The following is a 115343-nucleotide window of genomic DNA, read 5'->3' on the forward strand; positions in this document are numbered from 1 at the left end:
TCCGTGAGGCTTAACCTTACAACACCGAAGGTGTTTTGGTGAGAGACGATAATTTAATTTTCAGCTGAATTCCGAGATTAAACATTGATGGTCATGAGAATGACGGTTAATGAAACAGAATATGCCTGGCGGCAACAGCGCGGTGGTCCCACCTGATCCCATGCCGAACTCAGAAGTGAAACGCCGTAGCGCCGATGGTAGTGTGGGGTCTCCCCATGCGAGAGTAGGGAACTGCCAGGCTCCAAATCAGTGACAGGCCCTGCACGCAAGTGCAGGGCCTTTTGCTGTCTGCGATTTACCCAATAGCTTTATTATAAAATTCTTTTAAACCTCCTTTTTTGCCATATATTCCTCTGTCTACAAGCCTCTGCCTTAAGTGAAACATTTTCAACTACCTGATGAATACTCGACATTTAACGAACGTCGCGTTATCTTCAGCTGTCTGGATGTCTAAACGTTTAAACGTATGCTGTGAGGATATAAGGTTATGCCGATTCGGGTGCAGGATGAGTTACCAGCCGTCAATTTCCTGCGTGAAGAAAATGTCTTTGTCATGACATCATCACGCGCAAGCAACCAGGAAATCCGTCCGCTAAAAGTGCTCATACTTAATCTGATGCCGAAAAAGATTGAGACGGAAAACCAGTTTTTGCGCCTGCTTTCTAACTCTCCTCTGCAGGTGGATGTCCAATTGCTGCGTATCGACTGCCGGGAATCCCGCAATACGCCGACCGAACACCTCAATAATTTCTACTGCAATTTTGAAGATATACAGCACGAAAATTTTGATGGTCTGATCGTGACCGGCGCTCCGCTGGGTCTGGTTGAATTTAACGATGTCGCTTACTGGCCGCAGATTGAACAGGTGCTGCACTGGGCGAAAGATCACGTCACCTCAACGCTTTTTGTTTGCTGGGCCGTGCAGGCAGCGCTGAATATTCTCTACGGCATTCCCAAACAGACGCGGCAGGAGAAGCTTTCTGGCGTTTATGAACATCGTCTGACCTACCCACATGCTTTGTTGACCCGTGGCTTTGATGATTCTTTCCTGGCGCCGCACTCCCGCTATGCTGATTTCCCTGCCTCACTGATTCGCGATTACACCGATCTGGAGATTCTGGCCGAGTCAGAAGGAGGCGACGCTTATCTCTTTGGCAGCAAAGACAAACGCATTGCTTTTGTCACCGGTCACCCGGAATACGACGCGCATACGCTTTCCGGCGAGTATTTCCGTGACGTTGAAGCCGGTCTGAATCCTGACGTGCCGTATAACTATTTCCCGGATAACGATCCGCAAAAGAAACCGCGCGCCACATGGCGCAGCCATGGAAATTTACTCTTCACCAACTGGCTGAACTATTACGTTTACCAGATCACGCCATTCGATCTACGACATATGAATCCAACGCTCGATTAAGCGTTTCAGCATGCCATTATCAGTGAAAATCAGGCACCTTCGGGTGCCTTTTTTATTGCCTAAAAATCACTTCCCCTTCTGAATTATTTTTATTCATTTATTTATCAAAGGTATATTTCATTATATTGACAAAAATGGAAATAGTTTTTGATTTTAAAAATTCATGAAGTAGTCTTAATTCTGTTGTATGAAATCTGCACCGCCAAATGGGATCCACTTTTGCGGCATCGACGGGTTAAACGAGGGGGAATGATCCAATGACACAACAGACAGTGAGCGCAGAGCTGGCCTTCAGCCAGCCTTTTGGAGAGCAAGAACAACAGATCCTGACGCCGGATGCGGTAGCGTTTCTCAGCGATCTCGTTACCCGTTTTATACCGCAGCGTAACAGGCTATTGGCGGCCCGCACCGCTCAACAGACAGCGATCGATGCGGGTGAATTGCCTGATTTTATTTCGGAAACCACTTCCATTCGTGAAAGTGAATGGAAGATTCGTGGTATTCCCGACGATTTGCTCGATCGTCGCGTTGAGATAACCGGCCCCGTTGAACGAAAGATGGTGATAAATGCCCTGAATGCTAACGTAAAAGTTTTTATGGCCGATTTCGAAGACTCGCTGGCACCGGGCTGGAACAAAGTCATCAATGGTCAGATCAACCTGCGCGACGCCATCAACGGCACCATCAGCTGGACAAATGAAGCCGGGAAAATCTATCAGTTAAAACCGGACCCCGCGGTCTTAATCTGCCGCGTCCGTGGCCTGCATTTGCCGGAAAAACATGTGACCTGGCGTGATGAACCCATTCCCGGCAGCCTGTTTGATTTCGCCCTCTACTTCTTCCATAACGTGGATGCCCTGCTGGCAAAAGGGAGCGGCCCCTATTTCTACCTGCCAAAAACGCAGTCCTGGCAGGAAGCCACCTGGTGGAGTGAGGTGTTCAGCTTCGCCGAAGATCGTTTCTTCCTGCCTCGCGGCACCATTAAAGCCACGCTGCTGATTGAAACTCTGCCAGCGGTGTTTCAGATGGATGAGATCCTGCACGCGCTGCGCGACCATATTGTTGGCCTGAACTGCGGCCGCTGGGACTACATCTTCAGCTATATCAAAACGCTGAAGAATCATCCGGATCGCGTTCTGCCGGACAGGCAGTCCGTCACCATGGATAAACCATTTCTCAACGCTTATTCGCGCTTGCTGATCAAAACCTGCCATCGCCGCGGCGCGTTCGCGATGGGCGGCATGGCGGCGTTTATCCCGAGCAAAGATAGCGAACGTAACGACTGGGTGCTCAATAAGGTTAAAGCAGACAAGCAGATGGAGGCGAACAACGGCCACGACGGAACCTGGATTGCGCATCCGGGACTGGCCGACGCGGTAATGGACATCTTTGATAAAGCCTTAGATGACAGACGCAACCAGCTTTCCGTTATGCGTGAAGAGGATGCGCCGGTTACCGCTGCGCAGTTGCTTGAGCCATGTCCGGGCGAGCGCACCGAAGAGGGCATGCGCGCCAATATCCGTGTGGCGGTGCAGTACATCGAGGCGTGGATTTCTGGCAACGGTTGCGTGCCGATTTACGGTCTGATGGAGGACGCTGCGACGGCGGAAATCTCCCGTACCTCTATCTGGCAGTGGATACACCATGAAAAATCGCTGAGCAACGGCCAGACGGTCACCAAAGCGCTGTTCCGCCAGATGCTCGCCGAAGAAATGCTCGTCATTCAGGAAGAGCTTGGCGATCGCCGTTTCAGTCAGGGGCGCTTCGACGAAGCCGCACGCCTGACGGAGCAAATCACCACCTCTGAGACGCTTATCGACTTCCTGACGCTGCCGGGCTACCGCCTGCTTGCCTGAATCCAACTGATAAAAGGAGCCTCTGCCATGAAAAATACTTCCCGTAGCCAACAGATCGAACAATTACAACAGGACTGGACTCAACCGCGCTGGAAAGGCATCAAACGTCCTTATACCGCTGAAGAAGTCGTGAAGCTGCGTGGCTCGGTAAATCCGGAATGCACGCTGGCGCAAAACGGTGCGGCAAGAATGTGGCGTTTGCTGCATGGCGAATCTAAAAAAGGCTATATCAATAGCCTCGGTGCGCTGACCGGCGGGCAGGCGTTACAGCAGGCTAAAGCGGGTATTGAGGCTATCTATCTTTCCGGCTGGCAGGTCGCGGCGGATGCGAATCTGGCCGCCAGCATGTATCCGGATCAATCGCTCTACCCGGCGAATTCTGTGCCTGCCGTGGTCGATCGGATCAACAATACTTTCCGGCGTGCGGATCAGATCCAGTGGGCGGCAAATATTGAGCCGGGCGATCCGCGTTACGTTGATTATTTCCTGCCGATTGTCGCCGATGCAGAAGCCGGTTTTGGCGGCGTGCTGAATGCATTTGAGCTGATGAAATCTATGATTCAGGCGGGAGCGGCGGCAGTGCACTTTGAAGACCAGCTCGCGTCCGTGAAGAAGTGCGGCCATATGGGCGGCAAAGTGCTGGTGCCCACTCAGGAAGCGATTCAAAAGCTGGTTGCTGCGCGCCTGGCGGCGGATGTCATGGGCGTACCAACTTTGCTGATTGCACGCACCGACGCAGATGCTGCGGATTTGATTACCTCTGATTGCGACGAGTATGACCGCGAATTTATTACCGGCGAGCGTACGCAGGAGGGATTCTACCGCACTCGCGCAGGTATCGAGCAGGCTATCAGCCGGGGGCTTGCCTACGCGCCTTATGCTGACCTGGTGTGGTGTGAAACCTCGAAGCCAGACCTCGATCAGGCACGCCGTTTCGCTGAGGCGATTCACGCCCGTTTCCCAGGCAAGCTGCTGGCCTATAACTGCTCTCCGTCTTTCAACTGGAAGAAAAATCTCGACGACAAAACCATTGCGTCGTTCCAGGAAGAGTTATCCGCGATGGGCTACAAATATCAGTTCATCACGCTCGCGGGCATCCACAGCATGTGGTTCAACATGTTCGACCTTGCTCATTCCTACGCGCAGGGCGAAGGCATGAAACATTATGTGGAAAAAGTGCAGCAGCCGGAATTTGTCGCGGCGGCGGAAGGCTATACCTTCGTATCCCATCAGCAGGAAGTGGGTACCGGGTATTTTGACCGCGTGACGACAATTATTCAGGGCGGCGCTTCTTCGGTGACCGCGCTGACGGGATCGACGGAAGAAGAACAGTTCTGATTTTTCCCCTCGCCCTAATCCTCTCCCTAAAAGGGAGAGGGAAGTATTCGGTATTCGGGGAAAACCGCGTTGCATTCTCCCTCCTGGGTAGAGGGCCGGAGCGAGGGGAAACAATCATGAAGAAGCCTATGACGCGCGGTCTGGAACTGTTAATCGCACATACCATACTGCAAGGCTTTGACGCGCAGTATGGCCGTTTTCTGGAGATAACCGCAGGCGCCCAGCAGCGCTTTGAGCAGGCCGACTGGCACGCCGTGCAGCAGGCGATGAAAAGCCGTATTCATCTCTACGATCATCACGTTGGCCTGGTGGTAGAGCAGCTTCGTTGCATTACTGGCGGCGAGCATACTGACGCAGACTTCTTACTGCGCGTGAAGGAGCAGTACACCAGTTTATTGCCGGATTACCCTCGCTTTGAAATTGCAGAGAGTTTTTTTAACTCCGTCTACTGCCGGTTATTTGATCACCGCTCGCTGACTCCCGAGCGGCTTTTTATCTTCAGCTCGCAGGCGGAAGGGCGATTGCGCACCATTTCGCGTCCTTTATCTAAATTATTTTCCCCCGCTCAGGGCTGGCAGCCGCTGCTGGTCGCCATGCTGAGTGACCTGCCGCTACGCTTGCCGTGGCAGAATTTAACGCGCGATGCTGGCTACATTGTCGCTCATCTCAACGAAACTTTCGGTGTTGATGCGTTATGTCACGCGAATCTGGAAGTGGCTAACGAACTCTTCTATCGCAACAAAGCGGCCTGGCTGGTGGGTAAACTTACCTTGCCGACCGGGAAAGTCCCGTTTTTACTGCCGATTCATCGTACCGATGACGGACAGCTTGTTGTCGATACCTGCCTGATCAGCACCGCTGAGGCGAGCATTGTCTTTGGCTTCACCCGCTCGTATTTCATGGTTTATGCGCCGCTCCCGGCCGCCCTTGTGGAATGGCTACGCGAACTGCTGCCGGGCAAAACTACCGCCGAGCTTTATATGGCGATTGGCTGTCAGAAGCACGGGAAAACGGAAAGTTACCGCGAATATCTGACTTATATCGCCGCTACCGATGAACAGTTTATCGAAGCGCCGGGCATACGGGGCATGGTAATGCTGGTGTTTACGCTGCCCGGCTTCGACAGAGTCTTCAAAATCATCAAAGATAAATTTGCGCCGCAAAAAGAAGTGAGCGCTGAGCGAGTCCGTGCCTGCTATCAGCTGGTCAAAGAGCACGACCGCGTCGGGCGTATGGCGGACACGCAGGAGTTTGAAAACTTCGTGCTGGATAAAAGCCAGATAAGCGCGCCGCTGCTGGCGTTGTTATATCAAGAAGTGCCGGAGAAACTCACGGATCTCGGCGGCCGCATTGTTATCAGCCATCTCTATATCGAGCGCAGGATGGTGCCGCTGAACCTGTGGCTGGAAAGCGCGGAAGGTCAGCAGCTACGCGATGCCGTGGAAGAATATGGCAACGCCATTCGCCAGCTTGCGGCGGCGAATATTTTTCCGGGCGACATGCTGTTTAAAAACTTTGGCGTGACGCGCCACGGGCGGGTGGTTTTCTATGATTACGATGAAATTTGCTATATGACCGAAGTGAACTTCCGCGACATTCCTCCGCCACGTTTTCCGGAAGATGAAATGTCTGCCGAACCCTGGTACAGCGTGTCGCCGGGCGATGTATTTCCGGAAGAGTTTCGCCACTATCTTTGTGCCGATCCGCGTATTCGTCCGCTGTTCGACGAAATGCACGGCGAGCTGTTTCGGGCTGATTTCTGGCGCGCATTGCAGAAACGTATTCGCAATGGTCACGTAGAGGATGTTTATGCTTACCGCAGACGCCAGCGCTTCAGCCAGCGTTATGCGGATGTAAAGCAGGCGGGTTAGCGCCCGCCGCCGTATGCCTGAGTAATCTCTTTCGCCGCTTTAATCACCAGTGCGCCAAGTTCGGTTACGCGGTCATCGGTGATGCGTGAAATCGGCCCGGAAATAGAGATAGCGGCAAACGCCTCATGATGTTCATCATAGATACAGGCCGCCACGCAGCGCAGCCCCAGAGCGTGCTCTTCATCATCGAAGGAATAGCCACGCTTGCGGGTGTGGGCTAAATCTTCTTTCAGGTGCAGCGGAGAGGTGAGCGTTGCGGGCGTGTAGCTATGCAGCCCTTTGCGGTGCAGCAGCGTTGCTACCCGATCGTCGCTCAGGTTTGCCAGAAAGGCCTTACCCGCCCCGGAAGCGTGCATGGGTAGCTTGCCGCCGATCGGGGCGGACATGCGCATTAGCTGGGTACATTGCACCTGGTCGATAATAATCGCCTGATGATCGCTTTGGTCCAGCACCGCCAGATTCACCGTTTCGCCGGAATCTTCCATTAACGTACGCAGCATCGGGTGGACGATAGCCAGCAGGTTGCGGCTTTGCAGGAAGCTGCTGCCCACGACAAACGCGTGCGCGCCGATAGTCCAGTGGCCGAGATCGCCAATCTGGCGCACAAAACCGAGCTGCTGCATGGTAGTCAGCAGGCGGTGGGTGGTGGAGTTGGGTAAGCCGGCCTGCTGTGCAAGCTCGGTAAGCGCCACGCTACCGTGAGATTCGGCAATCCATTCAAGCAGCTTCAGGCCACGCGTCAGCGACTGGACCTGCCCGGTAGGCTGGGGAGCTACCGCTGCGGCAGCGCGAGGTTTTTTGCCACGTTTGGCTGGAACAACTGCGACCATACCTGACTCCTTTTTCATATCGTGGAAATCATTTTCGTTTTATTTGACGATAATGCAACCGGCTTCAGACTCATCGGATCAGTCAGGTGAACATGTCTCATGTTCCATAGCTTTTCCCCCGTCGCAACTTATGCCAGTATGGCTTTTATGCAGTTTTAACACGTTTTATCCCCGGGAGCCTGAGTTGAGCAACAAAGTAGAGCAATTGCAGCAGCAGTTAAACGAACGCATTCTGGTGCTGGATGGCGGTATGGGCACCATGATCCAGAGTTACCGTCTTGAAGAGAGCGATTTTCGAGGGGTTCGCTTTGCAGACTGGCCGTGTGACCTGAAAGGAAATAACGACCTGCTGGTGCTAAGCAAACCGGAAATTATTGCCGCAATTCATTATGCCTACTTTGAAGCGGGTGCCGACATCGTCGAAACCAACACCTTCAACTCCACGACCATCGCGATGGCGGATTACCAGATGGAATCCCTGTCGGCGGAAATCAACCTTGAAGCGGCGAAGCTGGCGCGAGCCTGCGCCGATGAATGGACCGCACGCACGCCAGAAAAACCGCGTTACGTTGCCGGAGTGCTGGGCCCAACCAACCGCACGGCTTCTATTTCGCCGGACGTTAACGATCCCGCTTTCCGTAACGTGACCTTTGATAGTCTCGTCGAGGCCTACCGCGAATCAACCCACGCGCTGGTGGAAGGCGGCGTAGACCTGATCATGATTGAAACGGTGTTCGACACGTTAAACGCCAAAGCGGCTATTTTTGCTGTAAAAGCCGAGTTTGAAGCGCTGGGCGTAGATTTACCGATCATGATTTCCGGCACTATTACCGATGCATCGGGCCGTACGCTATCCGGGCAAACAACGGAAGCCTTCTACAACTCCTTACGCCATGCCGATGCGCTGACCTTCGGCCTGAACTGCGCCCTGGGGCCGGACGAACTGCGCCAGTACGTTGCCGAGCTATCACGCATTGCCGAATGCTACGTTACCGCGCACCCGAACGCCGGGCTTCCGAACGCCTTTGGCGAGTACGATCTGGATGCGGATACCATGGCGCAGCAGATTGGCGAGTGGGCGCATGCGGGCTTCCTGAATATCGTTGGCGGCTGTTGCGGCACTACGCCGGAACATATCGCCGCGATGAGTAAAGCGGTGGAAGGGGTTGCGCCTCGTAAGCTGCCGGAGCTGCCGGTTGCCTGCCGTCTTGCAGGGCTTGAACCGCTGAATATCGGCGCGGAAAGCCTGTTTGTGAACGTGGGCGAACGTACCAACGTTACCGGTTCTGCCAAATTTAAGCGGTTGATTAAAGAAGAAAAATACAGTGAAGCGCTGGAAGTAGCACTTCAGCAGGTCGAGAGCGGCGCGCAAATCATCGACATTAATATGGATGAAGGGATGCTCGACGCCGAAGCGGCAATGGTGCGTTTTCTCAACCTGATTGCCGGTGAGCCGGATATCGCCCGCGTACCTATTATGATCGACTCCTCAAAGTGGGAAGTTATCGAAAAAGGGCTGAAGTGCATCCAGGGCAAAGGCATCGTTAACTCCATCTCCATGAAAGAGGGCGTTGAGGCGTTTATTCACCACGCCAGGCTGGTACGCCGCTACGGCGCCGCGATGGTGGTTATGGCCTTTGACGAACAGGGCCAGGCGGATACGCGGGAGCGCAAAATTGAAATTTGCCGCCGCGCCTACAAAATTCTCACCGAAGAGGTTGGTTTCCCACCGGAAGATATTATTTTCGACCCGAATATCTTTGCGGTGGCGACGGGTATTGATGAACATAACAACTATGCGCAGGACTTTATCGGCGCATGCGAAGACATCAAACGCGAGCTGCCGCATGCGATGATCTCCGGCGGCGTATCGAACGTGTCGTTCTCGTTCCGCGGTAACGACCCGGTGCGCGAAGCTATACATGCCGTGTTCCTTTATTACGCTATCCGCAACGGTATGGACATGGGGATCGTCAATGCCGGACAACTGGCGATTTACGACGATCTTTCCGATGAATTACGCGATGCGGTAGAAGACGTCATTCTGAACCGCCGCGACGATAGCACCGAACGGCTGCTCGAGCTGGCAGAGAAGTATCGCAGCAGCAAAGGCGATGATGCCGCCGCGGCCCAGCAGGCGGAATGGCGTAGCTGGGATGTGAACAAGCGTCTTGAATACTCGCTGGTAAAAGGTATCACCGAGTTTATTGAATTCGATACCGAAGAAGCCCGTCAGCAGGCGGAACGCCCGATCCAGGTTATCGAAGGTCCGCTGATGGACGGCATGAACGTGGTCGGTGACCTGTTCGGCGAAGGGAAAATGTTCCTGCCGCAGGTTGTAAAGTCTGCCCGCGTAATGAAACAGGCGGTGGCTTACCTGGAGCCGTATATCGAGGCCAGCAAAGAGAAAGGCGCTACCAACGGTAAAATCGTACTCGCCACGGTGAAAGGCGATGTACACGACATCGGTAAAAACATCGTCGGCGTGGTGCTGCAATGTAATAACTACGAAATTGTCGATCTCGGCGTCATGGTGCCGGGCGAGAAAATTTTGAAAACGGCTCGTGAAATCGGCGCCGATATTATTGGCCTGTCCGGGCTTATCACCCCGTCGCTGGACGAAATGGTTAACGTCGCCAAAGAGATGGAGCGGCAGGGCTTTACGCTGCCGCTGCTGATTGGCGGCGCGACGACATCTAAAGCGCATACGGCGGTTAAAATCGAGCAGAACTACAGTGGCCCAACGGTTTATGTGCAGAACGCTTCGCGTACCGTAGGCGTGGTTTCCTCACTGCTTTCCGCAACGCAGCATGATGATTTTGTTGCCCGTACCCGCAAAGAGTATGTAACCGTGCGTGCCCAGCACGCCCGTAAAAAACCGCGCACGCCACCCGTCACGCTTCAGGCAGCACGTGAAAACGATCTGGCTTTCGACTGGGCGAACTATACGCCTCCGGTCGCGCATCGTCCGGGCGTGCAGGAAGTTACCGCCAGCATCGAAACGCTGCGTAACTATATTGACTGGACGCCATTCTTTATGACCTGGTCGCTGGCCGGAAAATATCCGCGCATCCTTGAAGACGAGGTGGTGGGCGAGGAAGCACAGCGCTTGTTTAAAGACGCCAACGATCTGCTCGATAAACTGCAAGCGGAAAAGTCCCTCAACCCACGCGGCGTGGTTGGCCTGTTCCCGGCAAACCGCGTGGACGACGATATCGAAATCTATCGCGATGCATCTCGCACCCAGGTGCTGACCGTGGCTCACCACCTGCGCCAGCAAACGGAAAAGGTCGGTTTTGCGAACTACTGTCTGGCGGATTTTGTTGCGCCAAAACACAGTGGCAAAGAGGACTATATCGGGGCGTTTGCGGTTACCGGCGGCCTGGAAGAAGACGCGTTGGCTGAGGCTTTCGAAGCGCAGCACGATGATTACAATAAAATCATGGTGAAAGCCATCGCCGACCGTCTGGCGGAGGCCTTTGCAGAATATCTGCATGAGCGAGTACGTAAGGTTTACTGGGGCTATGCGCCAACGGAAAACCTGAGCAACGAAGAGCTGATCCGCGAGAACTATCAGGGGATTCGCCCGGCGCCGGGTTATCCGGCCTGCCCGGAACACACCGAAAAAGCGACTATCTGGGAGCTGCTGGATGTCGAGAACGTTATCGGCATGAAGCTGACCGAATCCTACGCCATGTGGCCTGGCGCGTCGGTTTCCGGCTGGTACTTCAGCCATCCGGACAGCAAATACTACGCGGTGGCGCAAATCCAGCGCGATCAGGTTGAGGATTATGCCCGCCGTAAAGGAATGTCCGTCAGCGAGGTGGAGCGCTGGTTATCGTCGAATCTGGGCTACGACGCGGACTAAAGTAAAGCTTTGCCCCTCAACCTAACCCTCTCCCCAAAGGGGCGAGGGGACAAAGAAGCGAGAAGGTTGTTTGTTTGGCACGCCTCCTCGGGCGAAAGCGAATTATCTTTCCTCTCTCCCTCAGGGAGAGGGCCGGATTGATGGGATTGCCATCTCATTTACTCTTTCGCCCATCCCCGCTTACGCCCGCGCCGTTCATTTACCTCCAGACGAGATATACTCAGCAGAGAGGGAATTTCTAACTAACACAAAACACAGGAGAAAGTGTGCTCACTCTACTGCATTTACTTTCTGCGGTGGCGCTACTGGTATGGGGCACGCACATTGTGCGTACCGGCATCATGCGCGTTTACGGCGCTAATCTCCGTAGCGTACTCAGCCGCAGCGTCGAAAAGAAACCGCTCGCCTTCTGTGCGGGCATTGGCGTAACCGCGCTCGTTCAGAGCAGCAATGCGACCACCATGCTGGTCACCTCTTTTGTGGCCCAGGACCTGGTGGCGCTTACGCCTGCGCTGGTGATCGTGCTGGGAGCCGATGTCGGTACAGCGTTGATGGCACGTGTTCTGACGTTCGATCTTTCCTGGCTGTCGCCGCTGCTGATTTTCATTGGGGTGATTTTCTTCCTCAGCCGCAAGCAAACGCGCGCGGGGCAGCTTGGCCGCGTCGGCATCGGTTTAGGGCTGATATTGCAGGCGCTGGAGCTGATTGTTGCCGCGGTCACGCCGATAACCCAGGCCTCAGGTGTGCAGGTTATCTTCGCATCGTTGACCGGCGATATCATGCTTGATGCGCTAATTGGCGCCATGTTCGCCATTATCAGTTATTCAAGCCTTGCCGCCGTACTGCTTACCGCCACGCTCACCGCAACCGGCGTCATTTCGTTCGATGTGGCGCTGTGTCTGGTGATTGGCGCCAACCTTGGCTCCGGTTTGCTGGCGATGATTAATAACAGCGCCGCCAACGCGGCCGCGCGGCGGGTTGCCCTCGGCAGCCTGCTGTTTAAGCTGGTGGGTAGCATAATCGTGCTGCCATTTGTACGTATTCTTGCCAGCCTTATGCATAATTTACCGCTGCCTGAATCCGAGCTGGTTATCTATTTTCACGTCTTCTACAACCTCATCCGCTGTCTGGCGATGGTGCCCTTTGCCGAGGCGATGGCGCGGTTCTGCCGTCGGGTAATCAGTGAAGCACCCGAGCTGGATGCGCGCATGAAGCCGAAACACCTCGACCCGACGGCCATCGATACGCCCGCCTTAGGTTTGTCGAACGCCGCCCGGGAAACGCTGCGCATGGGCGATTTGCTGGAACAGATGCTGGAAACCTGGAGCAAAGTCATGCACGGCGAGCCGCGGCAGGAGAAGGAGCTGCGCAAGCTTGCCGATGACGTGGACGTGCTCTACACCGCCATCAAACTCTATATGGCGCAAATGCAGAAAGAAGATCTGGCGGAAATTGAATCCCGCCGCTGGGCGGAGATTATCGAGATGTCGCTTAATCTCGAACAGGCGGCGGATATCCTTGAGCGAATGGGCAGTGAAGTGGCGGACAAATCTCTTGCCACCCGTCGGGCGTTTTCACCGGATGGTCTGCACGAGCTCGATAGCCTTCTGCAGCAGCTAACAAGCAACCTGAAGCTCAGCCTGTCGGTATTTTTCTCTGCGGACGTCAACAGCGCGCGTCGCCTGCGCCGTAACAAACATCGTTTTCGCATTATGAATCGCCGCTTTTCTCACGCGCACGTTGATCGTCTGCATCAGCAAAACGTGCAGAGTATCGAAACCAGTTCGCTACACCTGGGCCTGTTGGGGGATATGAAGCGTCTGAACTCCCTGTTCTGCGCCGTGGCTTATGGCGTGCTGGAGCAGCCGGATGATGATGACGGAAGGGATGAATATTAATTTTCCAGCATCTGGCCGTCTGGTTATAATCTGGTCTGTTAATCGATTAAAACAAAAGGAATTTAATGATGAAGTTGAAACAGCTGCTGGCTGCGGCTATTTGTATTTTTGCTCTGGCGGGATGTTCTGCGCTCGAAAGGACAGAGCCAGTCAGGACGCCACAGACCATTATCACCGCCCATGTGACGACCGAGCAGGTTAAGCAGGCGATCATCAATGCAGGCCAGGGACGTGACTGGATAATGTCCGTGGCAGGGCCTGGCGTCATTAATGCGACACAAAACGTGCGTAAACATAGCGTAACCATTCGCATTAACTACAGTGAGAAAGAATACACTATCCACTATGTCAGCAGCGTTAATCTGTTGGCATCGGATGGCGAAATTCACCGCGCGTATAATCACTGGGTGAATAATCTTGATAAAGATATTCAGAAAAAATTAGCCGTTCTCGCAGCATCCCCACAGTAACCTCTTGCCTGCCGGGCGATAAATTTTTCGTTTGTCGCCCGTGTTCTTCAGCCCATCCCTACAACGATAATTCCAGTATATGAACCGTCCCGGCAGGCGTACCTCTGCGTCACCTGAATCCAGTTGCCTTCTGGCAAACCGATAATCGTCAGCTCTGGAGCCACTACCAGTTGTTCGCGAATACCCGGTTCCCGGGTTTCGCCCTGGTGCCCTTCTGGTAGCGCGTTGGGAAAGCGCGGGTTGATCTGCAACGGGAACAGGCCCAGCGCATCAAATCCTTGCGGGTCGACAATCGGCCTATCGCCGCGGCCCTGGATCATCACTCTGGCGGCGCTATCCAGCCGGTGGCTGTCGATTAGGCTCTTCACCGCGATATAGTTGGCGTTGAGGCCGGCCAGCCTGCCGTCGTCGTTGAGATGGTATTGACCGAGTCAATCATCCGGGCCGAAGGATCAATGGCGTCAAGAAGCAATGTCCGGGGCATGGGCCAGCAGATAGCGTTCCGCTTCCGCGGACCAAATCCCATGGTAGCGCTCCACGATCGCCGCCAGTTCCGGGTCGGCAATCTTGCCAAGGGGCGTCAGAGACAGAGATTTCCCGGTATATACCAGCTTCTTACCTCCGCCGACCGCCGGTAAATCGAGGGTCGTTTCACCCGCCGCATTGAGCCCAAGGATATGGGTGACGACTTTCGCCGTCTGGACTTTTTTCGCCTGCATCAGCGCCACGGCGGCGCGCATATCATCGGTATTGCCGCCGGAGGTGCCCACATAATGGGTAAAGGCGTAGTGAACATCGTAAAAGTTTATCGGGGCGCTGAACTGCTTATCCTGCGGGCCGGCAAAGAAGTTCAGACAACCGTCGGGGGCCAGCAGCGAAGAGGCCATGGTAATCAGCTCCTCTTTCGGTACGAAGACGAAAATATCGTCAAACCCTTGGTCGCCGCTCAGAGCCATCAGCGTCTCGCGTCCGGCATCGTGCCCGTCCAGGTAGTGAATAATCGTCTGCGGTTCTGACTGATAATGCTGGCGGGCATAGCTCAGCTTCGATTTGTTGGTATCGGTCACCACCAGCAGGGAAGGATTAACCGGCCCATGCAGCGCGTAGTCGATAGCCAGCAGCCCCATGGGGCCGGTTCCGCCGAGGATCAGCGTGCGGCCCTGCGGCCGAATGCCCATGGTGTGGTTGTAGGTGCCTTCCTGTAGGTGGTAGTTGGCATTGAAGGCGCCAATGACGCAGGAAAGCGGCTCAACCAGCGAACCCTCAAACCAGGTTTCGCCCTCCCAGCACAGCAGACAGTCTTGCTCCATGACCTCATTGGGGATCACCACGTGGGTGGCTTCGCCGCCGATCCATGGGAAAGAGTAGCCTGGGCAATCGGGGCGATCCGGCAGCTGCAGGTTAGCCTGGATGACGTAGCGCTGTCCGGCATGAAATTTATGCTGCCATTTTTTACCGACCGCGAGGATTTCGCCGCAGAATTCATGGCCGATGACGATCGGATTGATCGCCACATCGTCCGGCACCTTCTTATGCTTTTCACCCTGGTTGGCCTCTTTCCACGAAGAGAGGCACAGGCTGTCGGTCACCACGCGGGCGAGGATCTCATCATCCTGCATTGCCGGTAGTTCGAAGGTTTCCAGGCGCAGGTCGCGTTTACCGTAAAGTCGTAAAGCCGTTGTTTTCATGTTTACCACCTCATCCCCTTTATCTGTCGGGGTCAGCTTGTTGAAGTCGCCCCGGCTGCGCCGGAGCTAAATAATCAGGACAAGAAGCCCAGCGCGTTACCGATAATCCCTAAACCGAATAGGGCGAAGATCAGCCAGACCGGGTTAACTTTTTTGTTCAGCAGGCGCACCATCAGCAGCGTCAAACCCAAAGCCAGCAGGCCAGGGCAGAGCTGATCGAGGATGTTCTGTACGGTCATGGTGACGGTGGTGTTATCGGCACCCGGCGTTTGCGACACCACCAACGGCACGTTGATGGTGGTCCACTTAGTGACCAGCACGCCCATGACGAACAGGCCCAAAATCGAGGCGCCTTCGGTTAGTTTTTGCAGCAGATTGCCGCCCATATCGCTGACGATATTGACCCCTTTGCGAAAGCCGAGCTGCAGGCCATACCATTTCATTGCCAGACGTACCGCATTGAAAATAAAGAAGAACATCAGTGGTCCCAGAATGTTGCCGGAGAGCGCCAGCGAAGCGCCGAGGGCTGCGGTGATCGGGCGCAAGGTGCCCCAGACCAGCGGATCGCCGACCCCCGCCAGCGGCCCCATCAGCCCAACTTTGACGCCGTTAATTGCCCCATCGTCGATGGCTGCGCCGTTGGCGCGCGCTTCTTCCATTGCCGCCGTCACGCCCAGCACCGGGCCGCAGACGGCGGGCGTGGTATTGAAGAACACCAGGTGGCGTTTCAGCGCCGCCACCCGATCCTCTTTCAACGGATAGAGACGTTTGATCGCCGGGATCATGTCGTAGCAAAACCCGAGGCCGTGGATGCGTTCGAAGTTGAAAGAGGCCTGTTGCAGGTTGGAGCGCAGAAAGATGCTAACCAGGTCGCCTCGTGTGAGTTTTTTCGGTTCCATAACGGACTCCATCAGTCGTCAAGTTGGTCAAGGGCGGTGGAAGAGGTGGCGGCCGGCTGGGGCTCAGCCTTGCGCCATTGCGGGTTCAGCTGGATGTAGATCAGCGCGATGATGACGCCCACGCCGCCGAAGGCCAGCAGGCTGAAATCGAGGTAGCCTCCCGCCAGAAAACCGAGGAAAAAGAAGGGGGTCAGATATTTCACGCCCATCATGCGCAGGACCATGGCGTAACCCACCACCACAATGAACCCTCCGGCAATTTGCAGGCCGCGAGTGACAAATTCCGGGATGGCGTTCAGCATGTTGCTGACCATGTCGGCGCTGACAAACAGCGAGACCACCAGCGCCGGAATGGCGACGCGCAGCGCCTGGATACCCAGCGCCGAGATGTGCAGCATGTCGATCGTGCGGAAATGCGCTTCTTCCGCGGCCTTATCTGCCGCGTGTTGAAAGACCACGGTGATGGTGCGGGCGAAGACGGTTAACACCTGGCCTGCCGCCGCCACCGGCAGCGCGATGGCAATACCGGTGGCAATGCTTTGCTGGCCGACAATCACCAGAATGGCTGAAATAATGCTCGCCAGCGCCGAATCTGGCGATTGCGCGGCGCCGACATTCATCCAGCCGAGCGCGATCAGCTCCAGGGTGCCGCCGAGCATAATCCCGGTTTTTAAATCACCGAGGATTAATCCAATAATGGTACAGGCAATTAATGGACGGTGGGTCTGGAATTCATCCAGCACGCTGCCCATCCCGGCAATACAGGAAAATATAAATATGGCGATGATTTGTAGGGTACTTATTTCCATAATATGTCACCTTGAGGGTATAGGAATCCCTGCCTGTTACGGCATTAATACGGCGTCGTTCAGGCGCTCAGATTAATACAGGCGCTGCTTTTTATTCTGTAATGGATTGTTCTGCTATTTTATCAAAAATATTTATCGGTAGATCCGATGCGACGACGCGTAAATCCAGCTTCACGCCTGATTTATCCAGTTCGCGAAACGCATGAATATCCGCGTCATCTAATGATACCGCCTTGGTTAATTGTTTCTTGCCCGGGCGCCAGGCCATCCCGCCAATATTTAACGTGGCAATGTTCACGCCCTGACGGACCATCGTTAAGGCGTCCTGGGGATTAGTAAATAAATAAAAAACGGTCTCATTCTGGTATTGCGGATTGTGATAAACGGCAACCGCTTTTTCGAGATTAACAACGTTGACTTTCATCCCCGGAGGAGCGGCCTGGCGAAGTAAAGTCCGCCGCACCTCATCGTTATAGACCTCATCGTTGCAGATAATAATGCGCTGGGCGTTAGCCACTTTTGACCAGACGGTAGTGACCTGACCGTGGATCAGACGGTCATCAATACGGGCGAGCGTGATGTTCATCAGAAATCCTCCTCAATGGTTTCCGGTTGCCGCCAGACGACGCAGCACTGGCTGGCGATAGTGGTCAGGTGGTCGCATAAAGCCTCTGCGCTCATGGTCTCCTGGTTGTCCACCAGTTCCAGCGCCAGCGGTAAAGAGAGGCCGCTGATGACCCTAAGCAGCGGGTTTTTCATCGCCAGTCCGGCGGCGGCATTCCACGGGCTGCCGCACTGTAAATCCACGGCAATCAGCCACTCCTCATTACCGTGAGCACTCACTAACTTTTCCAGCTTAGCGGCGATGTCCTCGACATTTTCTTCCGGCGCAAACGCCACGGCACTGACCCTGACATCGCCATATACCATACGTACCGAATCGAGCATGGCGCCAGCCAGTTGACCGTGGGCGCAGAAAATAGCATTCACCATTTTGCTTCCTTAACCGCGGGATTTACCGCCGGCAATGTTAGTAGTTACTCCGGTTATGTAGCTGGCACGCTCTGACAGCAGATAGCAGACGTAGTCGGCTACCTCGCTCAGACGGCCGGATCGACCGATTGGAATAGCATTTTTGCTATATCCCGCGCGGAGCTGCTCGACGGTGATATTGCGGGTCCAGGCCAGCGCCTCTTCATATTCTGGCGTACGCAGCCCGGTTTTTTCGAGGATGCCTGGCGCAACGCCCACTACGCGAATGCCGTTTTTCCCCAGCTCTTTCGACCAGGAACGGGTGAAGCTATTCAGCGCCGCTTTGGTCGCGGCATAGCAGCTCTGGCCTTCCGAACCTTCCAGCCCGCTTTCCGATGAGACGTTAACAATGACGCCTTCGCGCTGCTTCACCATCTGCCGCGCCACCGCCTGCGACATTAAGAAAACCCCTTTCTGATTGATGTTGACCATTTTCTCGAAAGCGGCTTCATTTAACTCGTAGCGACCCGCCGGGGCTTTCTCATCGACCAGCAAACGCGGGAAATTCACCCCGGCATTATTTACCAGCCCATCAATACGCCCGTAGCGCTGAATAATCTGCTCTACGGTCTGGTTAACCTCGCTGGCGCTGGAGATATCCGTAGGCCAGAATCGGTACCGATCGCTATTCTGATATTTGTCGCCGCCGTGAATATCGGTCATCTGGATATTAGCCCCGAGATTTAATAATTCGTCAACGATCGCCAGACCAATTCCCGACGCGCCTCCGGTCACAATAATGATTTTGTTTTGTAGATTTAGCCACGTTTGCATAATAGTCTTCTCATTTTCAGATAAAAGGATCCCGCGCAGCGTGTGCTGCGTAAATAGAAAAAACTGTTACTTCAGTAATCGCTCTGCGGTTTCTCGATTCGTTATCAGACAATTAATATAACCACCGCGTAATGCGCCAATAATACCGGTATATTTTTCTTCCCCAATGGCGATACCTACGGAATAACGCGCCTGTTTTAATCTGGCGATATCAATGGAGAGCGTTTTTTCATTCATATTAGTTTCCACAGCGCTGCCGTTGATATCATAAAAGCGTGAGCAAATATCGCCGGCGACATGGCGAGTATTAAGATCATCGCTCTCTTCACTACCATAAAAAGCATGCCAGTTAGCGCCATTACGAATCGCCGGTGAGCCGATCCCCACCAGGGCGACGTCGAGATTTTCCCAGTAGGAGGAAATGGTCTGATAGTGCTGAGACTGCATGATGCCGTTGCGAATCAGGGTGTTTTCCAGCAGCGCCGGAAAGTCAGCCAGATGCGACTCGGCTCTGAGTCTGGCCGCCGCCCCGTAGGTCAGCGTGTTCACATGATAACGGCTCTCCAGTTTGCCGGAGGGCCCGCCGATAATCGGCACGCAAATAACCTGCCGCGACTGGCTGGCCTGCGGCAAGGTTTCGACCAGCGCCCGGACCGCTCGCCCCCAGGAAAAACCAATGATATCGCCCGGCTCAAGCAGGCGGTCGACCAGCTGAGCGCCATGTTGCCCGATGGTGTTTAGCTGGTCCTCTTCCTGCTGGGAGCTACAGGCAGCGACAACCGCCTCTTTGAGCCCAAATTTTTGCTTCAGCTGCTGCTCCAGCCACAGATTTTCGTTGTAGTCATAGTTGATGGCGATGGTGACAATACCCTGCTCGCGGCCGCGTTTCAGCAGGCGGCTGATGGTGGTGCGGTAAATACCCAGCTCGCGAGCAATCTGCGCCTGGGTCAGCTCCTGCTCATAATAGAGCTGGGCAACTTTTACGATTAAGCGGATATCATCGCTGTTTTCGATCCCCATCTTCGGACTCCTGCACATTTGTGCAAATGACATTTTTGCTCTCTTGATCTGATATAACCCCGTCAGTCACGGACGACAAAGCAATTTTTGCCCATTTCATCCGTGCAGAATGGTGGTTTATTTTGCACGTTTGCTTATGGGGCGGTCGGGAGATGGCACGTTTGTGCTGGCTAAGCTAATCAATTGATTTTACTTATTTTCACCAGCCAAAGTTGCAATACATCGCCCGGGACACTTTTGTGTAGAAAGGCGTGGCAGATCACATTTAGCGTCAGGGCGGAAATACGCGATTATTTTTGATCGCCCGCAGGCTGAGGTATATTTCGCTTTTACAGGAGAATTTATGCTGCCAGACTCATCAACCCGATTAAATAAATACATTAGCGAGAGCGGAATCTGCTCGCGTCGCGACGCCGATCGCTACATTGAACAGGGAAATGTTTTTATCAACGGCAAGCGCGCCGCGATAGGCGACCAGGTATTTGCCGGCGATGTGGTGAAGGTCAACGGTCAGCTAATCGAGCCCCGTGACGAAGACGATTTGGTGCTTATCGCGCTGAACAAGCCGGTGGGAATTGTCAGCACCACTGAAGACGGTGAAAAAGATAACATCGTCGATTTCGTGAATCACAGTAAACGCGTGTTTCCGATTGGACGCCTGGACAAGGATTCGCAGGGGCTTATCTTTCTGACTAACCATGGCGATCTGGTGAACAAAATTCTGCGCGCCGGGAACGACCACGAAAAAGAATACATCGTGACGGTTAACAAACCGGTGACCGACGAGTTTATTCGCGGCATGGGCGCAGGCGTGCCGATGCTTGGCACCGTGACTAAAAAATGCAAAGTGAAAAAAGAAGCGCCGTTCGTGTTTCGCATTACGCTGGTGCAGGGGCTTAACCGGCAAATCCGCCGTATGTGCGAGCATTTCGGTTATGAAGTCACAAAGCTTGAGCGTACCCGCATTATGAACGTCAGCATGAAAGGGCTGCCGCTGGGTGAATGGCGGGATTTAACCGACGATGAGCTGGTCGAGCTGTTTAAGCTTATCGAGAATTCGTCGTCCGAAGCGAAACCTGCGAAAAAACCGAAGGCCAAACCTGCTGCCGTGAAAAAGCCGGTCAGTAACGGCCCGAAGAGCACGGCAAAAACCCCGGCCGAGCTTGCTGCACGCAAACGCTTTGCCCAGCCCGGGCGCAAGAAGAAGGGGCGCTAGTTAGCGCTTCCCGCGGTTATGAGTATTGGCCGACCAGGACCAGGTCGCTGAGGTATCCGGTTTTAATGCTTTTTGTTTTTTAAGCTGGCGGGCTTTTTTGGCTGCCAGTTCACGCTCCGCCATCAGTTTGTCGATGTATTCTTTTTTGACGTGGTTGGTTTCTGAGTTGGTCAGAGGGCGACCTTCTGCGATACGTGCGCGGTCGAGCAGCGTTTTCAGTTCGCGTTGCTCACTTTCCGTCATGTCTTGCTGTGTCAGTCTTGCTGTGGACATCGTTGCGACCTCGTAAGGAAAGGATCTTCAGTGTAAAGCAAAGCGCTCTTTGGCTCAGTAAAAATAACGCTGTTTGCATATGCGATATAAGCGCTGGTTTTATCCTCTTTTCCTGAGACTAAGCGGCAGCTAAATCAGGCTTCGTTTCTTCACGTCAGGCTTTATTTTGTGTGGGTTGAAGAACGACGCGAATATCGGCTGGCGGCGCGTACCAGGGGGTCGAAGTAACAAACAGGTCTACGCCGCAATCAAGGTAATCGGGTAAGGTGGTTAAGTTGATGCCACCGGTTATCGCCAGTGTGCAACGGGGAGCAATAAGCTTCGCCTGTGCGGCTAGCCGCCGGGCCTGTGCCGGGGTGAATTTATCCAGTTGTAAGATATCGGGCTCTGCATGTAGCGCGGCCAGCGCCTCATCAGGGGAATCAGCTTCAACAGCAATCTTTTTTTCCGGTGAACGCTTGCGTAAAAACGAGATAGCCTGAACCCAGTTATCACCGTCTTCAAGGAAGCACCGGTGATTGGTAAACAGCAAAACGGTTTCCGCACTGCCTGCCCGGTGAATAAGCCCCCCGGCCGCAATGATGGCCTGCGTGCCAAGCAGCCTGGTGCCGGGGATGGCCTTACGGGTGCAGGCAATACGGCCCTCGGGCCTACGCGAGCGCAAAACAGAAAGCATATTTGCCGTACAGTCTGCTACGCCGCAGCTCCATTCGAGGAGATTCTGTGCCGCTTTCCAGCCCTGGTGAAGAGCATCCGCTCTGCCGGAGGCTCGCAGTAAGGTTTCGCCTGCCTCGACGTGGCTACCGTCTTCACATCGTGCGTCAATCTTTAACCCAAGGCTATGCAGCATTTGTGCCGCCGGAGTAATGCCGCTGACACATCCCCCGTGACGATGGTGGAATGCTATGGTGCCGGGGCGCGAACCTATCATCAGAGTGCGGGTGGTTAGATCCCCGCCCTGAATATCTTCAAGTAGCCATGCATCGGTCAATGTTTGAGGTATGTAAATCATGAGGTTTCCCGGCAGCGCTTATTTTATGCGTTCATCTAATAAATCGATTAAATAACGATATATATTCACATATATATTGCTGTTGGAATTGTTTAAGATCAAAAATAATAGATAAAAACCCGGCTAACCAGCACGGTGATAAATTTTTTAAAAGAGGAAGCAGGAAATGTCGCTAACCTTACGGGAAATTTTGTAGTGAAGTCACAACTGATGGTGATTATTATTGCTCATCGCTATGTAAAATATTATATAAGGGTGGTGGCAGTTGCCAGGCGGGCAATGCATTTAAACTGAGAGTTTTCCATGCACAGAATAATTATAAGTTTCTTCCTTACGCTTTCCTTTATTTTGAGTGCCAATGCCGCAAACGGAGCCGAGCTACATATGTATGCGGGCGCAGGGCTAAGACAGCCGGTTGACGACATTGTTAAACAGTTCGAACAAGCTACGGGCCACCGAGTGGTAATTGAATTCGGGGGATCCGGCCAGATTCTCACACGGTTTAATCTGACAAAGTCGGGGGATCTCTTTCTTCCTGGCTCAGCAGACTATGTTGAAAAATTACGGCAGCAAGGGCTGATAATATCCGCTCACCCGCTGGTTCTGCATACGCCTGTAATGGTCGTGAGAAAAAAGGCCGGTGCAAAAATTCAAACGTTGGCCGATCTGGCAAAAAGTAATTTGAAAATTGGTATGGGCGACCCAAAAGCCATTGCTTTAGGTAAAAGCGGTGAACAGCTGCTTGCTGCCAGCGGTTATGGACAAGCATTGAAAGAGAAAGTTGTGGTGCAGACCACCACTATTAAACAACTGCTTATTTATCTGTTGAAAGGCGATGTCGACGCCGCGGTAATCGGTCGTTCAGATGCCATACAGCATCAGGACTCGTTACTTATCTTACCTTCGCCAGCAGGAACGCCGGAAGAGGTAGCAACTATCGCCGTGCTTAAAACCAGTACCCAGAGTGATATCGCCGGGCAGCTTGCTGATTATTTTGTCTCAGAAAAGGGGATAAAGGCGTTTACCGATCGGGGCTATCTTTCTATCAAAAAATGAAATAAGCCTGACGACAACGAGTGAATAGGTAAATGGTAAGGCTAGTTCTAATCCCTTTGGCGCTGCTGCTTTTCCTGATTGCAGGATCGTTATTTTCATTGCTTACCCAGCTTAGCTTTAGCGAGTTCTTTCGGCTGCTGGCGGATGCAGAAATCCAGTATGCGCTGGCTTTATCACTTATTACCGCGTTAATTTCGCTGCTGTTGTCCACCGCCATTAGCCTGCCTGCTGCGTGGGCTATATGCCGGCTCTCTTTTCCGGGCAAGAGAGTGGTGAATATTCTTCTGGACTTGCCTATGGTGATGCCGCCGTTAGTGGTCGGTATTGGGCTGCTATTGCTGCTGGGCCAGCAGGGGTATATTGGCCAGCTTGTACCATCCCTTTCCCGATGGCTATTTTCGCCTTTTGGCATCGTTATTGCTCAGACCTATGTTGCGAGCTCAATACAAACACGCAATGCCTGTAGCGCCTTTATGTCCATTGCTCCGCAGTATATTCACACGGCTTATAATCTGGGGCTTACTCCTCTAAAAACGTTTTGTCTTGTTGAAATCCCACTGGTCTGGCGAGTTCTGTTAAGCGGTTGCGTCCTGGCTATGTCCCGTGCATTAGGTGAATTTGGCGCCACGCTGATGCTGGCTGGCGCAACACGAATGAAAACGGAAACCCTTCCCGTTGCCGTATTCCTGAATATTGCCAGCGGAGAATTCTCTTTGGCGGTAGGCTGTGCGCTATTGCTTATATTTCTTTCCGTATTTTTGTTGATTTTTCTCCATTTGTTGCAGCAAAGAGGGAGAGAGAATGTTAAGGGTACATAACCTTTCTTGTGGAATTGTTAAGCGGGTTAGTTTCTCCGTTGAATATGGAACCTGCCTCGCGCTATGCGGACCTTCCGGCAGTGGAAAAACTACTTTGCTGAACGCTATTGTGGGGAATATTGGCTACCAGGGTTCGGTATCTATCGCGGGGCGCTGCATGGATAATCTTCCCATCTGGCGACGCCCGTGTCGTTATTTGAACCAGCAATTACATTTATTTCCTTTTTTATCGGTTGAGAACAATTTGCGGCTTGCACAGTACGCGGCTGGAAAGCCGCAGGAAAAACAAAAAAGGGCCGCGTTGTTGCAATTGCTGGAAATAGACCATCTGGCAAAAAGTTATCCGGCACGGATATCGGGAGGGGAACAACAACGAGTGGCCCTGGCGCGGGCATTAATTAGTGAACCCGGCATTCTGCTGCTGGATGAACCGTTTTCCAGCCTCGACTGGCCGGTCAGGCTTCGGCTATGGACGAAGATAAAGGCCATACAGCGTATTTACTCGGTAACGATTCTGCTGGTTTCCCACGAGCCCAGAGAAATTGAGGCGCTGGCCCAGCAGCAGTTGAACCTGCGCAATGGCCGCCTTCAATGGTCCGATATTAAAGAAGAGGCCTTCGAAAAGGCCTCATCGTGAACGCTGGGCAGGCTAGCGGCTCACTATCAGGCACGGCGTTTTTTCAAACGCTCATCTTTTTTCTTATCAATCGGCTTACCGGACCAGTAGCCCGCCAGCAACGAGCCGGAAAGATTGTGCCAGACCGAGAACAGCGCGCCCGGCAGGGCAGCCAGTGGCGAGAAGTAAATTTTGCCGAGCGTAGCGGCAAGGCCGGAGTTTTGCATTCCTACCTCAATGGCCAGCGTGCGGCAGGTTGACTCATCGAACCCAAACAGGCGCCCGCCCCAGTAACCGCTCAGTAACCCAATGCCGTTATGCAAAATCACGGCGACGATAACCATCAGGCCCACGGAGGCGATATTCCCTGCGCTGCCGGCGACCACGGCGCTGATAATCGCCAGAATGCAGACCATCGAAAACGCCGGCAGATAAGGCTCCACCCGTTTCACAAGGCGCGGGAAAAGGTGATGAATAATTAAACCAAGCCCGATGGGGATCACCACGATTTGCAGAATGCTCACCAGCATACCCATTACATCCACTTTGATATCCGCATCGACATAAAGCCTGGTCAGCAACGGCGTGGCGAATACGCCGACCAGCGTTGAAACGGAAGAGATCGTCACCGAAAGTGCCACATCGCCTTTGGCCAGATAGATCATCACGTTTGAAGCTGTACCGCTTGCCACGCTGCCCACCAGCACCATTCCGGCAGACAGATCGGGCGGCATATGGAACAGCTTCGCCAGTGCCCAGGCGGCCAGCGGCATAATCAGATAGTGAAGAAACGTGCCTGCCGCTACGGGAGCCGGGCGTGAGAGCACGCGTTTGAAATCATCTATATGCAGATGCACACCCATGCCGAACATGATCAGCATCAACAGCGTGCTGACCCACGGGCCGATGGGGGTGAACGTGCCGGGAGTGTAATAAGCGAGTACAGACAGCAGCACCGCCCAGAGCGGGAAGAGCCGGGTTAATGTCGCGAGCATAAGAAGATCCTTGCAAGTGTTTGTTGTGTTGTTTTTGGTTATAAAAATGCCGGGAGCGAGCCCGGCACCGGAATGCTGATAATGCTTTTTGCCATAAAAGTACTTTACACCGTACTAATAAAAGCAAGGGACTGTATTTCCTGGTTTATCCCAGCTACCCAAAAAACCACGTCTTTCGGGTAGTTGTCACCAATTTAATGCCGGGAGCGAGCCCGGTACTGATATTCATCGCATGAGTAGAATTTTTATTCAAACAGATTGTGATGCAGTTTCTGCACGACTTGTTCAGCGTCGCCGCCCGGTACCAGGAAACAGAGGTTATAACTGGACGCGCCGTAGCAAATCATGCGGATGTTGAACGGGTCCAGTACGCCAAACACTTCTTTGCCCACGCCGCAGGCCTGAGAAAGTTTGTTGCCGATAATCGCAACCAGCGCGAGATTTTCTTCCACTTCCACACGGCACAGGGACGAAAGCTCCGTGAGTAATGATGTGGTCAGCAGGCTGGCGTCGGTAGAGGTTGAGCCGGTGGTATCCAGCGTCAGCGCCACGCTCACTTCAGAAGTGGTTATCAGATCGACCGAAATATTATGGCGCGCCAGAATGCTGAACACTTCCGCCAGGAAGCCGCGTGAGTGCAGCATATTGAGGCTATGCAGCGTCAGCAGCGTTTGTTTACGACGCAGGGCGAGGGCGCGGAACAGCGGCGGATTATCCGTTTCATTGCAGACCAGCGTGCCGCCCGCTTTAGGATCTTTGCTTGAGCCAACAAACACCGGAATATCGCAGCGTACCGCGGGTAGCAACGTGGCCGGATGCAGTACCTTCGCACCGAAAGTCGCCATCTCAGCGGCTTCTTCAAAACCAATTTTGTCGATGCGTTTTGCGGCCGGCACCACGCGTGGGTCGGTGGTGTAAATACCCGGCACGTCCGTCCAGATATCCACGCGGCTTGCATGCAGCGCTTCACCCAGCAGGGCAGCGGTGTAGTCGCTGCCGCCGCGCCCCAACGTCGTCGTACGACCTTTTTCTTCGCTACCGATAAAGCCCTGGGTAACCACGATTGACTGCGCCATTCGCGGCTGCAATTGCAGCTCTGTCAGCGCTGCCAGCGCGGCAATATCCGGCTCGGCACGGCCAAAGCGATCGTCGGTGCGCATGACTTTGCGGATATCGAACCACTGCGCATCTACGCTACGCTCACGCATGATCTCGACAAACAGCAGGGTGGACATCAGTTCGCCGTGGCTAACCAGCTCGTCAGTCAGGGCGGCAGAAGTGGCCAGCGAGGCTGCCTCTGCAAGCGTGGTGATGTTTTCGAGCAGACGCTCAATTTCTTCGCGGATCACCTGTGGATTGCTCAGCCGCTCGACGATGTCATATTGAATTTTGCGAATGGCATCGAGCTTTACGAAACGTTCTGTTGCTTCCAGCCCTGCGGCCAGCGCAACCAGCAGGTTGGTGACGCCCGCAGAAGCGGAAAGGACAACCAGGCGAACCTTTTCATCGGAGAGTACAACGTCGGCGCTGCGGTTCATGGCGTCGAAATCGGCGACGCTGGTGCCGCCAAATTTGGCAACGACGATTTGTGGGAATGCGTGAGTCATAACTACCTCGTGTCAGGGGGCCATTCTTATGGCGACAAATTTTCAGCCTTGGCACAAGGGAAGAGCGGGAAACGGGGCAGACGTAGAAGAGAAGTTCTGAACTACGGATACACCCAGAAGCGCCCCACCTTGCGAAACGTCCGACTGCCGAACGCTTCTGGTGACAACCCAGGGGATTCAGCCCCTGTGGCCGATAATGCACATTGCCGATGTGCCTTACCTCGGCGCCGCTCCCCCTCGTATGCCGTCTGCGGATTGGCTCCTCAAACACACTACCTGGGCGACGCGCCTCTTCTGGCTTGCTCCAGCAGGAGCAAGTAGCCCCATACAAATAAAATGTTACGCCTCTGTTGTCAATGATTAGAAGGTGTGGATTGTTCATGCGCACAAAAATCATCACAAAATCCGTTGGGAGATATACAATTGACCGCAGTCACAATTCTCAAATCAAAAGGGTAACGCTATGAAAAATATCAACCCAACGCAGACTGCTGCATGGCAGGCTTTACAGGCGCATTTTGACGAAATGAAAGACGTCACTATCGCCGAGCTTTTCGCGCAGGATGCCGATCGTTTCGGCAAGTTTTCCGCAACGTTCGATGATTTAATGCTGGTCGATTATTCCAAAAACCGCATCACCGCGGATACCCTCGCTAAGCTGCAGGCGCTGGCAAAAGAGACCGATCTGCAGGGCGCTATCAAGTCGATGTTTTCCGGTGAAAAAATCAACCGTACCGAAGACCGCGCCGTGCTGCACGTTGCCCTGCGTAACCGTAGCAATACCCCAATCATGGTGGATGGCAAAGATGTGATGCCGGAAGTGAACGCGGTGCTTGAGAAGATGAAAACCTTCTCTGAAAGCATCATCAGCGGCAGCTGGAAGGGTTACACAGGTAAAGCGATTACTGACGTTGTGAACATCGGTATCGGCGGTTCCGACCTTGGTCCGTTTATGGTGACCGAAGCGCTGCGTCCTTATAAAAACCACCTCAATATGCACTTTGTGTCCAACGTCGATGGCACCCACATCGCCGAAGTGCTGAAGAAGGTTGATCCAGAAACTACGCTGTTCCTGGTCGCTTCCAAAACCTTTACCACGCAAGAAACCATGACCAACGCCCACAGCGCGCGTGACTGGTTCCTGAAAACCGCTGGCGACAACAAGCACGTAGCGAAACACTTCGCCGCGCTGTCCACCAACGCGAAAGCGGTTGGCGAGTTTGGTATCGATACGGCGAATATGTTCGAATTCTGGGACTGGGTTGGCGGTCGTTATTCCCTCTGGTCTGCGATTGGCCTGTCTATCATCCTGTCCGTGGGTTATGACAATTTTGTTGAGCTGCTAAGCGGCGCGCATGCGATGGACAAACACTTCGCAAACACCCCGGCAGAACAGAACCTGCCGGTACTGCTGGCGCTGATTGGCATCTGGTACAACAATTTCTTCGGCGCAGAAACCGAAGCGATTCTGCCTTACGATCAGTATATGCACCGCTTTGCCGCTTATTTCCAGCAGGGCAATATGGAATCCAACGGTAAATACGTTGACCGTAACGGTGCGGCTGTTGATTACCAGACCGGCCCAATTATCTGGGGCGAGCCGGGAACCAACGGCCAACACGCGTTTTATCAGCTGATTCACCAGGGCACCAAAATGGTTCCCTGCGATTTCATCGCGCCCGCAATCTCGCACAACCCACTTTCCGATCACCATCCTAAACTGCTGTCTAACTTCTTTGCACAGACTGAAGCGCTGGCGTTTGGTAAATCCCGCGACGTGGTTGAGCAGGAATACGCCGATCAGGGTAAAGATCCAAAAGCCCTGGAACACGTTGTGCCGTTCAAAGTATTTGAGGGTAATCGCCCAACCAACTCCATCCTGCTGCGTGAAATCACGCCGTTCAGCCTGGGAGCGCTGATTGCGCTGTATGAGCATAAGATCTTTACCCAGGGTGCAATCCTGAATATCTTCACCTTTGACCAGTGGGGCGTTGAGCTGGGCAAACAGCTGGCAAACCGCATCCTGCCGGAACTGGGCGATGATAAGCAGGTTGGCAGCCACGACAGCTCTACCAACGCATTAATTAACCGTTATAAATCCTGGCGCGCGTAATAAGCTAAGCGCATAATGAAATAAGCCGGTAAATATACCGGCTTATTTATGAGATTAATCCCCTTGTCTCCTTATAGGCACAAATCCTTTCGATAAGGTTAATCCTAAAAATATCAGTGTCCGGGTAATTTATAGGGGTTATTTTCAGATTTGTTAGATCATACTTTTTATTTATAATCCTATTAATTGCTTGTTTTTATTGTACTTTAGTTATTAAGGCTAACGGTAAAATTATTATTTTTACCACTTGTCTTAAAACTTCCCCTCTATTTCCCCATCACCCTAATTGTCATCTCTTGTTGTGTATACTCGATCCCGCCTGAAACCTTTTTAGGCAAACCTCCATTCATTCAATGAAGGGAAATTGTTATGAAGAAAGTTATTTATGGCGCTTTAGCCATATTCACGCTGGCAGCGGCTGGCGCGGCGAGTGCTGACCCGGTTGCTGTGGGTGAGGCCGCTGGCGCGCAAGCAACGAATGTGTCCGCAGGGAGTTCTACTGCGACCAGTGCCAGCACTGTCGGGTCTGCGGTGGGGGTAGCGCTTGCTGCAACCGGTGGCGGTGACGGTTCTAATACCGGGACTACCACGACCACGACGACCAGCACCCAGTAATTTCACCGGTGCTTTAATCCTAACCACACTTCGGTGTGGTTATTTAGCCTTCGGGGACACGTCGTGCAGCGACTTTCAATCCTTCTTATTTGCCTGTTACTTCAGGCTTGTTCCGCTACCACCAAAAGCCTCAGCTCTTCGCTGTGGCACAGCATCGTTGGTAGTGACGGCGTGCAGCTTACCGATGACGATATTCAGAACATGCGCTACGCCAGCCAGTACATGAGCATTAATAACGGCCCGCAGCTTTTTGTGGTGCTGGCGTATGACGAAAACGGCCAGCAAAAATGGGTGACGCAGGACCGGGCGACAATTGTCACCCAAAACGGACGCGTGGTGAAAACGGTCGGCCTTGGGGACAATCTCCAGCAGGTCACTAACCTTGCCGACGATCCGCTGGCGAAGGTGAACCAGATTATTGACGGTGCAGGCTGGACGCGGCAGATGGCCTGGAGCGAACACCAGCAGGCGCGCATGGCTACAGCGCGTTCCATCTTCAGCTGGGACGGCACCGACACGCTAAAAGTTGGCAGTAACGTGACGCCGGTTCGCGTACTTGACGAAGAGGTCACCGCAGCGGGCACCGCCTGGCACAACCGTTACTGGGTGGATGATGCTGGTAAGATTCGCCAGTCAAAACAATACATTGGTCCGGATTACTGGCCGATTACCACGGTTCTGTTGAAGGCGGCAAAAGAATGAAAATAAAAGCCCTCGCGTTGTTATTAACGCTTAGCAGCACGCTTTCATACGCAGCAGGGAGCGTGACCGTTTATCCCGGCGATCGTCAGCCGCCGCAGAATTTAACCAACGTTGAGCGCCTCGCCGATTTAGTTACCCAGCCTTCGCTCAGCCGCGCCTGGTGGCCGGGAGCCGTCATTAGCGAGCGGCAGGCAACTGCCGCCGCCGAACAGCAGCATCAGAAGCTGTTAGCGGCTTTAAGCAGCTTCGCAGCACAGGAAGACGGTGATGATGCTGCGGCCATCAACAGCCTGCGCCAGCAGTTGCAGGCCATCAAAGTGACGGGACGACAGTTTGTCACGCTCGATCCGGACTGGGTGCGAGTACGTCCTCGTTCCAACGTTACCCTGCTTGGGGATTATAGCCTGTGGGCCGGGCCGCAGCCCACGACCATCACCCTGATGGGGTTGGTGAGTTCGCCGGGCGTGAAGCCTTTCGTTGCGGGACGCAGCGCGGATGAATATCTGGCAGACGTAAACACATTGAGCGGTGCCGATCGCAGCTACGCCTGGGTGGTTTATCCCGATGGTAAAACTGAAAAAGCGCCGGTTGCTTACTGGAATAAGCGCCACGTGGAATTACTGCCGGGCAGCATTCTCTTCGTCGGTTTTTCCGAGCGCCTTTTCGATTCTGATTTTAATGAACTGAACCAGCAAATCCTTACTTCCCTGACCCATCGGATACCGGATTGATGAAAAAAAAATATCTCTATAGCCTGCTGGCGCTGGCCGTTTCAACGGCCTGCCACGCCGAAACCTTTCCGGCTCCCGTTGGCCCGTCGCAATCTGACTTTGGCGGCGTGGGCCTGTTGCAAACCCCGACTGCACGCATGGCGCGAACCGGCGAGTTCAGCGCTAACTATCGCGATAACGATCAATACCGCTTCTATTCTGCTTCTATCCAGCTTTTCCCGTGGCTGGAAACGACGCTGCGCTATACCGACGTACGGACTAAACAGTACAGCTCGGTAGAGGCGTTTTCCGGCGACCAGACTTATAAAGACAAGGCTTTTGATATGAAAGTCCGTCTGTGGGAGGAAGGATATTACCTGCCGGAAGTCTCTGTCGGCATGCGTGATTTAGGGGGAACGGGCCTGTTCGACGGCGAATTCGTGGTGGCGAGCAAAGCCTGGGGACCGTTCGATTTTTCCCTCGGCATGGGCTGGGGCTACATGGGCACCAGCGGCAATGTGAAAAACCCGTTCTGTGAAGCCAGCAACGGCTTCTGCTATCGCGACAACAGCTACAACCAGGCAGGTTCGTTCGATTTTGGCGGCATGTTCCACGGCCCGGCCTCGTTGTTTGGCGGCGTTGAATACCAGACGCCGTGGCAGCCGCTGCGCCTGAAGCTGGAATATGAAGGCAACAACTACGCGCAAGACTTTGCCGGGAAGCTCGAACAGCGCAGCAACTTTAACGTCGGCGCTATCTATCGCGTCACCGATTGGGCCGACGTTAACGTCAGCTATGAGCGCGGCAATACCCTTATGTTTGGCTTCACCCTGCGAACAAACTTCAACGACCTGCGTCCGGGTTATAACGATAATCGCCGTCCGCAATACCAGCCGAATCCGCAGGACGAAATCCTGCAGCACAACGTTGTCGCCAACCAGCTTACGCTTCTCAAGTACAACGCGGGCCTTGCGAACCCGAATCTTCAGGTAAAAGGCGACACGATGTACGTGACCGGCGAACAGGTGAAATACCGCGATTCCCGTGAAGGTATCGAACGCGCCAACCGCATCGTGATGAACGATTTGCCGGAAAATATCCGCACTATCCGCATCACTGAAACGCGTCTGAACATGCCGCAGGTGACGACCGAAACGGATGTTTCCAGCCTGCGTCGTCATCTGGAAGGCGAGCCGCTGGGACACGAAACGCAGCTGGTGCAAAAACGCGTGGAACCGGTGGTGCCCGAGAAAACCGAACAGGGTTATTACATCGACAAATCCAGCGTGAACTTCTCGCTAAACCCGGTGCTTAATCAATCCGTTGGCGGGCCGGAAAGCTTCTACATGTACCAGGTGGGCGTAATGGGAACCGCCGACTGGTGGGTGACGGATCACCTGCTGACCACCGGCAGCGTGTTTGCCAACCTGGCGAATAACTACGACAAGTTCAACTACACCAACCCACCAAACGATTCGACGCTGCCGCGCGTGCGTACCCACGTTCGTGACTATGTGGAAAACGATGTTTATGTGAATAACCTACAGGCCAACTACTTCCAGTATCTGGGGAATAGCTGGTATGGGCAGGTTTACGGCGGCTACCTTGAAACCATGTACGGCGGGGCGGGTGCTGAGGTACTTTACCGTCCTGTGGACAGCAACTGGGCCATTGGGGCTAACGCGAACTATGTTAAACAGCGTGACTGGCGCAGCGCGCAGGACATGATGAAGTTCACCGATTACAGCGCACCGACCGGCCACCTGACGGGCTACTGGACGCCGCCGTTTGCCGATGATGTGCTGGTGAAACTGAGCGTCGGCCAGTATCTGGCGAAAGATAAGGGCGGCACGCTGGAAATTTCCAAACGCTTCGACAGCGGCATCGTGGTGGGAACTTACGCCACTATCACCAACGTCTCGAAACAAGAGTATGGGGAAGGGGACTTCACCAAAGGCTTTTACGTGAACGTGCCGCTGGATATCTTTACCTCGTCACCAACCCGCAGCCGCGCGCAGATTGGCTGGACGCCGCTCACCCGCGATGGCGGACAGATGCTGGGGCGCAAATTTGACCTGTACAGTATGACCAGCGATCGGAGCCTGAATTTCCGCTGATTTTACCCTCTCCCTGAAAGGGAGAGGGTAACAACTGGCGTCGTTTATTTTCTTCCTACCAGCCGGGGGATTAGCCTTTTGTTCTTCTCCCTCGCCCCTTTGCTGAGAAGGCCGGGGTGAGGGGAAATGTTCTCTTATATAAGTAAATAATCTGGATCAAGATCACATTTTCAACGTATAACAGCTTTTCGGGACCCCAACCTGAAGGTGCTGTTATGACGACTATCGCCCGCGTTGAGCTGATCTCCACCGTCTTACAAACGGTACTGAATCTGGGCCTGCTGACGCTTGGCCTGATCCTTATCATCTTCCTCGGTAAAGAAACCCTCCACCTTGCCAACGTGCTGTTTACCCCCAGCGAACAGGCCAGCAAATATCTGTTTATCGAAGGGCTGGTGGTCTACTTTCTCTACTTCGAATTTATTGCCCTGATCGTTAAATATTTCCAGTCTGGTTACCACTTCCCGCTGCGCTACTTCATCTATATCGGCATTACCGCCATCGTCCGGTTGATTATCATCGACCACAAACAGCCGCTGGACGTGCTGATCTATTCCGGGGCGATTTTGCTGCTGGTCATCACGCTGTGGCTGTGCAACAGCAGCCGACTGAAGCGGGAATAAAAAAGGGCGGCCCGTGGGCCGCCAGAAATGATACGAGGACAAATTGAGGGTTACAGTGGCATTTAAAATATAAAGCAACGACGTACAGAAAATTTAACCTTTTACTCCGCCAGCGGTCAGGCCGCCTACCAGCCAGCGCTGCGCCAGCAGGAACACCAAGGTAATCGGAATAGCGGACAGTACTGCTGCCGCAGCAAAGTCGCCCCACAGGTAGTTTTGCGGGTTGAGGTATTGCTGCATACCTACTGCCAAGGTGTAGCTGTTTACATCACGCAATAACAATGAAGCCACCGGCACTTCGGTAATCGCGGCGATGAACGACAGAATAAAGACCACCGCCAGAATCGGTACCGAGAGCGGCAGCAGCACCAGACGGAAGGCCTGCCACGGCGTTGCGCCATCCAGCGCTGCCGCTTCTTCAAGGGAGCCGTCGATGGTTTCGAAATAGCCCTTAATCGTCCAGACGTGCAGGGCGATGCCGCCAAGATAGGCGAAGATCACCCCGCCATGCGTATTTAAACCAATAAACGGAATGTACTGGCCGAGACGGTCAAACAACGCGTACAACGCAACCAGAGACAGCACCGCCGGGAACATCTGGAAAATCAGCATCCCTTTGAGCAGCGTAGCTTTGCCCGGGAAGCGCATACGGGCAAAGGCGTAGGCGCAGGTGGTGGAAAGCGCGACGATGCCAACCGCCGTAATCACCGCAATTTTGATTGAGTTCCATAGCCACAGCATGACCGGGAACGGCGGCGGCGTAACGCGTCCGTCGGCGTGCTCGACGCTAAATCCTAACGCCAGCTTCCAGTGTTCCCAGGAAACCTGGTCGGGAATAATGCTGCCGGTCGCAAAGTTACCCGGACGCAGTGAAATGGCGATAACCATCAGCAGCGGAAACATGATCGCCGCGATAAACAGCAGTAACAGCAGATGCGTGATGAACAAACGCAGCTTTTGTGATTTGGGTTGAACCATGGCCATGAGTGTCGCTCCTTAATCAAACTTCATGCGGGTGGCTTTCAGGTTAACAATCGCAAGCGCACCGACCAGCAGGAAGATAAGCGTCGCAATAGCCGCAGCTAAGCCGAAGTCCTGTCCGCCGCCGCCTTCAAAGGCGATGCGGTAGGTATAGCTCACCAGCAAGTCCGTATAACCGGCAGGCGTCGTGGTGCCGAGCCTGTCCGGGCCGCCGTTGGTTAACAATTGAATCAATACGAAGTTGTTAAAATTAAAGGCGAAGCTTGCAATCATCAGCGGCGTCAGCGGCTTGATCAGCAGCGGCAGCGTGATTTTAAAGAAATTCTGGAACGGACCTGCGCCATCCATTGCCGAGGCTTCGTAAAGGTCATCCGGAATCGCTTTAAGCAGGCCCATGCACAGGATCATCATGTACGGATAGCCCAGCCAGGTGTTGACGATAATGACCATCGAACGCGCGGTAGTCGGGTCGCTGAACCAGGCGGGTTTGACGCCGAACAGCGCGCTGAGCATCATGTTGATTTCACCGAAGCTCTGGTTGAACAACCCCTTGAAAATCAGAATAGAAATAAACGATGGCACCGCGTAAGGCAGAATCAACAGCACGCGATAAACCGCTTTGCCCTTCAGCGATTCCCACTGCACCAGACAAGCCAGTACCATGCCCACCGCTACGGTTAGCACAACCGTTAACAATGAGAAGATGATTGTCCAGACGAAAATAGCGAGGAACGGCTTCTGAATGCCTTCATCGTGGAACACGCGCAGGAAGTTTTTCCAGCCGATAGTGACGGTATAGCCGGGGCTTAGCTGCTCGTTACCCCAGTTGCCGTCGGCGTTAACGGACTGGTAAAAACCGATATCGTTGTTCGGGCGGTACTTCACGCCGCTTTGGTTATTAGTCAGCTCGCCGTTTTCACCCTGCGTATAGAGCGGGCGGGTACCGGAAAACTGGCGCAGGGAACTCATGACCAGCGTGCTGGCATCCGGCATTTCAGCGGTGATCTGCGTCAGCGCCTGGCGATTTTGCGTAATGATACGCAGGTTGGCTTTTTCGCCGCCGGGCAGCGCATCGGCTTCTTTGAGCTTCAGATGCTGCTCGCCGCCAAATTTGAAGCTATCGGAAATAAAATTCTTGCCGCTTTCGGCGTCGGTGAGGGCCAGCCGCCATTCGTCTTCCGCCGGATAGAGACCGAAGTTAAAAGTCTTACCTGCCTGATACTGACGGTCCATCAGCACCTGTTGCGTACGTTCCTGCGTGAGCTGATTGGTGCTGCTGTAGTTGGTAAAAGCGATAGCGATGGTACAGACCAGCGGAAACAGAACAAACAGCCCCATCCCGGCAAGCCCCGGATAAACATAACGCCAGGCATAAGCCTTGCGATTCGCATAAATGTATAAGCCAATAGAGCTTAAAATCAGCGTCATAATGGCAAAAAGGTACTCCCCCTGGGCGTACATTAAAACAACAAGATAGCCAACCAGTACGCCTGCCAGCCCGACCGTTGACCATTTCAACGCGTCGTTTTGCCACCAGTGGCTCTTTTTAACTACATCCATGGGGTCTTCCTCTACAACTCATCATCTGAAACCACCCTCACCCTAACCCTCTCCCCTGAAGGGAGAGGGGACAGATCGAGTTTAAATTTCACCCGCGCCCCTCTGGGGAGAGGGCCGGGGTAAGGGGGAATTACTTACTTGGTGATACGGCCCTGAGCATCTTTCATCGCGGCATCAACGGTCTGACGACCGCTTACTGCGTTGATAACTGCGGTACGAACGGCATACCAGAAGGCAGCCATCTGCGGAACGTTAGGCATGATTTCGCCTTTCTGGGCGTTGGCCATGGTGGCGGCAATACGTGGATCTTTCGCCAGTTGCTCCTGATAAGATTTCAGCGCAACGGCACCCAACGGCTTGTCTTTATTCACTTCAGCCAGGCCCTGATCGGTCATCAGGTAGTTTTCCAGGAACTCTTTAGCCAGCTCTTTGTTCGGGCTGGCGGCGTTAATACCGGCACTCAGCACGCCAACGAATGGTTTAGAAGGCTTACCTTTAAAGGTTGGCAGCAGCGATACGCCGTAATTGATCTTGCTCTTATCAATATTGGACCACGCCCATGGACCATTAATGGTCATCGCAGTTTCACCTTTATTAAAGGCGGCTTCGGCGATGGAATAATCGGTATCGGCATTCATGTGTTTATTTTTGATGAGATCAACCAGGAAGTTCAGGCCCGCTTTTGCCCCCGCGCTGTCGACGCCCACATCTTTTACATCGTATTTGCCGTTTTCGAGTTTGAACGCATAGCCACCGTCAGCGGCGATAAGCGGCCAGGTGAAGTAAGGTTCTTGCAGGTTGAACATCAACGCGCTCTTACCTTTCGCCTTCAGCTCTTTATCCAGCGCCGGGATTTCTTCCCAGGTTTTCGGTGGGTTTGGCACCAGATCTTTGTTGTAAATCAGGGAGAGCGCTTCAACCGCGACCGGATAAGCAATCAGCTTGCCGTTATAGCGAACCGCGTCCCAGGTAAACGGATACAGTTTGTCCTGGAAAGCTTTATCCGGCGTGATTTCAGCCAGCAGACCTGATTGCGCGTAACCACCAAAACGGTCATGAGCCCAGAAAATAATGTCCGGACCATCGCCCGTTGCCGCGACCTGCGGGAATTTCTCTTCCAGCTTGTCCGGGTGCTCGATGGTCACAGCGATCCCGGTGTCCTTCTCAAATTTCTTACCGACTTCAGCAAGGCCGTTGTAGCCTTTGTCGCCGTTAATCCAGATGACCAGTTTACCTTCTTCGATTTTTGCCAGTGCAGAGGCGGAAAACATCATCGTTGTCAAAGCTGACAAGGCGAGAATGCGGGCGCCGGTTTTAATTTTCATGTGTCCCATCCTTTTGAGTGGTGGTTTGCGCGATACCCGCCATTCTTCAAGCTGAAGGGGCATTGGCTACAGAAGCTCGCCCGAATCAGTTACTTAGGTAAGCTCATCAGGTTCTCTTCCCGGCCGCCTGGCTGCAACTTGAATGCTATAGGGTATAGGTAGAACGAATTGACGGGCTCAGTCTGCGGAGATGGCAAGCGCTTCTCATCCTCCTTCGGTCTACGCCCCACCCCTGTTTACTGTGATCTGCTTTGCATAACTGGCAATTATGTGTTCTGGCGCACATAAAACGTCACGGAAATTTGAAACCAGGATCACGAAAATCTCCCGTGGCGCCTGCAACCGGTTGCAGGAACACTCCTCTCATCCTCCCGCCTCCTCCCCCATAAAAAACCGTGGGGGTGGAGGATTTACACAATGTACTAATCCTTCATAGTCCGACACATCTTGATTTACCGGTAGTAATAGAGGGAGTAGTGCATGGCAAGCGTACAGCTGCGGAACGTCACAAAAGCCTGGGGCGATGTGGTGGTATCGAAAGATATCAACCTGGATATCCAGGAAGGTGAGTTCGTGGTTTTTGTCGGGCCTTCAGGCTGCGGTAAATCCACCTTACTGCGTATGATTGCTGGCCTGGAAACCGTTACCAGCGGTGATTTATTTATTGGCGAAAAGCGAATGAATGATGTGCCGCCCGCTGAACGTGGCATTGGGATGGTGTTCCAGTCGTATGCGCTCTACCCGCATCTGTCGGTCGCAGAAAACATGTCTTTTGGACTGAAGCTGGCCGGCGCTAAAAAAGACGAAATTAACCAGCGGGTCAATCAGGTTTCTGAAACTCTGCAACTCGCGCACCTGCTCGACCGCCGCCCTAAAGCGCTTTCTGGCGGACAACGTCAGCGCGTGGCGATTGGCCGCACGCTGGTGGCTGAGCCACGCGTGTTCTTGCTTGATGAACCTCTTTCTAACCTTGATGCGGCGTTGCGTGTGCAAATGCGTATCGAGATTTCCCGTCTGCACAAGCGTCTTGGACGCACCATGATTTACGTCACCCACGATCAGGTAGAAGCCATGACGCTCGCCGACAAGATTGTGGTGCTGGACGCGGGTCGTGTGGCGCAGGTGGGGAAACCGCTAGAACTTTATCACTATCCGGCAGACCGTTTCGTTGCGGGCTTTATCGGCTCGCCAAAAATGAACTTCCTGCCGGTAAAGGTGACTGCCACAGCAATCGATCAGGTGCAGGTTGAATTACCGAACCGCCAGCAGGTATGGCTGCCGGTGGAAAGTAGCCAGGTTCAGGTGGGTGCCAACATGTCGCTTGGCATCCGTCCGGAACACTTGTTGCCGAGCGATATCGCCGACGTCACGCTCGAAGGTGAAGTGCAGGTGGTAGAACAACTCGGCCATGAGACTCAGATTCACATCCAAATCCCCGCCATTCGTCAGAACCTGGTGTACCGCCAGAACGACGTGGTGTTGGTAAAAGAGGGTGCCACATTCGCTATTGGCCTGCCGCCAGAGCGTTGTCATCTGTTCCGTGAGGATGGCACTGCATGTCGTCGGTTGCATCAAGAGCCAGGCGTTTAAGCACTCCCATAAAAAAGAAAAGCAATGACTCAGGAGATAGAATGATGATTACTCTGCGCAAACTTCCACTGGCGGTTGCCGTAGCAGCAGGCGTTATGTCTGTTCAGGCGCTGGCGGTGGACTTCCACGGTTATGCCCGTTCTGGTATCGGCTGGACCGGTAGCGGCGGTGAACAACAATGTTTCCAGGCTACGGGTGCTCAGTCCAAGTACCGTCTTGGTAACGAGTGTGAAACTTACGCCGAAATTAAATTAGGTCAGGAAGTCTGGAAAGAGGGCGATAAGAGCTTCTATTTCGACTCCAACATTGCCTATAAATCCGATCAGTTAAACGACTGGGAAGATAGTTATACTCCAGCAATCCGTGAGTTTAACGTCGTCGGTAAAAACCTGATTGACGCGTTGCCTGGCGCCAATATCTGGGCAGGTAAGCGTTTCTACGGCCGTCATGACGTGCACATGATCGACTTCTACTACTGGGATATTTCTGGTCCTGGCGCGGGTATTGAAAACATTGACGTTGGCGCCGGTAAACTTGCTTTTGCCGCTACCCGTTCTTCTGAATCCGGCGGTTCTTCAGCGTTTGGCGATCGTGATCCGGCGACTGGCGAACGTACTTACAACAACAAAGTGCCAAATGACGTGTTCGACGTGCGTTGGTCCGGTCTGGAAGTTAACCCGGGCGGTACTCTGGAACTGGGCGTTGACTACGGTCACACCAATATTCCTGACGACTACTACCTGCAGCCTGGCGCTTCCAAAGACGGCTGGATGGGTACTATTGAACACACCCAGAGCATGCTGAAAGGCTACAACAAGTTTGTTGTCCAGTACGCTACTGACTCCATGACTTCGCAGGGCAAAGGTCAGGCGCAGGGTGGGAGTGTGAACAACGACGGCCACATGATCCGCGTTCTCGACCACGGTGCCGTTACTCTGGCTGACCGTTGGGATCTGATGTACGTCGGTATGTACCAGAACCTGGATATGGATGATAACCAGGGTACCGAATGGTACACCGTGGGCGTGCGTCCAATGTTCAAATGGACGCCAATCATGAGCACCCTGCTGGAAGTTGGCTACGACAACGTGAAATCCCAGGAAACTGGCGACCGCAACGGTCAGTACAAAATTACCCTGGCACAACAATGGCAGGCAGGCGACAGCATCTGGTCCCGTCCGGCACTGCGCGTCTTTGCAACCTACGCCAAGTGGGATGAGAAATGGGGCTATGCCAAAGACGGTAACGGTGATACTACCCGCTTCGCGATTGCCGACTCTAGCGGTAACGGCAACTTCTCTACCAGCCGCGGCGACAACGATGAGTTTACCTTCGGTGCCCAGATGGAAATCTGGTGGTAATACAGCAGTAATCTGATGTGAAAAATGAGGGGCTTGCCACTGAGCCCCTCGTTATTACCCTTGTATGCCAATATCTTTTTCAGGTGGAAAGCGCTATTGCCTGGCTAACCTTCCACCGAATTCCCATTCGAGGTTTATAACAATGAAAATGAAAAAAAGTCTCCTCGCGCTCTGCTTATCCGCAGGGTTGCTCGCAAGCTTACCTGCCGTAAGCCTGGCTGATGTAAATATCGTGCCACAGGATCTCAGCGCTGCACCGGCAATCCCTGCATCCGCATTACAGCAGCTACAGTGGACGCCGGTTAGCCAGAATAAAGCGTATACCACAAACCTTGCGACTGGCGGACAGTCCCTGAACGCGGGTGAAATTACCGGGCCGGTAGCGGCTTATAGCGTTCCGGCAAGCATCGGCGAACTGACGATCACCCTCACAAGCCGGGTTGCAAATAATTCGGTCTATGCGCCGAATGTATTAGTGCTGGATCAAAACCTGCATCCCGCAGCCTACTTCCCAAGCAGCTTCTTCGCCTACCAGGAGCCGGGCGTAATGGCCGACAACCGCCTGGAAGGGACGTTCAAACTGACCCCGGCGCTGGGACAACAGAAGCTCTATTTACTGGTCTTCACCACCGATAAAGATACAAAGCAAACCACAACGATGGTAGATCCGGCCAAAGCCTACGCCAAAGGTAACGGTAACGCGATCCCGGATATTCCAGATCCAATCGCGAGTCATGGTACGACCGGGAACCTGCAACTGAAGGTAAAAACCTCTTCAGGCTCCAGCATATTAGTTGGCCCGCTCTTTGGCTCTTCCGGCCCGGATCCGGTTACCGTAGGTAATACGGCCGCGCCTGCTACCGCTTACGCAGCACCGGCAACCGCTTATGCTGCTCCTGCCGCATCCACCGCTGCGCCAGCGGCGAAGAGCGAACCTATCCTGAACGACACGGAAAGCTATTATAACCAGGCCATCAAGCAAGCCGTGAACAAAGGGGACGTTGATAAGGCCCTGAAACTGCTGAATGAAGCCGAGCGTCTGGGTTCCACCTCCGCCCGTAAAACTTTTATCAGCAGTGTAAAAGGCAAGGGGTAAGCATTTCCCCACAGTGCTGATGCTTGTAAGATTGGTGCGCCCTCGTGGCGCACCCTTTTTTTACGTATAGCCTGCATGTTGCGCTATTGTTGCGCTTTGCCTGCCACGTTGTGCCCATTCTGCGTTACAATGACCTCAGGTTATGTATCGGAGAATTCCCCATGTCTGAGGCGCTATCGCAATTGCGCGCCCTGCGCTTCTTCGCTGAAGTCCCTGACGGGTTAAGCGCCGCTTTCCTTGACTGGCTTTTGCTTGAAGATTCAATGACAAAGCGTTTTGAACAACATTGTTCGCGCGTTACGGTCGACATCATACGCGAAGGCTTTGTGAGCGCGGATGAGCAGCTGCCCGAAGCCGAAATGCTTCCTCCCGCCCAACGTTTCTGGTTACGTGAAATACTATTATGTGGGGACGGCGTGCCGTGGCTCGTCGGGCGCACGGTGGTACCTGAAGCCACGCTGGATGGCCCCGAAATGGCTTTACAGAAGCTGGGAACCACGCCGCTTGGGCGCTATCTTTTTAGTTCATCAACTCTGACGCGCGATTTTATTCAGATTGGCCGCAGCGCGGAGCTGTGGGGGCGTCGTTCCCGTCTGAGACTGTCCGATAAGCCTTTGCTGCTCACCGAACTGTTTCTGCCTGCATCTCCGCTTTACGAAGAGGAAAAATAATGGAGTGGAGTCTGACACAAGGAAAGTACCAGGCGTATATGCGCCTGATGCGGCTGGATAAGCCTATTGGATCGCTGTTATTGCTCTGGCCAACGCTATGGGCCCTGTGGCTGGCGTCGCCCGGCGTACCGCCGCTGTCGATTTTAGCGGTGTTTATCGCTGGCGTCTGGATGATGCGCGCCGCCGGCTGTGTGGTGAACGATTATGCCGACCGCAAATTCGACGGTCACGTAAAGCGTACGGCCCATCGCCCTTTGCCGAGCGGGGCGGTAAGCGAGAAAGAAGCCCGCATGCTTTTTGTGTGCCTGGTGCTGCTCTCGTTTTTGCTGGTGCTGACGCTTAACACCATGACGATTTTGCTGTCGGTGGCGGCGCTTGCGCTGGCCTGGGTATACCCGTTTATGAAGCGCTACACGCACTTGCCGCAGGTAGTGCTGGGCGCCGCGTTTGGCTGGTCAATTCCGATGGCCTTCGCCGCCGTGAGCGAAAGCGTGCCGCTCAGCTGCTGGCTAATGTTCCTGGCGAATATCTGCTGGGCGGTAGCCTATGACACACAATACGCGATGGTTGATCGGGATGATGACCTCAAAATCGGCATTAAATCTACCGCCATTCTTTTTGGTCGCTATGACAAGCTGATCATCGGTATTTTGCAGGTTGTGGTGCTGGCGCTGATGGCGTTGATTGGCTGGCTGAACGGCCTGGGCGGGGCGTTTTATTGGTCAATTGGCCTTGCGGGTGCGTTGTTTATCCATCAACAGTGGCTGATTGCGGGTCGCGATCGCGATGCCTGCTTTAAAGCCTTCCTCAATAACAACTACGTTGGATTGGTGCTGTTTATCGGGCTGGCGTTAAGCTTAATGCACTTCTGACGTTCACAAAAAAACAGGCGGGTTTCCCCGCCTGTTTGCCGTTACTCCGCCACCGCTACCTGCGACGTTGCGCTTTCAATGGTTAAACGCACATCCGACGTCACCAGCTCGGCCAGCATCTGGTAAACCCTCATCGTTTCTGTCGGCTCCGCATCGCCGGTATCGCTGATATAACCTTCGTCGCGTAGCGTCAGCACCAGAGAGGTAAAGACAGCCTTATCGAAGAACTCCGGCGCATTGATACCGTGCAGCATCGAAAGACGCTGCGCCACGGTACGGCTCTCACGTTCAAGCGTGCCGCGGTTGATCGATGGGTTGGCGCTCAGCAGCCAGAAGGTAATGGCATAACGCTGTAGCGTTTCGCGCACGCCCGCCGCCAGAAGCTGCAGGGTACGAGAGCGTGCCGGGTTAATCTGCACCTCTTCGCCGTTTATTGTCACCAGACCCTGACGCACCATTTCATTCATCAGCGCGTCGATTTCCGTGACCAGCTCTTCTTTTTCCCAGCGCAGGAACAGCTCGGCTTTCAGCATTGGATAAAGCACTTCTACCTGACGCAGCAGTTCGGTACGGCCGATATGACGGTGCTGCGTAACTATCGCAGCCAGCAACGACGGCAACACCAGCATGTGCATGATGTTGTTACGGTAGTACGTCATCAGCACGGCCTGCTCGCGCGGCAGAATGATGATATCGCCGATGGTGTCTTTTTCGACCTCGAACTTGTTCATCTGCAGCGCGTGTTCGATAAGCGCATCTGCGTTTTGTTCCGGTGCTGTGGCATCTGGCGAATACGGCACGTTACGCAGCAGGCTGAGGTAGCAATCGAGCTGCTCGGTCAACTGCTCACGAGTCAGTGAACGCTGACGCGAAGCCAGCAGCGCGGTACAGCACAGGTTCATGGCATTTGCCGCCCCCGCGTTGTTGATACGCACCATCAGTTCGGCGGCGATTTCGTTCACCGTTGGCGTTAACCACGCCGGGCGCACCGCCTCGATAGGATCGATAGAGTCGCGCCACTCCGGTACACGCTGGTTAAGGAAGGTCATCAGCGGCATAGGCTCGCCAAAGTTAACGTAACCCTGGCCGAGATTACGCAGCTTGCTTAAGCCCCGTAACATCGACATAAAACCTTCTTTTTCTTTGGTGGCGCCGCGTAGCTCTTTGGCGTAAGTGCCCACTTCCATCACGTGCTCGTAACCAATGTAAATAGGCACTAACGTAATCGGGCGTGTGCCGCCGCGTAACATAGCCTGAATGGTCATCGACAGCGTGCCGGTTTTCGGATCCAGCAAACGGCCGGTACGTGAACGGCCGCCTTCCACAAAGTATTCAACGGAATAGCCGCGGCTGAACAGCTCGCCGAGGTATTCACGGAACACGGTGGAGTAGAGCTTGCTGCCCTTAAAGGTACGGCGGATGAAGAACGCGCCCAGGCGACGGAAAATCGGGCCTGCCGGCCAGAAGTTCAGGTTGATACCCGCCGCGATATGCGGAGGCACCAGCCCCTGGTGATAAAGCACGTAAGACAACAACATATAGTCCATATGGCTGCGGTGGCAGGGCACATAAACGATTTCATGTCCGTCGTGAGCCAGCTGACGCACTCGCTCGGCGTTGTGGACATTGATGCCCTGATACAGGCGGTTCCACGTCAGTCCCAGCACGCGGTCTGTCAGCCGGATGGCTTCGTAGGAGAAGTTCGCCGCAATCTCTTCCATCAGCGCCACAGCGTTCTGCTGGGCTTTTTCATGGGAGATTTTCTTGCTGCGCGCTTCGTCTTCTACGGCCCGGGCAATAGCTTTGGATGCCAGAAGCTTGTTAAACAGATCCTGGCGTACCGGCAGACGTGGCCCGATAGTGGCCAGACGCTGCCGGGCAAAGTGCATTCGCGCCACGCGTGCCAGCTTCTGAGCGATGCGCTTGTCGGTGCCGTGTTCGGTGGCCATTCTGCGTAGTGAAACGGGCGCGGAAAAACGTACGAAGCTATCGCGCCCAAGCCAGGATACCGCGAAGAATTTCTGTATGCCGTTCAGCATACGCAGCGGCGGATTGATTTCGCCTTTTTCGCGGCCCGGAGAGCGGCCAAACATTACCGATACCGGCACCATCTGCACATCCAGATTCGGATTGCTGCGGTGCAGATCGAGATAGTCGTGGAAGAGCTTAATAGACTCTTCCTTCGGCGTGTAATAGGTGAAGACTCGCGGGCCGCTGTGGATAAAGACATAGCGCGGCAGAACCGCTCCGTCTATTTCCAGCGGTTCGAGCGGATCGGGTAAATCATGTGCGAGGCATTGCGCGCGTAGCGTCAACAAGTCCGCCTTAGAGTTATAAGGCAGAACGTACATAATAGGGCGTGTGGTATCCAGGCCCAGCTCGGCTTGAGGATCTGCCGGTATGGACTTGCTCTTTACCAGAACGCTTAATGGTAAATTAAGTAATTTGTAGTAAATTCTTGGCCAGCCTGACATAAACGATGTAAAGCCTCAGGTTAATAGTGCAAATTCGCCGCAAGAATATCAGAAACTGCATAAGATTTCTGTGGCGCTGCGATTTTCCCCGTCACGGCTCAAGTTACCGGATTCCGGATTAAAACTTGAAGAGTGAAGGGTATTGATAAGCATTGACGCTTTTATTTTAAAAAGGTTTCCCAACATGGCGAATAACACCGCTGGATTTACACGTATTATCAAGGCCGCCGGTTATTCCTGGAAAGGCCTGCGCGCCGCCTGGATTAACGAAGCCGCCTTCCGTCAGGAAGGGGTTGCCGCGGTTATTGCCATCGCCGTCGCCTGCTGGCTGGACGTCGATCCCATCATCCGTATTTTGCTTATCGGTTCCGTTGTGCTGGTGATGATTGTCGAAATACTTAACAGCGCCATTGAAGCTTTGGTTGACCGTGTCGGCACGGATTATCACGAGCTTTCAGGGCGGGCAAAAGATATGGGTTCAGCCGCTGTCCTGATTGCCATTATCCTCGCCGTGTTCACCTGGGTCACGCTGCTATGGCAGCATTGGCGATAATTTGCGAGAGCCTTTCCAGATTATGATAAGACCCTGGTTTTTTACTCAATATATGGTTTCAAATTCACCTTTGACTGTATATACTCACAGCATAACTGTATAAACACCCAGGGGGCGGAATGAAAGCTTTAACTACCAGGCAGCAAGAGGTGTTTGATCTCATTCGGGATCATATCAGCCAGACCGGCATGCCACCGACGCGTGCCGAGATTGCTCAACGTCTGGGGTTCCGTTCTCCAAACGCGGCAGAAGAGCACCTTAAGGCGTTAGCCCGCAAAGGCGTTATCGAAATTGTTTCCGGCGCTTCGCGCGGTATTCGGCTTCTGGTTGAAGAAGAAACCGGTGTTCCGCTGGTAGGGCGCGTGGCAGCTGGCGAACCGCTGTTGGCGCAGCAACATATCGAAGGTCACTACCAGGTCGACCCATCGCTGTTCAAACCGAACGCCGATTTCCTGCTGCGTGTAAGCGGCATGTCCATGAAAGACATCGGTATTCTCGATGGCGATCTGTTGGCGGTGCATAAAACGCAAGACGTGCGTAACGGCCAGGTAGTTGTGGCACGCATTGACGATGAAGTTACGGTGAAACGGCTGAAAAAGCAGGGAAACACCGTACAGCTGCTGCCGGAAAACAGCGAGTTTGCACCCATCGTTGTCGATCTTCGCGAACAAAATTTCAGCATCGAAGGGCTGGCCGTCGGGGTGATCCGCAACGGCGACTGGCTGTAACCCCATCGCTTCCCGCATTTTGTGATGCGCTTTTGCCGCGCATCACCCTATTATTCTCTTCTTTTATTCGCTCTGGATCCCCGTATGCGTTTCTTCTCGTCGACGGATAAAGCGCTCTGGCGCCTCGCATTACCGATGATTTTCTCCAATATCACTGTTCCGCTGCTTGGGCTGGTGGACACCGCGGTCATCGGGCATCTGGATAGCCCTGTTTATCTTGGCGGGGTAGCCGTTGGCGCAACGGCCACCAGTTTTCTCTTCATGCTGCTTCTGTTTTTACGTATGAGTACCACGGGGTTAACGGCTCAGGCATTTGGGGCGAATAACCCTGCGGCGCTGGCTCGTGCACTCGTCCAGCCGTTGCTGATGGCGCTGGCGGCCGGTATTGTCATCATCGTGCTGCGTTATCCCCTGATTACGCTTGCGCTTAATATCGTTGGCGGAAACGACCAGGTGCTTATGCAGGCTCAGCGCTTCCTTGAAATCCGCTGGCTGAGCGCGCCCGCTTCTTTAGCCAACCTTGTGCTGCTCGGCTGGCTGCTTGGCGTACAGTATGCGCGCGCCCCTGTTATCCTGCTGATTGTCGGCAACGTACTGAATATTGTGCTTGATATCTGGCTGGTCATGGGCCTGCACATGAATGTGCAGGGCGCCGCGCTGGCAACGGTTATTGCAGAATACGCCACTCTTGTTATCGGCTTACTCATGGTGATGAAAGTGCTGGGCATGCGGGGAATCGATTTCTCAATGCTGAAAACCGCATGGCGGGGAAACATACGCCGCCTGCTGGCGTTAAACCGGGATATCATGCTGCGTTCGTTGCTATTGCAGCTTTGCTTTGCCTCGGTGACGGTTTTCGGCGCTCGTCTGGGCAGTGAAGTGGTGGCGGTCAACGCCGTATTGATGACGCTGCTAACCTTTACCGCCTATGCGCTGGACGGGTTTGCCTATGCGGTAGAGGCGCATTCTGGTCAGGCCTATGGCGCGCGCAGCGGCGGCCAGCTATTAAGTGTCTGGCAGGCAGCCTGCCGCCAGGCGGGCCTGGTCGCGCTAAGTTTTACGCTGGTGTATGCCCTGTTTGGCGAAAACATCGTCGCCATGTTGACTTCGCTACCGGAATTGCAGCAGCAGGCGGACCGCTACCTGTACTGGCAAATGGTTCTGCCGGTCGTGGGGGTCTGGTGTTATCTGCTGGATGGCATGTTTATAGGCGCTACTCGCGGTGCCCAGATGCGTAACAGTATGGCGGTTGCCGCCGCGGGCTTTGGCCTGACGCTGCTGAGCGTTCCCTGGCTTGGTAATCACGGCCTGTGGCTTGCTGTAGCGGTGTTTCTTGCCCTGCGTGGGCTATCGCTGGGCTGGATCTGGCGACGCCACTGGCGGCACGATACCTGGTTCCAGGCTGAAAGTCATAGTTAGTTACAACTACTGATGCGCTTTTACCTTCCTCTCAGCGCGCTGATTTGCCGTCAGATTCTGGCGCAAACCGGCGCGTCTCCTGCTGGCCGAATGGTTCAATATTCTTAATTACCGCCTTGATGCCGGATACTTGCCTATAATTATTATCACGTCCAGCAGATAGCGGTTGTGGCCAGACGGCTTCACCGGGACGATATTAATTTTTAGCGATTCTTCACCGAACGATGAGGATATTATGATGAATAAAGACGAAATCGGCGGTAACTGGAAGCAATTCAAAGGCAACGTGAAAGAAAAATGGGGCAAGCTTACGGACGATGATATGACCGTCATTGAAGGTAAACGCGATCAGTTAGTGGGTAAAATCCAGGAACGTTATGGTTCATCCAAAGATGAAGCAGAGAAAGAGGTTGTTGACTGGGAAACCCGTAATAACTACCGCTGGTAGCCTGCATAACCCTCAGTTGTGCTAGTTCTTAAAGACTATCCTGCCCGGGTACAGGGATGTACCGTCCCACCTTAACGCACCTTCTTTTTAATCTGTACCGAGTGGTCATGGCTGCTACAGCCTTCTTTATGACCGCATGCCTCTACTTCAGAACAGGCAGAACATAAGCCATGCGCTTCAATAACGTTGTGACGTAATGCAAAGCCCATTTTTGCAGCGAGCTTATGCATAATATCTTCCACACCCTGGGCAGCCTCTTCTTTTACCACACCGCAACGCTCACAGATAAACATGGCTGAAGAGTGGGTCGGCTGGTCTATTAAATTGCACAGCACATAACTATTGGCAGACTCTACGCGATGAACAAAACCCTGCTCCAGCAGGAAATCAAGCGCGCGGTAGACGGTTGGCGGTTTGGCCTGAGGTTCGCTGACGCGCAGCAAGTCCAGCAAATCGTAAGCGCTGATGGCGCCGGTCTGTAACGTCATCAGACGCAGCACTTCCAGACGTTGCGGCGTCAGGCGCACATTGCGCTGTGCGCAAAGCTTTTCAGCCTGCGCTAACACGTGTTGTGAACTCGTCGTATCCATCAGCATTCCTCGATTATGTAGCCCTTCACTTTACCATAAAAGCAGCAAAAACGCCGAATGCTGGTCCATACTGGCAGTGACTTACCTCAAAATTCTCCCACCGGAGCCGTTATGCAAAAACCAGACTGTATCCGTCACTGGCGCGAACTGGAAAGTGCAGATGAACCTCATTATCCCGACAGCAATGAACGCTTTGCTATTGGTGCGCCCCTTGCCCGTCGCCTTGGTCTATCCCGGCTTGGTATTCATCACGTGCGCCTGCCGCCCGGAAGAAGAACCTCCTGGCCTCATGCCGAAAGCAGCGAAGAAGAGTTTGCTTATGTGATAGAGGGACATCCACAAGTATGGATCAACGGTAATCTCTATCAACTGGAACCGGGAGACAGCGTGGGTTTCCCCGCAGGGACGGGGATTTGCCATACCTTTATAAACAATACCGAGCATGAAGCCCGTTTGCTGGTAGTTGGCGAGGCTAACAAAGAGGAAAACCGCGTTTATTACCCTATGAACTCCGGTTATGCCGCCACACGCAAGGATCGCTGGATAGACCATCCCCCACAATTTTTTGGTCCTCATGATGGACAACCCTCCCGAAAATCGTGAAGTAAACTATAAATAAACTGCATGGAAATATTGAAACGATAACCCGTATGGATAGAAACGGGAGCCCGATGGGTGAAATAGTCTTTTTTAAGCTCGTTATTCGCAGCAATAGTCCGCCTCTGTTAAGTCTCAACTGGCAGGGGTTAGTTATTACCTATGATAAACAGACGGACGAGCGGTAAATGAAAAAAATTAAAACTCTGGTGGCGCTTAGCGCCGCCTCTTTGTTGGTGGCAAATTCGGCCCATGCGGCTGGTACATGGGCGGAAGCACGTAGTGATGCGATGGGTGGAACAGGGGTTGCTTCCGGTAGTTACGGCAGCGGCGCGCTGATTAACCCGGCTTTGCTGGCGAAGGCGCAACAAGAAGACAGGGTGACGGTAATATTACCTTCCGTCAGCGCGCAACTTACCGATAAAGATAATCTTCAGGACCAGATCGATGACATCAGCGATAAGGTTGATAATTACGAAGACGTCATTGATGACCTTACCCTGCAGGATATTCTTCTTAATCCTGAAGGTACGCTGAACCAGTTCCAGGGGGCTGCGGGTGATTTGGCGGGCGAGCTGGAAAGCCTGCGGGGCAAAACGGCTCGCGCTAAAGCGGCCGCTGGCATCGCGGTGAGCATTCCAAACGACGTGCTGTCGCTGGCGTTTGTCGCTAAAGCCTACGCGCATGCGCGCGTCAGTTCATCAATTGACCAGCGGGATATTGATTATCTGCGCGGCATTGAAGGTTCCGACGCCATTGCGGGAACCGTAGCCGTTAATGCGGCCGTAAATGGCTCCGATGTTATTACGCGCAATCTTAATTCCACCGCATCAGGCCGTGCGGCTATCGTGTCCGATTATGGTATAGCGATGGCAAAACAGTTCATGTTGGGCGACGTACCGGTTTCCGTTGGCGTGACGCCGAAACTGCAGAAAACCTGGCTGTATAATTACACCACCTCGATTTATGCCTACGACAGCGATGACTGGAACAGCAGTCGTTATCGCAACGATGACACCGGCTTTAACATCGATGCAGGCGTGGCGGCAGATTTCGGCGAGCACTGGACGGTAGGTGTAAGCGGGCAGAACCTGGTGTCACGTGATATCGATACCAAAGATATCCGTATTACCAACGGGCGTACCGGCGAGACGCGCAGCTATAAAGATACTTACCAGATAAGCCCGCTGGTCACTGCGGGAGCGGCCTGGCATAACGATCTTGTGACGTTGAGCGCTGACGCCGACCTGACGGAAACCAAGGGCTTCAAAAGCGAAGACAACTCACAGTATGTTGGCGTAGGTGCCGAGGTTCGTCCGCTCTCCTGGCTTGCCGTTCGTGCCGGTTACCGTGCCGATGTAAAAGATAACGACAGCAATGTCTTTACGGGCGGCGTAGGCTTTGCGCCGTTTAACCGCGTTCACGTTGATTTGATGGGCCTGTACGGCGAAGACGAGACCTGGGGGGCTGGCGCACAGCTTAGCGTCACCTTCTGATAAAGGCGTGCCGGGACGAGCAGGTGTCCCGGCGCTGCTTTGTGCTATAGTGGCGACCCGTTTTTAACCGTAACCTGCGTAAACGTTCAGTGATTATGTCCCCACAAAGCAATTCGACTCCTTTCCAGCCGCACCGTTTCTCCATCGCGCCAATGCTCGACTGGACCGACAGGCACTGCCGCTATTTCCTGCGCCAGCTTTCGCGTAACACCCTGCTGTACACCGAGATGGTGACCACCGGGGCGATTATTCACGGTAAAGGCGACTATCTGGCTTACAGCGAGGAAGAGCATCCTGTTGCGTTGCAACTGGGCGGTAGCGATCCGCAGGCGCTGGCGCAGTGCGCGAAACTGGCTGAAGCTCGTGGTTATGACGAAATAAACCTGAACGTAGGCTGCCCGTCTGACCGTGTGCAAAACGGCATGTTCGGCGCGTGCCTGATGGCCGACGCGCAGCGTGTGGCAGATTGCATCAAGGCGATGCGCGACGTGGTGTCCATACCGGTAACGGTCAAAACCCGTATCGGTATCGACGAGCAGGACAGCTACGAATTTCTGTGCGACTTCATTGGCACAGTGGCAGGAAAGGGCGAGTGCGAGATGTTTATCATCCATGCGCGCAAAGCCTGGCTTTCCGGCCTTAGCCCAAAAGAGAACCGCGAAATTCCACCGCTGGACTATCCGCGCGTTTACCAGCTTAAGCGTGATTTTCCGCACCTCACCATGGCCATCAACGGCGGCGTGAAGACGCTGGAAGCGGCCAAAACCCACCTTGAACACCTGGACGGCGTAATGGTCGGCCGTGAGGCGTACCAGAATCCGGGCCTGTTAACAGCGGTCGATCGCGAAATTTTTGGCAGCGATCTGCCGGAAGTAGATACGGTAGCAGCGGTGCGCGCCATGTATCCTTACATTGAGCGTGAACTGGCAAACGGCGCTTATCTGGGCCACATCACGCGCCATATGCTCGGCCTGTTCCAGGGCATTCCCGGCGCGCGCCAGTGGCGTCGTTATCTAAGCGAAAATGCGCATAAAGCCGGTGCGGGGATTGCAGTGGTGGAACATGCTTTATCGCTGGTCGCGAACAGGCGCTAACTTTGTAACGTAATAACCGTACGGAACGCTAAGGTATTGCGGCGTTGATCACAACCTCACATTTTTGTGATTAGCTTTTCCGCCGCTGTCGTATCTATTGTTTTGTAAATCTGACACTATGAGCGCGTTGCAACAAAGAATTCATCGTCGCTGTACCCTACAAAACAGCACGAACAAAAAAAGAATGGGCTTCCCTCGGGAGGCCCAAATTCTTTTATGGAATCAACAAGCTGGAACCTTGCGTCGAACGGCTTTCCAGAGTTTCATGCGCACGGGCCGCGTCTTTCAGGGCAAATTTCTGGTTCTGCGCCACGTCCACTTTTATTACGCCGCTGGCAATCAGCGGGAACAGTTCGTTGCAGGCTTCCTCCAGTTCTTCGCGGGTAGTAATGTAACCATTCAGTGACGGACGTGTAACATACAGCGAACCTTTCTGATTAAGTATGCCGAGGTTCACTCCGGTAACCGGCCCGGACGCATTGCCAAAGCTCACCATCAAACCCTGGCGTTGCAGACAATCAAGCGACGCTTCCCAGGTATCCTTTCCTACCGAGTCATAAACCACCGCGACTTTCTTGCCGCCGGTGATCTCTTTCACGCGTTCGACAATATTTTCTTCGCGATAGTTAATGACTTGCCAGGCTCCGGCCTGTTTTGCGCGTTCCGCTTTTTCAGCAGAACCAACGGTGCCGATAAGTTTTGCGCCTAATGCTTTCGCCCACTGGCAGGCAATCAGACCCACGCCGCCCGCCGCAGCATGGAATAAAAAGACATCGTTTGGTTTCACTTCGTAGGTTTTGCGCAGCAGATAGTAAACCGTCAAACCTTTCAGGAAAGAAGCGGCGGCCTGCTCAAAGGAGATGGCATCGGGGAGCTTAGCCGTTTTATCAGCCGGCACGTTATGCACGCTGCTGTATGCGCCAGCCCCTGACTGGGCATACACCACCCGGTCACCCGCTTTTAAATGCGTGACATCGCTACCGACTTTGCTCACAACGCCTGCCGCTTCTGTACCCAGCCCGCTTGGCAGCATTGGCGGTGGGTATAATCCGCTGCGAATATAAGTATCAATGTAGTTGATACCAATGGCTTTATTTTCAACCTGGACTTCATCGGCTGCCGGATCGTGCGGCGTGAATTCAACTGCTTTGAGCACGTCCGGGCCGCCGTGCTGGCTAAACTCTATACGCGTTGCCATAGTTTCTCCTTTGGTCGCGATCGCGACACGCTTTCGGGTATACTGCCTTGTTGTCACTCCCAAACAGGTAACTCCCTCACTATGGCAGGAAATAAACCCTTCAACAAACCGAACGAAACCCGTGACCGTCAGATGGAAGGGCTGAAAATGCCGCCACATTCTCTGGAAGCGGAGCAGTCGGTATTGGGTGGTTTAATGCTGGACAACGAACGCTGGGACAATGTCTCCGAGCGCGTCGTTGCCAATGATTTTTTCAGCCGCCCGCACCGCATGATCTTCACCGAAATGCAGCGCCTGCTGGAAATGAGCAAGCCTATCGATCTCATCACGCTCTCTGAATCCCTTGAACTGCAAGGCAATCTCGAAAGCGTAGGCGGCTTTGCTTATCTGGCTGAATTATCTAAAAATACGCCAAGTGCGGCGAATATCAGCGCTTATGCGGATATCGTCCGTGAACGGGCGGTAGTGCGTGAAATGATCGCCGTGGCGAATGAAATCGCCGATGCAGGTTATGACCCGCAGGGCCGCACCAGCGAAGATTTGCTCGACCTCGCCGAATCACGCGTTTTCCAGATTGCCGAAAACCGCGCTAATAAAGATGAAGGTCCAAAAAGCATCGATCAAATCCTTGAAGCGACGGTGTCGCGTATCGAATCGCTTTACCAGACCCCGCACGACGGCGTGACGGGCGTGGACACCGGCTATCAGGATCTGAACAAGAAAACCGCCGGGTTGCAGAAATCGGATCTGATTATCGTGGCGGCGCGTCCGTCGATGGGGAAAACCACCTTTGCGATGAACCTGTGCGAAAACGCCGCCATGCTGCAGGAAAAACCGGTGCTTATCTTCAGCCTGGAAATGCCCGGCGAGCAGATCATGATGCGTATGCTGGCGTCGCTCTCGCGCGTGGATCAAACCAAAATCCGTACCGGGCAGTTGGATGACGAAGACTGGGCGCGCATTTCGAGCACCATGGGCATCCTGCTTGAGAAGCGCAATATGTATATTGATGACTCCTCTGGCCTGACGCCAACGGAGGTTCGCTCCCGTGCGCGCCGTATCTATCGCGAGGCGGGCGGTCTGAGCATGATCATGATTGATTACCTCCAGCTGATGCGCGTACCGTCGCTTTCCGATAACCGTACGCTGGAAATCGCTGAAATTTCACGCTCGCTCAAAGCGCTGGCCAAGGAGCTACAGGTGCCGGTGGTAGCGCTTTCGCAGCTTAACCGCTCGCTGGAACAACGAGCCGATAAGCGCCCGGTTAACTCGGACCTGCGTGAGTCTGGATCTATCGAGCAGGATGCCGACTTAATCATGTTTATCTACCGTGATGAAGTTTATAACGACAACAGTGACGAGAAAGGCATCGCGCAAATTATTATTGGTAAGCAGCGTAACGGCCCAATCGGCACGGTGCGCTTAACCTTTAACGGGCAGTGGTCGCGGTTCGACAACTACGCAGGCCCGCAGTACGACGAAGATTAAAATCCTCGTTATCCCGGCGGGGGCGCGCTGCCTACCCGCCTGACATTTTTCGTAGGGTGGATAAGCGCAGCGCCATCCACCACTCTGGTAAACATTGAGCAAGGAAGAAACATGCAAGCGGCAACCGTTGTTATTAACCGCCGCGCTCTGCGACACAACCTGCAACGCCTGCGTGAACTGGCCCCCGCCAGCCGCATGGTGGCGATTGTGAAAGCAAACGCCTACGGGCATGGTCTGCTTGAGACCGCCCGCGCCCTCCCTGACGCCGATGCTTTCGGCGTTGCCAGACTCGAAGAAGCGGTACGTCTGCGCGCGGGAGGCATTTCACACCCCATTCTTCTGCTTGAAGGCTTCTTTGACGCCAGCGACCTGCCAAAGATTGCCGGGCAAAACTTACAAACTGTTGTTCACAGCATTGAACAGCTTGAAGCCCTTGAGCAGGCCAGCCTGAGCCAGCCGATTACCGTGTGGATGAAGCTGGATACGGGCATGCACCGTCTGGGCGTGCTGCCCCACGAAGCCGAGGCTTTTTATCAACGCCTGACACGCTGTAAAAATGTCAGCCAGCCGGTAAATATCGTTAGCCATTTTGCCCGGGCCGATGAACCAGAATCTGACGCCACGCCGCGACAGTTAGCTGTCTTTAATACCTTCATCGCCGGCAAACCTGGGCAGAGATCCATCGCCGCCTCTGGTGGCGTCCTGCTGTGGCCGCAGTCGCACTTCGACTGGGTGCGTCCGGGCATTATCCTCTACGGTGTATCTCCCCTTGAGCACAAGCCGTGGGGCGCGGACTTTGGCTTCCTGCCGGTGATGTCGCTCACCTCCAGCCTGATTGCGGTGCGCAACCACAAAGCCGGCGAGCCGGTGGGTTACGGCGGTACGTGGGTTGCCGGGCGCGATACCCGGCTGGGCGTCGTGGCGATGGGTTATGGCGACGGCTACCCACGCAGCGCGCCGTCAGGAACGCCCGTGTTGGTCAATGGTCGCGAAGTGCCGATTGTTGGACGCGTAGCGATGGACATGATTTGTGTCGATCTCGGCCCGGATGCGGAAGAGAAAGTCGGCGATAAAGTGATGATGTGGGGCGCAGGCCTGCCCGTCGAGCGCATTGCTGAAATCACGAAAGTGAGCGCTTACGAACTTATCACGCGCCTGACGTCAAGAGTAGCAATGGAGTATCTGGACTAGACCTTTTCTTTCCTCGCCTCACAGGGCGAGGGAAAATACAAACCTCTCGATTTCTTCCCGGCTTCCGGTTTACATTGGTTATCCGCCACACTGTAAACCAGGAGTACCTCACCGTGTTTCAAAAAGTTGACGCCTATGCTGGCGACCCGATCCTTTCTTTAATGGAACGTTTCAAAGTGGACCCGCGTGTCGACAAGGTTAACCTCAGCATTGGCCTCTATTACAACGAAGACGGGACAATCCCGCAGCTACAGGCCGTGGCAGAAGCCGAAGCCCGGCTGAACGCGCAGCCGCACGGCGCTTCTCTTTATTTGCCGATGGAAGGGCTGAATACCTACCGCAGCGCAATTGCACCTTTGCTGTTCGGGGCCGGGCATCCGGCATTGCTGGCAGGGCGTATTGCTTCTATTCAGACGCTGGGCGGCTCCGGCGCGCTGAAAGTGGGCGCTGATTTCCTGAAAACGTATTTTCCCGATTCGCAGGTTTGGGTCAGCGATCCCACCTGGGAGAACCACGTCGCCATCTTTGCTGGCGCAGGCTTCACCGTGAATACTTATCCGTGGTTTGACGATGAAACCAACGGAGTGCGTTTCGAAGCCCTGCTTGAGAAGCTCAACACCTTACCTGCGCAAAGCGTTGTGCTGCTGCATCCGTGCTGCCACAACCCAACCGGCGCGGACCTGACGGACGCCCAGTGGGACGCCGTTATTGAAATTCTTAAAGCGCGTGACCTGATTCCATTCCTCGACATCGCCTATCAGGGCTTCGGCGCGGGAATGGAAGACGATGCCTATGCGATTCGCGCTATTGCGAACGCGGGCCTGCCGGCGCTGGTCAGCAACTCATTCTCAAAGATTTTTTCACTGTACGGTGAGCGCGTCGGCGGGTTGTCCGTGGTTTGTGAGGATGCAGATGAAGCAAACCGTGTGCTCGGGCAGTTGAAGGCTACCGTGCGCCGCAACTACTCCAGCCCACCAAACTTTGGTGCGCAGGTAGTGGCCACCGTCCTGAATGACGAGCAGCTTAAAGCCAACTGGCTGGCGGAAGTCGAAACGATGCGTCGTCGCATCCTCGATATGCGCCAGGCTTTGGTTTCCGTGCTGAAGACCGAAGTGCCAGGGCGTAACTTTGACTATCTGCTGCAACAGCGCGGCATGTTCAGCTATACCGGCCTGAGCGCAGAGCAGGTTGACCGTCTGCGTGATGAGTTTGGCGTTTACCTGATTGCCAGCGGCCGTATGTGCGTTGCCGGTCTGAACAGCAACAACGTCCAGCGCGTTGCGCAGGCGTTTGCCGCTGTCATGTAAGCGCTTATTTACCACCTTTCAATAGGCGATGGTCACCCATCGCCTTTTTCTATGACAAATTCCACGTAAAGTTATCCAGGCCTTGAGCGCCGTCCGTTTATTTCTGCCGCTAAACCAGCCTGTCGTTGCCAAAGAGTCCGTCCCGGCACGGCTCAATCCCGGCGTCACCGTCACCAAAACGCAGTGGCTGAAAGACAAGTAAAGCAGGATATTCTATGGCGACGCGGTAATGACATCATCGCAGTCCGGAACGTCAACGCTCGCGGTATCCGCATACTGCGGGCTTCAAACTCCAGCTATCAGCCTTTGCCAAAAGCAGGTATATACGGCGAAGAAGTGGTTGTTAACGCAGAATATTAATTTCTGAGGCAGCAGAAACACGGCGATAAGCGCAGGCTCGTCACCGTTTTTTTCAGCAAAATTCACCCGCCGGGTTTTACCTTTTGCCAAGTTGCTCGCACACTTAGTTGAGCGCAAATTCATCTGGAGCAATGTATGTGGTTTCAACAGACCCTCACCTTAAAAGCCAAATCCCGTGGTTTTCATCTCATTACTGATGAAGTTCTTGGGCAATTGTTCCGGCTTTCTGAGGTGCAAACCGGACTGCTGCATCTTCTGCTCCAGCATACTTCCGCCTCCCTGACCCTGAATGAAAATTGTGACCCGACCGTGCGTCAGGATATGGAAAGGCACTTTCTGAAAACCGTGCCGGACAATGCCGCCTGGGAACATGATTATGAAGGCCCGGACGACATGCCTTCGCATATCAAATCATCGTTGATGGGCGTGTCGTTGCTGCTGCCCGTACATCGGGGGCAGGTACAACTCGGCACCTGGCAGGGTATCTGGCTGGGAGAACATCGTATTCACGGCGGTTCCCGCAAAATTATTGCGACGCTACAAGGGGAATAAAAATGACGAATTCGGAGCTGTTGCAGTACTGCATGAGCAAGCCGGGCGCGCAGCAAAGCGTGCACAGCGACTGGAAGGCCACGCAGATTAAGGTAGCGGACGTGCTTTATGCGATGGTGCATGACGTGGAGAATCGTCCGGCGGTGTCGTTAAAAGCAAGCCCGGAACTTGCGGATCTGCTGCGGGAAAGCCACAAAGACGTTTTCCCCAGCGCGCATTTAAACAAGGCGCACTGGAGCACGGTTTATCTGGATGGAACGCTACCGGATTCGCAGATTTATTATCTGGTGGATGCATCGTATCAGCAGGCGCTATCGCTGCTGCCCGAACAGACCAGGCAGCAGCTTCCTGACTAATTACTTCAGCAACGGCTTGAGGAAGCGCGCGGTATGAGAGGCAACGCATGTGGCGACCGTTTCCGGCGTGCCGGAGACAAGAATTTCACCGCCGCCGCTGCCGCCTTCCGGGCCAAGATCGACAATCCAGTCCGCGGTTTTAACCACGTCCAGATTATGTTCGATAACCACAATGGTATTTCCCTGGTCTCTGAGCTGATGCAGCACTTCAAGCAATTGCTGAATATCCGCGAAGTGCAAACCGGTGGTCGGCTCATCAAGAATATAAAGCGTTTGCCCGGTGCCGCGCTTGGAAAGCTCACGCGCCAGCTTCACACGCTGCGCTTCACCGCCGGACAGCGTTGTCGCTGACTGGCCCAGGCGGATATAAGACAGGCCAACGTCGATTAGCGTTTGCAGCTTACGCGCCAGCGCCGGTACGGCATCAAAGAAAGCGCGCGCGTCTTCGATGGTCATATCCAGCACTTCATGGATGCTTTTGCCTTTGTATTTAATCTCCAGCGTCTCGCGGTTATAGCGCTTGCCTCTGCACTGGTCGCACGGCACGTAGATGTCCGGCAGGAAGTGCATCTCTACTTTAATCACGCCATCGCCCTGACAGGCTTCGCAACGCCCGCCACGCACGTTAAAGCTGAAGCGGCCCGGCGTATAACCACGCGCGCGGGACTCCGGCACGCCGGCAAACAGCTCGCGTACCGGCGTAAACACGCCGGTATACGTCGCCGGGTTGGAACGCGGAGTGCGGCCAATCGGGCTCTGGTCAATATCGATAACTTTATCGAAGTGTTCCAGCCCCTGTACATCGCGATAGGCTGCCGGTTCCGCAATGGTGGCGCCGTTGAGCTGGCGCTGTGCAATCGGGAACAGCGTATCGTTAATCAACGTCGATTTACCCGAGCCGGAAACCCCGGTGATACAGGTAAACAGGCCTACCGGCAGCGTCAGCGTAACGTCTTTGAGGTTGTTGCCTCTCGCACCTACCAGCTTCAGCACTTTTTCCGGATTGGCAGGCACGCGGTTTTTGGGGACGGCAATTTCACGCTTGCCGCTCAGGTACTGTCCGGTCAGGGATTCCGGCACGGCCATAATGTCCTGCATGGTGCCTTCGGCAACGACCTGGCCGCCGTGCACGCCAGCGCCCGGCCCGATATCAATGATATGGTCAGCCGCACGAATGGCGTCTTCATCGTGTTCAACCACAATCACGGTATTACCGAGATTACGCAGGTGAATCAGCGTTTCGAGCAGGCGTTCGTTATCGCGCTGGTGCAGGCCGATGGACGGCTCATCCAGCACGTACATTACGCCCACCAGCCCGGCCCCGATCTGGCTTGCCAGGCGGATACGCTGGGCTTCGCCGCCGGACAGCGTTTCTGCTGAGCGGGAAAGCGAAAGGTAATTCAGGCCTACGTTGACGAGGAATTTCAGGCGGTCGCCAATCTCTTTAAGCACTTTTTCCGCGATCTGCGCACGCTGACCGCTGAGCTTCATGTTCTGGAAGAATTCCATCGCATGGCCGATGCTCATATCGGAAATAGTCGGCAGCGGAGTGTTCTCGACAAACACATGGCGCGCTTCGCGACGCAGACGAGTGCCTTCACAACTGGCGCACGGACGGTTGCTAATGAACTTCGCCAGCTCTTCGCGTACCGCGGAAGATTCCGTCTCTTTATAGCGGCGCTCCATATTGTGCAACACGCCTTCGAACGGATGGCGGCGCACGGACGTATCGCCACGGTCGTTCATGTACTTGAATTCGACGGTCTCCCTGCCGGAACCGTTGAGCACAACATTTTTTACCGACGCGCTCAGTTCATCCCATGAGGTTTCCACGTCGAATTTGTAGTGATCGGCGAGTGAACGCAGCATGGTGAAGTAGTAGAAGTTGCGGCGATCCCAGCCGCGGATTGCGCCGCCAGCCAGCGACAGTTCGCCATTTTGCACCACCCGATCCGGGTCGAAGTACTGCTGAACGCCCAGCCCGTCGCAGGTTGGGCATGCGCCAGCCGGGTTATTGAAAGAGAACAGGCGAGGCTCTAATTCACGCATGCTGTAGCCGCAAATTGGGCAGGCGAAGTTGGCGGAGAACAGCAGTTCTTCGGCGGTTTCGTCGTCCATATTAGCCACCACGGCGGAACCACCGGACAGCTCAAGCGCGGTTTCAAATGACTCTGCCAGGCGCTGGCCGATATCTTCGCGCACCTTGAAACGGTCCACGACCACTTCAATGGTATGTTTTTTCTGTAGCTCAAGCTTTGGCGGATCGGAAAGATCGCACACCTCGCCGTCGATACGGGCGCGGATATAACCCTGGCTTGCGAGGTTTTCCAGCGTTTTAGCGTGCTCGCCTTTGCGGTCTTTGATGATAGGCGCAAGCAGCATCAGACGCCGGCCTTCAGGCTGGGCCAGTACGTTATCCACCATCTGGCTGACGGTTTGCGCCGCGAGCGGAACATTGTGATCCGGGCAGCGCGGCTCACCCACGCGTGCATATAACAGACGCAGGTAGTCGTGAATTTCAGTAATGGTGCCGACGGTAGATCGTGGGTTGTGCGACGTGGATTTCTGTTCGATAGAAATCGCAGGTGACAGCCCTTCGATGTGGTCAACATCGGGCTTTTCCATCAATGACAGGAACTGACGCGCATAGGCGGAGAGAGACTCAACGTAACGACGTTGCCCCTCAGCGTATAAGGTGTCGAAAGCCAGTGAGGATTTGCCAGAACCCGAAAGCCCGGTCACGACAATGAGTTTGTCGCGAGGGATTATGAGGTTGATATTCTTGAGATTATGGGTGCGGGCGCCCCGAACTTCGATCTTATCCATTCACCTTTCCCGGATTAAAAGCTTTTGCCCGGCCGCATGATGCCACCGGCGATCGTAAACGGTTAATTATGACACAATAAAACCTGAATGGATATCCAGTGTTTTAATGCAATGATGTATAATGCACCAGGATTCTGGAATACATCCCGCAGCTATAAACATTGGGGGTGGCATGGTAGAATCGAGGGTTTACACTATTCATAAAACGTTTCAGGAGACACGATCATGGCCAGCAGAGGCGTAAACAAGGTGATTCTCGTCGGGAATCTGGGTCAGGACCCGGAAGTACGCTACATGCCAAATGGTGGCGCCGTTGCCAACATTACCCTGGCCACGTCAGAGTCCTGGCGCGATAAGCAAACCGGCGAAACCAAAGAGAAAACTGAATGGCACCGCGTTGTGCTGTTCGGCAAACTGGCGGAAGTGGCAGGCGAATACCTGCGTAAAGGTTCCCAGGTTTATATCGAAGGCGCACTGCAAACGCGCAAATGGACCGATCAGGCTGGCGTTGAAAAATACACCACCGAAGTCGTGGTAAACGTGGGCGGCACCATGCAGATGCTGGGTGGTCGTGGCGGCGGTGCAGGCACACCGGCTGGCGGCGGCAACGGCGGGCAGCAGCAGGGCGGTTGGGGTCAACCTCAGCAGCCACAGGGCGGCAATCAGTTCAGCGGCGGCGCGCAGTCTCGTCCGCAGCAGCAGAGCACCCCGGCTCCGTCTAATAATGAACCACCGATGGATTTTGACGACGATATTCCGTTCTGATTCCGTCCAGAATAAAGAACGTCGCTTAAGGCATCAAAAAACCCCTGCCGTTTATTCGGCGGGGGTTTTTGTTTACGTACCTTTTCGACGCCTCGCCACTCAGGTAATGACCATCGGCCATTCTGGCGGAGCGTGGCTTGAGATTTCGACCATCACCTCTTTAAAGGATGTCCACATCACCGCGAAGTCTGCAGCCGTCAGGCCTAACAGCCCGGTAGCAAACCACAATGCTGCGGCGATCCCAAGCCCGCTGCTTGCCACAGCCAGAAACGCGTAGTCAGATTTGCGAAACTGAATATTTAACGTGCTGGCAAGAAACATCAGAACTGCACTAAACAATGGCCAGCGCATCAGTAACACGCCGGTGGTGATGGTAGTCATGAAACCAATCCTCTTAAGGCAAACTTATCAGGCATAACGGCTCGCTACAAAGACAGGCGCAAAAAGAGGCGATGCGGGGACGTCAGCAGGATAAGTTTTTTGCAAAAATGTAAACTAAATCGTTGTTGCATGAAGTGTGTGAAGTCTATCACATTTGTCTTTTTAATCACCAGATGTACGGTGCGTTTTTTGCGCGTTTTTTGCGCGTTTTTCTGCGTCGGGCGATGGTGCAGAAGAGGGAAGAAACGCGCGTTGCGTCAAAAGATATGTATCTTTCAGAACTGCCGATGGTTAACGTTCATGCGTATGGTGATTTTACTTAACGAATTATTCTCTGCTATTTAAAATAAGATAATAAACATATCTTCACAGCCCTATTAAATATTGCGTCATGAATAGCTGATTTTTTCCGCAGCTTTTTTTATGTTCATCTGTGTTTTGCCGTTAAGAATAAAAAGTCTATTGCTAATGTATGATTATTCATGCAACGTAATCGACGGCTTGCGGGTTTGTTCCAGTTAAACGACAACGGGCGGTAATAGCAGGGACATGTGACTACCATGACAGAACGGATTTATCTACGCATTTTACGTACTTCTGGTTTTATGCTGACGGTATGTTTGCCCATCCTGTTGGCGGTATACTTCGCTCATGTTCGCGCCTCCAGTGAGACGCAGCAGCATCTTCGTTCTTTTGCGCAATTAGTTATCGAAAAGACAGAAATCGTTATTCAGCACGTTGAAGCGGCTCAGCATGAAGCACAGCAGTATACAGGCCCGGTTTGTAGCCCTGAACATATGCTAAAGCTACTGGATGTCGCGCGCAGTAAACTGTATATCGAAGATCTCATCTATGCCCGTGAAAATAAATTTATTTGTTCTACGGTTTATAAACCATCCGTGCCTTTTTCCGCGCCCGTAGCTAATTACACCCGCAAACCTGATATTTCAATATTCTATTATCTGGATACGCCGTTTTATATCGGCCATAAAATGACGTATATGCAGCAGGGTAATATTATTGTGGTGATAAACCCACGCACATATGCCGATGTGATGTCAGTCGACCATAGTCTGGCTTATGGCGCATATGATACTGTCACAAAAGATTTTTTCTCTTTAAGTGAGCAGCTTAATACCAAACGCCTGCACGATTTTATTGCAAAAGATGATAAATATTTCGTTGATGAAGAGCGTGTTTATACGATTGTGAAATCACAGCGCAGGCCAATCGCCGTCATTGTTTCGACCTCGGAAGAGCGCTTTAATAAAGAGTGGTATCATCAGCTGACGCTTACCGTACCATTAGGGATTATCTGCAGTATTATTATATTGTTGATATGGTCACGTTCCCGCCAGCAGTTCAATTCACCACGACGCATGCTGCTGCGCGCCATTGAAAAAAAACAGTTAAAACTTCATTACCAGCCGATTATTGATATCCAGAGCGGAAAGTGTGTGGGTGCCGAAGCGCTTCTTCGTTGGGTGAATTATGGCGGGCAGTGGATTAGCCCCGGCAGCTTTATTCCGCTCGCTGAAGCCGAAGGACTGATTCAGAAGATCTCCAATTATGTGATTAACGCCGTCTTCAATGATTTTGGCGAATTCCTTGCAGATCACCCTGACCTGTATATTTCTATTAATTTATCCCCAACAGATTTTCATTGCCCCCGACTGGTAGCAATGCTTGCAGAAAAAATTGAAAAGCACGCAGTCAATGCCAGACAAATAAAAGTTGAAGTAACAGAAAGAGGTTTTATTGATGTACCAAAAACCCGCCCGGTTATTCAGGCGTTCCGCCAGGCTGGTTTTGAAATAGCGATTGATGACTTCGGCACCGGTTATGCTAATTTGCACAACCTGCGTTTCCTGAATGTAGATACCCTTAAAATAGATAAATCTTTTATCGACAATCTCACCACCGACCGGGCCTGCTATCTCATCGCTGAACATATCATTGAAATGGCGCGCAGCCTGGATCTTAAGACCGTCGCTGAAGGTGTCGAGACGCAGGAGCAGGTCGCCTGGCTTCAGGCTCGCGGCGTGCATTACTGTCAGGGTTGGTACTTCGCAAAGGCCTTACCGCCGCAGGAATTTATCGCCTGGCTGCATCGACCAGGCGGCAGCAACGACGTCGTGTTTGCTGATTAACTCAGGCGTGATGGCGGTAGTCGGTCGGCGTGCGGTCAAACTCGCGGCGGAACACCCGGGAAAACGTTTGTTGCGACACGTAGCCGTAATCCATCGCGATATCAAAAATAGGGCGGCGGGTAGAGCGCAGCTCTTTTGCTGCGAGCAACAGCCGACGCTGACGAATGTATTCACCCAGCGTCTGGCGCATGACGGTGCGGAACATTCTTTGCAGATACCACTTTGAATAACCAGATTTTTTCGCCACCACGTCAATGTTCAGCGGCTGGTCGATGTGCTCATCAATCCATTCAGTCAACGTATAAATGATGTCCTGGTGTGCCATGGGCCTTCCTTAATCAACGTATTCGATTAGCAGGTTTTGTTGCCGGAGAGTATAATTCCTCAAGTTAACTTGAGGTAAAGAGCATTTTGGAAAAGAAATTACCCCGCTTTAAATCCTTACTGTCTCCGGGCGAGGTGGCGAAGCGCAGCGGCGTGGCGGTTTCAGCGCTGCACTTTTACGAAAGTAAGGGCTTAATAAAAAGTATCCGTAATAGCGGCAACCAGCGGCGCTATACGCGTGACGTTTTGCGAACGGTCGCCATCATCAAGATAGCGCAGCGTATCGGTATTCCGCTGGCAACTATTGGCGATGCGTTTGGCGTGCTGCCGAACGGGCACGGCATCAATAAAAATGACTGGAAGAGGCTCTCGTCTCTCTGGCGCGAAGAGCTGGACCGACGCATTCATACGCTGACGGCATTAAGGGATGAACTGGATGGCTGTATTGGCTGCGGTTGTTTATCCGGTGCGGATTGCCCGTTGCGTAATCCGGGCGACAGGCTGGGTGAAGAAGGGACCGGCGCTCGCCTGCTGGAAGATTAAAAAACTAAAGCGCCCGACTTCGGCGCTTTAGTTTGTTCCCGGTCTTTGTCTTTCGCTCTATCCCGCTTTTCGCAAGGAGGGTTTCCCCCGACATCAGCGCCCCTCAATTACAGGTTCTCAGGAGGTTCCGGATTGCGCTGACACTTTAAGTGTAGATCCCCTTTTCCAGCTTTCAAGATATGACCGTATATTTTTTGAGCAATCCTTCGTCCTCGGTTCAGGCTGGGTTATCTATAGTTAACCCAACTGCAAAAACAAAAGGTTAGCCCATGATTATCGTCCATCACCTGAACAACTCCCGTTCCCAGCGCGTGCTGTGGATGCTCGAAGAACTTGAGCTGCCCTATCAAATCGTGCGCTACCAGCGCGAACCCACCATGCTGGCGCCTGAGGCGCTGAAAAAAGTACATCCGTTAGGTAAATCACCCGTGCTGGAAGACAACGGCAATATCATTGCTGAATCCGGCGCAATTCTTGAGTATCTGCAGGAAACTTACGATAACGAAAGCCGTTTAAAGCCGATAGCCGCGCAGGATAAGCTTCAGTACCGCTTCTGGCTGCACTATGCCGAAGGTTCGCTTATGCCACTGTTGATGATGAAGCTGGTATTTGGCCGTCTGGGGAAAGCGCCGGTGCCATGGCTGCTGCGCCCCGTTGGCAAAGCTTTAGGGCAGGGCATACAGAAAGCTTACCTCAATAAACAGCTCGCCACCCACGCGCGATTTATCGACGATTATCTTGGCAAAACGCCCTGGTTTGCCGGACAGGCGTTTAGCGTGGCGGACATTCAAATGAGCTTCCCGCTGATTGCGTTACTCGCGCGCGGTAATATTAACGACCTGCCGAATCTCCAGGCATGGGTGAAAAACGCGCAAATGCGCCCGGCCTGGCAAAGAGCGGTTCAACAGGGCGGGCCATTTGACATCCCGGGCGGCTGACCGGTTAAAATTTGAGCGAGTCAGCAAAACGCTTTGCCGCTATCTTGCTTTATTGTTGCGAAATTGCGCATTAACGATAACGTTTGCGCATGACGCGGTGATTATTTCATCGGCCAGCGTTATTTTCAGCAAAAAGCGGCAAAGTTTGGTTGAAAATCCCCTTAAGAAGGCCGGATAATCGTTTGCCTTCATTTTGACGCGCAATTTTTACACGCGGAGTTAAACGTTTGCTTTTTTTGCGACGCCCCTTTTTGTCGCAATCGCAGCACAGGGATAAGACGTTTAATCGGCAGCGGAATGTCCGCCGGGTGTAATAATGTAATCATAAAAATCTCAGGGGATTTTTCACTATGTCTACTCCTTCACCGCGTGCAACCGGCGGCCTCGACGCCTGGTTCAAAATATCTGCACGTGGCAGCACCGTTCGTCAGGAAATCGTGGCCGGTTTAACCACTTTCCTTGCGATGGTTTATTCCGTTATCGTTGTGCCTGGCATGCTGGGCAAAGCGGGCTTTCCTCCCGCGGCGGTCTTTGTGGCGACCTGCCTGGTGGCGGGCGTGGGTTCGCTCGTTATGGGCCTGTGGGCGAATCTGCCGCTGGCTATCGGCTGTGCCATCTCGCTGACCGCGTTCACCGCGTTTAGCCTGGTGCTTGGCCAGCATATTAGCGTTCCTGTCGCTTTAGGCGCGGTGTTCCTGATGGGCGTACTGTTTACCATTATTTCCGCTACCGGCATCCGTAGCTGGATTTTACGCAACCTGCCGATGGGCGTTGCGCACGGCACCGGCATTGGCATCGGCCTGTTCCTGCTGCTGATTGCCGCAAACGGTGTCGGTCTGGTTATTAAAAACCCGCTCGATGGTCTGCCGGTTGCGCTCGGTCATTTCGCCAGCTTCCCGGTCATCATGTCACTGATCGGCCTTGCGGTAATTATCGGTCTGGAAAAACTGAAAGTACCGGGTGGAATCCTGCTGACTATCATCGGTATTTCCATTGTAGGTTTGCTTTTCGACCCTTCCGTGCGCTTCTCCGGCATTTTCGCGATGCCCTCTCTGAAAGACGAAGCGGGTAATTCGCTGATTGGGAGCCTGGACATCATGGGCGCGCTCAACCCCGTCGTTCTGCCAAGCGTGCTGGCGCTGGTAATGACGGCGGTGTTCGACGCCACCGGCACTATTCGCGCGGTTGCCGGTCAGGCAAATCTGCTGGATAAAGACGGGCAAATTATCGATGGCGGCAAAGCGCTGACCACTGATTCCCTGAGCAGCGTGTTTTCTGGCTTTGTAGGGGCTGCCCCTGCGGCGGTTTATATTGAATCCGCAGCCGGTACTGCCGCAGGCGGTAAAACAGGTCTGACGGCTATTACCGTTGGCGTCCTGTTCCTGCTGATTCTGTTCCTGTCGCCGCTTTCTTATCTGGTTCCTGCGTACGCAACCGCTCCGGCGCTGATGTACGTTGGTCTGCTGATGCTAAGCAACGTGGCGAAAATCGACTTCGCTGATTTTGTTGATGCCATGGCGGGCCTGATCACCGCCGTGTTTATCGTGCTGACCTGTAACATCGTTACCGGCATTATGATCGGCTTTGCCTCGCTGGTGATTGGCCGCATCTTCTCCGGCGAGTGGCGCAAGCTGAACATCGGCACCGTTGTTATCGCTGTCGCTCTGGTCGCGTTTTACGCGGGCGGCTGGGCAATTTAAGATTTTTCTTCTGCGGGTCACGCCTTGCGCGGCCCGCAACTTATTTTCTTTCTGGGCATTTCCTGTTTCATTTCGGTGTAGAAAGTTGTTTTATTATTAAAGCAACCGCCTGCAAAAAGGGTTTCACAACACACCGCGACTAAGGAAAGCATGGAAATCTTCTTCACTATTCTCATCATGACCCTTGTGGTCTCTTTATCTGGGGTAGCAACACGCATGCTGCCTTTCCAGATCCCGCTGCCGTTAATGCAAATCGCAATAGGTGCGCTGCTTGCGTGGCCGCACTTCGGCTTACATGTTGAATTCGACCCCGAGTTATTCCTCGTGCTGTTTATCCCGCCGCTGCTGTTTGCGGATGGCTGGAAGACGCCAACCCATGAGTTTTTGAAACACGGCAGAGAAATCATCGGCCTTGCGCTGGTTCTGGTGCTGGTTACTATCGTGGGCATCGGCTTCCTTATTTATTATATGGTGCCGGGGATCCCACTGGTTCCTGCATTTGCCCTGGCAGCCGTGCTGTCACCAACCGATGCCGTGGCGCTATCCGGTATCGTCGGCGAAGGGCGCATTCCAAAGAAGATTATGGGGATTTTGCAGGGCGAAGCCTTGATGAACGACGCGTCCGGTCTGGTATCGCTGAAAATGGCGGTCGCGGTGGCGGTTGGCGCGATGGTCTTTACCGTCGGCGGGGCGACGGTCGAATTCCTGAAAGTAGCGATTGGCGGCTTGCTTGCCGGTATCGCAGTGAGCTGGCTGTATGGTAAATCCCTGCGCCTGATGAGCCGCTGGAGCGGCGATGAGCCCGCGACGCAAATCCTGCTGCTGCTGCTGTTACCTTTCGCTTCTTACCTTATTGCCGAACATATTGGCGTTTCGGGTATCCTGGCGGCCGTTGCTGCGGGGATGACCATCACCCGTTCTGGAGTGCTGCGTAGCGCGCCGCTGGCCATGCGCCTGCGTGCTAACAGCGTTTGGGCCATGCTGGAGTTTGTCTTCAACGGCATGGTTTTCCTGCTGTTGGGCCTGCAACTGCCGGGCATTCTGGAAACGTCTATTACTGCCGCGAATGCCGATCCGAACGTAGATCTCTGGATGCTGTTCGTCGATATCGTGCTGATTTATGTCGCGCTGATTGGCGTACGTTTCCTGTGGCTGTGGTCCATGAAGCGTATCAGCCTGCGCTTTATGAAAAAGCGTCCGCTGGAGTTTGGCTCCTTCACCACGCGTGAACTGGCGGTTGCCTCTTTTGCCGGAGTACGCGGGGCGATCACCCTTGCTGGCGTGCTGTCGATTCCGCTGTTTCTGGGCGATGGCACGCCGTTCCCGGCGCGCTATGAGCTGATATTTCTCTCCGCCGGCGTGATCCTGTTCTCGCTGTTTGCCGGGGTGATTATGCTGCCTGTTCTGCTGAAAAATGTCGAACTGGCGGATAAATCCGCCGCTCATCAGGAAGAGCGTCTGGCCCGTTCCGCAACGGCAGAAGTTGCCATTGTCGCGATCCAGAAAATGGAAGAGCGCCTGGCAGCAGATACCAAAGAAAATATTGACGATCAGCTGCTTACCGAGGTGAGCTCGCGCGTTATCGGCAACCTTCGTCGCCGGGCCGATGGGCGAAACGACGTGGAAAGCAGCGAGCTGGAAGAAAACCTGGAACGTCGCTTCCGCCTTGCCGCGTTACGCTCCGAACGCGCTGAACTGTACCATCTGCGCGCCACGCAAAAAATCAGCAACGAGACGCTGCAAAAGCTGCTGCACGATCTCGACCTGCTCGAAGCATTGCTTATCGACAGGAATTAAAAGGCGGGTAACGGCTACGCTTATCCATCCTGCGAATCGTACTTGCAGGATGGATGAGTAACAGCGTCATTCACCGTCGTTACACATCCACCCTTGGCCAGAACTCTTTGCAGCAGGCAATCCACGCCCGCGCACTTTGTGAAATATAGACGCCTTCCCGCCAGATCATCCCTAATCGCCAGCTTAAATCGCTCTCCAGCGGCAGCCACATTAAGGTGGCTTTATCCAGCTTCTGACAGACTGGCTCTGGTAAAATTGCAATGCCCGTCCCCGCCTGAACCATGGCTGCCAGGAAGTCCCATTGCCCGCTTCGTACGGCGATACGCGGGGTAACCCCATGTTCATGGAATAGCTGCATCAACTGGCGGCTAAGAGCAAAATCTTCGTTATAGATAAGCAGCGGGTGGGCCGCAAGTTCGCCTGGCGTAACGCTTGCGCGCGACATCCACGGGCCTGAGCGAGGCACCAGAACGCATAGCGGATGGCGAAACAGCGGCAGCATTGTAAAGGTGCTTTCGTCTTCTATGGGAAGCGCCGTCACGGCTAAATCCAGCTCGCCATTTATCACGGCTTGCTGCACCGTCAGGCTGCCAGATTCAGAAATTTTCAGCTCCACGCCAGGATAGCGCTGGCGATACAGGCTGATTGGCCCGGTCAGCAGCATACCCACCATCGGAGGAATACCCAGGCGCAGCACGCCTCTGCTCAGGTGATTAATGTCGCCTAACTCCGTCTCCAGCTGGCGGAATTCAGCCAGAATTGCCAGGCCTCGCTGATAAACTATCTGGCCCGTATCGGTGAGCAGCAGCCTGCGGCCATTGCGGATCAGCAGCGTACAACCCAGTTCATCCTCAAGGTTGCGCAACATTTTGCTAATAGTCGGCTGTGTAACAAACATCTTCTCCGCTGCGCGGGTAAAACTTTGCTGGCGGATAACTTCAACAAAATAACGCAGCGTTCTGATGTCCATAATTATTCCCGTTAACTTTACCTTTGATGTTTTAACGGTTTTGTCGGCCAGGCGGGTGAAACATCACCCGGCGTGATTTTTCAACCGTGTAACCAGCTCAAACTCTTTAAACCATACGGGCCGCTGCTGCTGCATAGAGATGTTCCCGGCGATGCCTGTCAGAATTGACATCGCGCCAGCCCGATGATCGGCCGCCCGTTTCAGCGGATCGTCACCCGGATCGCCAAATAAATCCGCCAGCATTGCGTTATCTCCCCCGCCGTGTCCGCCTTCTCCGACTGTGAAATCAGCTTTGTACGGTTCGGCAAAAATCGGGAATACCGTAATATCGCAGCTTTCCAGGCTGCCTTCGTTATCTCGCTGCCCGCCCGCGTTGACGTAGGAGGTTTCCACCAGCTTCATCTCCAGTCGTCCACGGCTGCCGTTGAATACCACGTTTAATCCTTCCCAGGGCAGATAGGCATTCAGGGAATAGGTTAGCTGCACCTGATTTTGATACTTCACCAGTACGGACAGGGTGTCTTCAATGTTTATGCCGTCGCTGAATACATTCCGATCCCGAAAATAGTTATCTTCATGCTCCGCGTCGAGATACAGCGCCTTAAGCTGGACGTTCTCTTCCATATGCAGGGCAAAGGGATCGTCTTTCGCCGCAGCATAGCCGTGGGCACGTGGATAAAAATGCGAGATCCCACGCTTTTCTGCATTCTCTTTTCCGTAGAAACGCAGGCCGCCTTCCGCATAGACCCTCTGCGGATAGCTTCCCAGCCAGAAATTCATCAGGTCAAAATGATGGGTGGATTTATGCACCAGCAGGCCGCCGCTGTTGCGCTTCTCCCGGTGCCAGCGACGAAAATAATCCGCGCCGTGTTCGGTATTAAGCAGCCATTCGAAATGGACGGAAAATACTTCTCCAATGGCGTTATTCATCAGCAGTTCACGGATCTTGCTGTGGTGCGGCGCATATCGGTAATTAAACGCTACACGCACCTGGCGATTTGTTTGCTCAACGGCATCGAGAATACGCAAGGCGCGCGGCTCGTCGATGGTCATCGGCTTTTCGGTAATTACATCGCAGCCCGCGTGAAGCGCCTGCACGATATAATCATCGTGCGTGCGATCCATGGTAGTCACAATGATAATATCCGGGCGAGTTTCGTGAATCATCGCCCCAAAGTTTTCTGCTTTCCAGGTCGATACCTTCTGCGCGCCAGCCTGGCTCAGTAGCGTATTGGCGTAGTTCATGCGCGTCTGATTGGTATCGCAAAATGCGACCAACCGCGCGTTGTCTTTCCACTTTCCGCTGATTGCTTCGATATATAGTCCGGCACGGCCACCGGTTCCGACCAGGGCATACTTCTTCATATCATCCTCGCTGACTCAGTAAATAAAACATCGTTTCATTATTACGATAATGTAGCGCTCAGAGATAAGATTGATACCGTGGCGGGAGAAAAATGTGATCCCCGGCCGAATAGCCGGGGAGGAATGCCTAGTGCGCGCGTCCTTGTTCAATGCCGATCCCGGTCTGGGAACGGATAAATTGAGCACGGAATTTTTCGCGTTCAAGATTACCTTCCGGGCTGTTATCGGTGATCGAGAACGCCCAGATACCCACAAACGCCACCAGAATAGAGAACAGCGCCGGGTACTCATACGGGAAGACAGCCGTTGCGTGACCCAGCACCTGTACCCAAATCGTCGGGCCGAGGATCATCAGTATCACCGCCGTCAACAGGCCAAGCCAGCCGCCAATCATCGCGCCGCGAGTGGTCAACTTCGACCAGTACATCGACAGCAGAATAATCGGGAAGTTACAGCTTGCCGCGATGGAGAACGCCAGGCCAACCATGAAGGCGATATTCTGTTTTTCAAACAAAATACCCAGTCCGATAGCCACCACGCCCAGAATCAACACGGTAATTTTCGACACGCGGATCTCATCGCGCTCGGATGCCCCTTTGCGGAACACGTTGGCGTACAAATCGTGCGAAACCGCAGAGGCACCGGCCAGCGTTAAGCCAGCTACCACCGCCAGAATGGTGGCGAAGGCTACGGCGGATATAAAGCCCAGGAACAGGTTGCCGCCCACGGCGTTAGCGAGGTGAACCGCGGCCATATTGTTACCGCCGATCAGCGCACCCGCCGCATCTTTAAACGCCGGATTAGCACCGACCAGCATGATGGCGCCAAAGCCGATGATAAAGGTCAGTATGTAGAAGTACCCCATAAAACCGGTGGCGTAGAGCACGCTCTTACGGGCTTCGCGGGCATCGCTGACCGTAAAGAAGCGCATCAGGATATGCGGTAAACCTGCGGTGCCAAACATCAGCCCCAGACCAAGCGACAGCGCTGAAATCGGATCTTTCACCAGTCCGCCAGGGCTCATAATGGCCGCGCCTTTCGGGTGAACCGCCATGGCTTCGCTGAACAGGTTGCTGAAGCTGAAGCCAACATGTTTCATCACCATAAAGGCCATGAAGCTTGCGCCGAACAGCAGCAGCACGGCTTTGATTATCTGCACCCAGGTGGTGGCGAGCATGCCGCCGAACAGCACGTACATCACCATCAGCACGCCGACCAGCACCACCGCAACGTGGTAATTCAGGCCGAACAGCAGCTCAATGAGTTTACCCGCGCCCACCATCTGTGCGATGAGGTACAGCGCCACAACGACTAACGAACCGCAGGCGGACAAAATACGAATCGGCCCCTGTTTCAGGCGGTAAGAGGCGACATCCGCAAAGGTATAGCGTCCGAGGTTACGCAGGCGCTCGGCAATCAGGAACAGGATGATTGGCCAGCCTACCAGGAAGCCGAGCGAGTAAATCAGGCCGTCATACCCGGAGGTGTAAACCAGGGCGGAAATCCCGAGGAATGACGCCGCCGACATAAAGTCGCCGGAAATCGCCAGCCCGTTCTGAAAGCCGGTAATATTGCCGCCAGCGGTGTAGTAATCGCTACGCGAACGGGTGCGTTTCGAAGCCCAGTATGTGATGTACAGCGTCATGGCAACGAAAATGACGAACATGATTATCGCTTGCCAGTTGGTCGGCTGGCGCTGCACATCGCCGGTAATGGCGTCGGCTGCCAGCACCGTGGCGGGCAAGGTAAGCAGAGGGGCCGTAAGTGCGGTCAGAAAACGTTTCATGATGCGTTTACCTCGCGCAGCATGGCGTGAGTCAGACGGTCAAATTCGCCGTTGGCTCGCCAGACGTAAATGGCGGTAAGCACGAAGGAAATAACGATTACGCCAACGCCTATCGGTATGCCACGCGTGACGCTGGTGCCCGCGTGCAAAGGCGTGCCCAGCCAGCCCGGTGCGAAGGCAATCAGCATGATAAAGCCAACGTAAATTATCAGCATGATTATCGATAGGATAATGGCAAACCGCTGCCTTTTTTCGACCAGCTCCCTGAAATGCGCGCTGTCTTCTATCCGTTGATAAATGAGGTCATTCATCACAGAGTCTCCAGAGGTAAGTTGTGGTTTTTATAGTTCCCTCTCCGGAAGGAGAGGGGTAAACAGGGCCGAGAATGTTATGAAGGCATAGTAAGGGCTTGTTTTTCTTCCAGCAGCTTGTCGACTACGCCAGGATCGGCAAGCGTCGAGGTATCGCCAAAGTTGCTGGTATCCCCGGCGGCGATTTTGCGCAGAATGCGGCGCATAATCTTGCCGGAGCGGGTTTTCGGCAGCGAGTCGGTCCAGTGCAGGACGTCCGGCGTGGCAAGCGGGCCAATTTCTTTTCGCACCCAGTTACGCACTTCGGCATACAGCTCTGGCGTCGGCTCTTCACCGTGATTCAGCGTGACGTAAGCATAAATCGCCTGACCTTTAATATTGTGGGGAATACCCACTACCGCGGCTTCGGCAATTTTCGGATGTGATACAAGCGCCGACTCAATCTCCGCGGTGCCTAAACGGTGCCCGGAGACGTTCAGCACATCATCCACACGACCCGTTATCCAGAAGTAGCCGTCTTCATCACGACGTGCGCCATCACCGCTGAAATACATATTTTTAAAGGTCGAGAAGTAAGTTTGCTCGAAGCGTTCGTGATCGCCGAACAGAGTGCGCGCCTGGCCCGGCCATGAATCGGTGATAACCAAATTCCCGTCGGTTGCGCCCTGCTGCGGGTTACCTTCGTTATCTACCAGCGCGGGCTGTACGCCAAAGAACGGACGCGAGGCGGAGCCCGCTTTCAGTTCGGTTGCCCCTGGCAGCGGGGTGATCATGAAGCCGCCCGTTTCAGTCTGCCACCAGGTATCTATCACCGGACACTTCTCGTTACCGATATTCTTCCAGTACCACTCCCAGGCTTCCGGGTTAATCGGTTCGCCAACGGAGCCAAGAATACGCAATGAAGAGCGGTCGGTTTCTGCAATCGCTTTATCGCCTTCGGCCATCAAAGCGCGGATGGCCGTAGGCGCGGTGTAGAGAATATTCACTTTGTGTTTATCCACTACCTGCGCCATACGGTTCGGGGCAGGCCAGTTTGGCACGCCTTCGAACATCAGGGTGATGGCGCCACAGGCCAGCGGGCCATACAGCAAATAGCTGTGGCCGGTCACCCAGCCGACGTCTGCTGTACACCAGTAGACGTCGCCCGGATGGTAATCAAAAACGTACTTAAAGGTAGTTGCGGCATAGACCAGATATCCACCCGTAGTGTGGACCACGCCTTTCGGCTTGCCGGTCGAACCGGAGGTATAAAGGATGAAGAGCGGGTCTTCGGCGTTCATCTCTACAGGCTGATGGTGAGCGCAGGCCTTCTCGACCAGTTCGTTCCACCACAGGTCACGGCCTTCATGCCATTCAATGTTGCCGCCAGTGCGTTTTAAAACAATCACATGCTCAACGGTTTTTACGTTGGGATTTTTCAGCGCGTCATCAACGTTTTTCTTCAGCGGAATAGCGCGACCGGCACGAACACCTTCGTCGGCGGTAATGACCAGGCGAGAGCTGGAGTCAATAATGCGTCCGGCAACGGCTTCCGGGGAGAATCCACCAAAAATAACCGAATGCACCGCGCCAATACGTGCGCAGGCCAGCATCGCTACGGCAGCTTCCGGCACCATCGGCATATAGATAGCAACCACATCGCCTTTCTTTATACCTAGCTCGACCAGGGTATTGGCAAAACGGCAGACATCGCGATGCAGTTCGCGGTAAGTAATGGTTTTGCTCTGGGTCGCATCATCGCCTTCCCAGATAATCGCCGTCTGGTCGCCGCGTTCCTTCAGGTGCCTGTCCAGGCAGTTGGCCGCAAGGTTCAGCGTGCCGTCTTCATACCAGCGAATAGAGATGTTTCCCGGCGCGAAGGAGGTGTTTTTCACCTTCTGGTAGGGTTTGATCCAGTCGAGGATTTTCCCTTGTTCGCCCCAAAATGCGTCTGGATCATGCACCGACTGCTGATACATGGATAAGTATTGCTCCGGATTGATCAGGCAGTGTTCCGCAATATTTGCGGGAATAGCGTGTTTGTGTCGTTGTGTCATGGCTTTTTTTCTCCTTGAGGATGTTAATAATATGTCACGCAAACGTTAATTGTAGGGGTATTGGCAGCTTTGTTTATTTTTTGGGCGGCAGATCACGCATTCGTTAAGCGGTATGAAAAATAATCAAACGATTCATTAAGAAGAAATAATTCGCGCGGCGGGTTATTTAAAAAAGCTATGAGTAAATATATTTTATAACAATGCGTTATAGTAGTTGATATGACTAAATTTCCATTTACCCGCGCTTTTTGATTGAATAACTCCGAAAATACAGGCTTGCGCAGCATAGCGTACAAATGGTACTCATACCCCTGCTGAATTAAGCCCCTCGTAAATCCCGACATTTGTTATACCCCTTTTACGTTTGTGACGTTCTCATCAGCTTCAATATGAGAATGGCGTTTTATTGAGGAATAAAATCGTTATGAAACAACCAAAGGTCAGCCTTGCCTGGCAGATACTGCTGGCGCTGGTGCTGGGCATTGCGCTGGGAAGCGTTCTGCATTATCAAAGTGACGAGCGCGAATGGCTTATCGCCAATTTGCTCTCTCCGGCAGGTGATATCTTTATTCATCTGATCAAAATGATTGTCGTGCCGATTGTAATTTCTACGCTGGTGGTAGGCATTGCGGGCGTGGGCGATGCCAAACAGCTCGGACGCATCGGTGCGAAAACCATTCTCTATTTCGAAGTGATCACGACGGTTGCCATTATCCTGGGGATTACCCTGGCGAACGTGTTCCAGCCGGGACACGGTATTGATATGTCGCAGCTTGCCAGCGTGGATATTTCGAAATACCAACACACCGCCGAAGACGTTCAGAGCCACGCCCACGGATTAATGGGCACTATTCTTTCCCTCGTGCCGACCAACATTGTGGCATCGATGGCGAAGGGCGACATGCTGCCGATTATCTTCTTCTCGGTGCTGTTTGGCCTTGGCCTCTCTTCGCTGCCGGCCACGCATCGTGAGCCTCTGGTCACGGTATTCCGCTCTATCTCCGAAACCATGTTCAAAGTAACCCACATGGTGATGCGTTACGCTCCGGTTGGAGTCTTTGCGCTGATCGCTGTGACGGTAGCAAACTTCGGTTTTGCTTCGCTTTGGCCGTTGCTCAAACTGGTGCTGCTGGTTTACTTCGCCATTCTGTTCTTTGCGCTGGTTGTGCTGGGCGCGGTGGCCCGTCTGTGCGGGCTGCGTGTCTGGATTTTAATTCGCATCCTTAAGGAAGAATTGATTCTTGCTTACTCCACGGCAAGCTCTGAAAGCGTGCTGCCGCGCATCATCGAGAAGATGGAAGCGTACGGTGCACCGGCGTCCATCACCAGTTTCGTCGTACCGACGGGTTATTCCTTTAACCTTGATGGTTCCACGCTGTACCAGAGTATTGCGGCCATCTTTATCGCGCAGCTTTACGGGATTGAATTGTCAATCGGTCAGGAAATCATCCTGGTGCTGACGCTGATGGTGACTTCCAAAGGTATCGCAGGCGTGCCGGGCGTATCCTTCGTTGTGCTGCTGGCAACGCTTGGCAGCGTAGGTATTCCGCTGGAAGGACTGGCGTTTATCGCCGGCGTAGACCGTATCCTTGATATGGCGCGTACCGCACTGAATGTGGTGGGGAATGCGCTGGCGGTGCTGGTTATCGCCAAGTGGGAACATAAGTTCGACAGTAAAAAAGCGGCGGCTTACGAGCGGGAAATGCTGGGCGGCTTTACGGATAAAGCGAACAGCTAATCAAAGTTTGTGAAATAAATACAAACGGCCCAACGGGGCCGTTTTAGCTTGCTGACAAAGAAGAAAAAAGCGTGGTTTTTCCTTCTTTTGATTATCAGCCGAAAATTAATCCGTTGATTTTGCTTATTTTTTATTCCACGGTGTACGTTCAACCTGTGCTGGTTGAGAGTTTGTCATCAGTCTGAACGGCCCAACAGGGCCGTTTTCTTTGCCTGTTAATAAAGATTTTGCGGCATATTTCACCCGTGATGTAAGCCACATCCCAGCCAAAGTTGTTATCAGTGTGACGCTGGTTGAAATTTCAGCATGGGTATTTGTTTTTTATGCGGTACTCCATTAACAATCGTTCACACTTACCTATTGACCTGGACAGCCTCCCGGAGAACAACAATGAAGCCTGCGATATTGGTGGTGGATGACGATTTGGCTATCTGCGATGTGCTGCGCGATGCCCTGAACGAGCATGTCTTTGACGTGCTGGTCTGTCATACCGGCAACGAGGCGTTAGCGGCGATCGCTCAGCAACCGGCAATTGCGCTGGTGTTGCTCGATATGATGCTGCCGGATATCAACGGCCTGCAGGTGCTGCAACAGATCCAGCGACAGCGTTCTGAGCTTCCCGTGGTGATGTTGACCGGCCTTGGCAGCGAATCTGATGTTGTAGTGGGGCTGGAGATGGGCGCTGATGACTACATTGGCAAACCTTTCAATCCACGCGTGGTGGTAGCACGCATTAAGGCCGTGCTACGTCGCACGGGAGCGTTGGCAACAGAACCGGCTATAACGAAAGCCAGCGGGTTGCACTTTAACGGCTGGCGATTAGATACCGATCGTTGTCAGCTATTTAATGCGCAGCACGAGCAGGTTGAGCTTACGCAAGGGGAATATGGCCTGCTGCTGGCGCTGATGCAAAATGCCCGCAAGGTGCTATCACGAGAAAGATTACTGGCGCTCACCCACAGCGAAAGCCTGGAAATATTCGACCGAACGATAGATGTACTGATCATGCGGCTGCGCAGAAAGATAGAGGTTAATCCCCATCAACCTGCATTAATTCGCACTATTCGCGGCGTGGGTTATGTATTTTCTGCTGATATCATTCATGCGGAAAATAACGCTGCCTGAATGATTTAAATAATAAATGGGTGCTTAAGGCTTCTCTCTTCCCCAGGCAAGTCGGGCGGGGGAAACCCCACCCGTTGAGTGTCAATCTACAGGTTCACAGGCTAATTTAGCCGCTACTTCCTGTCTGTCAGTCCTTATTTTAACCTCGCAGAGATTTCGGCGGGTTAATAAGGTTAATGCTATTAATGTTACGCAAACAATTAATAAACATACGACAACAGATCTTGTTGGCCTCATGCCTTTTACTCCTTGCCTTTCGGCGAGCAAGAGGCTAGTCTCAACTTGTTGGGGTTGAGGGATAGCCTCGGGTTAACGTTATAGTTGCCCGGGGCTTTCTTTTTCTCATTATTTAGAGAGTATCCTTCGCGCATGCTCAGGTCAGAAAACCCTAAGCACCCGCCGAGTAGTTTACTGACATTCTGTTTTATTGAAATAAAATTATAAATGTAATTTATTTAACGGCATTACATTACTATCTGGCGTTGCGTCGCAAATAAACGCTTATTATTATGCGTTCATTTAACTATTTTCATTAATAAACATCTGCAATTCCGTCAGCGGTTTTGCGCCATCGATCGCATTTGCACATAAAAGATTTGCGCGTGCGCAGGCGTGCGCTAGTTTCAGGCTATCCGCCAGCGTCCATTTTTCATGGCAGCCATATAAAATCCCGGCGCAAAACGCGTCGCCAGCCCCCACGCTACCGACGATTTCTGCAGGCGTTAAGCGAAATGAGGGAACCCATACGCCTTCGCCGCCCGCTTCTACGCCCCATGCGCCCTCCGGGCAATGAACGATCACGCGCTGCCGCACGCCGGACTCAAGCAGCAGCTTTGCGGTTTGAGCGATGTTCTCTATGTGCGGCGTTCCATCCGGCAGGCGGATCTCCAGCCCGCTAAACTCACCGGCTTCCAGTTCGTTAATCACCAGATGATCCAGCCAGCGCAGGGCAGGGAGCACCATCGGGCGATAGCGTGGATCGCCCTGCCTTGAAACCAAATCGAGCGAAGTTTCGTACCCCTGCTGGGATAGCTGCGCCAGCAGCCGTGCGCTGCGCGTGCCGTATTCCGCGTCTTCCATATCCAGGCTGTCGAGCAGCAGCAAATAACCAAGATGGAAAATTTTAAACGACGTTTCAAGGCGGTCAAAGGCAGGTAAATCGAGCAGGCGGTTAGCGCCCGGCGAGTGGAAGAAAGTGCGCTGGCCGCTGGGGTCGGTCATCACCTGCGACATCGACGTGGGCGCAAACGTAGTGCGGTGAACGTGCTGGCGATTGACATGATACTGATCGAGCATCGCCATGATGTAATCGCCATCATGATCGTCACCGACCAGACCCACCGCCTGTAGCGGCAGGCCGACATGCATTTTCGCCAGCGTCAGCAGCACGTTCAGCGGCGCGCCGCCGGTTGAGCGTTCGCTGTGAACGATTTCCGCCAGCCACCCGCGCTGTGGCCACTGCACGATTTGGTGCACATGGTCGACCAGCATATTCCCGGCGGCAATAATCCCGCTGCGCTGCGTCATAGCAACTCCTTAAGCTTTACCCGAACTACCAAAAATCCGCATCTGCCCGGCCACCACGTCCGTAATAGCTTCTTCAATGCCGAGCAAAAGTTCGGCAAATTCGTCATAAATCGCATGGCGCTGATTCATTCGCTGTTCGACTGCGCCAAGCGCCGCCTGCGACATACCGGTATAGAAGTTTATCTTGTGAATACCGAGCGTTATCGCCTTACGGAAATCATCATCGCTGATGCCGGAGCCGCCATGCAGCACCAGCGGTAAACCTGTTTGCTGGCGGATAGCGGCCAGGCGGTCAAAATCGAGCTTTGGTTCACCTTTGTATTTGCCGTGCGCGTTGCCAATGGCGACGGCCAGCGTATCAATGCCCGTTCTGTCGACGAAATCACGTGCAACGGCAGGATCGGTGAATTTATCGCTATCGGCTTCGCCATACAGCGAGCCGCCTTCATCGCCGCCAACGGCGCCCAGCTCCGCTTCTACGGAAACGCCCACCGCATGGCACATCTTCACCACTTCGCGGGTCTGGCGCACATTCTCTTCATATTCAAGCGTAGAGCCATCGAACATTACCGAGCTAAAACCGAGGCGTAAGGCGCGAACAACCGCTTCAAAATGCAGACCATGATCGAGATTAAGCACCACCGGAATATCGTGCCGGGCCGCTTCGAATTTTACGGCCTCAACTAGTGAATCCAGCGACACATATTTAAAATGCACTTCGGCCATATTTATGATAAACGGAGATTTTTCCTGTTTTGCTGCGGCAAAAAGCGCGCGCAGAAAATGGCTGTCGAGCACGTTAAAAGCGCCCAGAGCGTAGCCGTTCGCGCGTGCGTGGGCCAGTCCGTCTGCAAGTGATATCAAAGCCATAATCGGTCCCCCGGTGTTGGGTGAGAAGTGATGGGTTAATTAAAAACGCTGGCGATATTCGTTACACAACAGTTGCTGCGCCGGTTCGTCTTCAATAATGCTGTTAAAACGCTCCAGCGGTTTCAGAAATCGGTTGTCGCGGTCATCGTCGTTAACCATCGACACTTCGCCGACCAGTACATCGCCATAGCCGGGTTCGCCCCAGAAACTGTGATAGACGCCGGGCACCAGGCAGATGCTCTCGCCGGGTGACAGGCGTAGCTGACTGCCCGCCGCGTGCGTCTGACGGCAGCCGTCAATGGTCACCGTCACATCGCTCTCTTCGGGCTGTTCAAACCGATCTGAGTTCCACAGTTCGACAATCAAATTGCCGCCGCCACGATTGATGATGTCTTCTTGTTTTCGCCAGTGAAAATGCATCGGCGTAAGCTGCCCTTCGCGGACATGCATAATTTTCTCAGCGTAGCATTTGGAATAAGGCGCGCCGTCCGGCGAGCCGTTACGCAAGGTGAAAAGCGTCAGCCCCTGGGCAAGAAAATCGTTGCCGCCGAACGCCGTCACGTCCCAGCCCAGCTTCAAATCGAACACCTCCTGCCAGATGGTTTTATCCACCTGCTGCCATTTCGTCAGATCGTATGAGGCGAAAGGAGGCAGGTGCACGTCATGCTGCATAAAGAAATGGCGAGTCCGGGACAGGATCTGATTCACTTCGGAGCGCTTCATAGTTTCTCCTTAAAACAACCCTCACCTTAATCCTCTCCCTGAGGAAGAAGGGAGATTATTTTCCCGTCGCCTGAGAGAGAAGGGATATTGTTTTCCCGCCTCCTGGAGGAAGCGGGATACTGCATTTCTCCACTCTCCCGGAGAAAGGGTCGGGGTGAGAGCGACCTGAGCTAAAGGGGGAAGATTTATTTCACCGTCCAACCCTTATAAGTGCCAATGTTGTTCTTATCGATCATCGTCACCGGGATCAGCACGGGCTCTTTAGGCGCAGGTTTGCCTTGCAGAATGTCGTAACCAATCTCCACCGCTTTCGCCGCCATCACCTGCGGGTCCTGTGCCGGCGTTGCCACAAAGAGCGAATTTCCACCGCGTTTCAGGGCTTCTTCTCCATCCGGGCTGCCGTCCACGCCAACGATAAAGAATTCGTTACGCTGAGCCTGTTTCGCCGCCAGATCGGCTCCGATCGCCGTTGGATCGTTGATGGCGAATACGCCGTCGATCTTAGGATTGGCTGCCAGCAATGAGGTCATCACTTCCAGGCCACCTTCACGGCTGCCTTTGGCGTTCTGGTTAGAAGAAAGGATCTTGATATCAGGGTGTTTTTTAAACTCGGTCACACAGCCTTCAACGCGGTTCTGCACGGCGGATACCGGCGGCCCGTTGATGATAACCACGTTGCCTTTCTCTTTTAAGCGATCCGAAATGTACTTACAGGCCATTTCGCCCGCCTGGGTGTTGTTCGAGGTGATCGTGGCGTCGGCACCTTCCGCCGCCACGTCTACGGCAACCACCACGATCCCGGCGTCTTTAGCGCGTTTTACCGCCGGGCCGATCCCTTTGGAATCCGCAGCGTTAAGAATGATCATGTCCACTTTCGCGGCGATAAAGTTATCAATCTGTGAAACCTGCTGCCCCAGATCGTAACCGCTGGAAACCAGCGTCACCTTCACGTTGTCGCCTGCAAGCTTGCGGGCTTCAAGTTCGGCGCCTTTGGTTATCTGCACGAAGAACGGGTTGGCGAGATCGCCCACCGTTACCCCGATGGATTTCAGATCTTTAGCCTGAGCAAAGGGCGCTCCGGCAATCATGGCTCCCGCGAGTAACGCGGTCACTATTGGCTTCAAACGCATGGCATATCTCCTGTGTAGGGTGTTTTTTGTTATGCACTTTGGTGGTGACGGGTACGGTATTTATCTATCAGCACCGCAATGATGATCACCGCCCCTTTGATCACCAGCTGCCAGAAATATGAGACGCCCATCAGCGTCATACCATTGTTAAGCGTGGCGATAATCAGCGCGCCGACCAGCGTGCCGGTGATAGTGCCAATGCCGCCCACAAAGCTGGTGCCGCCGAGAATAACCGCCGCGATGGCGTCCAGCTCATAGCCCATACCGAGGTTGCCGTTGGCGCTGTACAGCCGCGAGGCGCTCATCACGCCGCCAAGCCCGGAAAGCAGGCCGCTCATGCCGTAAACGAACAGCAGAACCATCCAGACTTTGATGCCCGTAAGGCGCGCCGCCTGCATATTGCCGCCAACCGCGTAGATATGAACCCCAAGCGTGGTACGTCTGAGAATGAACCAGCACACTACAATTACCGCCAGCGCAATCACCACCAGCCACGGGATCGGACCAAGATAAGCGTTGCCGATCCACTCAAAATTAATATTGGAGTTAATTACCGTGGTGCCGTCGGCCAGCAGATAGGCCGCGCCGCGCAGGGCGGTATAGGTGCCAAGCGTGACGATAAACGGCGGCAATCCCGCCCAGGCCACCAGCATGCCGTTAAACAGCCCAAGCCCGGTGCCCATCATCAGCGCGGCAGGAATCGACAAAGCTTCCCAGCCCGGCATCAGCGAAACAACCATCGCCGTCACCGCCGTGGTGCCAAGGATCGAGCCAACGGAAAGATCGATCCCGCCGGTCAAAATAATAAACGTCATCCCGGCCGCAAGAACGATATTGATCGACGACTGGCGAGCAATATTCAGAAGGTTAGACTCGGTGAAAAAGTTTGGCGCGATAAAGCCGAAAACGGCGACGATAAGCACCAGAATCGGCAAAATACCTACCGTTTGCATCAAATCGCCAAACAGCGCTTTTTTTAGCGAGGCGGATTTTGCCACCTGCTGCGGGGCGTCGACAGCAGGCGCGCTTTTGCGGGGATCAATCGTATTAGCCATGGTTAACCACCTTGTTGTGGGCATCTTCCACGCCGGTTGCCAGCGTCATGATGCTTTCTTGTGTGATGTCTGTGTCGTACAGCTCGCCTGCGATGCTGCCTTCGCGCATCACATAAACCCGGTCGCTCATGCCGACCACTTCCGGCAGCTCGCTGGAGATCATCAGGATCGCCACGCCCTGTTTCGCCATCTGACTCATGATCCGGTAGATCTCGCTTTTTGCGCCTACATCCACGCCGCGGGTTGGTTCATCAAGAATCAAAATACGCGGTCTAATGGCTACCCAGCGTGAGATCAACAGCTTCTGCTGGTTTCCACCTGATAAACCCCCGGCCCGCACCTGCGCATGAGGTACGCGAATATTCAGCAGGTTAATGGCATCGTCGGAAATGGTTTGCGCCTTTTTACGATCCAACCAGCCGTAATACGCGTCGCGTTCCAGCGTCGCCATGGTGATGTTGTCCTGTGCTGCGAGTTCCAGAAATAGACCTTGTTCTTTACGGTTTTCGGTAAGAAAGCCAATACCGAGGCGAATAGCTTCACGCGGTGAATGGATGTTGACCGGGTTGCCATCGATTTCTATCGTCCCGCCTGTCGCTTTGCGTACGCCAAAAATAAGCTGCGCGAGTTCGGAACGCCCGGCGCCGACTAATCCGGCAAGACCGACAATTTCTCCGGAACGCACCTGTAAGCTCACCGGCTGCACTTTGCCGCCGTCGGTCAGTTGATGAACGTTCAGACGGACATTGCCCAGCGGGATATCACGTTCCTTATTGAACAGATCGCTTAACGGGCGGCCCACCATCATGCGCACCAGTTCATTAGCGTTAAGGTTTTCGCGAGTCAGGCTGCCGACATATTGCCCGTCGCGCAGCACGCTGACGCGGTCCGATAATTCATACACTTCGGCCATGCGATGGCTGATGTAGATAATCGCCATGCCTTCATCGCGCAGACGCATAATCAGCTCGAACAGGCGGTGTGTTTCGCGGGAAGAAAGCGCCGCCGTGGGCTCGTCCATGACTAAAATGCGGCTGTTGCGGTGTAGCGCACGGGCAATCTCAACCTGCTGCTGTTCGGCGATGGTCAGCTTCATGACCAGATCGCTGGCCTTGAACTGCGCCCCGAGACGGTTGATCACCGTCTGCGCCTGCATCACCATCTCTTTGCGCTGCACCAGGCCCGCGCGTGAAAGCTCGCTGCCGAGGAAAATATTCTCTGCTACGGTGAGGTTAGGGGCGAGCTGCATCTCCTGGTAAATCAGGGTAATACCGGCGCTTAACGCGTCTTTTGGCCCCTTGATACTGTAAGGCTGGCCGTCAATCAGGATCTCCCCGCTGGTGGCGGTATAGGCACCAGCGAGGATCTTCATCAACGTACTTTTCCCGGCACCGTTCTCCCCCATCAGCGCGTGAATTTCGCCGGGGAATACCGTTAAGTCGACGCCTTTAAGCGCATAAAACTTGCCGAAGGACTTGGCAATGTTGCGCATCTCCAGAATGGGCACTTTACTCATGGCGCGGCTCCTGCGGGTGAAAAAGCGAGTGATGTCAGTCAAACACCCGCAGGTAAATGAAAAATGTCAGAAGCCGTTCATATTTGTCATATTCGTGAATAGTTAACCGTTGTCACATTCTCGTTATGAATATATTTCTCTGCTGCTGCGATGCAATTAGAACTGTAGGTGGATAAGCAACGCTCTATCCACCGCTCATCCATCCGAAGATGGATGACGCTTGCGCTTATCCGCCCTGCACGCTGGACCTGGAGCCATCTATGCCGCAACCCCGCATCCCCTTCTTAGCAAGCGCACGTGGCCGCCTGCTATTTTTCAATCTGCTGGTGGTGGCGGTAACGTTAATGGTTTGTGGCGTGGCGGTGCTGGGTTTTGAACACGCCAGCCGCCTGCAGGAGCAGGTGCAGGGACAAACGCTCAGCGATATGTCCGGCAGCATGGAACTGGCGAGGGATACGGCGAACGTCGCTACCGCCGCCGTGCGGTTGACGCAGGTTGTAGGCGCGCTCGAGTACCAAAGCGAAGCGGCACGCCTGAAGCAAACGCAGCTGGAGCTGCAAAATTCACTGACTCATCTGGCAACAGCTCCGCTTGCCGGCCATGAGCCGGAGCTGGTAAAACGCATTACCGATCGCAGCAACGAGCTGGAAAGCAGCGTGACGCACATGCTGGAGCTGGGCCATCGTCGCCATCTGGAGCGTAACGAACTGCTAAGCGCGCTGTATCAAAACCAGAGCTATCTGCACCATATTCAGGATATCAACGCCCGTGACGGGCTGAATGTGCCGAACGGGGCGCTCCTTGCGGAAATGGACAGACTTATTCTGATCGCCATTCAAACGCCTTCGCCAAAGGCCACCGTGGCGCAGCTAACCCTGGTTATGGCAAACCTGCCGACGCACGCTGATTCGCCGTTGACAGACGAAATATTGCAGGAGTTCAACGCGCATTTACGGCAGCTGCTGCCGCTATCCCAGCGGCTGGCAAACAGCGATTTGGGTATCGCCTGGTTTATGTATCACATCAAAGCGCTGGTGGCGTTTCTTAATCAGGACATCAACCTTTACGTGCGAAAAGTGGCGCAGGAGTCGCTTAACCGCACCGAGCAAAGCCACAAGGATCTGCAATCCATTATCTTCTTTATCGGCCTCTTTGCTTTGCTGGCGATAGTGATAACCGGCTTTGCCGGCTGGTACATCTACAAAAATCTTGGTTCGAATCTGACGGCGATTTCTCATGCTATGGCCCGGCTGGCAAGAGGCGAGCGGGATGTCAGCGTACCCGCATTGCAACGCCAGGATGAACTTGGCGAGCTGGCGCGCGCGTTCAACGTTTTTGCGCGCAATACTACTTCTCTGGAACACACCTCGAAATTGCTGAAAGAAAAAAGCACGCAGCTGGAAACCACCTTCCACGCTATGCGCGACGGCTTCGCGCTATTCGATAATGAAGGTTTCCTGGTGGTATGGAATCCACAGTATCCGCTGCTGCTGGGCTTAGCGCCGGAGCAACTGCAACGCGGGCAGCATTACCTTAGCCTGCTCAAGCAGGTCACGCCGCTACAGGAACATATTCTGGAAAATCTTTCACGTCCGCAGCCATTGCCCCAGGAGCTGCGGCTGGCGGATAACCGCACGATTGAACTGCGTTTCAGTCCGGTGCCGGGGCGGGGTATGGTTAACGTGGTGCTGGAGCGCAGCGAACGCAAAGCGCTTGAGGAGGCGCTGGTGCACAGCCAGAAGATGAAAGCGGTAGGACAGTTAACCGGCGGGCTTGCTCACGATTTTAATAACCTGCTGGCGGTTATTATTGGCAGCCTCGAGCTGATCCCAGCGGATTCGCCGGATGCCACGCGCATCAATCGTTCATTAAAGGCCGCCGAGCGGGGCGCGCAGCTCACTCAACGCCTGCTGGCGTTTTCACGCAAACAGTCGCTCCATCCACACGCCGTGGCGATGAAAAGCCTGCTGGAGAACCTCGACCCGCTAATCCGCCACTCTTTGCCCGCTTCGCTGACGCTTGAGATTGAAGCGCAGCAGCCCGCCTGGCCTGCGTGGATAGACGTCAACCAGCTGGAAAACGCGATTATCAATCTGGTGATGAACGCCCGCGACGCGATGGAAGGCCAGACGGGCAGCATAAAAATTCGGACCTGGAACCAGCGGGTGATGCGCGCCGACGGCAGCAAACAGGACATGGTCGCGCTGGAAGTGATCGACACCGGGCACGGCATGTCTCCGGCGGTAAAAGCACAGGTGTTTGAGCCGTTCTTCACCACAAAACAGACCGGAAGCGGAAGCGGGTTGGGCCTGTCGATGGTCTATGGGTTTGTGCGCCAGTCCGGCGGGCGCGTGCAGATTGAAAGCGCACCGGGACAGGGCACGCTGGTGCGTTTGCAGCTTCCTCGCGCGCCCGCGCAGGCGTTAAGCGAGACTCAGCCGCAGGTGCCTGCCGCCAATGAGTATCAGGATCAACTGGTTCTGGTGCTGGAAGATGAACACGACGTGCGGCAGACGCTATGTGAGCAGCTGCACCAGCTGGGTTATCTGACGCTGGAGACCAGCGACAGTCAACAAGCGCTGCAAATGCTGACCGATGTGCCGGATATCAGCATCGTAATAAGCGATTTAATGCTGCCGGGAAGTATGAGCGGAGCGGAGGTCTTACAGCATGCTCGCGAGCATTCCCCTTATCTCACTTTGCTGCTGATAAGCGGTCAGGATTTGCGGCGCAGCGGACAACGGCTGCCCGACGTGGAGCTGCTGCGTAAACCCTTTAATCAGGTGCAACTGGCTCACGCATTGCGCCGCGCGTGGCAGTCTCATCGGGCGGGATAGCGCAATATGTAATCTGGATTCCAAATCCGCAAAAAGGTCATCCGCAAACAATTGACTCAGCATCAGGAAGCAGACATTAATAGAACGCCCCTTCCAGCTAACCAGGAGGAAGCGGGTGGGATCTGGAATACATCCTAAGCCGCCTCATTTATTAATATGCACCTCATAAACTATCCTGTAGCAAGGACTTAGCCCCTCTGCAAAGAGGGGCTGACTTGTGTCGCGTTTGGGAATACTCCGCTGTCGCAGGTTCCGTAGCTTGCATAGGCTACCGCCAGTCACCCCATGAGACTGGCTTATGAACCGATACTCTACCGCGCTGCTGTTTAGCACTCTGACCATGACAACGCTGGCCCACGCCGACGCGCTTGATGGCCTGTTTGATAACTCCATCGTGAGCTCTATTTCGCAGGCCATTAACGACGCCTACAACCCGAATGACAACCGTAGTAATGACGACGACGATCGCCGCTGGGAAGATGAGGACAGGCAGAATAGTTCAGACGCCAGACGGCGCTATGAAGACCAGCATCGGCAACTGGAAGACCGACGCCGTCAGCTTGACGAGCAGCAGCACCAGCTGGACGAACAGCGCCGCCAGCTCGAAGACGACGAACGCCGCCTGGACGATGAATATCGTTAACGACGAGGCTAATTTGCAGCGTTACAGTTCTGTTGCGAGCCGGATTCTGAATCCTGTCTTCGACCAGAATAGCAGTGAAAATATTCTTTCCGTATATGGTACTTTTCTTTCAGGGCTAGCTTATCGCTTGTTACAAATCCCCGTAATAACGGGAAAAAGCGATTTTTTAAGCTGGCATTACAGGGAGAAATAATCATACCTGAGATAAGGATTTTCACTTCAGATGGCGCTGAGATTGATCGAAGACACCGGTTTTAACCGAAAACTCAATGCCCCGATCGTAACCGGGCACATACGCTTGCTTTTCTGGAGCGCGGCACAAAACCCTTTATCTTGCCGGGCTATGCGCCACCGGTAGGTTACCGTCTGTTGATGGCGCTTAACGGTAAGGAATGCCGCCTGCTAAAAGACGACATTACCGCCTATGCGGTAAAAATTGTCACGGGTAAGTTTGTCGCGCCGGGTAAGCAGCACTGCACCCAGATAATGGTGTGGCGGACATTTTTACCTGAGCATCAACATGCACTAAACGATCTGGCGAAGCTTTTCTTCCGCTGGTTACTGGACACCGACGATATTGTGGTTTCTAACAACGAACAGACGGGCGACGGCCGCCGCTTTTGGGAATACCGAATTGCTGAAGCTATTGCCGATCCTGATTATAAGGTCATGATTTGGAATGGCATAAAAGAAGGTGATGAATGGATGCATATCGATGATGTTGGCAAATTCGTCAGCGAATGGTCCCCCTATGTCTGGGGAACCGATCGGAATATGCATCAGCATCGCCTGTTGGTGATAAGCAAAGTTAAAGCGTCACCCAGCCCCTAATCCACACAAATCTCCAGCCCGTCAAACCCGGCCTCAAATCCAGCGGGTAACGCATTCTCCATCAGCCAGCAGTCGAACCGGTGGCTGATATGCGTGAGGATCACGCGCGGACAGCAGATCTGTTCGTTTAACGCCAGCACGGTGTTTAAATCGCAATGATTGTTCGGCGTTTCAGGCCGCGGCTCGTGGCTGCAATCGATAACAATAATCTGTGGCCTGTTGTTTGCCAGAAATTTCAGCGTTTTTTCCGGTAACCCTGCGGTATCGCTTAGCCATGCTACGCGGCTGTGCGGCGTTTCGAACAGATAGCCGAAGGTTAGTTTCGAGTGGTTAAGCGGCAGCGGGGTAACGCGCAGAGCCTGTAAGGTAAACCAGACAAACGGCTCAAGCGTATGGCTGAAATCCAGCATACCGGGATGCTTAAAAAGGTCATCGCAGCCCTGTTCATCCGGCGGGCCGTAGACGCGAATCTTCTTGCCCACGCCCCAGCGCAGCGGAAACAGGCCCTGAACATGATCCATATGATAATGGGTCAGCAAAAACTGCTGAAAATCTTCTGGCTGCCAGTGGTCCATAAGATCCGCAATGCCCGCGTCCAGCAGCGTCACCGCATCGTTAAACTTCACCACCGCGCTGCAAGGTTTGCGGCGATGCTGTGGCTGCCTGCGCGCGCGCTCGCAGGCAGCACAATGGCAGCCAAAGGCGGGGACTAACTGCGCGCCGCCGGTGCCGCTAAGGATTAGTTTCAGGCTCATTCAGTCTCTCCACTGGTTTGGTAAACCGAAAATGGGTCTGCTGATAGCCTTCGCGCTCGTAGAAACGGTGAGCCTCCAGGCGCCCAATGCTTGTAGAAAGCTCCGTCAGTTCGGCGCCGGCTATACGCGCCTGCTCTTCTGCCCAGGCCAGCAGTTTGCTTCCTACGCCATGCCCGCGCGCCTGCGGCATCACCACCAGCTCCTGAATCTCACCAATCCAGTTCGCATGATGGAGATGGAACTGCATATGCAGGCCAATCATGCCGACAACCTCATCGTTAACAAGCGCAAGCTGGTAGCGTAAGCTGCTTTCTTCAAGATTAGCCGCAAAACCGTTGTTAAAAGCCTGCCGGTTAAACTCCGCCTGTTTTAGCTCGCATATCAGAGCATAGACAATGTCGCTATCGGCAAGCGTGGCGCGGCGAAATTCAACGGTATCAGACATGACGAGGCTCCTTTGGCCGGAAATGGACGAGGCTGGCATTGCGCTGGCCGTTCACTAAACGTATAAACGACTCGACAGACTGTAGCAGACTGCCGTCGTTATCGAGTACCAGACATGGATCCAGATCCGGGGCGTAAAATGTTGCCCGCTGCAGACGCTGCTCAATTTGCTGCGGTGTTTCCCGTCCGCGCTGTTCCAGACGCTGACGCAGCACTTCTGTGGAAACGTGCAGGCAAACAGGAATTAGCGCGTCACCGTAGCGTTCGCGCGCCTGTTTAAGATGCTGACGCGAACCGTTCACCACCACGTCGAATCCGGCTTCCAGCCAGATATCCAGTTCTATACCGATACCGTAACTTTGATGGTGCGCCTGCCAGCTCAGGGCAAACAGCCCCTGCTGCTGGCGCTGAGTGAACTCACTTTCACTCAATGAAACGTGATTTTCGCAGCCTGCGTCCGCGGCGCGGGTGATATAGCGGTGCGCTACCAGCAGTTGATTGTGCTGCTGCTGGCGTAGCGCCGCCAGCAGGCTATCTTTTCCGGAGCCGGACGGGCCCATCAGCCAGACTATTTTGCCCATCAGAACACCCGAATTCCCTGACGCCAGACGTGGCCGACGCGGACATGATCGCCATGCTGGTGCGCCAGCACCATATCCGCGCGCTTGCCTTCCGCCAGCATTCCCCGGTCATCCAGATGCAGCGCTTTGGCAGGATTACGCGTGACCAGCGCCACGGCCTGCGGCAGCGTAAAGCTATTGGCTTCGTCGTGCGCCACGCGGAATGCCGCATCCAACAGGCTCGCCGGGTAATAGTCGGATGAAAGAATGTCCAGCAGGCCAGCCTGCGCCAGCTGATGCGCAGCCACGTTCCCGGAATGCGAGCCGCCTCGCACAATGTTCGGCGCGCCCATCAGCACGCTTAGTCCGTGCTGACGTGAAGCCTGCGCTGCCTCAAGCGTGGTCGGAAACTCAGCGATGGCGCAGCCCTGCTCGTGCGACTCTACAACGTGTGCGGCGGTGGCGTCATCGTGGCTCGCCAGGGCGATATCGCGTGCGCGGCACTCGGCGGCAATTGCCAGACGGTTCGGCTGCGACCAGCGTTCCGCAAGCGCCAGCTGATCGGCCTCATAGCTGTCCATTTCCGCATCGCTGAGCTGGTATTTACCCTGATAATATTCGCGATATTTAACGAGGTTAGAGAACTGACGCTGGCCAGGGGAATGATCCATCAGCGAAACCAGCGACACGCCGCCCCGCTCGATTAGTTGCTGGAACAGCGGCAGCGTGGTGTGATGCGGCAGTTCACAGCGCAGATGAAGCCGGTGCTCGGCGCGGTTCACGCCGCGCTGCTGGCTGTGCATCACCGCGTTAATCATCTTTTCTAAGTTTTCCAGCCTGTCGCCGCCGTCGCGCACGTCGCCCAGCGCTACCGCGTCCAGCACGGTGGTAATGCCGCTCGCTACCATCAGCGCGTCGTGGCTGCTCATCGCCGAGTGGGCAGGCCAGTCAACCTTCGGGCGCGGGGTAAAGAATTTGTCCAGGTTATCGGTATGCAGTTCGATAAGCCCCGGCAGCAGCCAGCCGCCTTCGCCGTCCTGGGCCTGCGGAAGCTGGCTTGGGCTGTCGGCAAAGTTGCGAATTATCCCATCGGCCACTTCCAGCGAGCCGTTGACCACTTCGTTTTCCAGCACCAGTTTGACGTTATTGATAATCATATTTTGCCTCCACCGTCGCCATAGCATGCAGGCGATCTGCTACCTGAGCGCGCACCGATTCGTCATGGAAAATGCCCACAACTGCCGCGCCCCGTGCTTTTGCTTCAAGGATCAGCGACACCACGGCGGCGCTGTTTTTCGCATCCAGCGAGGCGGTTGGCTCATCGAGCAGCAAAATCGGATAATCGACGATAAAGCCGCGGGCGATATTCACCCGCTGTTGCTCGCCGCCGGAAAACGTAGAAGGCGCAAGGCTCCACAGACGTTCAGGCACGTTCAGGCGGGCTAGCAACGAGGAAGCTTTAATGACGCACGCTTCCCGAGACACGCCTAAATCCAGCAGCGGCTGCATCACCACTTCCATGGCAGAAATACGCGGAATGACGCGCAAAAACTGGCTCACCCAGCCGATGGTCCGGCGGCGCACCGCCAGCACGTCGCGGGCGGGAGCCTGGACGATATCCAGCCAGTCCTCGCCGTGCTTCACCCAGATATGGCCTTCATCCGGCAGGTAGTTGGCGTACAGCGAGCGTAGCAGGGTGGATTTTCCGCTACCGGAATGGCCGTGCAGCACCACGCATTCCCCCGATTTCACTTCCAGTGAGGCGTTCGCCAGCACCGGTAAACGAATACCGTGCTGATGATGTAACACAAAGGTTTTGCTCAGGTTTTCAACCCGTAATCTGATCATGTTGCGCACCTAATTCTGAAGCACGGAGGAGACAAGCAGTTGGGTGTAAGGATGGTGCGGATCGTCCAGCACGCGGTCCGTCAGCCCGCTTTCCACCACCTGTCCCTGTTTCATCACCAGCAGACGGTCGGCCAGCAGGCGCGCCACGCCCAAATCGTGGGTGACAATGACCACCGCCAGATTCAGTTCCCGCACCAGACCGCGCAGCAGGTCGAGCAGACGGGCCTGAACGGACACGTCCAGCCCGCCGGTTGGCTCGTCCATAAATACCAGTTTCGGATGCGTCACCAGGTTACGGGCGATTTGCAGGCGCTGCTGCATGCCGCCGGAAAAGGTTGTCGGCAGGTCGTCAATGCGCGAGGCAGGGATTTCCACCTCTTCCAGCCAGCGCTGGGCCGTGGCGCGGATATCACCGTAGTGGCGTGCGCCTGTCGCCATCAGCCTTTCGCCGATATTACCGCCAGCGGAAACGTGGCGGCGCAATCCGTCCATCGCGTGTTGATGCACCACGCCCCATTCGGTGCGCAGCAGGCGGCGGCGCTCGCCTTCGCTCATTCCGTACAGCGATGTGTCGAGATAGATCACTTCACCGTTTTGCGGGGCGAGACGGGCGGAAATGGACTTCAGCAGCGTGGTTTTCCCGGAACCGGATTCGCCGACGATGCCGAGCACTTCGCCCGGATACAGCTCAAAAGAAACCTCGCTGAAGCCTTTGCCGGGCGCGTAGAGATGCGTCAGGTTATTAACCGACAGTAATGGTTGCGTCATTGGGAAGCGGCCTCGCTGTTCTGGCGGCAGAAATCGGTATCGGAGCAGACGAACATGCGGCTACCCGCGTCGTCGAGCACTACCTCGTCCAGATAGCTGTGGCGCGAACCGCAAATGGCGCAGGGCTCGTCCCATTTCTGAACGGTAAACGGATGGTCGTCAAAATCGAGGCTTTCCACGCGGGTGAACGGCGGCACCGCATAAATGCGCTTTTCGCGTCCAGCGCCGAACAGTTGCAGCGCGGGCATCATGTCCATTTTCGGGTTATCGAATTTCGGGATGGGCGACGGGTCCATCACGTAGCGCTGGTTGACCTTCACCGGGTAGGCGTAAGTCGTGGCGATGTGGCCGAAGCGGGCGATATCTTCATAGAGCTTCACCTGCATCACGCCGTACTCTTCGAGAGCGTGCATGGTGCGGGTTTCCGTTTCACGCGGCTCGATAAAGCGCAGCGGCTCGGGAATCGGCACCTGATAAATCAGGATCTGATCTTCGCTCAGCGTCGTTTCCGGGATGCGGTGACGCGTCTGGATAAGCGTGGCGTCTTCCGTGCGTTCGGTGGTGTTCACATCGGTCACGCGCTTAAAGAAATTACGAATCGACACGGCGTTGGTGGTGTCGTCAGCGCCCTGGTCGATGACTTTCAGCACGTCGGCTTCGCCGATTACGCTTGCGGTAATCTGGATGCCGCCCGTTCCCCAGCCATAGGGCATCGGCATTTCGCGTCCGCCAAACGGCACCTGATAGCCGGGGATCGCCACGGCTTTGAGGATGGCACGGCGGAGAGTGCGTTTGGTTTGTTCGTCCAGATAAGCGAAGTTATAGCCGTTCAGGTTAGCCATTTTCGCGCTCCTTTATCAGGCGGTTAAGCAGTTCCAGCTCGGCCTGGAAATCCACGTAGTGCGGCAGCTTAAGGTGTGAAACAAAGCCTGCGGCCTCGACGTTATCCGCATGCGACAGCACAAACTCTTCGTCCTGCGCCGGGCCTGCTACCGTTTCGTCGTAGTCCGGCGCCTGCAGAGCACGGTCGACCAGCGCCATCGCCATCGCTTTGCGTTCGCTCATGCCGAATACCAGCCCGTAGCCACGCGTGAAGTGCGGCGGCTCATCGTCTGGGGCGACAAAACCGTTGACCATTTCGCATTCGGTCATCAGCAGTTCGCCGACGTTTACTGCAAAACCCAGCTCTTCCGGCATGATTTCGATATCAACATAGCCGCTGCGAATTTCCCCGGCGAAAGGATGGTTACGTCCGTAGCCGCGCTGGGTGGAGTAGGCGAGCGCCAGCAAATAACCTTCGTCGCCGCGCACCAGCTGCTGCAGGCGGGAGGAGCGGGAACAAGGGTAAACCGGCGGCTGGCGAGTGATATCGTCCGGTTGTTCACCGCTGTCTTCTTCAGCTTTCGCCAGATCCTGTTTCGCTAACAGGCTGAACACGTGCGGCGCGGGTTCGGCAATATCGTCGCTGGTTTTCAGCGTCGGTGCCTCGCCGTTTGCCAGCAAAGCGAAATCCAGCAGGCGATGCGTGTAATCGTAAGTCGGCCCGAGCAGTTGCCCGCCGGGAACGTCTTTATAGGTTGCCGAAATGCGGCGTTCCAGGCGCATCTTTGCAGTGTCCAGCGGCTGGCTGACGGCGAGACGCGGCAGAGTGGTGCGGTAGGCGCGCAGCAGGAAGATGGCTTCCACCATGTCGCCGCTGGCCTGTTTGATGGCAAGCGCCGCCAGCTCGCGGTCGGCAATGCCGCCTTCGGTCATCACGCGATCTACCGCCAGGCCAAGCTGCTGTTCTATTTGGGCAACGCTCAGTTCGGCAAGCGCTGGGTCGCCACGCCGATGGTGTTCCTGCAAGGCGTGGGCGGCGGCAATAGCCTTTTCACCCCCTTTCACGGCGATGTACATCAGCACACCTCCACGTGAGTAGTGCGGGGAATGGCCAGCAGACGCTCGCCGCAGGTAAAAATGAGATCGATGCCCAGCGGGAACGGGTGCGGGCGCTCGGTCAGTTCGTGGATCACGCAGTCCGGCAGCTGCGGAGCAATCATGCGCTCCTCACGGATGCCCGCGCCTGTCAGACGCAACATACGGCCGCCGCTCAGGCTGCTGACCTGCAAAATCAGCGTGGCGCTGGTATCCGGTGCGACGTCGCTTCCCTGGGCCAGGGCGCTAAGCTCGGCACCTGAAATGGTGTCGCTGGCGACGGCGAACTGTGCCTGTTCTGGCGTCGGTGAAACGGGCGCACCGGTATGGAAGCGGATATTCTGCGTCGTGGCTTCGTTTTTCAGCGCTTCGCTTATCCACACCGGCGTGTCGTTATCGGCGAGCGTCAGCAGTACGCTGGTGGAAGCTACGTTTAGCGGCTGCCAGCCCTGGGTGAGCGAATGCAGCGCGACGATAACGCCCGGTTCGCTCATCGCTTTAAGCAGGCGGCGAAAGCTCTGTTGGGCATCCTGCACGGGCAGGGTAAAAGCGGTCATCAGGGTCATGCGTTATCTCCGCGAACCAGAGTGAAAAAGTCAACGCGGCTGCTGTTCACCTCGGCGCGCCGTTTGGCCAGGCGCTGTTCCCGGTTTGCAGCCAGCGGGGCAATTAAGGTTTCTTGTAAGGTCTGAAAATGCGCGTTGTCCTGCATCATTGCGTCGATGACCGCGCAGCGCTCGGCGTGGGTTTTGTCACGGCCTAATAAGTAGCTGTAGCCGTAAATTCCATTGTCGAGCTGTACCACGGCGCGGGTTAGCGTCGCGTCACCGGCGAAAAAGCGCTGGCCGGTTGCGCCCATGCGCGCCTGAATCTGTACCAGGCCCGTTTCCGGCTGGCGGATGGCCTGATATTGCGGATTGAGTTTCAGATGTTCCCAGCGCGCCATCAATTCCTGCGGCAGGCTGTTGGCGAGTACGGCCATCCACTGCTGGCGCTGGGCGATATCAGTTTTTCTGGCGTCCATTTAGTGCTCCATGGTGAATTCGATCAGGTCGGCGCGGGTCAGGTTGACGGAGTACTCCGCCGGTTTCGCCTCGCCTTCACGATGGTTAAGGGTGCGCACGCACAGCAGCGGTGCCATGTTCGGAATTTCCAGCAGGCGGCTTTCTTTGGCCTGCGCGCGGCGGGCGCTGATGCGGGTTTGCGTGCGTTTGAGGTGGATACCGAGCTGCGCCTGGATCACGTCGTGCAGCGAGCCGCTGTGAAACTGTTGCAGCGCAGGCCACCAGGACAAATCGGCGAAGTAATGGTCGATAAGGCATACCGCGATGCCGTTCACGCGGCGCAGGGTGCGCAGATGAATAACGTCCTCGCCCTCGTTCACGCCCAGCGCGTTGGCAACATGGCTGGAAGCGGGGCGCAATACCGCCAGCAGACGTTCGCTGGTGGGGTGGCTGCCCTGGTCGAGCAGGTTCTGGCTAAAGCGTGCCCGGGCGTTAAGCGGGTAATCGAACGGGCGCATCAGGACTAAGACGCCCACGCCCTGGCGGCGCTGCACCCAGCCTTTTTCGACGAGCTGATCGATGGCGCGTCGCAGCGTATGACGGTTCACTTCGTAACGCGCGGCAAGCTGGCTTTCCGCAGGTAGATAGTCGCCGCAGCGGTAGTTACTGCGCAGCTCCTGCTCAAGCAGGGCGGCGATTTGCTGGTAGCGAGTCGGGTAGCTGGTCGGATGTCTGGATAAGTGCATCGTCAACAAAGCCTCTCTAAATAAAGTGTTTACGCAGACGTTGCGACAGGAAATCCAGCAGGCTGACGGTGATGATAATGACGATCATCAGCGCGCAGGTTTGCTGGAACTGGAATCCACGGATGGCTTCCCAGAGCGTGACGCCGATTCCGCCCGCGCCCACCATGCCCACCACCGTTGCCGAACGGACGTTCGATTCGAAGCGATAGAGCGAGTAGGAGATAAGCAGCGGCATTACCTGCGGGAGCACGCCGTAGAGGATTTCTTCAAGCTTGCTGGCGCCGGTGGCGCGAATGCCTTCTACCGGGCCGGGTTCGATTGCTTCCACCGCTTCAGACAGCAGCTTGGAGAGCACGCCGGTGGTATGAATAAACAGCGCCAGCACGCCGGCAAAAGGCCCAAGACCAACGGCCACCACGAACAGCATCGCAAACACCATTTCGTTGATGGCGCGACAGGCGTCCATTAAACGGCGCATCGGCTGGTAAACCCACCAGGGCACGAGGTTGTCGGCGCACATCAGGCCGCAGGGAATGGAGAGAATGATGGACAGGGCGGTGCCCCAGACGGCAATTTGCAGCGTGACGCCCATTTCTGCCAGGTAAACCTGCCACTGGCTGAAATCAGGCGGGAAGAAGTCGGCGGCGAAGGTTGCCATGTTGCCCGCGTCGCGGAACAAGGTGAGCGGCGCCATTTCCGCGCCCTGCCAGGAGACTATCAAAACGGCCAGTAAAATCGCCCAGCATAGCTGCGAGAACCAGCTACGTTTTGGTACGGCGACCTGTATCGTTTGTTGCATGGATTGCTCCGTTTGTATGGTTAGTGGCGGATGGCGCTTTCGCTTATCCGCCCTACAGGGTGAGCCGTAGGGTGGATAAGCGCAGCGTCATCCACCGCAGAATCACTGCACCGCTTTATTCACGCTGCTCATCGCGCCCAACGCGGCGGTCAGGCGATCCAAATCGTTAAGTTGGTTTTGCAGCGCGCTCACCTTGCTGGTCCGGTCTTTTTCATCCAGCCCTTTGTTGTCCTTCACGCCCTGCATTTGCTTAAACAGCGCGAGCTGGCGAATCGGCACCAGTTGCAGGTCGCTGGACGGGCGGAACGGCGCCCAGGAGAGGCCTTTAAGCACCTGCGCTTCTTCCGGGCTTTTGCCGTAGGTCATAAAGAAGTCATAAATTTTATCTTTGGTGGCTTCGGAGAGGTTTTTACGCCATACGATCGGATCGCCAGGGATCAGCGGGGATTTCCAGATGACCTTCAGATCCTTAAATTTTTCCGGGGCGGTGATCTTTAAACGATCCATGTTTTCGGTGTTGTTGGTCGCCACGTCTACCTGCTTGTTAGCCACCGCCAGCGCATTGGTTTCGTGGTTGGCGTTCACCGAGCGCTTGAAGTCGCTCACGGTCACGTTGTTTTTGGCGAACACGTAATAACCGGGAACGAGATAGCCTGAAGTAGAGTTAGGATCGCCGTTGCCGAAGGTCAGATCTTTACGCTTCGCCAGCATGTCGTTCAGGTTGTTGATCGGACTGTCTTTATTGACGATCAGCACGCTCCAGTAGCCCGGCGAGCCGTCGGCCGCTACGGTTTGCGCAAAGACCTGCCCGTTAGCGCGGTCCACCGCTTCCATGGCGGACAGGTTGCCGTACCAGGCGATATCCACTTTGTTAAAACGCATGCCCTGGATGATTCCCGCGTAGTCCGGGGCAAAAAAAGCATTCACTTTCATGCCCAGCTTCTTCTCCATATCCTTCAGGAACGGGTCCCACTGGGGCTTCAGGTTTTGCTGGGATTCGGTAGAGATGATGCCGAAGTTCAGGGACTTCTCTTGTTCATCCGCGTGGGCCGCGTTGAACAGGGCACTGACGCTTAACAGGCTGGTAAAGGCGAGGGCCTTAACGGCTTTGTAGCTCATGACGGTTCCTTGAGTCGATAAAAGTGTTACGCAGCGACCGCATCGACGCGGGCCATGCTGCGATAGAGATTCCCCAGCCGTTCGCTGTCGAACGCTGAGCTGCTTCCGTCGTAAAACACATGTCCCTGACGCAGCGCGACAATGCGGTCGCAGTAGCGCAGGGCGTAGTCCACCTGGTGCAGCGTCACCACTACGGTGATGCCGTCCAGACGGTTAATGTCGTGCAGGGTTTCCATCACGATGCGCGCGGATTCCGGGTCAAGTGAGGCAATCGGCTCATCGGCAAGAATGACTTTCGCCTGCTGCATCAGCGCGCGGGCAATCGCCACGCGCTGCTGCTGCCCGCCGGAGAGGGTAGAGACGCGCTGATAAGCAAACTGCGCCATGCCGACGCGGGTCAGCGCCTGTAGCGCACGCTGTTTTTGTTCGCGGGTGAACCAGTTAAGACAGGTGCGCCAGAGCGGCGTGGAACCCAGCGCGCCAGCCAGCACGTTTTCCAGCACCGTCAGGCGGTTCACCAGGTTGAACTGCTGGAAGATATAACCGGTATGGGCGCGGCTTTTGCGGATATCGCTCGCCAGACGGCCCGATTTTTGTACCGTGCGGCCGAGCAGTTCGATATGGCTTTCCGGGGCCTTATCAGAGGTAACCAACCCGCTCAGGTGACGCAAGAGGGTGGATTTGCCTGAGCCAGAAGGCCCCAGCAGAGCGACCATCTCACCTTCATTCACCTCAAGATCCACCGCACACAGCGCCTGATGCTGGTTAAAAGTTTTGCTCAGTTTGTTGACGCGAATAATCGTTTGCATCACAAGGCCTCCTCGAAAAGTTGCCTTATGGTGCCGACGAAATGTGTCGTTTTTGTTAAATCAAGGTTTCGAAAAGATGAAGAGTGCGCCGGGATGAGGCGGCTAACGCAAAGTCGCCAGACTAATCAGCTATTTGTCGTATTGTGACGAGACTTGTTTTTGCCTTTGCTATAGGGATACCTCTGGGGAGGCATAAATAATGAGCAAAAATATAATTTTTTGCGCGGACGGGGCGTGGGCGACTCCGGGTTTTGCAGCGCAGGCGGAAGAAACAGCGGCTGTCAGTAACGTTTACCAGCTATTTATCGATATGAAAGGGCTGGTGGATAAGCAAAGCCTGCTGCTGGCGAATGAACAGGAAAAAAACTGGATTGACGGCAGCGGGGATGTGGCACAGGTCGCAAAGTACATTCATGGCGTGGGCAATCCGCATAACAGCTTTGTGAAGCTGCTGGACGGCACGTTCGGCGCCAGCTTTGTTACGCCTGTTGTGCGTGGCTACACTTTTATCAGCCGTCACTGGCAGCCGGGTGACCGCATCTATCTGGTCGGGTTCAGTCAGGGCGCCTGGACGGCGCGCATGCTGGCTAATCTGATAATAGATAAGGGATTGTTGAGCCGGGACAGGTTACAGCTCGATGAGCGGAACAAAGAGGAGTGCTGGCGACTGGCGTCATCCGTCTGGGCACAGCACCGGGCGCATACGGCCGGAGTAAGCGGTCATCAGCTCGGTGCGGTGCTAAGGGATTTTCCGGCGTTTTTTTGCGACAGCGTGACCCCGCCTGCATGACGACCGGCGTACCCGTTGAGGCCGTGGCGGTGTGGGAAACGGTAGGGCATCTGGGCATACCTGAATACTTTAACGACAAGCGGACGAGCGTTTTCCGCTTCAGTAATAACGAGCTTCATCCGCAGGTAAAGTACGGTTTGCAGGCCATCGCCATAGATGAGCAGCGTGCTGATTTGGCGCCCGCGATATGGGATAACCGGGATCGCATCGTTCAGGTCATGTTTCCTGGCATTCATCATGATGTGGGAGGCGGCTACAACTGCTTTGCAGGAGAATGCGGGTTATCGAATGGCGCTTATTTGTGGCTACACGACGCGCTCGACGATCTGGGCATGCACCTCTTGCGCAGCGAGATAATTGCCGATCCTCTTGGACGTTTGCACTGCGAATGGTTTCCGCCCACGACCTGGCAGCGCATCGCGCCCCGACGACTGCCCGCACCGCTTACCTCTTCCATGATGATTCACCACTCGGCGGTCGAGCGTCTGAAGGGTGGATCGCTGCTGCCGTATCAATCTGCGGACAACGGAGCATGGCTGACGGGCAGCTATAACCCGCAATCTCTACAGCGCTATTTCCATACGCCCTGGGAAGTTCCGAGGGAATGGGCTGTGTCGCGCTAGCCCATATATCAGCAAACACTTGTTTGAGCATATCCGGGTGGCGCATTACATTACGAGGCTGGCCAATTAATTTATCACGGGCGAATTCGCTGGCGTCGATAAGATCGTCGTTGGTCTACGTAATACAGCTATTAAAATCGGTAGTAGACATTCATGTAGCATTATTATGCAGAATATATTCTATATCCGTAACCGAAGAGCGCTGGCGCAGACTTTATCCCTTTTAAGGAGAACAATCCTGTCCACGGGGTACGTTATAGTATTTTTGGCACGGGACGATGTAGCTTTAGGCTTAAACCGGCATGGTATTCGACTCTCCTGAAATAATAATCATCGCAATAATGATAATTACTCGCACGAAATAATATAAAAGCGAATAAAAAGAAAGGGCTTTCTCGATTGAATTAAAAGCGCTTTTTAAGCTAAGGCTCGCGGTAGCAAGCCTTAACGATCGGTGAATGCAGCGTATTACATCGGTTTTACGACATTCACCATCCAGGGTATGCCGTATTTGTCGGTTAACATGCCGAATCCTTCAGCCCAAAACGTTTCGCCCCACGGCATGGTTATGTCTCCGTCTTCCGCAAGGTTGTCAAACCAGCGCTGCCCTTCCGCTAAATCACCGGTTGCAAGGCTTAACGCGTAACCGGTGTGTTTAACTCTATCCGCACACATATTTCCGTCGCTCATCATTACTTCATGATCGCCGATGCGAACGTTGGCATGCATGATTTTATCGTCCGCCCAGTTAAAACCGCTGGCGCAGTCTTCCGGGGTTTCTTCATCGTTTGGCATTTCACCAAAGGTCATTTTAAAAAGCAGTTGCGCGCCAATTGCCTGTTGATAAAAAGCGATCGCTTCTTCACAGGTGCCGTCAAAAAAAATATAGGGACTAACAGACATCGGTCATTCCTCTTCTGTATGCAGAGTACAGAAGAAGTGTAGTTGCGTACGCCCGGGCAAGCCAGACGGAGAGCCGGAAGATTTTGCCCTCTCCCGGGAGAGGGACGAAAAAAGTAAATACTTAGTTTTTCTTCACAAACTCGGATTTCAGCTTCATTGGGCCAAAACCATCAATCTTGCAATCGATGTTATGGTCACCTTCGACCAGACGGATATTTTTTACTTTGGTGCCGATTTTCAGCATTGAAGAGCTGCCCTTTACCTTCAGGTCTTTCACTACCGTCACGTTGTCGCCGTCTGCCAGCAGGTTGCCGTTGGCATCTTTAACAATCAGTTGATCCGCGTCAGGCGCGGGCTCGGCGTTATTCCATTCATGTGCACACTCCGGGCAGATAAACATCCCGTTGTCTTCGTAGGTGTACCCGGAATTGCATTGTGGGCAATGAGGGAGTTGCATATAGTTAACCTCACAAAAGAATAAAAATTAGAAATGGCTGTAAAACAGGGATTTCAGCGAAAATGACGGCGAACCGCCAAAAAGTATCGATATTATACACAAAATCCTTGCTTTTGTGGGGTTTTTGGGAAGACCGGCTCGCCGGGCCTGCGTTAGCTGATTGAAAAAACTTTTGCGCTGACACCTCCTGTCACTTGCCGGGGGTATGGTGGCAACGGTGGATGCATTACGACAGAAGTCAGAACGTAAACGATCTGCGGCACCTGGCAAAACGCGCAGGTCCCGCTGTGGTTTATCTCTGGAGCGTTATAAAGATCTGGAGACAACTTATTTATCCGCGATCTATTCCTGATTGATTGTTTTTGGAGTATGAATATGAAAATAGCCCAGCGTTAAATAGACATTTTTAAGAATTAAATAATCTGTTAGATTCCCGAAGCTATTGTCGGTTTATCAACAGAAATGCGCTACGCTGTGTGGCACCATGCCCTCTGGTTACTTGCCAGGGTATTTGGAAATTATTGGGTGCAGAGGGTTATCACACCGAAACACGGATGTTAAGCCAAATCAAATCATTAGAAACAGTGGCCGGGACATTTATGCCCGCAGGCTACCCGTGTAACGCTTATTTTACCGCAGGTCCGGCAGCGTCATTTAAAAGCCAGAATTGCGGTTTGGTGCGATATTGAACAATAAAATATTTTCCTCACGTAATTATAAAAGCCGGTATTGCATTAGCGTAAAAAAATAATGCTCTCATAAAAACCGGATAATTTGAGTTAAGGAAACATTTTTTATGCACACGCAAACAATCTTCGAATTAAGCCAGGAGGCTGAGCGGCTATTACAGCTCGCTTTACAGAACCTGCACGCATTAAAAACAGCGCCGTTCGCGACGCAAAACGAGCAAAGCTTAAATAACCTGCGTTCCGTGGCGCCCGTTGTTCCTCTGCAATTCAGCGCCCGCGGCATTAACGTTCAGCAGGCCATGTTGCAAAATGAGCTGCGTAAAATTACCCAACACGAAATGGTGCTGGCGATTGTCGGTACTATGAAGGCAGGCAAATCAACGACAATAAACGCCATTATTGGCACTGAGGTACTGCCAAACCGTAACCGACCGATGACAGCGCTGCCGACGCTGATTCGCCATACGCCGGGCCAGCGTGAACCGATACTCCACTTCCCACACGTTTTACCCATTGAAGCGCTGATGGGAGAGCTGCAGCAGAAATTAAAAGAGCTGGATCGTGAAGCGCTTATGCAGCAGCTGGAAATCGATCGGGATATGGACGAACTGCTGTCGCGCATTGCCTGCGGCGGCACCTTCGAGAAGCATTACCTGGGTGCACAACCCATTTTCCATTGTTTGAAAAGCCTCAACGACCTGGTGCGTCTGTCCGGCGTGCTTGAGGTCCCTTTCCCGTTTAAGGCCTATGCCGCTATTGAGCATGTGCCGGTCATTGAGGTGGAGTTTATTCACCTGGCGGGCATGCAAAAAGGGTCCGGGCAGCTTACGCTGCTGGATACCCCGGGGCCAAACGAGGCGGGGCAACCTCATCTGCAAAAAATGTTGCAAGAGCAGCTTTCTCAGGCTTCTGCCGTGCTGGCAGTGATGGATTACACCCAGTTGAAATCCATATCCGATGAGGAAGTGCGCCGGGCGATTCTGGGCGCCGGAAAATCAGTCCCGCTTTACGTGCTGGTCAACAAGTTCGATCAAAAAGATCGTAACAGTGACGATGAATCCCAGGTCAAGGCGCTGATCTCCGGCACGTTAATGAAAGGCAATATCGAGGCGGACCACGTGTTCCCGGTTTCTTCCATGTGGGGCTATCTTGCAAACCGGGCGCGTTTCGAGCTTGCGGAGCATGGCCAGTTGCCCGATCCGCAGGAGCAGCGCTGGGTACAGGATTTTGCCGAGGCCGCGCTGGGCCGCCGCTGGCGCAGCTCAGATCTTGCCGATATCGATCATATTCGTCATGCCGCCGATCTGCTGTGGGAAGATTCGATGTTCGACTCCCCGGTGAAAACTATTTTGCATGCGGCACATGCCAACGCTTCCATGTATACGCTTCGCGCGGCGGCGCAGAAACTGCTTAATTATGCTCAGGGAGCGGAAGAGTATCTGAGCTTCCGCTGTCAGGGGCTGCAGGTGGCGAATGAAAAGTTACAGAGCAATATTCGCCTGCTGGAAGACGACCTGTCATTGTTGCAGTCCAGCCAGCAGGATATCAGCCGTATTATTCGCAACGACGTTGAAAAAGCGGTTAGCGATATTGCGGAATTTATCAATCGCTACGAAAAACGCATTAAGGCGGATATTGACGACTATTTCCAGCAGGGAAAGGTACACGAGGATGTAGCACGACATTCGTTCAAACTGTCCACCGCGCGCAGCCGTGATTTCGAAGCGGGTTGTGAATCCATCACCGTTGTCGACGAACAGGCCGCGCGGCTGTTGCTCAATAAGATACGCGCTTCAAGCGAAATCATTTTACTGGTCTCCCAGCAAGCGATGACCGAAGAGCTGGCGCTGCTGCTTAATAATCTCGAAATCTCCTTAATGGACACCTTACGCGAGACGCTGAAGCCGATTGAAAAACGAGTCGCGGACGGGCTGGCGCTCTCGGGATTCAGGGCGCATATCAGCCTGCCTGCTTTCCAGGCCAGCCAGCTTAACTTCAATGCGCAGCATGCTTTTAACGACGTTATCGATCGTCAGGAGATTCCCGTGTCGCAGCTTCGTCGTCAGAACGGGATGCGTGGCGCGGTGGCGCGCTGGCTGAACAGCGATGACTGGGGCTGGGAAGGGCATACGGAGACCCAGAGCCGCTACGTTATCGCTCTGCCGGATTTACAGCATAGATTGCACAGGCACGTAGCCTCTTTCCTGGCACAGCTGAATAAAGCGATCGTTGCGCAGGTTGATATCTCTGTGATGGCGGGCATGGCTTCTTTCTTTGCTGATTTTACTCAGGCGCTGGAAGCGATAAAAAGTAACCTCCAGCAGAGCCTGGTGGCGCGTTTGCAAAACGAAGAGGCGTTGCAAACGCTACAGAACCAACTCCTGCAATGCGTAAGAACGGCGCGGTATATTCATGAAGATACCCGTTTATTAAAGGATGATATCCAGACGCTTTTCGCGGCGGAGCACCAATGAGCAATTTATTACTTGCGGGCCCGGTCAGGACCCTGGAATGCATGACAGAGAAGTTTGTCGTTGATTTCGCAAACGGTATCGATATGGCGCGCGATCCGTGGCGCAGCCAGCAGGCCAAAGCGTTTTACCAGCGTCTGAAAGAGGAATTCGCCGGGCAAAACCGCCTGCACTACTGGGGAATCGATAGCGCAACGCCCGAAAGCATGGAAGCATCTCTCGCCTGGCTTGGACAGCTCATCGGCACGACGGCCAAAAGCTATCTGGCCGCAACGCTGGTACACGAGCGTCTAAGTCAGATGGAAACGGCTGCGGCGCGCGTGGCCTATTATTCCTCTGAAGGGCGCGACCAGCTAAGTCAGCTAAATAAATTACTCGAACAACGGATAAACAAGCTCGAACAGCAACTGCGAAGTATCGATCTGTATCGTCAGGGAACGGTGCACTGTGAGCAGATTTTCGCCCGCTGGCGTGGCGGACATTATTTTGCATTTTCTCCCGCCGGACGCTGTTATGTTGCGCTCACGGAGCTTTGTTGGGGAACGTTTGGTGATGCGCTGCGTCTTTGCAGCGAAGAGCGGGCAGCACAGCTGCTTGAACTGGCGCGCGAGCTGACAATAGGCCGTCTTGCTGAGGATGTTAACGCTTCTCCACGCACGCGCCATTATTATCATGAATGGCTGGCCACGCCGTCCGCGCCGGATTTAATGGAGCATAAAGACGCGCTGGTTTGGCTGGGCAACAGCAGCGACAGCGATCGGCAGCCGGTGAGTTACTCCGTTACGCAGAGCTGGCAAAGCATCGCGCTTGGGATGCCGAGAATTTGCTCGGCAATGCGTCTGGGTAGCGCCATGGTGGATGAGGTATTTAGCGAGTAATTTTTAAAAAATTCATCACCTATGAAACAGGTATATTAAAAACCGGCGGCTTGAATACAATCATTGTGCAGGATTGATTCGCCGCCTTGTCCCCCGTGGCCCGGTGCTGAGAAAAACTTTCCGCTTTTATTATGGAAAGTAAATTACCTGTTGCTGGCGGCATGGGCCATTTATAATTATTTCCCTGAGTTGCGCCACGCCCTTTATTTTTATTGTTGTAACAGATCTATCTGACTGATTAATATAGTTAAAAAGAATTTATATCATTGATCCGCTGAAAAGTATCAGTCTATAAAACCAATTCTGTGTTGCCCCTCACTTGCCGCTTTTTACCACACTCCGCAATATATATTTTGCCGCGTGTTGCGGATAATCACGCTTATAACGTCAGGGGATAAGATGAAAAAGATTTTTTTATGCTGCGCTGCGGGTATTTCGACCAGCATGTTAGTGGAAAAAATGAAACAGGCCGCCGTCAGCCGCAATATCGCAGTGGAAATCACGGCGGTACCGGTATCTGATTTTGAACAAATAGTCACCGAGGCCGATGTTATTTTGCTTGGCCCGCAGGTGAAGTTTCAGCTACAGAGTTTATCCAGTGCCGCCGCGCCATACGGCGTGCCGGTAGCGGCGATTGATATGATGCAGTACGGCTCAATGCAAGGCGATAAGGTGTTGGATCACGCTTTGTCTTTATTACCAAATCAACAATAAGGGCAGGCTATGAATTACCGTTTTCCTGATAATTTCTGGTGGGGTACAGCAACCAGCGCAACTCAGTCTGAAGGGCACACGCCGGGCGATGGCAAGGGCGAGAATATCTGGGATTATGCCTCGCATCAGTTTAATCAACGTTTTTTTGCCGGCGTAACCTCGGACGAAACCTCAACGTTTTACCGGAATTATCGGGAAGACATTCAGCGCGCCAAAGATATCGGCCTGAATTCTTTTCGTACTTCCCTTTCCTGGTCGCGATTAATTCCCGACGGTGACGGAGAAGTAAATCCACAGGCGGTGAATTTTTATAACGCGGTAATCGACGAATTACACGCTCAGGGCATCGAACCTTTTATCAATCTTTACCACTTCGATATGCCGATGGCGCTTCAGGAAAAAGGCGGCTTTGAAAATCGCGAAGTGGTAGATGCTTTTACCCGCTATGCGCGTATTTGTTACCAGCTTTTTGGCGACCGCGTGCGCTACTGGTTCACCTTTAACGAACCATTAATTCCTGCGGAAGCGGGTTATTTGCATCCCCGCCATTATCCTTACGTGACGGATTTCCGTCGTGCGGCCCAGGTGCTGCATCACATCGTTCTGGCGCATTGCAAAGCCGTTGCCGCTTGGCGAGAGATGGATATTGTAGGGCAGATCGGCATCATTATGGATGTGATTCCGGTCTATCCGCGAAGCGACACGCCGGAAGATCTGCTGGCCGCCGAAATGGCCGATCTCTTTTATACCCGCAGTATTAACGAGCCTGTTTTGCTGGGGCGCTATCCTGACGAACTGATTGCCATACTTAGAGAACATGGCCAGTTACCAAAAACTTTGCCCGGCGATTGTGAGCTAATTGCCCGCACGCGAATTGATTTACTGGGGATAAATTATTACCGCCCGCGTCGCGTAAAAGCGCGCGAAACGCTGCTGGATGAACCAAATGGTTTTGTGCCTGAGCGATTCTTTGAGGAATACATTATGCCAGGGCGCAGGATGAATACTTTCCGCGGCATCGAGATTTACCCGCCAGCGCTTTATGACATCGCGATGGTGGTAAAAGAGCGCTACGGCAATTTGCCCTGGTTTGTTTCGGAAAACGGCATCGGTATTCAGAACGAAGAGCAGTTTATGGTTAACGGCCAGGTACAGGACGATTACCGGATTGCATTTCTGCAAGAGCACCTGAGCTATTTGCATCAGGCAATAGCCGACGGCAGCAATTGTCTGGGTTATCACATGTGGACGTTTATCGACTGCTGGTCGTGGCAAAACGCTTATAAAAACCGCTACGGTTTTTACCGCCTGGATTTAGCTACCCAGCAGCGTTCGCTGAAAAAATCGGGGCAATGGTTCCGGTCGGTGATTGAAAATAACGGGTTCGAGGGGGCATAGCATGTCTTACTTTGAAAAGCTGGCCGAAAAAATGCTGCCGGTGGCGAATGCTATTGGCAATCAGCGGCATATGCAGGCGATCCGTAACGGATTAATTTCAATTTTACCCCTGACGATTGTCGGATCGTTTTTCGTTATTTTACTCAACATCCCCATCAAAGGTTATATGGATTTTATCGCGCCCTGGCGCGATATGCTGGATGTGCCTTTCCGTTTTACCGTCGGGCTGATGTCGCTGTATGCCGCTTTCACCATTGGTTCTTTCCTGGGAAAAAGCTACAAGCTCAACGATATTACCAGCGGGCTGCTGGCGATGTTAGCAACCCTGCTGATGATTGTGCCGGTTAATATTAAGGAAGGCATTACCGTTGCCGGAGAGGCGGTTTCCGGATGCTATATTCCCATTACGTCGCTAAGCTCACAGGGATTATTTGGCGCGATTATTTCGTCACTAATTGCTATTGAGATCTACCGGTTTATCAAAGTCCGCAATATCGAAATTAAAATGCCAGAAGGCGTGCCGCCGGTGGTGGCAAGCTCCTTCTCGGCGCTCTTTCCGACGCTTGCGGTAGTTCTGATCTTCTGGATCCCGCGTCACTTTTTGAATATTGATATTAACGCCATCATCAGCTTTATCATTATGCCGCTGAAGGGCTTTATGACCGGCAGCAACCTGTTTGGCGGGATCGTCACGCAGTTCTTTATCGATCTGTTCTGGGTTCTTGGGATCCACGGGCATGCCGTCATGGGGCCGCTGATCCGTCCGCTTTGGGATCAGGCTATTGTGCAGAATATGGAGCTGTTCCAGGCCGGCACCAGCGCTTACGACCTGCCGAATATTTTCACCGAGCAGTTCTTCCAGTGGTATGCGCAGATGGGCGGCACCGGATCGACGCTTGCCCTGGTGGTGCTGTTTATCCGTTCGAAAGCTACCTATCTTAAGTCGCTGGGTAAACTGTCGTTTATTCCGGGCCTGTTTAACATCAACGAGCCGATGATTTTTGGCGCGCCGATAGTAATGAACCCGATTCTGGCCGTTCCGTTTATTCTAGCGCCGATGGTGAATACCGTCGTGGTGTACCTGTTTACCATTACCGGGCTTATCCCACGCATGATGGTGAAACCGCCATTTACCATTCCGGCTCCGCTGGGGGCGCTGATCACCACCAACTGGAACCTGATAGCCTGCGGGCTGGTGTTTATCTGCTTCTTTATTTCGCTGGCGATCTACTATTCGTTCTTCAAAGTTTATGAGAAGAAGATGCTGGAAACCGAGCAGCAACAGCGCGAAGAAGAGAAGGCGAAGCAGTTGGCGGATGCTTAAGGCGATGCCAGGTGGCGCTTTGCTTACCCGACCTACAAACCAATATCTTGTAGGGTGGATAAGCGTAAGCGCCATCCACCTGTTGCCACCCATCTTTCTTAAATCAGAAAGCCGTCTCTAACGTCTCCAGCACGTTATATTCCTCGTCCACCAACAACAGCGCCTTCCACTTGTCGAACGTCAGGCACGGGTGGGAGGTGCTGAACACCAGAATATCGCCAACCTGCACGTCGGCATCGGGCCTGAGCTTCAGCATGGCGTGTTGATCCATAATGCCTGTCGTTTCGATAGCTTCCGCAGTCAGGCCTAAAGCTTTGCCCTGGCGGTAATGCGCAACGGGCTGCGGCAAGCCTGCATCGAAAGCGCTGTCGCGTTTGCCGAAGTTCACAATCGCCCGGTCGCTTTCCGGTACGGACTGCACCATGGCGACCAGCTCCAGCGCGGACACCAAATCTCCGCCCAAATCGCAGGCCACTTTGTCGCGGGCCATCAGTTCATCCTGCGCTTCCTGATAAATTCCGCCATCGTGCGTAATGTAGCAACCTGGACGGATCACCACGCGGCAGTTTGCTGGCTTCTGCGCCTCCAGCCAGACGTTACACACCACGTCATACCAGACCGAACCCGCGCCCGTAAGAATAAATTCGCCTTCTACATAACGCTCAAGCTGGCAGGCCAGGGCTGCGGCATCACGCAGGAGCGCTTCCACTTTTGGCTGCGGATTTTCGCCGTGCAGCACGCCTTCGTACAGCTCCAGACCGCGTAAACGCAGGCCCGGTAAGCCTGAAATCGCTTCTGCAAGCACGAGAGCCTGTTCCGCGGTACGGCAGCCGCAGCGTCCGCCCGGCACGCCCAGCTCAATCAAAATATCAAGCTGTTGGTGTTGCGCACTAAAGAAGGCGGAGAGCGTTTTGGCGTTGGCGATGCTGTCTACGCAGCAAAGGTAATCTACATCCTGATACTCGCTTTTTAGCTTTGCTACCAACTGCATGTTTGCTTTGCCGACGAGCTGGTTAACCATTAAAACCCGCTTTACGCCGCTTACCATAGCGATGCTCGCCTGCCAGGCGCTGCCGACGCCCACGGCCCAGGCGCCAGCCTGCTGTTGCTGCTGAAATATCCACGGCGTCATGGTTGTTTTGCCGTGCGGCGCAAGAGAAACGCCGCGCGTATCGGCATAACGTTGCATCCACTGAATATTATTTTCCAGCGCGGCTTTTTTAATGACGGCGGCAGGCAGACAAACCTCCTCGTTCAGGATGTTGGCGGCGTGGTTCATCAGGGCAGATTTATGCGGAACGAGGTTACTCTCTTGGTATTTCATAACATAATTCCTTTGCGGTTATCTTTTCTTTCAGAATGGGTATCGTTTTTAACTTATTGAAAATAGATAATATATATATGACGAATTGGTTATTTTGAATAAAAGTATCAGAAAATCCTATGCATTTTGCGTAGTCTTCCACTGTTTTTCTCACTTGTAAATGGTTAACTTTAGCCCAGAACACAACGGGGTGAGGAACACATGAAGTTCGACTATCTGTTCAGGAATGTTACGGTCATTGACGGCAGCGGCGGCCCGGAATACCGCGCCGATGTGGCGATTCAGGGCGATCGCATCGCTGAGATTGCGCCCTCGATTAGCGCGGAAGCACGCTATGAAATCGACGGCACGGATCGCGTACTGGCCCCGGGTTTTATCGATGTCCACACCCACGACGATATCAATGTGATTCGTATGCCGGAGTACCTGCCGAAAATCAGCCAGGGCATCACAACGGTAATTGTTGGCAACTGCGGCATCAGCGCGGCGATCGCAAGCATGAAAGAAACGGTGCCGGATCCGATGAATTTACTCGGTGACGTTGAGCACTTTATCTACCCAACGGTTGCGGCCTATGCCGAAGCGGTTGAAGCGGCAAGCCCGGCAGTGAACGTCGGCACGCTTATCGGCCACACCGCGCTGCGTAATAACCATATGGACGATTTGTTCCGCGCCGCGACGGCAGAAGAGATCGACGGCATGCGCGGCCAGCTTCGCCTGGCGTTGCAGCAGGGCGCGCTGGGTCTGAGTACCGGTCTGGCCTACGCCACGGCGTTTCACTCCTCCACTGAAGAAGTGATGGCGCTGGCCGAAGAGTTGGCGGCAGAAAAGGGCATCTATACCACCCATCTGCGTTCGGAGTTCGAACCGATTCTGGAAGCGCTCGACGAGGCGTTTCGTATCGGTCGTCACGGCAAGGTACCGGTGGTTGTTTCACACCATAAATGTGCCGGGGCGAAGAACTGGGGCCGCACCGTTGAGACGCTAAAGCTGTTCGATAAGGTGCGCGAGCAGCAGGATGTTTCCTGCGACTGCTATCCATACTCCGCCAGCTCTTCAACGCTGGATATGAAACAAATTACCGACGAGTTCGACATCATTATTACCTGGTCTGAGCCGCACCCGGAAGTTGCCGGGCAGTCGTTAAAGCAGATTGCGCAAAGCTGGTCGATGTCACTTCACGAAGCGGGGAAATTACTGATGCCCGCCGGGGCAATTTACTACAACATGGACGAACGCGACGTGCGGCGCGTGTTGAGTTACCCGGTGACGATGGTCGGCTCAGACGGTCTGCCAAACGACCCGATGCCGCATCCGCGCCTGTGGGGCGCATTCCCGCGCGTGCTGGGGCACTATAGCCGCGACGAAAAGCTGTTCCCGCTCACGGTTGCTGTCCACAAGATGACGGGTATGTCAGCGGCGCGTTTCCAGCTCCCGGAAAGAGGCCTGCTGAAACGCGGCTACTATGCCGATCTGGTGCTGTTCGACCCGGAAACGGTACGCGACGTGGCAAGTTTCAGCGATCCCCAGCAGCCTGCTGCGGGAATTGAAGCGGTGATGGTCAAT

Annotated in this window: 103 protein-coding genes, 1 rRNA gene, 2 pseudogenes and 1 riboswitch (1 of these 107 running past the window's edge); of the genes and pseudogenes, 55 read left to right on the forward strand and 51 right to left on the reverse strand. The window is 54.0% G+C overall.

Features of this window, described 5'->3' with window-relative positions; all coding sequences use genetic code 11:
• Window positions 1-124 precede the first annotated feature (124 nt).
• The 5 genes from rrf to aceK all read left to right on the forward strand — a co-directional run bounded on the left by rrf (window position 125) and on the right by aceK (window position 6482).
• A 5S ribosomal RNA gene (gene rrf / locus E2L00_RS18455) occupies window positions 125-240 on the forward strand.
• A 247-nt stretch (window positions 241-487) separates the two neighbouring features.
• Window positions 488-1417: a homoserine O-acetyltransferase MetA gene (gene metA / locus E2L00_RS18460; RefSeq protein ID WP_167614305.1), complete on the forward strand. Its 930-nt coding sequence runs from the start codon at window positions 488-490 to the stop codon at window positions 1415-1417.
• 257 nt (window positions 1418-1674) lie between these two features.
• Window positions 1675-3273 (forward strand): malate synthase A, encoded by a 1599-nt coding sequence (aceB, locus tag E2L00_RS18465; RefSeq protein ID WP_167614307.1) that lies wholly within the window; start codon window positions 1675-1677, stop codon window positions 3271-3273.
• Window positions 3274-3300: 27 nt separating this feature from the next.
• A complete protein-coding gene (aceA, locus tag E2L00_RS18470; RefSeq protein ID WP_167614309.1) occupies window positions 3301-4611 on the forward strand; it encodes an isocitrate lyase in 1311 nt (436 codons plus the stop codon).
• A 128-nt stretch (window positions 4612-4739) separates the two neighbouring features.
• Window positions 4740-6482: a bifunctional isocitrate dehydrogenase kinase/phosphatase gene (gene aceK / locus E2L00_RS18475; protein ID WP_167614520.1), complete on the forward strand. Its 1743-nt coding sequence runs from the start codon at window positions 4740-4742 to the stop codon at window positions 6480-6482.
• On the opposite strand, the gene iclR is transcribed toward aceK, so the two are convergent.
• On the reverse strand, window positions 6479-7312 hold the full coding sequence (iclR, locus tag E2L00_RS18480; RefSeq protein WP_167614311.1) for a glyoxylate bypass operon transcriptional repressor IclR: 834 nt from the start codon (window positions 7310-7312) through the stop codon (window positions 6479-6481). The two genes, aceK and iclR, sit on opposite strands and share 4 nt — an antisense overlap.
• Before the next feature lie 184 nt (window positions 7313-7496).
• Between iclR and metH the strand changes: the two genes are divergently transcribed.
• From metH to E2L00_RS18495, 3 genes are all read left to right on the forward strand, one after another.
• The gene (metH, locus tag E2L00_RS18485) at window positions 7497-11180 is read left to right on the forward strand and encodes a methionine synthase (RefSeq protein WP_167614312.1); all 3684 of its coding nucleotides are present in this window, start codon (window positions 7497-7499) and stop codon (window positions 11178-11180) included.
• A 266-nt stretch (window positions 11181-11446) separates the two neighbouring features.
• Window positions 11447-13078 (forward strand): sodium-dependent inorganic phosphate transporter, encoded by a 1632-nt coding sequence (locus E2L00_RS18490; protein WP_167614313.1) that lies wholly within the window; start codon window positions 11447-11449, stop codon window positions 13076-13078.
• A 65-nt stretch (window positions 13079-13143) separates the two neighbouring features.
• Window positions 13144-13548: a hypothetical protein gene (locus tag E2L00_RS18495; RefSeq protein ID WP_167614314.1), complete on the forward strand. Its 405-nt coding sequence runs from the start codon at window positions 13144-13146 to the stop codon at window positions 13546-13548.
• 47 nt (window positions 13549-13595) lie between these two features.
• On the opposite strand, the pseudogene E2L00_RS22035 reads toward E2L00_RS18495, so the two are convergent.
• From E2L00_RS22035 to E2L00_RS18540, 8 genes and pseudogenes are all read right to left on the reverse strand, one after another.
• A pseudogene (locus tag E2L00_RS22035) lies at window positions 13596-14014 on the reverse strand (Type 1 glutamine amidotransferase-like domain-containing protein); the annotation flags it as partial.
• Window positions 14010-15236, reverse strand: a complete 1227-nt coding sequence (sorE, locus tag E2L00_RS18510; RefSeq protein ID WP_167614315.1) for an L-sorbose 1-phosphate reductase — start codon at window positions 15234-15236, stop codon at window positions 14010-14012. The pseudogene E2L00_RS22035 and the gene sorE, both read right to left, overlap by 5 nt.
• Before the next feature lie 74 nt (window positions 15237-15310).
• Window positions 15311-16135, reverse strand: coding sequence for a PTS system mannose/fructose/sorbose family transporter subunit IID (locus tag E2L00_RS18515; RefSeq protein ID WP_167614317.1), 825 nt, complete (start codon window positions 16133-16135; stop codon window positions 15311-15313).
• An 11-nt stretch (window positions 16136-16146) separates the two neighbouring features.
• Window positions 16147-16944, reverse strand: coding sequence for a PTS mannose/fructose/sorbose transporter subunit IIC (locus tag E2L00_RS18520; protein WP_167614319.1), 798 nt, complete (start codon window positions 16942-16944; stop codon window positions 16147-16149).
• A 91-nt stretch (window positions 16945-17035) separates the two neighbouring features.
• A complete protein-coding gene (locus E2L00_RS18525) occupies window positions 17036-17530 on the reverse strand; it encodes a PTS sugar transporter subunit IIB (RefSeq protein WP_167614321.1) in 495 nt (164 codons plus the stop codon).
• Window positions 17530-17937: a mannose/fructose/sorbose PTS transporter subunit IIA gene (locus E2L00_RS18530; RefSeq protein WP_167614323.1), complete on the reverse strand. Its 408-nt coding sequence runs from the start codon at window positions 17935-17937 to the stop codon at window positions 17530-17532. Before E2L00_RS18530 ends, E2L00_RS18525 begins: the two co-directional genes overlap by 1 nt.
• Before the next feature lie 9 nt (window positions 17938-17946).
• A complete protein-coding gene (locus E2L00_RS18535; protein WP_167614325.1) occupies window positions 17947-18750 on the reverse strand; it encodes an SDR family oxidoreductase in 804 nt (267 codons plus the stop codon).
• Between the two features lie 66 nt (window positions 18751-18816).
• Entirely contained in the window at window positions 18817-19770 is a 954-nt protein-coding gene (locus tag E2L00_RS18540; protein WP_167614327.1) for a sugar-binding transcriptional regulator, read from the reverse strand.
• A gap of 343 nt (window positions 19771-20113) precedes the next feature.
• On the opposite strand from E2L00_RS18540, the gene rluF reads away from it, so the two are divergent.
• Window positions 20114-20986, forward strand: coding sequence for a 23S rRNA pseudouridine(2604) synthase RluF (rluF, locus tag E2L00_RS18545; RefSeq protein ID WP_167614329.1), 873 nt, complete (start codon window positions 20114-20116; stop codon window positions 20984-20986).
• Here rluF and E2L00_RS18550 read toward each other — a convergent pair whose 3' ends face one another.
• Window positions 20987-21259: a YjbD family protein gene (locus E2L00_RS18550; RefSeq protein WP_167614331.1), complete on the reverse strand. Its 273-nt coding sequence runs from the start codon at window positions 21257-21259 to the stop codon at window positions 20987-20989. It abuts the gene before it with no gap.
• A gap of 154 nt (window positions 21260-21413) precedes the next feature.
• Window positions 21414-22271: a ModD protein gene (gene modD / locus E2L00_RS18555; protein ID WP_167614333.1), complete on the reverse strand. Its 858-nt coding sequence runs from the start codon at window positions 22269-22271 to the stop codon at window positions 21414-21416.
• A gap of 303 nt (window positions 22272-22574) precedes the next feature.
• On the opposite strand from modD, the gene modA reads away from it, so the two are divergent.
• Genes modA through E2L00_RS18570 form a run of 3 tightly spaced genes read left to right on the forward strand, consistent with a single transcriptional unit; the run spans window position 22575 to window position 24782 of the window.
• Window positions 22575-23327: a molybdate ABC transporter substrate-binding protein gene (gene modA, locus E2L00_RS18560; RefSeq protein ID WP_167614335.1), complete on the forward strand. Its 753-nt coding sequence runs from the start codon at window positions 22575-22577 to the stop codon at window positions 23325-23327.
• Window positions 23328-23359: 32 nt separating this feature from the next.
• Window positions 23360-24145: an ABC transporter permease gene (locus tag E2L00_RS18565; protein WP_167614337.1), complete on the forward strand. Its 786-nt coding sequence runs from the start codon at window positions 23360-23362 to the stop codon at window positions 24143-24145.
• Complete coding sequence (locus E2L00_RS18570) at window positions 24129-24782, forward strand: ABC transporter ATP-binding protein (RefSeq protein WP_167614339.1); 654 nt, start codon at window positions 24129-24131, stop codon at window positions 24780-24782. The genes E2L00_RS18565 and E2L00_RS18570 overlap by 17 nt, the downstream gene beginning before the upstream one ends.
• Window positions 24783-24808: 26 nt before the next feature.
• Here the strand turns inward: E2L00_RS18570 and panS are convergent, their stop codons facing one another.
• Together panS and lysC are read right to left on the reverse strand one after the other, a co-directional pair.
• Complete coding sequence (panS, locus tag E2L00_RS18575; protein ID WP_167614341.1) at window positions 24809-25756, reverse strand: ketopantoate/pantoate/pantothenate transporter PanS; 948 nt, start codon at window positions 25754-25756, stop codon at window positions 24809-24811.
• Between the two features lie 245 nt (window positions 25757-26001).
• Window positions 26002-27363, reverse strand: a complete 1362-nt coding sequence (gene lysC, locus E2L00_RS18580) for a lysine-sensitive aspartokinase 3 (RefSeq protein ID WP_167614343.1) — start codon at window positions 27361-27363, stop codon at window positions 26002-26004.
• A gap of 109 nt (window positions 27364-27472) precedes the next feature.
• A riboswitch (Lysine riboswitch) is annotated at window positions 27473-27665 on the reverse strand.
• A gap of 161 nt (window positions 27666-27826) precedes the next feature.
• Between lysC and pgi the strand changes: the two genes are divergently transcribed.
• The 6 genes from pgi to psiE all read left to right on the forward strand — a co-directional run bounded on the left by pgi (window position 27827) and on the right by psiE (window position 34243).
• Window positions 27827-29476, forward strand: coding sequence for a glucose-6-phosphate isomerase (gene pgi / locus E2L00_RS18585; protein WP_167614345.1), 1650 nt, complete (start codon window positions 27827-27829; stop codon window positions 29474-29476).
• Between the two features lie 369 nt (window positions 29477-29845).
• The gene (gene yjbE, locus E2L00_RS18590; protein WP_167614347.1) at window positions 29846-30091 is read left to right on the forward strand and encodes an exopolysaccharide production protein YjbE; all 246 of its coding nucleotides are present in this window, start codon (window positions 29846-29848) and stop codon (window positions 30089-30091) included.
• A 63-nt stretch (window positions 30092-30154) separates the two neighbouring features.
• Window positions 30155-30793 carry a YjbF family lipoprotein gene (locus E2L00_RS18595; RefSeq protein ID WP_167614349.1) on the forward strand — a complete coding sequence of 213 codons (639 nt, stop codon included), beginning with the start codon at window positions 30155-30157 and terminating at the stop codon, window positions 30791-30793.
• Window positions 30790-31524 carry a capsule biosynthesis GfcC D2 domain-containing protein gene (locus E2L00_RS18600; RefSeq protein WP_167614351.1) on the forward strand — a complete coding sequence of 245 codons (735 nt, stop codon included), beginning with the start codon at window positions 30790-30792 and terminating at the stop codon, window positions 31522-31524. Before E2L00_RS18595 ends, E2L00_RS18600 begins: the two co-directional genes overlap by 4 nt.
• Window positions 31524-33620 (forward strand): YjbH domain-containing protein, encoded by a 2097-nt coding sequence (locus E2L00_RS18605; RefSeq protein WP_167614353.1) that lies wholly within the window; start codon window positions 31524-31526, stop codon window positions 33618-33620. Before E2L00_RS18600 ends, E2L00_RS18605 begins: the two co-directional genes overlap by 1 nt.
• Before the next feature lie 215 nt (window positions 33621-33835).
• Complete coding sequence (gene psiE, locus E2L00_RS18610) at window positions 33836-34243, forward strand: phosphate-starvation-inducible protein PsiE (RefSeq protein ID WP_167614355.1); 408 nt, start codon at window positions 33836-33838, stop codon at window positions 34241-34243.
• Between the two features lie 93 nt (window positions 34244-34336).
• On the opposite strand, the gene malG is transcribed toward psiE, so the two are convergent.
• The 3 genes from malG to malE all read right to left on the reverse strand — a co-directional run bounded on the left by malG (window position 34337) and on the right by malE (window position 38109).
• Window positions 34337-35227, reverse strand: coding sequence for a maltose ABC transporter permease MalG (gene malG, locus E2L00_RS18615; protein ID WP_167614357.1), 891 nt, complete (start codon window positions 35225-35227; stop codon window positions 34337-34339).
• 12 nt (window positions 35228-35239) lie between these two features.
• Window positions 35240-36784, reverse strand: a complete 1545-nt coding sequence (gene malF, locus E2L00_RS18620) for a maltose ABC transporter permease MalF (RefSeq protein ID WP_167614359.1) — start codon at window positions 36782-36784, stop codon at window positions 35240-35242.
• A 134-nt stretch (window positions 36785-36918) separates the two neighbouring features.
• The gene (gene malE / locus E2L00_RS18625; protein WP_167614361.1) at window positions 36919-38109 is read right to left on the reverse strand and encodes a maltose/maltodextrin ABC transporter substrate-binding protein MalE; all 1191 of its coding nucleotides are present in this window, start codon (window positions 38107-38109) and stop codon (window positions 36919-36921) included.
• Between the two features lie 480 nt (window positions 38110-38589).
• Between malE and malK the strand changes: the two genes are divergently transcribed.
• From malK to ubiA, 5 genes are all read left to right on the forward strand, one after another.
• Window positions 38590-39699 carry a maltose/maltodextrin ABC transporter ATP-binding protein MalK gene (malK, locus tag E2L00_RS18630; protein WP_167614363.1) on the forward strand — a complete coding sequence of 370 codons (1110 nt, stop codon included), beginning with the start codon at window positions 38590-38592 and terminating at the stop codon, window positions 39697-39699.
• A gap of 41 nt (window positions 39700-39740) precedes the next feature.
• On the forward strand, window positions 39741-41060 hold the full coding sequence (locus E2L00_RS18635) for a maltoporin (RefSeq protein WP_167614365.1): 1320 nt from the start codon (window positions 39741-39743) through the stop codon (window positions 41058-41060).
• 142 nt (window positions 41061-41202) lie between these two features.
• Entirely contained in the window at window positions 41203-42156 is a 954-nt protein-coding gene (malM, locus tag E2L00_RS18640) for a maltose operon protein MalM (RefSeq protein WP_167614367.1), read from the forward strand.
• 161 nt (window positions 42157-42317) lie between these two features.
• Complete coding sequence (ubiC, locus tag E2L00_RS18645; protein ID WP_167614369.1) at window positions 42318-42827, forward strand: chorismate lyase; 510 nt, start codon at window positions 42318-42320, stop codon at window positions 42825-42827.
• Window positions 42827-43699, forward strand: a complete 873-nt coding sequence (gene ubiA / locus E2L00_RS18650; RefSeq protein ID WP_167614371.1) for a 4-hydroxybenzoate octaprenyltransferase — start codon at window positions 42827-42829, stop codon at window positions 43697-43699. Before ubiC ends, ubiA begins: the two co-directional genes overlap by 1 nt.
• Before the next feature lie 41 nt (window positions 43700-43740).
• Here ubiA and plsB read toward each other — a convergent pair whose 3' ends face one another.
• Window positions 43741-46173: a glycerol-3-phosphate 1-O-acyltransferase PlsB gene (gene plsB, locus E2L00_RS18655; RefSeq protein WP_167614373.1), complete on the reverse strand. Its 2433-nt coding sequence runs from the start codon at window positions 46171-46173 to the stop codon at window positions 43741-43743.
• A 184-nt stretch (window positions 46174-46357) separates the two neighbouring features.
• Here plsB and E2L00_RS18660 point away from each other — a divergent pair, with 184 nt between their 5' ends.
• The 4 genes from E2L00_RS18660 (at window position 46358) to E2L00_RS18675 (ending at window position 49321) form a co-directional block, all read left to right on the forward strand.
• Window positions 46358-46726: a diacylglycerol kinase gene (locus E2L00_RS18660; protein WP_167614375.1), complete on the forward strand. Its 369-nt coding sequence runs from the start codon at window positions 46358-46360 to the stop codon at window positions 46724-46726.
• Between the two features lie 119 nt (window positions 46727-46845).
• Window positions 46846-47454, forward strand: a complete 609-nt coding sequence (gene lexA, locus E2L00_RS18665) for a transcriptional repressor LexA (RefSeq protein WP_167614377.1) — start codon at window positions 46846-46848, stop codon at window positions 47452-47454.
• An 84-nt stretch (window positions 47455-47538) separates the two neighbouring features.
• A complete protein-coding gene (gene dinF, locus E2L00_RS18670) occupies window positions 47539-48873 on the forward strand; it encodes an MATE family efflux transporter DinF (protein ID WP_167614379.1) in 1335 nt (444 codons plus the stop codon).
• A 238-nt stretch (window positions 48874-49111) separates the two neighbouring features.
• The gene (locus E2L00_RS18675) at window positions 49112-49321 is read left to right on the forward strand and encodes a CsbD family protein (RefSeq protein ID WP_167614522.1); all 210 of its coding nucleotides are present in this window, start codon (window positions 49112-49114) and stop codon (window positions 49319-49321) included.
• A gap of 71 nt (window positions 49322-49392) precedes the next feature.
• Here the strand turns inward: E2L00_RS18675 and zur are convergent, their stop codons facing one another.
• Window positions 49393-49911: a zinc uptake transcriptional repressor Zur gene (zur, locus tag E2L00_RS18680; RefSeq protein ID WP_167614381.1), complete on the reverse strand. Its 519-nt coding sequence runs from the start codon at window positions 49909-49911 to the stop codon at window positions 49393-49395.
• Between the two features lie 111 nt (window positions 49912-50022).
• On the opposite strand from zur, the gene E2L00_RS18685 reads away from it, so the two are divergent.
• The 3 genes from E2L00_RS18685 to dusA all read left to right on the forward strand — a co-directional run bounded on the left by E2L00_RS18685 (window position 50023) and on the right by dusA (window position 53098).
• The gene (locus E2L00_RS18685) at window positions 50023-50514 is read left to right on the forward strand and encodes a cupin domain-containing protein (protein ID WP_167614383.1); all 492 of its coding nucleotides are present in this window, start codon (window positions 50023-50025) and stop codon (window positions 50512-50514) included.
• Window positions 50515-50696: 182 nt separating this feature from the next.
• Entirely contained in the window at window positions 50697-52004 is a 1308-nt protein-coding gene (locus E2L00_RS18690) for a conjugal transfer protein TraF (RefSeq protein WP_167614385.1), read from the forward strand.
• 95 nt (window positions 52005-52099) lie between these two features.
• Window positions 52100-53098 carry a tRNA dihydrouridine(20/20a) synthase DusA gene (gene dusA, locus E2L00_RS18695; protein ID WP_167614387.1) on the forward strand — a complete coding sequence of 333 codons (999 nt, stop codon included), beginning with the start codon at window positions 52100-52102 and terminating at the stop codon, window positions 53096-53098.
• 214 nt (window positions 53099-53312) lie between these two features.
• On the opposite strand, the gene E2L00_RS18700 is transcribed toward dusA, so the two are convergent.
• Window positions 53313-54296: a quinone oxidoreductase gene (locus tag E2L00_RS18700; protein WP_167614389.1), complete on the reverse strand. Its 984-nt coding sequence runs from the start codon at window positions 54294-54296 to the stop codon at window positions 53313-53315.
• A gap of 81 nt (window positions 54297-54377) precedes the next feature.
• Between E2L00_RS18700 and dnaB the strand changes: the two genes are divergently transcribed.
• The 6 genes and pseudogenes from dnaB (at window position 54378) to E2L00_RS18730 (ending at window position 59550) form a co-directional block, all read left to right on the forward strand.
• Window positions 54378-55784 carry a replicative DNA helicase gene (dnaB, locus tag E2L00_RS18705; RefSeq protein WP_167614391.1) on the forward strand — a complete coding sequence of 469 codons (1407 nt, stop codon included), beginning with the start codon at window positions 54378-54380 and terminating at the stop codon, window positions 55782-55784.
• A gap of 111 nt (window positions 55785-55895) precedes the next feature.
• Window positions 55896-56975, forward strand: coding sequence for an alanine racemase (gene alr / locus E2L00_RS18710; protein ID WP_167614393.1), 1080 nt, complete (start codon window positions 55896-55898; stop codon window positions 56973-56975).
• Window positions 56976-57088: 113 nt separating this feature from the next.
• Window positions 57089-58282 carry an aromatic amino acid transaminase gene (tyrB, locus tag E2L00_RS18715; protein WP_167614395.1) on the forward strand — a complete coding sequence of 398 codons (1194 nt, stop codon included), beginning with the start codon at window positions 57089-57091 and terminating at the stop codon, window positions 58280-58282.
• 172 nt (window positions 58283-58454) lie between these two features.
• Window positions 58455-58642, forward strand: a pseudogene (aphA, locus tag E2L00_RS18720) (acid phosphatase AphA); the annotation flags it as partial.
• A 135-nt stretch (window positions 58643-58777) separates the two neighbouring features.
• Window positions 58778-59194, forward strand: a complete 417-nt coding sequence (locus E2L00_RS18725; RefSeq protein ID WP_167614396.1) for a secondary thiamine-phosphate synthase enzyme YjbQ — start codon at window positions 58778-58780, stop codon at window positions 59192-59194.
• A 2-nt stretch (window positions 59195-59196) separates the two neighbouring features.
• Complete coding sequence (locus tag E2L00_RS18730; RefSeq protein ID WP_167614398.1) at window positions 59197-59550, forward strand: MmcQ/YjbR family DNA-binding protein; 354 nt, start codon at window positions 59197-59199, stop codon at window positions 59548-59550.
• Here the strand turns inward: E2L00_RS18730 and uvrA are convergent, their stop codons facing one another.
• A complete protein-coding gene (gene uvrA, locus E2L00_RS18735) occupies window positions 59551-62376 on the reverse strand; it encodes an excinuclease ABC subunit UvrA (RefSeq protein WP_167614400.1) in 2826 nt (941 codons plus the stop codon). It abuts the gene before it with no gap.
• Between the two features lie 225 nt (window positions 62377-62601).
• On the opposite strand from uvrA, the gene ssb1 reads away from it, so the two are divergent.
• On the forward strand, window positions 62602-63141 hold the full coding sequence (gene ssb1 / locus E2L00_RS18740) for a single-stranded DNA-binding protein SSB1 (protein WP_167614402.1): 540 nt from the start codon (window positions 62602-62604) through the stop codon (window positions 63139-63141).
• Window positions 63142-63240: 99 nt separating this feature from the next.
• Here ssb1 and E2L00_RS18745 read toward each other — a convergent pair whose 3' ends face one another.
• Window positions 63241-63522, reverse strand: a complete 282-nt coding sequence (locus E2L00_RS18745) for a YjcB family protein (protein ID WP_167614404.1) — start codon at window positions 63520-63522, stop codon at window positions 63241-63243.
• 560 nt (window positions 63523-64082) lie between these two features.
• On the opposite strand from E2L00_RS18745, the gene E2L00_RS18750 reads away from it, so the two are divergent.
• Window positions 64083-65672 (forward strand): EAL domain-containing protein, encoded by a 1590-nt coding sequence (locus tag E2L00_RS18750; protein WP_167614525.1) that lies wholly within the window; start codon window positions 64083-64085, stop codon window positions 65670-65672.
• A gap of 1 nt (window position 65673) precedes the next feature.
• On the opposite strand, the gene soxS is transcribed toward E2L00_RS18750, so the two are convergent.
• Entirely contained in the window at window positions 65674-65997 is a 324-nt protein-coding gene (gene soxS, locus E2L00_RS18755; protein WP_167614406.1) for a superoxide response transcriptional regulator SoxS, read from the reverse strand.
• A gap of 86 nt (window positions 65998-66083) precedes the next feature.
• Between soxS and soxR the strand changes: the two genes are divergently transcribed.
• The 4 genes from soxR to E2L00_RS18775 all read left to right on the forward strand — a co-directional run bounded on the left by soxR (window position 66084) and on the right by E2L00_RS18775 (window position 70974).
• Window positions 66084-66539 (forward strand): redox-sensitive transcriptional activator SoxR, encoded by a 456-nt coding sequence (gene soxR / locus E2L00_RS18760; RefSeq protein WP_167614408.1) that lies wholly within the window; start codon window positions 66084-66086, stop codon window positions 66537-66539.
• A 269-nt stretch (window positions 66540-66808) separates the two neighbouring features.
• Window positions 66809-67477, forward strand: a complete 669-nt coding sequence (locus E2L00_RS18765) for a glutathione S-transferase family protein (protein WP_167614409.1) — start codon at window positions 66809-66811, stop codon at window positions 67475-67477.
• A 350-nt stretch (window positions 67478-67827) separates the two neighbouring features.
• Window positions 67828-69177, forward strand: a complete 1350-nt coding sequence (locus tag E2L00_RS18770) for an NCS2 family permease (protein WP_167614411.1) — start codon at window positions 67828-67830, stop codon at window positions 69175-69177.
• A gap of 150 nt (window positions 69178-69327) precedes the next feature.
• Window positions 69328-70974, forward strand: coding sequence for a Na+/H+ antiporter (locus E2L00_RS18775; protein ID WP_167614413.1), 1647 nt, complete (start codon window positions 69328-69330; stop codon window positions 70972-70974).
• Window positions 70975-71053: 79 nt separating this feature from the next.
• Here the strand turns inward: E2L00_RS18775 and E2L00_RS18780 are convergent, their stop codons facing one another.
• The 5 genes from E2L00_RS18780 to acs form a co-directional block, all read right to left on the reverse strand.
• Window positions 71054-71944 carry a LysR family transcriptional regulator gene (locus E2L00_RS18780; RefSeq protein ID WP_167614415.1) on the reverse strand — a complete coding sequence of 297 codons (891 nt, stop codon included), beginning with the start codon at window positions 71942-71944 and terminating at the stop codon, window positions 71054-71056.
• Between the two features lie 63 nt (window positions 71945-72007).
• Complete coding sequence (locus tag E2L00_RS18785; RefSeq protein ID WP_167614417.1) at window positions 72008-73309, reverse strand: Gfo/Idh/MocA family protein; 1302 nt, start codon at window positions 73307-73309, stop codon at window positions 72008-72010.
• A gap of 127 nt (window positions 73310-73436) precedes the next feature.
• Window positions 73437-75095, reverse strand: coding sequence for a cation/acetate symporter ActP (gene actP, locus E2L00_RS18790; RefSeq protein WP_167614419.1), 1659 nt, complete (start codon window positions 75093-75095; stop codon window positions 73437-73439).
• Window positions 75092-75406 (reverse strand): DUF485 domain-containing protein, encoded by a 315-nt coding sequence (locus E2L00_RS18795; RefSeq protein ID WP_167614421.1) that lies wholly within the window; start codon window positions 75404-75406, stop codon window positions 75092-75094. Before E2L00_RS18795 ends, actP begins: the two co-directional genes overlap by 4 nt.
• Before the next feature lie 77 nt (window positions 75407-75483).
• Window positions 75484-77442 (reverse strand): acetate--CoA ligase, encoded by a 1959-nt coding sequence (gene acs, locus E2L00_RS18800; protein ID WP_167614423.1) that lies wholly within the window; start codon window positions 77440-77442, stop codon window positions 75484-75486.
• A 424-nt stretch (window positions 77443-77866) separates the two neighbouring features.
• Between acs and gltP the strand changes: the two genes are divergently transcribed.
• Window positions 77867-79180, forward strand: a complete 1314-nt coding sequence (gene gltP, locus E2L00_RS18805; RefSeq protein ID WP_167614425.1) for a glutamate/aspartate:proton symporter GltP — start codon at window positions 77867-77869, stop codon at window positions 79178-79180.
• A gap of 390 nt (window positions 79181-79570) precedes the next feature.
• A complete protein-coding gene (locus E2L00_RS18810) occupies window positions 79571-80305 on the forward strand; it encodes a response regulator (protein ID WP_167614427.1) in 735 nt (244 codons plus the stop codon).
• A gap of 81 nt (window positions 80306-80386) precedes the next feature.
• On the opposite strand, the gene E2L00_RS18815 is transcribed toward E2L00_RS18810, so the two are convergent.
• From E2L00_RS18815 to E2L00_RS18845, 7 genes are all read right to left on the reverse strand, one after another.
• Window positions 80387-80542: a Hok/Gef family protein gene (locus E2L00_RS18815; RefSeq protein ID WP_167614429.1), complete on the reverse strand. Its 156-nt coding sequence runs from the start codon at window positions 80540-80542 to the stop codon at window positions 80387-80389.
• 282 nt (window positions 80543-80824) lie between these two features.
• Window positions 80825-81832: a carbohydrate kinase family protein gene (locus E2L00_RS18820; RefSeq protein ID WP_167614431.1), complete on the reverse strand. Its 1008-nt coding sequence runs from the start codon at window positions 81830-81832 to the stop codon at window positions 80825-80827.
• A gap of 9 nt (window positions 81833-81841) precedes the next feature.
• Window positions 81842-82702, reverse strand: a complete 861-nt coding sequence (locus tag E2L00_RS18825) for a ketose 1,6-bisphosphate aldolase (protein ID WP_167614433.1) — start codon at window positions 82700-82702, stop codon at window positions 81842-81844.
• Between the two features lie 39 nt (window positions 82703-82741).
• Window positions 82742-83425, reverse strand: coding sequence for a D-lyxose/D-mannose isomerase (locus E2L00_RS18830; RefSeq protein ID WP_167614435.1), 684 nt, complete (start codon window positions 83423-83425; stop codon window positions 82742-82744).
• A 185-nt stretch (window positions 83426-83610) separates the two neighbouring features.
• On the reverse strand, window positions 83611-84555 hold the full coding sequence (locus E2L00_RS18835) for an ABC transporter substrate-binding protein (RefSeq protein ID WP_167614437.1): 945 nt from the start codon (window positions 84553-84555) through the stop codon (window positions 83611-83613).
• Window positions 84556-84584: 29 nt separating this feature from the next.
• Entirely contained in the window at window positions 84585-85610 is a 1026-nt protein-coding gene (locus E2L00_RS18840) for an ABC transporter permease subunit (protein WP_167614439.1), read from the reverse strand.
• Window positions 85603-87126 (reverse strand): sugar ABC transporter ATP-binding protein, encoded by a 1524-nt coding sequence (locus E2L00_RS18845; protein ID WP_167614441.1) that lies wholly within the window; start codon window positions 87124-87126, stop codon window positions 85603-85605. Before E2L00_RS18845 ends, E2L00_RS18840 begins: the two co-directional genes overlap by 8 nt.
• A 260-nt stretch (window positions 87127-87386) precedes the next feature.
• Here E2L00_RS18845 and E2L00_RS18850 point away from each other — a divergent pair, with 260 nt between their 5' ends.
• The 3 genes from E2L00_RS18850 (at window position 87387) to E2L00_RS18860 (ending at window position 91437) form a co-directional block, all read left to right on the forward strand.
• Window positions 87387-89963, forward strand: coding sequence for an ATP-binding protein (locus tag E2L00_RS18850; protein WP_167614443.1), 2577 nt, complete (start codon window positions 87387-87389; stop codon window positions 89961-89963).
• 298 nt (window positions 89964-90261) lie between these two features.
• Window positions 90262-90606, forward strand: a complete 345-nt coding sequence (gene yjdP, locus E2L00_RS18855; RefSeq protein ID WP_167614445.1) for a DDRRRQL repeat protein YjdP — start codon at window positions 90262-90264, stop codon at window positions 90604-90606.
• A gap of 333 nt (window positions 90607-90939) precedes the next feature.
• A complete protein-coding gene (locus tag E2L00_RS18860) occupies window positions 90940-91437 on the forward strand; it encodes a hypothetical protein (protein WP_167614447.1) in 498 nt (165 codons plus the stop codon).
• On the opposite strand, the gene phnP is transcribed toward E2L00_RS18860, so the two are convergent.
• The 14 genes from phnP to phnC all read right to left on the reverse strand — a co-directional run bounded on the left by phnP (window position 91434) and on the right by phnC (window position 102206).
• On the reverse strand, window positions 91434-92192 hold the full coding sequence (gene phnP / locus E2L00_RS18865) for a phosphonate metabolism protein PhnP (protein ID WP_167614449.1): 759 nt from the start codon (window positions 92190-92192) through the stop codon (window positions 91434-91436). The genes E2L00_RS18860 and phnP overlap by 4 nt on opposite strands.
• Complete coding sequence (gene phnO, locus E2L00_RS18870) at window positions 92170-92637, reverse strand: aminoalkylphosphonate N-acetyltransferase (protein ID WP_167614451.1); 468 nt, start codon at window positions 92635-92637, stop codon at window positions 92170-92172. The genes phnP and phnO overlap by 23 nt, the downstream gene beginning before the upstream one ends.
• Window positions 92630-93220: a ribose 1,5-bisphosphokinase gene (gene phnN, locus E2L00_RS18875; RefSeq protein WP_201279494.1), complete on the reverse strand. Its 591-nt coding sequence runs from the start codon at window positions 93218-93220 to the stop codon at window positions 92630-92632. The genes phnO and phnN overlap by 8 nt, the downstream gene beginning before the upstream one ends.
• Window positions 93217-94353, reverse strand: a complete 1137-nt coding sequence (gene phnM / locus E2L00_RS18880; RefSeq protein WP_167614455.1) for an alpha-D-ribose 1-methylphosphonate 5-triphosphate diphosphatase — start codon at window positions 94351-94353, stop codon at window positions 93217-93219. The genes phnN and phnM overlap by 4 nt, the downstream gene beginning before the upstream one ends.
• Window positions 94340-95044, reverse strand: coding sequence for a phosphonate C-P lyase system protein PhnL (gene phnL, locus E2L00_RS18885; RefSeq protein ID WP_167614457.1), 705 nt, complete (start codon window positions 95042-95044; stop codon window positions 94340-94342). Before phnL ends, phnM begins: the two co-directional genes overlap by 14 nt.
• 9 nt (window positions 95045-95053) lie before the next feature.
• Entirely contained in the window at window positions 95054-95812 is a 759-nt protein-coding gene (phnK, locus tag E2L00_RS18890; protein WP_167614459.1) for a phosphonate C-P lyase system protein PhnK, read from the reverse strand.
• On the reverse strand, window positions 95809-96654 hold the full coding sequence (locus E2L00_RS18895; protein WP_167614461.1) for an alpha-D-ribose 1-methylphosphonate 5-phosphate C-P-lyase PhnJ: 846 nt from the start codon (window positions 96652-96654) through the stop codon (window positions 95809-95811). Before E2L00_RS18895 ends, phnK begins: the two co-directional genes overlap by 4 nt.
• Entirely contained in the window at window positions 96647-97711 is a 1065-nt protein-coding gene (locus E2L00_RS18900; RefSeq protein WP_167614463.1) for a carbon-phosphorus lyase complex subunit, read from the reverse strand. Before E2L00_RS18900 ends, E2L00_RS18895 begins: the two co-directional genes overlap by 8 nt.
• Entirely contained in the window at window positions 97711-98295 is a 585-nt protein-coding gene (gene phnH, locus E2L00_RS18905; RefSeq protein WP_167614465.1) for a phosphonate C-P lyase system protein PhnH, read from the reverse strand. Before phnH ends, E2L00_RS18900 begins: the two co-directional genes overlap by 1 nt.
• Entirely contained in the window at window positions 98292-98753 is a 462-nt protein-coding gene (phnG, locus tag E2L00_RS18910) for a phosphonate C-P lyase system protein PhnG (protein WP_167614467.1), read from the reverse strand. The genes phnH and phnG overlap by 4 nt, the downstream gene beginning before the upstream one ends.
• Window positions 98754-99479, reverse strand: a complete 726-nt coding sequence (gene phnF, locus E2L00_RS18915; protein WP_167614469.1) for a phosphonate metabolism transcriptional regulator PhnF — start codon at window positions 99477-99479, stop codon at window positions 98754-98756.
• Between the two features lie 16 nt (window positions 99480-99495).
• Window positions 99496-100278, reverse strand: a complete 783-nt coding sequence (phnE, locus tag E2L00_RS18920; protein ID WP_167614471.1) for a phosphonate ABC transporter, permease protein PhnE — start codon at window positions 100276-100278, stop codon at window positions 99496-99498.
• A gap of 102 nt (window positions 100279-100380) precedes the next feature.
• Complete coding sequence (phnD, locus tag E2L00_RS18925; protein WP_167614473.1) at window positions 100381-101397, reverse strand: phosphonate ABC transporter substrate-binding protein; 1017 nt, start codon at window positions 101395-101397, stop codon at window positions 100381-100383.
• Between the two features lie 26 nt (window positions 101398-101423).
• The gene (gene phnC, locus E2L00_RS18930) at window positions 101424-102206 is read right to left on the reverse strand and encodes a phosphonate ABC transporter ATP-binding protein (protein ID WP_167614475.1); all 783 of its coding nucleotides are present in this window, start codon (window positions 102204-102206) and stop codon (window positions 101424-101426) included.
• A gap of 199 nt (window positions 102207-102405) precedes the next feature.
• Here phnC and E2L00_RS21815 point away from each other — a divergent pair, with 199 nt between their 5' ends.
• Both E2L00_RS21815 and E2L00_RS21820 read left to right on the forward strand, forming a co-directional pair.
• Complete coding sequence (locus tag E2L00_RS21815) at window positions 102406-102996, forward strand: phospholipase effector Tle1 domain-containing protein (protein WP_167614477.1); 591 nt, start codon at window positions 102406-102408, stop codon at window positions 102994-102996.
• Window positions 102969-103619 carry a phospholipase effector Tle1 domain-containing protein gene (locus E2L00_RS21820; protein ID WP_167614479.1) on the forward strand — a complete coding sequence of 217 codons (651 nt, stop codon included), beginning with the start codon at window positions 102969-102971 and terminating at the stop codon, window positions 103617-103619. The genes E2L00_RS21815 and E2L00_RS21820 overlap by 28 nt, the downstream gene beginning before the upstream one ends.
• 468 nt (window positions 103620-104087) lie before the next feature.
• On the opposite strand, the gene yjdN is transcribed toward E2L00_RS21820, so the two are convergent.
• Both yjdN and E2L00_RS18950 read right to left on the reverse strand, forming a co-directional pair.
• Complete coding sequence (gene yjdN, locus E2L00_RS18945) at window positions 104088-104522, reverse strand: VOC family metalloprotein YjdN (protein WP_167614481.1); 435 nt, start codon at window positions 104520-104522, stop codon at window positions 104088-104090.
• Between the two features lie 121 nt (window positions 104523-104643).
• Window positions 104644-104979 carry a zinc ribbon domain-containing protein YjdM gene (locus E2L00_RS18950; RefSeq protein WP_167614483.1) on the reverse strand — a complete coding sequence of 112 codons (336 nt, stop codon included), beginning with the start codon at window positions 104977-104979 and terminating at the stop codon, window positions 104644-104646.
• 796 nt (window positions 104980-105775) lie between these two features.
• On the opposite strand from E2L00_RS18950, the gene crfC reads away from it, so the two are divergent.
• From crfC to E2L00_RS18975, 5 genes are all read left to right on the forward strand, one after another.
• Window positions 105776-108142 (forward strand): clamp-binding protein CrfC, encoded by a 2367-nt coding sequence (gene crfC / locus E2L00_RS18955; protein ID WP_167614485.1) that lies wholly within the window; start codon window positions 105776-105778, stop codon window positions 108140-108142.
• Entirely contained in the window at window positions 108139-109017 is an 879-nt protein-coding gene (locus E2L00_RS18960; protein ID WP_167614487.1) for a diguanylate cyclase regulator RdcB family protein, read from the forward strand. The genes crfC and E2L00_RS18960 overlap by 4 nt, the downstream gene beginning before the upstream one ends.
• A 399-nt stretch (window positions 109018-109416) precedes the next feature.
• Window positions 109417-109731: a PTS sugar transporter subunit IIB gene (locus E2L00_RS18965; protein WP_167614489.1), complete on the forward strand. Its 315-nt coding sequence runs from the start codon at window positions 109417-109419 to the stop codon at window positions 109729-109731.
• Between the two features lie 9 nt (window positions 109732-109740).
• Entirely contained in the window at window positions 109741-111129 is a 1389-nt protein-coding gene (locus E2L00_RS18970) for a glycoside hydrolase family 1 protein (RefSeq protein WP_167614493.1), read from the forward strand.
• 1 nt (window position 111130) lies between these two features.
• Window positions 111131-112453 (forward strand): PTS sugar transporter subunit IIC, encoded by a 1323-nt coding sequence (locus tag E2L00_RS18975; protein WP_167614495.1) that lies wholly within the window; start codon window positions 111131-111133, stop codon window positions 112451-112453.
• 103 nt (window positions 112454-112556) lie between these two features.
• Here E2L00_RS18975 and E2L00_RS18980 read toward each other — a convergent pair whose 3' ends face one another.
• A complete protein-coding gene (locus tag E2L00_RS18980; RefSeq protein ID WP_167614497.1) occupies window positions 112557-113777 on the reverse strand; it encodes an amino acid deaminase in 1221 nt (406 codons plus the stop codon).
• 201 nt (window positions 113778-113978) lie between these two features.
• Between E2L00_RS18980 and E2L00_RS18985 the strand changes: the two genes are divergently transcribed.
• On the forward strand, window positions 113979-115343 hold the 5' portion of the coding sequence (locus E2L00_RS18985; RefSeq protein ID WP_167614498.1) for an N-acyl-D-amino-acid deacylase family protein. Its footprint extends 66 nt past the window's final position; the window shows 1365 of its 1431 coding nt (coding positions 1-1365); its start codon is at window positions 113979-113981; its stop codon lies off the right edge, out of view.

It is taken from the genome of Cedecea colo (assembly GCF_011808225.1).
Classification (GTDB): domain Bacteria; phylum Pseudomonadota; class Gammaproteobacteria; order Enterobacterales; family Enterobacteriaceae; genus Dryocola; species Dryocola colo.

Coding starts and splice junctions, on each gene's coding strand:
- E2L00_RS18635 (WP_167614365.1), top strand. CDS start 39,741: ATGATGATTACTCTGCGCAAACTTCCACTGGCGGTTGCCGTAGCAGCA.
- pgi (WP_167614345.1), top strand. CDS start 27,827: ATGAAAAATATCAACCCAACGCAGACTGCTGCATGGCAGGCTTTACAG.
- E2L00_RS18975 (WP_167614495.1), top strand. CDS start 111,131: ATGTCTTACTTTGAAAAGCTGGCCGAAAAAATGCTGCCGGTGGCGAAT.
- lexA (WP_167614377.1), top strand. CDS start 46,846: ATGAAAGCTTTAACTACCAGGCAGCAAGAGGTGTTTGATCTCATTCGG.
- E2L00_RS18675 (WP_167614522.1), top strand. CDS start 49,112: ATGAATAAAGACGAAATCGGCGGTAACTGGAAGCAATTCAAAGGCAAC.
- E2L00_RS18900 (WP_167614463.1), bottom strand. CDS start 97,711: ATGTACATCGCCGTGAAAGGGGGTGAAAAGGCTATTGCCGCCGCCCAC.
- E2L00_RS18970 (WP_167614493.1), top strand. CDS start 109,741: ATGAATTACCGTTTTCCTGATAATTTCTGGTGGGGTACAGCAACCAGC.
- phnK (WP_167614459.1), bottom strand. CDS start 95,812: ATGACGCAACCATTACTGTCGGTTAATAACCTGACGCATCTCTACGCG.
- E2L00_RS18700 (WP_167614389.1), bottom strand. CDS start 54,296: ATGGCAACGCGTATAGAGTTTAGCCAGCACGGCGGCCCGGACGTGCTC.
- E2L00_RS18895 (WP_167614461.1), bottom strand. CDS start 96,654: ATGGCTAACCTGAACGGCTATAACTTCGCTTATCTGGACGAACAAACC.
- E2L00_RS18785 (WP_167614417.1), bottom strand. CDS start 73,309: ATGAAGAAGTATGCCCTGGTCGGAACCGGTGGCCGTGCCGGACTATAT.
- E2L00_RS18515 (WP_167614317.1), bottom strand. CDS start 16,135: ATGGAACCGAAAAAACTCACACGAGGCGACCTGGTTAGCATCTTTCTG.
- dusA (WP_167614387.1), top strand. CDS start 52,100: ATGTCCCCACAAAGCAATTCGACTCCTTTCCAGCCGCACCGTTTCTCC.
- E2L00_RS18765 (WP_167614409.1), top strand. CDS start 66,809: ATGATTATCGTCCATCACCTGAACAACTCCCGTTCCCAGCGCGTGCTG.
- sorE (WP_167614315.1), bottom strand. CDS start 15,236: ATGAAAACAACGGCTTTACGACTTTACGGTAAACGCGACCTGCGCCTG.
- E2L00_RS18550 (WP_167614331.1), bottom strand. CDS start 21,259: ATGTCCACAGCAAGACTGACACAGCAAGACATGACGGAAAGTGAGCAA.
- phnL (WP_167614457.1), bottom strand. CDS start 95,044: ATGATCAGATTACGGGTTGAAAACCTGAGCAAAACCTTTGTGTTACAT.
- E2L00_RS18685 (WP_167614383.1), top strand. CDS start 50,023: ATGCAAAAACCAGACTGTATCCGTCACTGGCGCGAACTGGAAAGTGCA.
- dinF (WP_167614379.1), top strand. CDS start 47,539: ATGCGTTTCTTCTCGTCGACGGATAAAGCGCTCTGGCGCCTCGCATTA.
- phnE (WP_167614471.1), bottom strand. CDS start 100,278: ATGCAACAAACGATACAGGTCGCCGTACCAAAACGTAGCTGGTTCTCG.
- E2L00_RS18565 (WP_167614337.1), top strand. CDS start 23,360: ATGGTAAGGCTAGTTCTAATCCCTTTGGCGCTGCTGCTTTTCCTGATT.
- phnD (WP_167614473.1), bottom strand. CDS start 101,397: ATGAGCTACAAAGCCGTTAAGGCCCTCGCCTTTACCAGCCTGTTAAGC.
- plsB (WP_167614373.1), bottom strand. CDS start 46,173: ATGTCAGGCTGGCCAAGAATTTACTACAAATTACTTAATTTACCATTA.
- ssb1 (WP_167614402.1), top strand. CDS start 62,602: ATGGCCAGCAGAGGCGTAAACAAGGTGATTCTCGTCGGGAATCTGGGT.
- malK (WP_167614363.1), top strand. CDS start 38,590: ATGGCAAGCGTACAGCTGCGGAACGTCACAAAAGCCTGGGGCGATGTG.
- E2L00_RS18570 (WP_167614339.1), top strand. CDS start 24,129: ATGTTAAGGGTACATAACCTTTCTTGTGGAATTGTTAAGCGGGTTAGT.
- E2L00_RS18690 (WP_167614385.1), top strand. CDS start 50,697: ATGAAAAAAATTAAAACTCTGGTGGCGCTTAGCGCCGCCTCTTTGTTG.
- crfC (WP_167614485.1), top strand. CDS start 105,776: ATGCACACGCAAACAATCTTCGAATTAAGCCAGGAGGCTGAGCGGCTA.
- E2L00_RS18770 (WP_167614411.1), top strand. CDS start 67,828: ATGTCTACTCCTTCACCGCGTGCAACCGGCGGCCTCGACGCCTGGTTC.
- malM (WP_167614367.1), top strand. CDS start 41,203: ATGAAAATGAAAAAAAGTCTCCTCGCGCTCTGCTTATCCGCAGGGTTG.
- E2L00_RS18840 (WP_167614439.1), bottom strand. CDS start 85,610: ATGGCTAATACGATTGATCCCCGCAAAAGCGCGCCTGCTGTCGACGCC.
- soxS (WP_167614406.1), bottom strand. CDS start 65,997: ATGGCACACCAGGACATCATTTATACGTTGACTGAATGGATTGATGAG.
- phnG (WP_167614467.1), bottom strand. CDS start 98,753: ATGGACGCCAGAAAAACTGATATCGCCCAGCGCCAGCAGTGGATGGCC.
- E2L00_RS18980 (WP_167614497.1), bottom strand. CDS start 113,777: ATGAAATACCAAGAGAGTAACCTCGTTCCGCATAAATCTGCCCTGATG.
- phnP (WP_167614449.1), bottom strand. CDS start 92,192: ATGAGCCTGAAACTAATCCTTAGCGGCACCGGCGGCGCGCAGTTAGTC.
- E2L00_RS18605 (WP_167614353.1), top strand. CDS start 31,524: ATGAAAAAAAAATATCTCTATAGCCTGCTGGCGCTGGCCGTTTCAACG.
- E2L00_RS18825 (WP_167614433.1), bottom strand. CDS start 82,702: ATGGCTTTGATATCACTTGCAGACGGACTGGCCCACGCACGCGCGAAC.
- phnO (WP_167614451.1), bottom strand. CDS start 92,637: ATGTCTGATACCGTTGAATTTCGCCGCGCCACGCTTGCCGATAGCGAC.
- iclR (WP_167614311.1), bottom strand. CDS start 7,312: ATGGTCGCAGTTGTTCCAGCCAAACGTGGCAAAAAACCTCGCGCTGCC.
- ubiC (WP_167614369.1), top strand. CDS start 42,318: ATGTCTGAGGCGCTATCGCAATTGCGCGCCCTGCGCTTCTTCGCTGAA.
- modD (WP_167614333.1), bottom strand. CDS start 22,271: ATGATTTACATACCTCAAACATTGACCGATGCATGGCTACTTGAAGAT.
- E2L00_RS18830 (WP_167614435.1), bottom strand. CDS start 83,425: ATGAAGCGCTCCGAAGTGAATCAGATCCTGTCCCGGACTCGCCATTTC.
- aceB (WP_167614307.1), top strand. CDS start 1,675: ATGACACAACAGACAGTGAGCGCAGAGCTGGCCTTCAGCCAGCCTTTT.
- E2L00_RS21815 (WP_167614477.1), top strand. CDS start 102,406: ATGAGCAAAAATATAATTTTTTGCGCGGACGGGGCGTGGGCGACTCCG.
- E2L00_RS18810 (WP_167614427.1), top strand. CDS start 79,571: ATGAAGCCTGCGATATTGGTGGTGGATGACGATTTGGCTATCTGCGAT.
- E2L00_RS18780 (WP_167614415.1), bottom strand. CDS start 71,944: ATGGACATCAGAACGCTGCGTTATTTTGTTGAAGTTATCCGCCAGCAA.
- E2L00_RS18820 (WP_167614431.1), bottom strand. CDS start 81,832: ATGACGCAGCGCAGCGGGATTATTGCCGCCGGGAATATGCTGGTCGAC.
- E2L00_RS18540 (WP_167614327.1), bottom strand. CDS start 19,770: ATGGGGATCGAAAACAGCGATGATATCCGCTTAATCGTAAAAGTTGCC.
- yjbE (WP_167614347.1), top strand. CDS start 29,846: ATGAAGAAAGTTATTTATGGCGCTTTAGCCATATTCACGCTGGCAGCG.
- E2L00_RS18660 (WP_167614375.1), top strand. CDS start 46,358: ATGGCGAATAACACCGCTGGATTTACACGTATTATCAAGGCCGCCGGT.
- E2L00_RS18750 (WP_167614525.1), top strand. CDS start 64,083: ATGACAGAACGGATTTATCTACGCATTTTACGTACTTCTGGTTTTATG.
- yjdP (WP_167614445.1), top strand. CDS start 90,262: ATGAACCGATACTCTACCGCGCTGCTGTTTAGCACTCTGACCATGACA.
- E2L00_RS18725 (WP_167614396.1), top strand. CDS start 58,778: ATGTGGTTTCAACAGACCCTCACCTTAAAAGCCAAATCCCGTGGTTTT.
- panS (WP_167614341.1), bottom strand. CDS start 25,756: ATGCTCGCGACATTAACCCGGCTCTTCCCGCTCTGGGCGGTGCTGCTG.
- E2L00_RS18850 (WP_167614443.1), top strand. CDS start 87,387: ATGCCGCAACCCCGCATCCCCTTCTTAGCAAGCGCACGTGGCCGCCTG.
- E2L00_RS18535 (WP_167614325.1), bottom strand. CDS start 18,750: ATGCAAACGTGGCTAAATCTACAAAACAAAATCATTATTGTGACCGGA.
- E2L00_RS18745 (WP_167614404.1), bottom strand. CDS start 63,522: ATGACTACCATCACCACCGGCGTGTTACTGATGCGCTGGCCATTGTTT.
- uvrA (WP_167614400.1), bottom strand. CDS start 62,376: ATGGATAAGATCGAAGTTCGGGGCGCCCGCACCCATAATCTCAAGAAT.
- psiE (WP_167614355.1), top strand. CDS start 33,836: ATGACGACTATCGCCCGCGTTGAGCTGATCTCCACCGTCTTACAAACG.
- yjdN (WP_167614481.1), bottom strand. CDS start 104,522: ATGTCTGTTAGTCCCTATATTTTTTTTGACGGCACCTGTGAAGAAGCG.
- modA (WP_167614335.1), top strand. CDS start 22,575: ATGCACAGAATAATTATAAGTTTCTTCCTTACGCTTTCCTTTATTTTG.
- aceK (WP_167614520.1), top strand. CDS start 4,740: ATGACGCGCGGTCTGGAACTGTTAATCGCACATACCATACTGCAAGGC.
- E2L00_RS18835 (WP_167614437.1), bottom strand. CDS start 84,555: ATGCGTTTGAAGCCAATAGTGACCGCGTTACTCGCGGGAGCCATGATT.
- dnaB (WP_167614391.1), top strand. CDS start 54,378: ATGGCAGGAAATAAACCCTTCAACAAACCGAACGAAACCCGTGACCGT.
- E2L00_RS18530 (WP_167614323.1), bottom strand. CDS start 17,937: ATGGTGAATGCTATTTTCTGCGCCCACGGTCAACTGGCTGGCGCCATG.
- phnF (WP_167614469.1), bottom strand. CDS start 99,479: ATGCACTTATCCAGACATCCGACCAGCTACCCGACTCGCTACCAGCAA.
- E2L00_RS18600 (WP_167614351.1), top strand. CDS start 30,790: ATGAAAATAAAAGCCCTCGCGTTGTTATTAACGCTTAGCAGCACGCTT.
- E2L00_RS18495 (WP_167614314.1), top strand. CDS start 13,144: ATGATGAAGTTGAAACAGCTGCTGGCTGCGGCTATTTGTATTTTTGCT.
- acs (WP_167614423.1), bottom strand. CDS start 77,442: ATGACACAACGACACAAACACGCTATTCCCGCAAATATTGCGGAACAC.
- aceA (WP_167614309.1), top strand. CDS start 3,301: ATGAAAAATACTTCCCGTAGCCAACAGATCGAACAATTACAACAGGAC.
- malE (WP_167614361.1), bottom strand. CDS start 38,109: ATGAAAATTAAAACCGGCGCCCGCATTCTCGCCTTGTCAGCTTTGACA.
- gltP (WP_167614425.1), top strand. CDS start 77,867: ATGAAACAACCAAAGGTCAGCCTTGCCTGGCAGATACTGCTGGCGCTG.
- phnM (WP_167614455.1), bottom strand. CDS start 94,353: ATGATTATCAATAACGTCAAACTGGTGCTGGAAAACGAAGTGGTCAAC.
- actP (WP_167614419.1), bottom strand. CDS start 75,095: ATGAAACGTTTTCTGACCGCACTTACGGCCCCTCTGCTTACCTTGCCC.
- E2L00_RS18950 (WP_167614483.1), bottom strand. CDS start 104,979: ATGCAACTCCCTCATTGCCCACAATGCAATTCCGGGTACACCTACGAA.
- zur (WP_167614381.1), bottom strand. CDS start 49,911: ATGGATACGACGAGTTCACAACACGTGTTAGCGCAGGCTGAAAAGCTT.
- E2L00_RS18845 (WP_167614441.1), bottom strand. CDS start 87,126: ATGAGTAAAGTGCCCATTCTGGAGATGCGCAACATTGCCAAGTCCTTC.
- malF (WP_167614359.1), bottom strand. CDS start 36,784: ATGGATGTAGTTAAAAAGAGCCACTGGTGGCAAAACGACGCGTTGAAA.
- lysC (WP_167614343.1), bottom strand. CDS start 27,363: ATGACTCACGCATTCCCACAAATCGTCGTTGCCAAATTTGGCGGCACC.
- E2L00_RS18525 (WP_167614321.1), bottom strand. CDS start 17,530: ATGAACATCACGCTCGCCCGTATTGATGACCGTCTGATCCACGGTCAG.
- E2L00_RS18795 (WP_167614421.1), bottom strand. CDS start 75,406: ATGAATGACCTCATTTATCAACGGATAGAAGACAGCGCGCATTTCAGG.
- E2L00_RS18730 (WP_167614398.1), top strand. CDS start 59,197: ATGACGAATTCGGAGCTGTTGCAGTACTGCATGAGCAAGCCGGGCGCG.
- E2L00_RS18520 (WP_167614319.1), bottom strand. CDS start 16,944: ATGGAAATAAGTACCCTACAAATCATCGCCATATTTATATTTTCCTGT.
- phnH (WP_167614465.1), bottom strand. CDS start 98,295: ATGACCCTGATGACCGCTTTTACCCTGCCCGTGCAGGATGCCCAACAG.
- rluF (WP_167614329.1), top strand. CDS start 20,114: ATGCTGCCAGACTCATCAACCCGATTAAATAAATACATTAGCGAGAGC.
- E2L00_RS18960 (WP_167614487.1), top strand. CDS start 108,139: ATGAGCAATTTATTACTTGCGGGCCCGGTCAGGACCCTGGAATGCATG.
- E2L00_RS18815 (WP_167614429.1), bottom strand. CDS start 80,542: ATGAGGCCAACAAGATCTGTTGTCGTATGTTTATTAATTGTTTGCGTA.
- E2L00_RS18965 (WP_167614489.1), top strand. CDS start 109,417: ATGAAAAAGATTTTTTTATGCTGCGCTGCGGGTATTTCGACCAGCATG.
- E2L00_RS18775 (WP_167614413.1), top strand. CDS start 69,328: ATGGAAATCTTCTTCACTATTCTCATCATGACCCTTGTGGTCTCTTTA.
- metA (WP_167614305.1), top strand. CDS start 488: ATGCCGATTCGGGTGCAGGATGAGTTACCAGCCGTCAATTTCCTGCGT.
- malG (WP_167614357.1), bottom strand. CDS start 35,227: ATGGCCATGGTTCAACCCAAATCACAAAAGCTGCGTTTGTTCATCACG.
- ubiA (WP_167614371.1), top strand. CDS start 42,827: ATGGAGTGGAGTCTGACACAAGGAAAGTACCAGGCGTATATGCGCCTG.
- phnC (WP_167614475.1), bottom strand. CDS start 102,206: ATGCAAACGATTATTCGCGTCAACAAACTGAGCAAAACTTTTAACCAG.
- alr (WP_167614393.1), top strand. CDS start 55,896: ATGCAAGCGGCAACCGTTGTTATTAACCGCCGCGCTCTGCGACACAAC.